The sequence below is a fragment of the Georgenia sp. Z2081 genome, assembly GCF_055326445.1.
The window spans coordinates 808,819-924,161 of record NZ_JBUZNK010000001.1; the positions used below are offsets into that span (position 1 = coordinate 808,819).

Sequence of the window (115,343 nt, forward strand, 5' to 3'; positions counted from 1 at the left end):
GCCGACCTCCTCTCCTGCCTTGCTGGGTGGTGATCCGCGGGGACGGGGATCAGGCTCTCGGCAGTATGTCCGCCGCCCGCCGCCCGCCGCCCGCCGCCCGCCGCCCGCCGCCCGCCGCCCGCCGTCGGCCGTCCGCCGTCACGGGCCCACAGGTGCCTCTGCCACGCCCCCGCCCACGGGGTCGGTACGCCGCCTGCTCAGGCCCCGGCCGGAGCGGTGATCCTCTTCCGGTGAGGGATCGCCAGAGTGTGCGCGGGAGATTGCCAGGGCCGCTCGACCGGGTGGGGTCGGACCGCGCGCGCGGGAGGTCGCCGGGGCTGCCTGCCGGCTCGGGGTCCGACCGTGTGCTCGAGACGTTGACCGGGCCACTCGCCCGGTCGGTGGCCGATCGTGTGCGAAGCAGCTCGCCGGCCCGGTCGGCGGGCCGGTCCGCGCTCCGCGACGTCCTCGAGCTCGTCGTGCCGGCGGAGTGTTCCGGTTGCGGCACGTGGGGCACCGCGCTGTGCCGGACATGCCGCTCGTTGCTGGCCGCCGGACCGCGCGAGTGCACCGACGGAGCGCCCCTGCTCGCCGGGTTCGACGAGCCGGTCCTGCGCACCTGGGCGATCGGCGACTACCGCGGTCCGCTGCGCCGCATCGTCGTCGACTGGAAGACCGGGCGCTGCGGCCACCTGAGGCGCAGCCTGCCCGCCGCCGGCCGGGGCGCCGGCGCCAGGCTGTGGCCGCACGTCGCGGACGCGATCAGCGGGACCACGCTGCTGGTGGTCCCGGCGCCCTCCGGCCCCGCACGCCGACGCCACGGCATGCTCGTCGCCGCCGAGCTGGCCGACGCCGTGGCCGCGGGCATGGCCGACGCGTCCTCCGGACGGGTCGCTGCCGCGTCGGAGAACGGGCTCGCCGGCTTGCTGCCGCGAGACGCCGACGCGTCCTCCGGACGGGTCGCTGCCGCGCCGGAGAACGGGCTCGCGGGCACGCCGTCGGGAGACGCAGGCGCGACCTCCGCACCGCCGGTGGCACGGCCGCTGCACGTGGCGTCCGTGGATCTCCTGCGGCGCGCGGGCGGACCGGCGCGCCAGCGCGGTTCCTCGGCGCGCGGGCGCGTGGCGAACCGCAGCCGGGCACCGGTCCTCCGGGCGTCGGTCCCGACCGGCACCGCGGTCCTGCTCGTCGACGACGTCGTTACCACCGGCGCCACGCTCGCCGCCTGTGCAGGGGCGCTGCGCGCGGCCGGCGCCGTCGTCGTGGGGGCGCTCGTCGTCGCCGGTGCGCCCGCCCCCGGACGGTGATCCAGCGCCCCCGCCGCCCGGTGTCCCCGGGTGTCCGGCCGGTGTCCGGGACGCGTCGGACCAGGTAACGTTGCTGCATGGAGCCACCCGGGACGCGGATGCGCGGCGGGTGGCTGCGTCGTCCCCGAGGCGGGAGGAGGTGCTCGGCATCCTGACCGGCGCCGTGCGCGCCGAGGCACCACCGGCGGGCCCGTCACGCTCGCCCTCGCACCGACCGATGGAGGTCACCATGGAGATCGTCGTCAAGGGCCGCGGCACGGATGTCGCCGACCGCTTCCGTTCGCACGTGGAGGACAAGCTCGCCAAGGTCACACAGCTCGCTCCGCGCACGCAGCGCGTCGACGTCGAGCTCACGCTCGAGAAGAACCCGAGACTGTCCGACCAGGCCGAACGGATCGAGATCACGCTGCGCGACAAGGGCCCCGTGATCCGTGCCGAGGCGAGCGCCGCCGACAGGTACGCGGCGCTCGACCTCGCCACCGGCAAGCTCCTCGAGCGGCTGCGACGGCACCACGACCGGCGCAAGGACAAGCAGCGTCACGCCAACCGGTCGCTCCCCGCGACGCCTCCTCCCGAGCCCACGGAGGAGAGCGTCCCGGACGGCCTCGCGACCGATGCGCCGATCGCAGAGCACCCCGCGCCGTCGACGAGCCCGGGCGAGGCGGTCGAGACCCAGCTGGGCGACTCGCCGGTCATCGTCCGGGACAAGCTGCACAAGGCCGAGCCGATGACGGTCGACCAGGCCCTGTACGAGATGGAGATGGTCGGCCACCCGTTCTACCTCTTCGTCGACTCCGAGACCCGCCAGCCCTGCGTCGTCTACCGCCGCAAGGGTTGGGCCTACGGAGTGATCAGGCTCGACGCCACCTGCTGAGACCCCGACGGCGGGCTCCGGACCGCCGGAACCGCCCGTGCCCGTGCCGCCCCGCGAGGTGGCACGGGCACGGGCGCCGTCGTGTCGGTGCCCGGTGCGACGATGGTGCGGTGCAGCCCCAGGAGATCTCGATCCGCCAGGTACGGCGAGCCGCCGTCGCTGCCCAGGGCCTGGCCCGGCGCCGCCCCGCCCGCCCCGGGCGCCGGCACGTCGCCCGCGCTGTCGCCGACACGGCGCTGCTGCAGATCGACTCCGTCAACGTCCTCGCTCGCGCCCACCAGCTGCCGGTGCTCGCGCGGGTCGGCGCGTACGACACGTCGATCCTCGACCGTGTCACCGGCCGGTCGCCCCGGCTGCTGGTCGAGACCTGGTGCCACGAGGCCTCCCTCGTCCCGCCGCGTACCTACGCCCTCCAGGCGGCCCGGCGCTCGGCCGCGGAGGACCGGTGGCAGGACCGGGGGTTCGGCGACCCGGCCCTCATGGCCGACGTCGAGGCCGCGATCACCGACCACGGCGCGGCGACGTCGACCGACCTGCACGACCTCCTCGCGCACGAACGTGCGGAAAAGACTGCCTGGGGGTGGAACTGGTCCCCGCTCAAGGTCGCCCTGAGCCGGATGTGGCGCACCGGCCGCCTCGCCGTCGCCCGGCGGAGCTCGTCGTTCGAGCAGGTCCTCGACCTTCCGGGGCGCGTCCTTCCGCCCGAGGCGCTCGCCGCCGCGCCCCCGTGGCCGGAGGCGGTCCGTGAGCTCACTCTCGTCGCGGCCCGCGCGCACGGGGTCGCGGGCGTCCGGGCGCTCGCCGACTACCACCGGCTCCCCGTCCGCGAGACGGCCACCGCGGTGCGCGCGCTGGTCGAGGACGGTGAGCTCGTCGAGGTCCGCGTGCGCGGGCTGCGGCGACCCGCCTACCGGCCCGCGGAGGTGACGGTGCCGGCCGACCCGGTGCGCGCCCGCGCCCTGCTCGCCCCGTTCGACCCGCTCGTGTTCGAACGGGAGCGGCTCGCCGACCTGTGGGGTATGCACTACCGGATCGGTATCTACACCCCCGCTCACCTGCGCTCCCACGGCTACTACGTGCTGCCGTTCCTCCTCGGCGAGCACCTCGTGGCCCGCGTCGACCTCAAGGCCGACCGGGCGGCGGGCGTGCTTCTGGTCAAGGAGGTCCACGCCGAGGACCCGGGGCAGGTGCCGGACCTGCCGAGCCGGGGGGCGGGAGCGTGGCCGTCCCGCGAGCGGATCGCCGAGGAGCTCGCGGCCGAGCTCGGCGAGGTCGCGCGCTGGCTCGGCGCCGACCGCGTGGACGCGAGCGGCGGCGTCGGGGACCTCGCCCGGGACCTGCACCCGGCCGTGCTGCGCTCCGCCTCCTGACCGGGGCGGTCACCGTCCGGCCCGGCCGGGTGCCTGGGCGGTCACCGTCCGGTCCGGCCGGGTGGCGCGGGCCGTCGTGGTCCGCAGTGGCCGGGCTTCGCCCCCGTGCCCCCGTGCCCCCGGGGTCGCCGCGGCGCGCCTACCATGGCGGGTGGCGCGGCACCTCGGCGCGCCCGCCCCAAGGGGCGACGAACGACCTCACGGAGTGCCGCTGTGGCAACCATCCTCGACAAGATCCTGCGCATGGGCGAGGGCCGAGTCGTCAAGCGGCTCGGCGCGATCGCCGACCAGGTCGACGCGCTCGAGGACTCCTTCGTCGACCTGACCGACGAGGAGCTGGGGGAGCAGACGACCGAGTTCCGCGAGCGGATCGAGGACGGCGAGACGCTCGACGATCTCCTCCCGGAGGCGTTCGCCGTCGTGCGGGAGGCGGCCCGTCGCGTGCTCGGCCAGCGGCACTACCGCGTGCAGATCATGGGTGGCGCCGCGCTGCACCAGGGCGACATCGCCGAGATGAAGACCGGTGAGGGTAAGACGCTCGTCGCCACGCTCCCGAGCTACCTGAACGCGCTGTCCGGCAAGGGTGTCCACGTCGTCACGGTCAACGACTACCTCGCCACCTACCAGTCCGAGCTCATGGGGCGCGTCCACCGCTTCCTCGGGCTGAGCACCGGCTGCATCGTCTCGGGCCAGACCCCGGCCCAGCGCCGCGAGCAGTACGCCGCCGACATCACGTACGGCACGAACAACGAGTTCGGTTTCGACTACCTGCGCGACAACATGGCGCTGAGCACCGACGACCTCGTCCAGCGCGGACACAACTTCGTCATCGTCGACGAGGTGGACTCGATCCTCATCGACGAGGCACGCACCCCGCTCATCATCTCGGGCCCGGCCGAGGGGGACGTCAACCCGTGGTACGCCGCCTTCGCCAAGATCTCGCCGAAGCTGGAGCGGGACGTCGACTACGACGTCGACGAGAAGAAGCGCACGGTCGGCATCCTCGAGCCCGGCATCGAGAAGGTCGAGGACCTGCTCGGCATCGACAACCTCTACGAGTCGCTCAACACGCCGCTCATCTCGTTCCTCAACAACTCCCTGCGCGCCAAGGAGCTGTACCAGAACGACAAGGACTACATCGTCGAGAACGGCGAGGTGACGATCGTCGACGAGCACACCGGGCGTCGCCTGCGCGGGCGCCGGTACAACGAGGGCATGCACCAGGCCATCGAGGCCAAGGAGGGCGTGCGCATCAAGGCGGAGAACCAGACGCTGGCGACGATCACGCTGCAGAACTACTTCCGTCTCTACGACACCCTCTCCGGCATGACCGGTACGGCCGAGACCGAGGCCGCGGAGTTCTCCTCGACCTACAAGATCGGCGTCGTCCCGATCCCGTCGAACAAGCCGATGATCCGCAAGGACGAGGGCGACCTCGTCTACAAGAACATCGAGCAGAAGTACCGGGCGATCGTCAAGGACGTGAAGGAGCGCCACGAGACCGGCCAGCCGGTCCTCCTCGGTACGACGTCGGTGGAGAAGTCCGAGCGGCTCTCCGAGCTGCTGTCCGAGGCCGGGGTCGAGCACGACGTCCTCAACGCCAAGCAGCACGAGCGCGAGGCCGCCATCGTCTCCGAGGCGGGCCGCAAGGGCGCCGTCACCGTCGCCACGAACATGGCCGGTCGCGGTACCGACATCATGCTCGGCGGCAACCCCGAGCACATCGCCCAGAACGTCCTGCGCGACCGCGGCCTCGACCCGGTGGAGAACGCCGAGGAGTACGAGGCGGCCTGGACCGAGACGCTGGCGGCCGCCCAGGAGCAGGTCAAGGACGAGCACCAGGAGGTCCTCGACGCGGGCGGGCTCTACGTGCTCGGCACCGAGCGGCACGAGTCGCGACGCATCGACAACCAGCTGCGCGGTCGTTCGGGACGTCAGGGCGACCCCGGCGAGTCCCGGTTCTACCTCTCGCTCGAGGACGACCTCATGCGGCTGTTCGGGTCCGGGCCGACGGCCCGCCTCATGGACAACGACGCCTACCCGGACGACATGGCGCTCGAGCACAAGTGGGTCTCGAGCGGCATCCGGCGTGCCCAGGAGGCCATCGAGGCCCGCAACTTCGAGCAGCGCAAGAACGTCCTGAAGTACGACGACGTGATGAACCGGCAGCGCACCGTGATCTACGAGCAGCGCCGCCGTGTGCTGCACGGCGAGGACATCGAGGAGCAGGTGCGCGGGTTCGCGACCGACCTCGTCGACGCCATCGTCGACCAGCACAGCGCGGACGGCTCCCTCGAGGACTCCGACGTCGAGAAGATCCTCGGCGAGCTGGGCGCCTACTACCCGGTGGGGATCACCGAGGACGATCTCGTCGAGCAGGCCGGGCACAGCGCCCGCGTGACCCCCGAGATGCTCCGCACCGAGCTGCGCTCGGACATCCTCGTGGCGTACGACGCGCGCGAGGAGGAGGTGGGGGAGGACCTCATGCGTCGGCTCGAGCGCCGCGTCGTCCTGTCGGTCCTCGATCGCCACTGGCGGGAGAACCTCTACGAGATGGACTACCTGCGGCAGGGCATCTCGCTGCGGGCGGCCGGACAGCGCGACCCGCTCGTGGAGTACCAGCGCGAGGGCTTCACCTTCTTCCAGGCGATGAACGAGGCGATCCGCGAGGACACCGTCCGCTACGTCTTCAACCTCGAGATCAACCCCACCGACCAGCCGGTCGACGCAGCCTCCGCGGCGGCCGCGGCCACCTCGACCGTCGGCCGCGCCGCCACCGGGTCCGGCGCGTCGACCATGCCCCGGGCGGGTGCGGGCGCCGCGGCGACGCGCAAGGCCGCGGCGGCAGGCTCGGCGTTCGCGGCCTCCGCGCTCGGTGGGAGCACGCCCTCGATCCCGACGCCTGGCGCGGCTGCTGGTGCGGCTGCTGGTGCGGCCGCGGGAGGTGCCGCGTCAGGTGGCGCCCGGCCCGGGGGCGGCGCGCCCGACGACGCCACGGGTGCAGCAGCGTCGAGGGAGGCCGGCACCGCCGGCGATCCCGGGCCCGCACCCTCCGCGGACGCCGCGGGCGTGGGTGCCGACCTGACGTCGACCGGCGAGGACCCGCAGGACGACCCCGCCGCGCCGGTCCCCACGGACGACGAGCTGCTCGGTCTCGAGGCACCCCGCCGCCCCACGGGTCTGACCTACTCGGGCACGAGTTCGTCGACGTCGGGCGCGGACGAGGACGACGACGCACCCACGCGCCGGCCGGCACGCGGCAGCGCGGCCGGTACTGCCGCCGCGGGCGGGAGCGACGGACTCAACCGCGCCCAGCGCCGCGCCCAGGCCAAGAAGGCGAAGCGACAGGGCTAGAGCGGCCGCCCGGCAGCGCCGGCCGAGCCCGCACCGCCGGGCCGAGATCGCACGACGACGACGGCGACCCGCACGAGCGGGTCGCCGTCGTCGTGCGCTGCCCGTGCTGCGGGAGGTGTGTCCTGCGCCGCTTCGCAGCGGGAATGAATGCGAGGGACCCACCGTTGGCGCTAGTGTCGATGCAAACGCATCAATATTTCGATCAGGAGGACGGCGACATGCAGTTCGGGATCTTCAGCGTCAGCGACGTCACCGCCGACCCGACCACGGGGCGCGCCCCGTCGGACACGGAGCGGGTGCGCGCGATGCTCACCATTGCGAAGCACGCCGACGACGCCGGGCTCGACGTCTTCGCGACGGGCGAGCACCACAACCCGCCCTTCGTCGCGTCCTCGCCGACCACGATGCTCGGCTACCTCGCCGCGGCGACGACGAACATCACGCTGTCGACCGCGACCACGCTCATCACGACGAACGACCCGGTGAAGATCGCGGAGGACTACGCGATGCTCCAGGTCATCTCGGACGGCCGGATGGACCTCATGATGGGGCGGGGCAACACCGGGCCCGTGTACCCCTGGTTCGGCAAGGACATCCGCGAGGGCATCAACCTCGCGATCGAGAACTACGCCCTGCTGCGCCGCCTGTGGACCGAGGACGTCGTCGACTGGAGCGGACGGTTCCGCACCCCCCTGCAGGGCTTCACCGCCACCCCGCGCCCGCTGGACGGCGTCGCCCCGTTCGTCTGGCACGGCTCGATCCGCAGCCCCGAGATCGCCGAGCAGGCCGCCTACTACGGTGACGGCTTCTTCCACAACAACATCTTCTGGCCGATGCGGCACACGAAGCGGATGGTGCAGTTCTACCGCGAGCGCTTCGAGCACCACGGCCACGGCGACGCGGACCAGGCGATCGTCGGCCTCGGCGGACAGGTGTTCATGCGCGCCAACAGCCAGGACGCGAAGACCGAGTTCCGTCCGTACTTCGACAACGCCCCCGTCTACGGGCACGGCCCCACGATGGAGGAGTTCACCGCGGAGACCCCGCTGACCGTCGGCTCGCCGCAGGAGGTCATCGACCGCTACGGGAAGATGTGGCAGGACGTCGGCCACTACCAGCGCCAGCTCTTCCTCATCGACCACGCGGGACTGCCGCTGAAGACGGTCCTCGAGCAGATCGACCTGCTGGCGACCGAGGTCGTGCCCGTCCTGCGCCGGGAGGCCGAGTCGATCCGTCCGGCCCACGTGCCGGCGGACCCGCCGAGCCACGCCGAGCGCGTGGCGGCCGCCCGGGAGCAGGGCACGGCGGGCGCGGCCCACGTGGGCGCCGTCGGCGACGACGCCACCGGACGCCGGGCCGAGGACGCGGCGGTGCGGGCATGAGCGAGGGGTTCGACCTCGACCTCACCGGCGACGCGTTCGACGACCGGCCAGGTGTCCCCGAGGGGGCCGGCGGGACCGAGCGCCGGATCGTCACGGTCTCGGCCGGGACGTCCGACCCCTCGACCACCCGGATGCTCGCCGACCGGCTCGGCCGGGCGGCCGTGACCGGGCTGAGCCAGAGGGGCGTGCGCGCGACCCTCACGACCCTCGACCTGCGGACGATCGCCCACGACCTGCTCGACACCATGCTCACCGGCGTGCGCAGCACGGCCGTGGAGGAGGCCATGGACGCGGTCCGCGGCGCCGACGGACTCGTGGTGACGACGCCCGTCTACTCGGGCTCGTACTCCGGGCTGCTCAAGATGTTCCTCGACGTCCTCGACCGGGGCTCGATCGACGGCACCCCGGTGCTGCTGTCCGCCACCGGCGGCACCCCACGGCACTCGCTCGCGATCGACTACGCGCTGCGTCCGCTCGTCGCGTACCTGCGCGGGAGCGCGATGCCGACCGCTGTGTACGCCGCGACGGACGACTGGGCCGCGGGTGCAGGCGAGCCGGGCGGCCCGGACCTTCCCGGGCGCATCGTGCGCGCCGGGGAGGAGCTCGCTCACGCCGTGGCCGGCAGTGCCCCCAGGCAGGCAAAGGACGAGTTCGACGACGTGCCCGACTTCTCGTCGATGCTCAGCGCACTGCGCTGAGCTCCGGGGGGCCGGTTCTTCGCTCAGCGGGTCCTCCGCTCAGCAGGTCCTTCGCTCGGCGGGTCCGTCGCTCACCCGATCTCGAGGGCGACGGCCCGCCACCTCCCGCGGAAGACCTCGATCCGGACCGCGGCGGCGCGGACCTTGGTGCCGTCATGGACGACCACGCTGACCTCGCGCGCGCGTTCGCTGGGCGCAGATCCGATCGTGCGGCGGACCACGACGTGGGTGAACCGGTCCGGGCGACCCTGGAGCCGGCCCGCGAGCCCGGCGCGCCGCGAGAGGGACTCGTAGAGCGGCGGCGCGAGCCAGCGGGCGAGCTGGGCCGGTGACCGGGTGCCGAGCAGCGCCTCGACGGCGTGCTGCACGATCCCGGCGGCGAGCCGCTCGAGGTCGGCCTCGTCGGCCCGCGGAGGCTCCTCGTCCCGCCCGGGCGCAGGACCGTCCTCGAACATCTCCGCGCCCGGCCGGTGCTCGGCGGCGAAGCGGACCCGGTCCCACGGCCGTTCGAGCGACGTCCGGGGCAACGGCGGGGGCACCGCCGGCACCGTGCGGCGCCGCACGCGCGACACGGAGCCCGGCGGGCCCTGCGCGGCGACGATCCTCGGCCGGGAGGGTAGCGGCACCGGCACGACGTCGTGGGTGGGCTGGGCGCTCATCGGGTCTCCTCGAGGGTCGGGGGCGTCAGCTCGACGCCGGAGCGGACGAGATCGGGGTCGGCGCCGATGACCTCGGCGTTCGTGCTGTACCAGTCCGGCCAGGCGGCCGCGACGTCCGCGGTGCTCGCGGACGGACCGAGGTGGTCCGCCGCGATCGACCAGAGCGAGTCGCCGGCCGCGACGACGTAGACCGCCTCGGCCGTCGCCGGCTCGGGAGCCGGCTCCGGCGACGCGGTCGGCGCGAGCTCGGGCTCTGGTGCAGGTGCGGGCTCCGGCCCCGGTGCGGGGGCCGGTGAGTCGACGAGGGGTGATGCCGACGATCCGGTCACGTCCGGCACCGCGGGGACCGCGGGCAGGTCGGGACCCGGTACCGGGGGTCCGGCGTCGTCCCGCGGACCTGCCTCGTCCCCCGGTCCTGCCTCGCCCGCTGTCCCGGCCTCGCCGTCGGACGCGGGCGCCGACGGCACATCGGTCGGCGACTCCGGAGCGTCGGGCACGGCCGCCGCGGGACCGACGGCGAGCCCCAGCGAGAGCCCGGCGACCGCGCTCCCGGCCGCGATGCGCCGCACGACCGGTGCGCCGGCCCTGCCCACCACGAGGGCGAGCCCGCTGCGCAGCCGGGCCCCGACCCCGGAGCGGGGGAGCAGCGCGACGACGAGCCCCAGGAACGCGGTGCATGCGTACCAGGCCGCGCAGGCCGCGCCGACGGCGAGAAGGCCGGCGGCGACGGCGTCCGGCAGGTCCTGCGGTCCGTGCGCGGGGAGCGCCGCCAGTGCCGCGACGGCGTCCCGTGCGGCGTTCGCGAGCACGAGCGTGAGCGGCACCGTGGACGCCGCGGTCGCGGCGAGCGCGAGGAGTTCGCCGCCGGCGCGGACGGCCGTCGTCGCGCGACGACCGGTAACCGGGGCACTCGTCGCACGCCCGTCGGGCCGCCGTACCGCCGGTGCGGCGCCGTGTCCCTGTCGTACCGCCGGTGCGGCGCCGTGCCCCTGTCGTCGCCCGCCGGACGCCGAAGTCGTCCCGTCCTTGATCGTCGTCATGCCCCCCACCGTCCCGATGAACGTGTCCGTTCGTGCTGGTTCGTGTCGAATGATGCCGGAACGATGGCACAGGTGTGACGAGATGCGCAAGAGTGACGGCGTGTCGCTGAAGGATCCGCCAGATCGGGGCGCCGAACCGGCTCGCGCGGCCGTGGCTCCGCCTAGGTTGTTTCCGTGGCATGGGAGGACCTGCTGCTCGCCGACCTCTCGGGCGAGCTCGAGGCAGAACGACGCGCGGAGCAGCTGCTCGAGGCGGGCGAGCTCGCCGAGGCCGAGGCCGCCACCGTGACGCTCGAGGACCGGTGGCGGGCACGCATCGGCGCCGAGCTCGCCCTCGTGCTACCCGGCCGCGACGACGTCGTCGGCACGGTCCTCGACGCGAACGCCCACTGGCTCCTGCTCGCCGAGGGCGAGCGTCGGGCGCTCGTGCCCTCCCGCGCGGTCGTCGGCGTCCGCGGGCTCGCCCGAAGCGCCGGTGCCGCCGGCATCGTCGCCGCGCGCTACTCGTTCGCGGCCGCGCTCCGGCGCATCGCGAGGTCAGGGGCGGTCGTGCGGCTCGACGACGCGGCGGGCGGCCGCACGGGGCGGATCCTGCGCGTAGGGGCCGACCACCTCGACCTGCGCGCCGACCCGGGCGACCACGTCGTGGCCGTGGCGCTCGCGCACGTGCACGTGGTCCGTACCGCATGACCGCGGCACGGGGGAGTCGTGGCGGGGGGTCGGATCAGCGACCGGTGCCGGACTCCTCGTCGACGTGCTCGTCGACCGGCCGGGCCGCGGCCTGCTCGTACAGCCGGGCGATGTACGCCTCGAGCTGGACGTCCTCGACCCGCCACAGGCCCTTGCCGCCGATCTGCACGCCGACGAGCTCCTTGCTCCGCAGCAGCGCGCGCACCTGGGACACCGAGAGATTGAGCTGCTCGGCGACGTCGGCGATGGTGAGGAAGCGGGCCACGGCTCCAGTATCGCCGCAGCGCCCGCCGGGCGCGTGGAGGGTGTGGACAGCCGTGTCGACCGCGCGGCCGGCCTCGTGCTGTGGACGAGGCGTGCATGGCCGGCGGCCGGTCGCGAGGATGCGGTGAGGACCGGATGAGCGAGGGGGAGCTCGGATGACGGACAACGCTGGGACCGCGCGACGGATGCGCCGACCGGGCTGGCGCGACCCACGGCTCGGCGTGGGCGTGCTGCTCGTCGCCGTCTCGGTCGGCATCGGGGCGTGGGCGGTGGACCGCGCGGGAGGGACCACCCAGGTGTGGGCGGCCTCGGACGTCGTCACGCCGGGCGAGCGCCTTGCCGACGCGGGCCTGGAGGTCGTCGAGGTCAACGTCGGTGACGCGGGCGACCACTACCTCGTCGCCGAGGGCGAGATCCCGGCCGACCTCGTCGCGACCCGCCTGGTGGGGGCGGGCGAGCTCGTGCCGATGGCGGCCACCGGTGAGTCGACGGACGAGGACATGCGTCCCGTGGTCGTCCCGGTCGACGCAGCGCTCCCGTCGGGGCTCGGCGCAGGCTCGACGGTCGACCTGTGGCGGGCGCCGCAGGCGGCGGTCGGCGACCGCGGCGAGGAGGTGGCGCCGCCCGTCGTGCTCGCGTCGGAGGTTCTCGTGGTCACCATCGGTACCGACGACGGCGTGTTCGCAGCCTCGGGAGGAGCGAGCGTCGAGCTGCTGGTCCCGGCCGACCTGGTCGAGGACGTGCTCGGCGCGGTCGCCGCGGGCGAGGAGCTCACCGTGGTCCCGCACCACTCGGTCCCCGTGGAGGGCTCGTGACCCACGGCATCCTCCTCGCCCTCACGGACGGCGAGGCCGACGTCGTCCGCGCGATCGACACGCCCGGGTCCGGAGCCAAGGTCGTCCGGCGGTGCGCGGACCTGGCCGAGCTGCTCGGCGGGGTCGGGGCGGGCATCGGCACCGTCGCCGTGCTCAGCAGCCACATGCCCGGCGTCGACCGTGCGTCCGTCGGCAGGATCACGGCGGCCGGCGCCCGCGTGCTGCTCGTCGGCCCGGGCCCCGACGCCGGCCGGCTCGCCCAGCTCGGTGCGGACGCGGTCGCCGCCGAGTCCGACCCGGCCGGGACCGTCGCCGCGATGGCGATCGCCCTCGCGCGCGGCGAGACCGTTCGCGGCCGGCCGGGTGCCGCGGCGCCCGGCGCCCACGACGGGCAGGGCGGGACGCGCGTTCCCGACGTCGTGCCGGAGGCGTGGACCCGCTCGGTGGCCACGCCCACGGGTCGCGGCGCCGGGGACGACCAGGCCCAGGAGCGTCCGCCCGGGTCCGCGGACGGCGCGCCGTCGACCGGCGACAAGGACGGGGCGGGACGTCCGACCAGCCGACGGGCGCTCCACCGGCCCGACGCCGCACCCCGCGCGGCACCGGAACCGCCCGGAAGCGTTCCGACGCCCGACGAGGCGCCCCGGTCGAACGAGGCGCCCCGGCCGGATGATCCCGCGGCGGAAGGCACCCCGCCCCACGACGGCGTGATCTCGGAGGTCCCCTGGTGGCTGTCGACGGGCGCTCACACGACCTCGGCGCCCGCCGAGGCGACGACGGGCACGCCGGAGGACGTCGTCGACGAGGCCGCGCCGCCGACGGTGCCTCCGCCGGAGGAGCCGGGCCGGATCGTCGTCGTGTGGGGCGCGCGCGGAGCGCCCGGGCGCACGACCGTGGCCGTCAACCTCGCTGCCGAGGCGGCGGCGCTCGGAACGCGCGCCGTCGTCGTGGACGCCGACACCGAGGCGCCCGCGCTGGCGCAGGTGCTCGGGCTGCCCGACGACATCTCCTCGATCGCCGCCGTCGCCCGCCATGCCGCGCACGGCAGGCTCGACGCCGACGTCGCTCGCTCCGCCCTCGCCGAGGTGGCGGACGGGCTCACGGCGCTCACGGGCCTGACCCGGCCGGACCGCTGGCGTGAGCTCGAGAGCGCCGCCCTGGAGTCCGTGTGGGAGGTGCTGCGGGAGGTCGCGCCGCTCGTCGTCGTCGACGTGGGCGCCGGGGCCGAGCAGGGGGACGGCACCGACTTCGGCCCGGTCCGTCACCAGGCCACGCTCTCTGCGCTCGCCGCGGCCGACGAGGTCGTCGTCGTCGGGGCCGGGGACCCCGTCGGCGTGCGGCGCCTCGTCCTCGCGCTGACGGAGCTGCGGGAACGGGACCTCGCTCCCGACGCCCGCAGGACGGTCGTCGTCAACCGCGTGCGTCGGGCCTCGGCCGGCCCCGACCACGAGCGCGCGGTCCGCGAGGCCCTGTGGCGCTACGGCGGCGACCAGGAGCCGCATCTGGTCCCGGACGACCCGGGAACCGCGGACGGCGCGCTCCTCGCGGGTGCCACGTGGCGCGAGCAGGCGCCGTCCGGCGGCGCCCGGCGCGCGGTGGAGTCCCTCGCCCGGCACCTCCTCGCGCTCCCGGAGGGCCGCGACGCGCGCTCCCGGTGGTGGCGGCGCGGCGCACGCGTGGCCCGGACGGGAAGAGGATGATCGACCCGTGCGCATCTACCTGCCCGCCACGCCCGCCGAGCTCGCCGCCACCCCCGGCGCGGTCCACGCGCACGCCGTGACGCGTGACCTCGCCGCCGCCGTGCCCGACGAGGACGAGGAGGGCCTGGAGCTCGTCGCCTTCCTCGCCGCCGCCGACGACTCGGTGCGCCGCCGCTCCGAGCTCGACGCGCCCGGTGCGGCTCGCAGGGTCGTCGTCTCGGCCGACGTGGCCGACGGCGCGGCGATCCCCGTGCCGGGCGGGCTCCCGAGCCTCGTCCGCCTCGAGGCACCGGTCGGCTGGGACGCCGTCGCGGCGATCCACGTCGACGAGGCGTCCGTACAGGTCGACGTCGAGGCCGCCGCGGCGGGGGACGACGAGGTCTTCGAACGTGTCGCCGAGCTCGACCTGATGTGGTTCGACCCGAGCGAGCGGGCGACGATCCTCGAGGGCTGAGCGAGGGGGCGTCCGCCCGGTCGCACCGCCGATCGGTCTCAGGCCGGTCAGGCCCCGGAGCGGGGCCCGACCGCCGTGGTCAGCCGCCCGGCCGCCGTGGTCAGCCGCCCGGCCGCCGTGGTCAGCCGCCCGGCCGCCGCGGTCAGCCGCCCGCCCGCACGGTCAGCGTGGAGCCCCGTCCGTCGGGTCGGTGGCGGACGTTGACCTGGTCGCCGATGCGCTGCTTCATCTCGCCCACGTGGCTGATGAGCCCTACCGTGCGCCCGTGGTCGCGCAGGGCGCCCAGCTCGTTCATCACCGAGTCGAGGGTCTCGGGGTCGAGCGTGCCGAAGCCCTCGTCGACGAACAGCGTGCCGAGCTCGATGCCGCCGGACTCGGCACCGACGACGTCCGCGAGCCCCAGCGCGAGGGACAACGAGACGTAGAAGGTCTCGCCGCCGGACAGGGTGCGGGTCGCCCGCGGCGCGGAGGTGTGCGTGTCGAGAACGCTGAGGCCGAGGCCGACGGCGCGCGCACGCACCCCCTCCTCCCGCTCGTCGGTGCGCTCGAGCAGGTAGCGCCCCGACGACATCGTCGTCAGGCGGTCGTTGGCCGCCGCCAGCACCTCCTCGAACCGGCGCAGCAGCACGTAGGTGGCCAGGGTGATGCCCGTGCGGGACTCGCGTCCGGCGGCGAGGTCCGCGACCCGGACCAGGGGGGTGTCCGACTCCGCGTCGGCGGCGTGCCGGGCGATCTCGTCGCGCAGGGTCCGGGCCGCCGCCGTCGTGTCCTCCAGGGTGCGGCGGGCCGCGTCGTGCGCCGCGGACGCCTGCTCGAGCTCCGCCGCGCGGGCCTCCCGTGCCGCCTGGGCCTGCCCGGGGTCGGCCGTCGACCGCTCGGTGAGCGCGGCGATCTCGTCCTCGGCGAGGCCCGCGGCGACCCGCGCGGTGCCGGCCTCGTGGGCGGAGACCCGTCGCTGCGCCGCGAGCCGGTCGTCCTCGGTGAGGACGGCCGCCCGAGCGCTCTCGGCGTCGGCGAGGTCCGAGCCGGTCAGGTGTGCGTCGGCCTCCGCGCGCGCGGCCTCGGCGGACCGCCTGCGGTCGAGCAGCTCGCGCACGGCGCCGGCGAGCGCTCGTGCGCGAGCTGCGCGGGCGCCGAGCGCGGCGGCCCGGTCGGCGACGGACGCGTGCCCCTCCCGGGCGTCGCGGACCGCGCGGTCGTCGTCCTCCAGCGATGTGCGCATGGCGTCCAGCCCGGCCGCGAGCGCGGCACGCTCGGACTCGTCCGCGGCACGGAGCTCCGACTCGCGGGCTGCTCGGGCGTCGTGCTCGGCCAGTGCGGTGTCCAGCCGGGCGACCTCCGCGACCTGCTGCTCGGCCGCGCCCACGGCGGCCCGGGCGGCGGCGAGGGTATCGGTGGCGTCGTCGACGCTCAGCTCGCCCGCCGCCGCGGTCGCCGCCGTGAGCTGCTCCTCGGCGGCGGCCAGGGTCGAGGACGCCGCGGACAACGCGCGGTCGGCGCCGGCCCGGGACTGCTCGGCGGCCGCGAGGTCCTCGTCGCTCACCGGCCGGTCGGAGCCCGGCCGGGGGGCGGGGTGGTCCGTGGAACCGCACACCGGGCACGGGGCATCGTCGACGAGGTCGCGTGCCAGGCGCCCGGCGACCTCGTCCCGCCAGCGGGCGCGCAGCTCGTTCTCGCGTGCCTGCGCGGACTCGGCGGCCGTGCGCGCGGCCGTCAGCGCCTCGCTCGCGGCGTCGCGCTCCGTCCGTCGCCGCTCGGCGAGCCGGGCGGCGGCGAGCCGACCCTCCGCGTCGGTGACCGCCGCCCGGGCACCCGAGAGCCCGGCGGCCGCGACCTGCGCCGCCCGGCGCTGCTCGAGCAGCTCCGCCCGCGCGCCGGGCAGGGACCGGATCGCCTCCGCGCGGCCCGAGATCCGGCGGTCGAGGTCGGCGATGCCCGCCTCGCTCCTCGCGATCCGCGCGCGCCGGTCCGCGAGGCCGGCCTCCGTGGCGACCAGGGCCGCCAGGCGCCCCTGCTCGGTCGCGGCACGCTCCCGCTCGGCGTCGAGCGCGTCGGCACGGGCGGCGAGGTCCCCGTCCCCGGACCGGGCGGCCGCGACGAGCCCGGCCGGGGCACCCCCGGGGGCCTGCCCGTCCGGCTCTCCCTCGGGAAACTGCTCAGCGGCAGCGACGAGCCCGTCCGGGGCACCATCGGCGGACCGCTCGGCCAGAGTGACGAGCTCGTCCAGCGCGTGGTCGCGCGCCCGCTCGGCCCGATCGGCGGCGTCGAGCGCGACCACGACCGGTCGTGCGGCGGCGTCCGAGGTCAGCGCCGTCCGGCTCAGCTCGACCTCGCCGGCCGCGGCCTCGAGCGTCGCCCGCTCGGCGAGCAGCGCGGTACGCCGCGTGATCGCGCGGTGCAGCGCGCGCTGGGCGTCGAGGTGCTCCTGGGCCGCCCGGTCCGCGGCGCGGGCCGCCTCGTGCGTGTCTGCCGCCGCCGCCCGCCGTGTCGAGAGCTCCGCCAGCAGCGGGCCGAGCACCTCCTCCGCAGCGTCCGGGTCGATCGACTCCGCGGCCGTGACCAGCCGATCGCGCCCGCCCTCGTCCAGGCGGCCGTGCTCCGCGACGGCCGTCGCCCGCCGGCCCGCCGCCTCGGCCGCCCTCTGCGCGGCCGCACGGGAGGCACGGGCCCGGTCCGCGAGGATCGACTGGACGTCCTCGTACAGGGACGTGGCGAAGATCTGCTGGAGGACCTGCTGCCGCTCGGCGACGCCGGCGCGGAGGAAACGCGCGAACTGCCCCTGCGGCAGCACGACCGTCTGCGTGAACTGCTCCTTGGTCAGCCCGAGGATCGAGCCGAGCTCGGTGCCGACCTCCTGGACGTGCGCCGAGACCTGCTCGCCCGGCGGTTCCTCGCCCTCGGGCACCGCGGAGAGGTCGTCGGAGGCGAGCCGCCACAGGCGCGCCGTCGGGTTGACCGTCGTCATGCCCGTGCCGCGTTGCTTGGGTCGCTGGTAGGCGGGCGTCCGGCGCACCCGGTACACGCCCCGTGAGGTGGACAGCACGAGGTCCACGACGGGCTCCACGCCCGGCTCGGCGTGCTGCGAGTGCATCCGGCTGCGGTGCGACCCGCCCGTGTCCGCGACGTCCCCGTACAGCGCGAAGACGATCGCGTCGACGATCGTCGTCTTGCCCGCCCCGGTCGGCCCCTCGAGCAGGAACAGGCCGGACGCCCCGAGCCGGTCGATGTCGATCGTGTGCCGACCGGCGAACGGGCCGACGGCCTCGAGCGTGAGCCGGTGCAGGCGCATCAGGCGGACCGCCGCATCGCCTCGGCGGCCTCGACCGCCGCGCGGAGCGCGTCCCGCTCCGGTGCGGTCGCCTCGGCGCCGCCGGCGTCGGCGACGAACTGCGCGGCGATCTCGACGGGGTCCTCCGCGGCGGTCACCCGCAGCGGCCCGACCACCGGTGTCGCGCCATCGGGCTCGTGGAAGAGGACCAGCAGGTGGGGGAGGTGCTCGAGGATCCGGGACCGCATGTGGGCGGGGCGCGTGGCGTCCGTGACCCGCACGCGCACGTGGTCCCCGGCGTGGTGGTCGAACGACCCGGAGGTGAGCTCGTCGATCGTGCCGGTCAGGGTCGCCAGGCGCCGCAGCACGGGGGCCTCGACGAGCTCGGTCGACACCTCCCCGCCCGCCAGGTCGACCAGCACGCTGGACTTCACGTGGTGCTCCTCGGAGAAGGAGAACGCCACCGGCGAGCCCGAGTACCGGGCCGGGACCCGCCCGCCGACGCGCTGGGGGCCGTGCAGGTGCCCGAGCGCCGCGTAGTCGACGTCCGCGGTGCCGGACGCCAGGACCCCCGAGGGCACGACCTCGATCCCGCCGACCCGCAGGTCCCGCTCGGACTCGCTCGCCTCGCCGCCCGCGACGAACGCGTGCGCCATGACCACCGCCGGCACGCGGGTGGCGTCGCCGGCCCTGCGGCGCGCGAGGTCGGCGTGCACCCGCGCCATCGCCGCCGTGACGACGCCCTCGTGGCTGCGCGGCGGCCGGACCGGCTCGCCGTCGTCGCCGGGCTCGGCGAGGTCGGCGCGCGCCATGTCCGGATCGAGGTAGGGCAGCGGGTACACGTACGCGCCCACGCCGCCCTCGGCGTCCGGGAGGAGGGTGGGCCGGCCGACGTCGGGCACCCGGGTGCGGATCGACAGGCGCTCGTCGAGCAGGGCGGCCGAGAACCCGAGGCGCACGGCGGAGTCGTGGTTGCCGGGGGTGAGGACCACCCGCGTGAGCTCGGTCAGCCGCGCGAGGGCCTCCCCGAGCAGCGTGACGGAGTCCGCCGGCGGGATCGCCCGGTCGTAGACGTCGCCCGCGACGACGACGGCGTCGACCCGCTCCGAGCGCACGACCTCGACGAGGTGGTCGAGGTAGGCGGCGTGCGCCTCCGTGAGGTCCACGCCGTGCAGGGTCCGGCCCAGGTGCCAGTCGGAGGTGTGCAGGATCCGCATGGTGCTCACGGTAGGCGGACCGGCCGACATCGCCCGCGGCGTCCACAGCCTGTCCGTCCGCCCCGGGGACGGGCCCGCCCGCCCCGGGTACGGGCCCGGCGGCGGCCTCAGTCCTCCTGGCCGGACAGGATCTCGAGCACGAGGTCGTGCAGGTGCCCGTTCGTGGCGACGGCGTCGGTCCCCCAGGGACCGTCCTCGCCGTCGAGGGAGGTGAACCGTCCTCCCGCCTCGGTGATGATCGGGACGAGCGCCACCATGTCGTGCAGCGCGAGCTCGGGCTCGGTCGCCACGTCGACAGCGCCCTCGGCCAGCAGCATGTAGCTCCAGAAGTCGCCGTACGCGCGGGTGCGCCAGCACTCCTGGGCGAGGGAGAGGAAGGCGCGCAGGCGGCCGCGCTCGGCCCAGCCGCCGAGGGACGAGTAGGACAGGGAGGCGTCGGACACGTCGCTCACCCGGGAGACCTGGAGCTGGCGCGCCGAGGAGAGCGAGCGTCCGGTCCACGCCCCCGTCCCGCTGCCGGCCCACCAGCGCCGCTGCAGCGCCGGCGCCGAGACGACCCCGAGCACGACCTCGCCGTCCTCGACGAGCCCGATGAGGGTGGCCCACACCGGCACGCCGCGCACGAAGTTCTTGGTCCCGTCGATCGGGTCGACCACCCACTGTCGCTGCGAGTGCCCGGTCGCCCCCATCTCCTCGCCGATGATCGCGTCGCGCGGCCGCGTGCGGGCCAGCTGGGCGCGCACGAGCTCCTCAGCACCGCGGTCGGCGTCCGTCACGGGGGTGAGGTCCGGCTTCGCGGTGACCTCGAGGTCGACGGCGCCGAAGCGGGCCGTCGTGTGGGCGTCCACCTGGTCGGCGATCACGTGGGCGAGGCGCAGGTCGTCGTCGATACGCCTGGTGGGGCCGGTGCTCATCGCTCGACCGTACCCGGAACCCCGTGCAACGCCGCGGCCAACCGCCGGAACGACTCCAGGCGCGCCGCCCGGGCCTCGGCCGTCGCGCCGTCGGCCTCGGCCACCCAGTCGTCGAGCGCGCAGTCCGGGGAGTCGTCGGCGTGCGTGCACCCGCGCGGGCACAGCTCCGCGGCCCCGGCGAGGTCGGTGAAGCCGGCGAGCAGGGAGTCGGCGGAGACGTGGGCGAGCCCGAACGAGCGCACGCCCGGGGTGTCGATGACCCATCCGCCGCCCGGCAGCTCGAGCGCGACGGCGGAGCTCGAGGTGTGCCGACCGCGACCCGTCACCTCGTTGACGTGGCTCGTGGCCCGCTCGGCGCCCTCGACGAGCGCGTTGACGAGCGTGGACTTGCCGACCCCGGAGTGCCCGACGAGCACGGTCGTACGCCCCGCCAGCAGACCACGCATCTCCTGAAGCCCGCGCACCGCCCCGTCCGCCCCGGGCGCCTCGCCCATCCCGCCGACGACGACGTGGCCCACCTCGAGCGCCGCGTACCCCGCGAGCAGCTCGTCGGGCCCCGTCAGGTCGGACTTCGTCAGCACGAGGAGGGGGTCCATGCCGGCGTCGTAGGCCGCCACGAGGAACCGGTCGATCATCCGCGGCCGCGGGGGCGGGTCGGCCAGCGCCGTGACGACCGCGAGCTGGTCGGCGTTGGCCACGACCGGCCGCTCGACGCCGACCGTGTCGCCGTCCTCCGCGCTGCGCCGCAGCACCGTGAGGCGCTCCGCCACGCCGACCATCCGGGCGAGCGTGTCGACCTCGCCGCTGACGTCGCCGACGAGCAGGACCTCGTCCCCGACGACGACGGCCGTGCGCGTGCGGTTGAGCTCGCGCGCCTTGACGGCGGTGACCCGTGTACCGTCCGCGGTCCCCACCCGGTAGCGGCCGCGGTCGACGGCCAGGACGGTGCCCGGCGTGGCGTCGTCGTGGGCGGGGCGGGTCTTCGTGCGCGGGCGCGTGCCCCTGCCGGGGCGCACGCGGACCCGTTCGTCGTCCGTCCCGACGTCGCGCCGGCTCACCGCCTCGCCCCGCTCATCCCAGGAGCGCGTTCCAGCGGGGGACGAAGTCCGGGATGGTCTTCGCGGTGGTCCCGACGTCGCGGATCCCGACCCCGTCGACCCGCAGGCCCAGGATCGCGGCGAACGTCGCCATCCGGTGGTCGCCGTAGGTCTGAACCGTCCCGCCGTGGAGGAACGCGGGCTCGATCACGAGGCCGTCCTCGGTCTCGTGGGCGCTGCCGCCGAGGCGGCGCAGCTCGGTGACGATCGCGGCCAGCCGGTCCGTCTCGTGGCCGCGCAGGTGCGCGATCCCGCGCAGCCGGGAGGGTGTCATCGCGAGGGCCGCGACCGCGGCGAGGGTGGGGGTGAGCTCTCCGACGTCGTGCAGGTCGATGTCGACGCCGCGCAGCTCGCGCTCGTCGGGGCCGGTGACCGACAGGACGTCCTCCGCCGGCCAGTCGACCTCGGCGCCCATCATCGCCAGCAGGCCGGGCATCGCGTCCCCGGCCTGGGTCGTGCTCGTGGGCCAACCCGGGACGCGCACGGTCCCGGCGGTGACCGCGGCGGCCGCGAGGAACGGGCCGGCGTTGGACAGGTCCGGCTCGATCGTGACCTCGCCGCCGCGGACCGGCCCGGGGGCGACCACCCAGCGCGCCGGGACGCCGTCGGACTCGTGCACCTCGACCTCGACGCCGCGCTCGCGCAGCGTCTCGACCGTCATCGTCACGTGGGGCAGCGACGGCATCGGCGGGCCGACGTGACGCAGGTCGACGCCCCGGTCGAACGCCGGGGCGACGAGCAGGATCGCGGAGACGAACTGCGAGGACGTCGAGGCGTCGACGGTGAGCGGGCCGCCCTCGAGACGTCCGCGGCCGTGGACCGTCAGCGGGAGGACCTCGGCGCCGGGTCCGCCCGCGGCGTCGACCTCGACGCCGAGCCCGCGCAACGCCGCGACGAGCGGGCCCATCGGCCGCACCCGGGCGTGCTCGTCGCCGTCGAGGCGCGTGGCACCGGGGGCGAGCGCGGCCAGCGGCGGGACGAACCGCATGACCGTGCCGGCGAGGCCGCAGTCGATCGACGTGCCGCCGACGACCGGGCCGGGCGTGACCCGCCAGTCGGTGCCCACGTCGTCGATGCGGGCCCCCAGTGCGCGCAGGGCCTCCGCCATGAGCAGCGTGTCGCGCGAGCGCAGCGGGCGACGCAGCAGCGTGGGTGAGTCGGCGATCGCGGCCAGCAGCAGGGCCCGGTTGGTCTGGGACTTCGAGCCCGGGACGTCGGCCGTGGCGTCCAGGGGTCCGCCGGAGCGGGGGGCGGGCCAGATGTCGGTGGTGGTCACGTGCCCAGGGTAGAGCCAGGCCGGGCGGCCGGACCCGGGTCCCGCCGCCCCGTGCGGGCGTCAGTCGGTGTACTTGTCCTTCACCTCGGCCTTGGCGGCCCTGATGTCGCGGCGCTGCTCGAGCGTGTTGCTCATCCGCCACCGCAGCGACGGCTCGCCGTCCCGGTCGGCGGCGGCCGTGAACAGGCCACCCACGAGGCCGGCGTACGCGAGCAGGTCGGAGGTCATCTCCTTGCGCTCCTCGCCCTGCGCGGTCCACACGGGGTTGCGGGCGAGCGCCACCGGCGCCGTGACCAGCGCGAGGGTGAAGGCCGCCGTGCGGGGCCTGCGGCCCGTGGCCAGCGCCAGCGCGGACACGGTCGTGACGACGCCGAGCGCACGCGTGAGGAGCTCCGGCGCCGCGGTGACCTGCTCGGGGACACCGAGCTTCTCCAGGGTCGGGCGGACGCGCTCCACCTTCTCGGCGTGGCGCTGCGGCTGCGTGATGGCCCCGATGCCGTCGGCGAGGAAGGGCGCGGCGAGCAGCGGGCGGGCGATGATCGAGTGGAGGCTCATGTCACCATTGTTGCCACATCGGGCGGCCCGAGGCACGCGGGCGGAATAGATCCGCACGTCGGACCCGTTGTCGACCGTATGACCACGGCAACTCTCGCCCGTCCCGCGGCCGCCCGCGGTCTAGTCTGGGCCGGGATGACCACCGACGACGCGCCGGGCCCCGGCGCCGTGACCACACCCGACGAGGTCGGGGACGATCCCGACCGCGCGCCCGCGGGCGAGACCGACGACGAGCGGGCGGCCCGTTTCGAGCTCGAGGCGCTCCCGTTCCTCGACCAGCTCTACGGCGCCGCCATGCGGATGACCCGTAACCCGGCCGACGCCGAGGACCTCGTGCAGGAGTCGTTCACCAAGGCGTTCGCCGCGTTCCACCAGTACCGCCCGGGCACGAACCTCAAGGCGTGGCTGTACCGGATCCTCACGAACACCTACATCAACACGTACCGCAAGAAGCAGCGCGAGCCCCTGCAGACGGACGCCGACGCGGTCGAGGACTGGCAGATGCACGCGGCTGCCTCCCACACCTCCACCGGGCTGCGCTCGGCGGAGACCGAGGCGCTGGAGTCGCTGCCCGACTCGGAGGTGAAGGACGCCCTCGCCGGCCTGCAGGAGGACTTCCGGCTGGCCGTGTACCTGGCCGACGTCGAGGGATTCGCGTACAAGGAGATCGCCGAGATCATGGGGACGCCGATCGGGACGGTGATGTCCCGCCTGCACCGGGGCCGCCGCCAGCTCCGCGAGCTCCTCGCCGACCACGCCCGGGACCTCGGGATCCGTACGGAGGTGACGAAGTGACCACGCCCTACGACGACGACGGGCTGGCCGACCGCATCACGCGGGCCGTCGAGGCCGACGTGCCCGCGGGGCCGTGCTCCTGCGAGGAGCTGAGCGAGCAGGTGTACGAGTTCCTCGACGCCGAGCTCGGCGACGCCCACCGCGAGCGGCTCCGGCGTCATGTCCTGACCTGCGAGACCTGCCGCGGGGAGGTCGACGCCGCCGCGCACGTCAAGGCGATCCTCCAGCGCTCGTGCACGGAGCAGGCGCCCGCCTCGCTGCGAGCGCGCATCGTCTCGCAGCTCTCGGTCGTCAGCATCGCCGTCGAGCGCCGCTGAACGGCGGGGTACCCGGTCCCCACGCGCCGGCGGGCGTTGCGTCCCCGGCTCCCACGCGCCGGTGAGCGGGGTCCGCCCCGCGCGGCCGGCCCGGCGTGTGGGAGGATGGCCCGTCCAGTCCTCCCGCGGCGCGGGAACGATACGAACCTCGAGGAGTCACGCATGTCCAAGCGCGGACGCAAGCGGAAGGCCCGCAAGAGCAGCTCGGCCAACCACGGCAAGCGGCCCAACGCCTGAGCAGGTCCGAAGGCCCCCGACGACGTCGGGGGCCTTCGCCGTACCCCGGACGATCCCCACCCGCCGCAGCAGAGGAGCTCTCGTGCCGCACCTCGAGTCCCTTCCCGCCCTGGCCGTCACCGGGGCCACCGGGCACATCGGCTCGCTCGTCGCCCGGCAGCTGGCGGACGCCGGCCTCGCCCAGCGCCTGCTCGTCCGCCGGCCCGGGAGCGCGCCCGACCTGCCGGGTGCCGCGGTGGTGGGGTGCACCTACGAGGACTCCAGCGTGTCGCGCGCGGCGCTCGACGGGGTCGACGTCCTGTTCATGGTCTCCGGCGCCGAGCACCCGGACCGGCTCGACCAGCACCGCGGGTTCGTCGACGCGGCCGTCGCTGCCGGCGTCGGGCACGTCGTCTACCTGTCCTTCTTCGGTGCGGCGCCCGACGCCACGTTCACCCTGGCCCGGGACCACTGGGCCACCGAGCAGCACATCATCGCCGCGGGCCCGAGGTACACGTTCCTGCGCAACGCCTTCTACACCGACTTCTTCGAGGCGATGACCGGCGCGGACGGCGTCCTGCGCGGGCCCGCCGGCACGGGGCGCGTCGCGTCCGTCACCCGCGCGGACGTCGCTCGGGTCGCAGCGGCCGTCCTGCAGCGACCGCAGGACCACCAGGGCGCGACCTACGACGTCACCGGGCCCGAGGAGCTCTCCCTGACCGAGGTCGCCGCGACCATCACCGAGGTGACCGGCCGGTCGGTGGTCTACCACGACGAGTCGATCGCCGAGGCCTACGAGTCGCGCCGGGCGTGGGACGCTCCCGAGTGGCAGTACGACGCCTGGGTGTCGACGTACACGGCGATCGCGGCCGGCGAGCTGGTGCCGGCGAGCGACCACGTCCTGCGGGTCACCGGACGCCCGCCCGAGAGCCTCCGCGACCACCTCGGGTCGGTCGAGGGCTGACGGTCCACGGCGGCGGGCGTCGTCGACCGGACCGGACCTACCCTGGTGGCATGCGCGCCGCCTACGCCGCCCGTCAGGACCAGGACGACCCGCTGGAGGGGCTCGTCGTCGGGGAGATCGAGCCTCCGACGGCCCCGCCCGGCTGGGTGCGCGTGACCGTGCGCGCCGCCGCGCTCAACCACCACGACCTGTGGTCGCTGCGCGGGGTCGGGCTGCCGTCCGACCGCCTGCCGATGGTGCTCGGCTGCGACGCCGCGGGCGTCACCGAGGACGGGCGCGAGGTGATCGTCCACGCCGTCGTCGGCGACCCGGCGTGGACCGGTGACGAGACCCTCGACCCGGCGCGGACCCTGCTGTCCGAGCTCCACCACGGCACGTTCGCCGAGCACGTGCTCGTGCCGGTGAGCAACGTCGTGGACAAGGCGCCCGAGCTGACGTTCGCCGAGGCCGCGTGCCTGCCCACGGCGTGGCTGACGGCCTACCGGATGCTGACGACCGTGGGCCGCGTGCGCGCGGGGGACACCGTGCTCGTCCAGGGGGCCACCGGTGGTGTGGCGGGCGCGGCGATCACGCTGGCGCGGCTCATGGGCGCCCGCGTGGCCGCGACCTCACGCAGCGAGGCAGGACGGGCGCTCGCCGCCGACCTCGGTGCCCACGAGGTGCTCGAGAGCGGCGAACGCCTCTCCGGGCGGGCCGACCTCGTCGTGGAGTCGGTGGGGCAGGCCACCTGGGCGCACTCGCTGCGCTCGCTGCGGCCCGGCGGCTCGGTGGTCGTCTGCGGGGCCACCTCCGGCGACGCGCCGCCGGCCGAGCTGAACCGGGTGTTCTTCCGGTCGCTCAACGTGCTCGGGTCGACCATGGGCACGCGCGACGAGCTCGAGGCGCTGCAGCGGGCACTCGTCACCACGGGCGTCCGGCCGCGCGTGGAGGTCATCGGTGGTCTGGACGCCGTGCCGACCGGACTTCGGCGCATGGCCCGCGGCGAGATCGCCGGCAAGCTCGTGGTCGAGCCGTCGGTCTGACCCGTATCGCGCCGAGGGCGCGGGTGCGCGCAGAGGGCGCGGGTCTGTGCCGAGGGCGCGGGTGCGCGCAGAGGGCGCGGGCAAGTCGCCGAGGACGCGGGTTTGTGCCGAGGACGCGGGGTCCGGACCGAGGGCACGAGCAAGTCGCCGAGTGGACATCCGCCGGCAGTACTCTCGGCGCCTACGTCGTGTCCTCGGCATATACATCGTGCTCTCGGCGCCTGGGGCACCGTCGTCGGACTGGACCACAGGGCCGCGAGCCTGACAGCACCCGGCCGACAGTGGTCAACGTGTTGCTGACGGCCTGCACTTGTCTACGTGTCCCTTACGGGCTGACAGCTACCGTGCGCGGTCCGGCTCGGACATGTCGGGCCCATCGCGACGTTCCGGAGAGCCGCGGCGCACAGCCCGTCAGACGGTGCACAGCCCGTCAGGAGGTGCTCAGCCCGTTCCGCGGCGCTCAGTCCCTCAGGCGGTGCACAGCCCGTCAGACGGTGCACAGCCCGTCAGGCGGCGCGGTCCTCGGCGCCGAGCCAGGCGTGCCAGCCCTCGTGGAGCACGAGCCACGCGAGCAGTCCGTATCCGGCCTGACCCGGCACGGTGCCGTCTCCGGCGTACATGTCGGCGAGCCACTGCTCGTGCGAGCGCAGCGGCTGGAAGGTCTCGACGTAGGGGACGTGCCGCCTGCGGCAGACGTCCGCGAACGCATCGGAGACGGTCGCGAGCGCGCGCTCGTCGACCCGCAGGCGCGGCGGCGGACCGACGACGAAGCAGCGCACGTCCGAGGCCGAGGCGGCGTCGAGCACGTTGGCGAGGTTGAGGCGCGACCGGGCGGTCGAGACGCCGGAGAGGACATCGGCCGCGGACAGGCCCACGACGAGCCGGTTGTCGGTCCGGGGTCCGAACCGCGTGGCAGTCTCGGTCTCCCAGCGCGCGGACAGGCCGGTGGACGTCTCGCCGGGCACCGGCAGTGCGGCGACGAAGGGGTCGGTCGCGTGCCGTGTGCGTGCCAGCACCCTGCCGACCCAGCCCAGGGCCCGGGCGTCGCCCCGCCCCGCCACCAGCTCGTCGCCGAGCACGCAGATCCGCACGCCGTCGCTCATACCCCTCCTTCTGCTCGCCCCGCCGTGCGCGGGGTCGTCCCATCCTGCCCCACGGCGGCCGGCACGCAGGTGGGCGGCCGCACGAGCGGACGCCCACCCGCGGCCCGGGTCAGCGCCGGAAGGCGTCCGCCATGAGCGTCGCGTTCTCCGCGGCGTGCGTCTTGGCGGACCCGGCCGACGGCGAGGCGGCCGCCGGGCGGGAGACGAGCTTCATCGGACGGTCGGAGATGTGCAGGTTCGCGGCGAGGAACGGCCACGCACCCTGGTTGGCCGGCTCGTCCTGGACCCACACGAGCTCGGCGTCGCCGAACGGCTCGAGGGCGGCGAGCACCTCCTCGGTGGGGACCGGGTAGAGCTGCTCGAGGCGGATGATCGCGGTGCGCTCGTCGCCGGCCTTCTTCCGCGCCGCCGCGAGGTCGTAGTACACGCGGCCCGAGCACAGCAGCACCCGGTCGACCTGGCCGCCGGCCGCCAGGACCTGCTCGTCGACCTCACCGATGACCCGCCGGAGATGGCCCTCGGTGAAGTCCTCCACCGACGCGGCCGCCGCCTTGAGGCGGAGCAGCTGCTTGGGGGAGAAGACCACCATCGGCCGGCGCGGCTGCGCGTAGGCCTGCTGGCGCAGGAAGTGGAAGTAGCTGCCCGGGGTCGAGGGCTGCACGAGCAGCAGGTTGTCCTGCGCGGCCAGCGTGAGGAACCGCTCGATGCGCGCCGAGGAATGGTCCGGCCCCTGGCCCTCGTAGCCGTGGGGGAGCAGCAGCACGAGCGAGGAGGACTGGCCCCACTTCTGCTCGGCGGAGGACACGAACTCGTCGATGATGATCTGGGCGCCGTTGACGAAGTCGCCGAACTGCGCCTCCCACAGCACGAGCGCGTCGGGTCGCTCGATCGAGTACCCGTACTCGAAGCCCATGGCGGCGAACTCGCTCAGCGAGGAGTCGTAGATCCACAGCTTGGCCTGGTCGGGGGTGAGGAAGCGCAGCGGCGTCCACTCCTTGCCGTCGACGTGGTCGTGGAAGACCGCGTGGCGCTGGACGAACGTGCCGCGGCGCGAGTCCTGCCCGGCGAGCCGCACGGGCGTGCCCTCCATCATCAGGGAGCCGAAGGCGATGAGCTCGCCCATGCCCCAGTCGATGCCGCCCTCCCTCGACATGGTCGCGCGCCGCTCGGTGAGCTGCTTGAGCTTGGGGTGCAGCGTGAAGCCGTCCGGCACGCGCTCGTGCGCCTCGCCGATCCGCTCGACCACCGCGCGGTTGACCGCGGTCGTCCAGCCGACCATGAGGCCGGCGTCCTCCTGCTGGGCGGAGGGCTTCTCGAGGCCGGCCACCGAGTCGCCGCCGCTGCGGGACTCCCGCTCCTTGGAGGCGGCGAAGCCCTCGTCGAGGGTGCGCTGGAACTCGTCGACCGCCTGCGCGCTCTGCTCCTCGGTGATGTCGCCGCGCCCGATGAGCGACTCCTGGTACAGGGTCCGCACCGTCTTCTTCTCGTCGATGAGGCGGTACATCACGGGCTGCGTCATCGAGGGGTCGTCGCCCTCGTTGTGACCGCGTCGGCGGTAGCACACGAGGTCGATGACGACGTCCTTGTGGAACTCCTCCCGGAACTCGAACGCGAGCTCGGCGACCCGGGCGACCGCCTCGGGGTCGTCCCCGTTGACGTGCAGCACCGGGATCTGCAGCCCCTTGACGATGTCCGAGGCGTAGTACGACGAGCGCGACGACGACGGCGAGGTCGTGAACCCGATCTGGTTGTTGACGATGACGTGGACGGTCCCGCCCACGCGGTAGCCCGGCAGCTGGGAGAGGTTGAGCGTCTCGGTGACCACGCCCTGCCCCGCGAACGAGGCGTCGCCGTGGATGAGGACCGGGAGCACGGAGAATCCGCTCTCGCCAAGGTCGATCCGGTCCTGCTTGGCGCGCACGACGCCTACGAGCACGGGGTCGACCGCCTCGAGGTGCGAGGGGTTGGCGGCCAGGTACACGCTCGTCACCGCGCCGTCGGGCGCCTCGTGCTTTCCCTCCGTGCCGAGGTGGTACTTGACGTCGCCCGAGCCCGCGAGGTCGAAGTTGCCCTCGAACTCCCCGAAGATCTGCGTGTAGGACTTGCCCGCGACGTTGGCGAGCACGTTGAGGCGCCCGCGGTGGGGCATGCCGATCGCGACGGAGTCCAGCCCCGCCTCGGCCGCGCCGTTGAGGATCGTGTCGAGCAGCGGGATGAGCGACTCGCCGCCCTCGAGCGAGAACCGCTTCTGGCCGACGAACTTCGTCTGCAGGTAGGTCTCGAACGCCTCGGCCTTGTTGAGCATCGACAGGATGCGCAGCTGCTGCTCGGAGTCCGGCTTGGCGTAGGGCCGCTCGAGGCGCTCCTGGAACCACGTGCGCTGGGCGCGGTCGGCGAGGTGCATGTACTCGATGCCGACGGTGCGGCAGTAGGCGTCGCGCAGGTTGTTGAGGATCTCCCGCAGCGTGGCCCGGTTGCTCCCGCCGAAGCCGCCGGTGGGGTACTTCCGTTCGAGGTCCCACAGGGACAGCCCGTAGTTCGTGATGTCGAGGTCCGGGTGGTGGCGCTGGCGGTAGGAGATCGGGTCCGTGTTGGCCATGAGGTGGCCGCGCGACCGGTACGCGTGGATGAGCTCCGCGATCCGGGCGGGCTTGCCCAGCTCGTTCTCGGCGTCGAACTCCGTGTCCTTCTTCCAGCGCACGGGCTCGTAGGGCACCTGCAGGGCGACGAAGACGCGGTCGTAGAACCCGTCCTCGCCGAGCAGCTTGGTCGCGATCGCCCGGAGGAACTCGCCCGACGCCGCGCCCTGGATGATCCGGTGGTCGTAGGTGGAGGTGAGCGTGAGGATCTTCGAGACGCCGAGGCGGGCGATCGTCTGCTCCGAGGCGCCCTGGTACTCGGCGGGGTAGTCCATCGCGCCGACGCCGACGATGACCCCCTGCCCGTTCATGAGGCGGGGAATCGAGTGGACGGTGCCGATCCCGCCCGGGTTCGTCAGGGTCGCGGTGGTGCCCTGGAAGTCCTCGACCGTGAGGTCGTTCGTGCGCGCCTTCTGCACGAGCTCCTCGTAGCCGGCGACGAACCCGGCGAAGTCGAGGGTGTCGGCCTTCTTCACGCTGGGGACGACGAGCGTGCGCGTGCCGTCGGGCCGGGGCAGGTCGACCGCGAGGCCGAAGTTGATGTGCGCGGGGCGGACCAGGGCCGGCTTGCCGTCCTCGGTGCTGCCGTAGGAGTAGTTCATGTCGGGCACCTCGGCGAGCGCCTCGACCATCGCGTAGCCGATGAGGTGCGTGAACGAGACCTTCCCGCCGCGGGAGCGCGCGAGGTGGGAGTTGATGACGAGCCGGTTGTCCACGAGAACCTTGGCCGGGACGGCCCGCACCGAGGTGGCGACCGGGATCTCGAGGGAGGTCTCCATGTTCTTCGCCGTGCGAAGGGCGACGCCGCGCAGCTTGATGACCTCGTCCTCGGCGCCCTCGGGGTTGTAGCGGGCGATGGGCGTGGCGGAGTCGCGGTACGTGGCGGTGGCCGCCTGGGACTCCACCGGCGGGGCGGGGGGCAGGTCACCGCGGATGACCTGCACGGCCGAGTCGGACACGCGTCCGCGCGGGTCGGAGGGGCGGGTCTCGGGGGTCGGGGCGGAGGTGACGCGGTCGGGGTCCGTGCGGCTCGGCGTGGCCGGGGTCGAGGTGGTCGCGTCGTCGCTGGTGGTCTCGTCGTCGGAGACCGACGACGACGGGGCGCCCGCTGCCGGCGCGGCGTCCGTCGAGGCCCGTGCCGCGTCCGGTCCGGCCGTGGTGCGCGTGCCCGAGCCGCTCTCGTCGGTGCCGGGCCCGGCGGCGCGGACGGGCGTGCCGGCGGCCAGGCCCTCAGGGTCACGCTCGGCGAAGAAGGTCTGCCACGACTCGTCGACCGACGTGGGGTCCTGGCGGTACTTCTCGTACAGCTCCTCGATGAGCCATGCGTTCGGGCCGAAGTTGTCGTGAGCCTGGGTGGACACCGTGGGAAACCGCCTTGTTCCGAGTCGTGGGGGAGCGCGTTCTGCCGCAGTTCAGCGTATGCCGAACGGGTGCCAGAACCCCACTCCCGGGCCGCTCCGGAGCCCAGTTCACCCGCCGACGGAGCCCGCGAGGAGCCGGTTGTCAAGCAGCGGTCAAGACCCACCCTCGCTCGTGCCGGGCGATGGTCCCGATTGCCCAGCCTCGGTGGACCTCGTCGCCCTGTGGACGACCAGTCCGACGTGGGCCCGACCGGCGGTAGCCTCGGCCTCGTCGGCGCGGGTGTGCTTGGTCACCGAGGCGCCCGAGCCCCTGGACCCTCCGGTCCGGGACAGTTACCGTATCGTGATCAACCGCTGCCTGACGTGGCCCGACCATGTCGCTGGCGCGGACCTGTGCCCGACAACCCCCGCGAGAGGTCCTTGCCGTCATGTCTGAACCCGCCCTCCCGAGCGCCCGGCTCAGGCGACGGGACCTGCGGGCGGCGCACGGCCACGAGGGTCGGATCGCTGCGGTGACCAGCCAGGACGCTCGGACCACGCACGCGGCCGGGCCCGCCGGGGAGGTCGCGGCCGGCGACGGTACGACGCCCGCCGTCGAGGGTGGACGGTCGGCCGCCCCCCGTGTCCGTCGCCGTGACCTTCGTGAGACATCCGTCAAGGCCACGCCGGCGCGGCCGGCCACGCCGGTCCGGCCGACCGACGCCCCGGCGGACGCCGCGCCCGTCGCCCGCCGGTCACCGTCCGGCGCCCACCCGACGCGACGCGAGCTCCGGGCCCGCACGCGCCCGGCACGTCGTCGTTCCCGGGCCGTCCGTACCTCCGTCGTGGCCGCGGCCGCCGCGGTCGGCACCCTCGGTGTCGCCCTCCCGGCGTTCCAGCACTCGGGTGCCACCGCCGAGGCGCAGCTCCTGGCCGGCCCGCAGGTGGAGGCGCTGACCGCCCCGACCTACTCGGTCCTCAACGACGGCGCGGACACGGGCACGACCGTCTCCTCGGAGCTGCTCGCCAGCGGGGGAGCCGACGCGCGCGCCACCTACGCGGCGGCGAGCCGCACCGAGGCCCGCTCCGAGCTGCGGTGCTCGCCCGACGTCGCCGCCTCGGGCACCCGTGCGGCGCTGGCCTCGGAGGAGACCGTGGTCCGGCCGCTGGAGTCGGGCACCTACCGGGACACCTCGGGCTACGGCTGGCGCACCCACCCGATCACCGGGTCCCCGAGCTTCCACACCGGCGACGACTGGGCCGCCCCCTTCGGCACCCCGATCCACGCCGTCGCCGACGGTGTCGTCACGCACGCCGGCGAGGGCATCGAGGGCCGCTCCGGGACGCTGGTGATCATCGAGCACGAGGTCGACGGCCGCACGTTCGAGACCTGGTCCACGCACATGTCGCCGTCGGGCGTGCACGTCCAGGTCGGGGACACCGTCTCCGCCGGCCAGCACATCGCCGACGTCGGCTCCTGGGGCAACTCCACCGGTCCGCACCTCCACCTCGAGGTCCATGTCGACGGCGAGACCGTCGCACCGAACGACTACCTCGCCTCGCTCGGCGCCGTCGAACCCTCCGAGGCCTGCTGACCGTGGTCGCCCACGTGTTCGACGGCCCCGGCCCGGTCGCGATCGCCCACCGCGGCGGCCGTCACGAGGTGCCCGAGAACACGGCTGCCGCGGCGGCGCACGCCGCCGCCCTCGGCGTCGTCATGGAGACGGACGCCCGGCTCACGGCCGACGGGGAGGTGGTCCTCTTCCACGACGACGACCTCGCGCGCACGACGACGGCCGACGGCCCCCTCGAGGCCCGCACGTGGGCGGAGGTCCGCGCGCTGTCCGTCGAGGGCGGGGGACCTCCTGCCCGGCTCGTCGACGTCCTCGCCGCGCATCCCGACCTCCGGCTCAACATCGACGCCAAGACGGACGAGGTGGCCGTGCCCCTCACGGACGTGCTCCACGACGCCGGTGCCACAGCTCGCGTCTGCCTCGCCGCCTTCTCCGACGACCGACTCGCGCGCATGCGCGAGCGGCTCGACGTGGCCGCCTCGCTGGGGCCCGCGTCCGTGGCGCGCCTCGTCGTCGGCTCCGTCCTGCCCGTCGTCGGCCACCGGCTCGTGCGGCGCCTGCCCGGGCCGGAGGACGGCGTCGTCGCGGTCCAGGTACCCGAGCGCCACCGCGGGATCCCGGTCGTGACCACCCGGTTCGTCGCCGCGGCCCACCGGCGCGGGCTGCAGGTCCACGTGTGGACGGTCGACGACCGCGCGGACATGGAGCGGCTCCTGGACCTGGGTGTCGACGGGATCATCACCGACCGTCCGAGCCTGCTCATCGACGTCCTGGACCGGCGCGGTCCCTGGCACTGAGCGGGTCCGGCGGGTCCGCACGGGCAGAGGTCCGCTCACTCGTCGGGCGGAAGTCCGCTCACTCGCTGGGTGGGGTGGGCGCGAAAGTACCCCCGACTGGATTCGAACCAGCGACCTTCTGCTCCGGAGGCAGACGCTCTATCCACTGAGCTACGGGGGCATACGCCCGCAGGCGCCCGAGCATCCTATCCCGCCGCGGGCCGCGCTCCGACGCAGCTGGGAGTGCTCCCGACCACGTACCCTGTCCACCGGTGTCCCGACGGGGCGCCGCGGCCGCGGCCGGTGGGGACGAGCTCGAGGGGCGCACGGATGGTGGTACGGGCGGGGGGACGGTCCGACACCCGGCTCATCGTCACCATGATCGTCTCGACCGTGGTGCTGCTCGCCGTCATCGTCGGCGGCACCTTCATCCTCGACGCGGCACGCGGGCCGGCCCTCGACGACCGTGACCTCGGTCCGCGCATCGAGACCAGCATCGTCTACACCGACGACGAGGGTGCGGCCACGACCTACTCCCTCACGGGCGACTGGGAGACGTGGGACGGCGCGACCACGGGCGGCGCCGTCGAGGGCTGGCAGGGCACGTACTCCTCGGGCACGAGTTCGGTGTCCTACGGCGCCGCCCGCTTCACGTCACAGGAGGCCGTCGACGAGTTCACGCAGTCGCTCGCGGACGAGCTCGTCGCCGCCGGCGCCACCGTGCGCCAGCAGGAGGACACGAACACCGACGGCACCGGCACGCTGCGGATCCTCGACACCACAGACCCCGCCGCCCCGGTGCAGTACCTGTGGGACAACGGCCGCGGCCTGGTCTTCACGCTCGCCGGCGAGGCGTGGCCCGTCTACGAGATGTACGTCGCCCACCCGCTGTAGTCGGCATCCCCGGCCGCGGGCCCGCACCATGTAGTCGGTCTCGCACCGCCGCGGGCGTCACCCGTCGCCGAGCGCCCCCCGCGCAGAACTACCCTGGGACCGTGACCCCCGAAGCTCTCGCCGACCTCATCGCCGCCCAGCTGGCGGCGCTCGCCGCCGACGGAACGATCGCGCTGCCCGCCGACGCCGTCCCGTCCACCGTCAAGGTCGAGCGACCCCGGCAGCGCGAGCACGGCGACTGGGCCACCAACGTCGCCATGCAGCTCGCGAAGCGGGCGGGGACCGCGCCGCGCGACCTGGCCACGCACCTCGCCGACCGCCTGGCCGCGCAGGACGGCGTGGCGGCGGCGGAGGTGGCGGGCCCGGGGTTCCTCAACATCCGGCTCGAGGCCGGCGCGGCGGGCGAGCTCGCCCGCACGATCGTCGAGGCGGGCGAGGGCTACGGCCGCTCGACGCGCCACGCCGGTCGGCGCATCAACCTCGAGTTCGTCTCCGCCAACCCCACCGGGCCGATCCACATCGGCGGCGTGCGGTGGGCCGCCGTGGGCGACTCGCTCGCCCGCATCCTCACGGCGACCGGCGCCGACGTCACGCGCGAGTACTACTTCAACGACCATGGCGCCCAGATCGACCGGTTCGCCCGCTCCCTGCTCGCGCGCGCCCGCGGCCAGGAGGCACCCGAGGACGGGTACGGCGGGCAGTACATCGCCGACATCGCCGACGCCGTCACCGCTGACGCCCTCGCCGCCGGCGGGCCCGAGCCCGCCACGCTCCCGGACGCCGAGGCGCAGGAGGCGTTCCGCTCCCGCGGCGTGGAGCGGATGTTCGCCGAGATCAAGGCGGCGCTGCACGACTTCGGCGTCGACTTCGACGTCTACTTCCACGAGGACAGCCTCCACGACTCCGGCGCCGTGGAGCGGGCGCTCACGCGCCTGCGCGAGGCCGGGCACGTGTTCGAGGCCGACGGCGCCACCTGGCTGCGCACCACGTCGTTCGGGGACGACAAGGACCGGGTCGTCGTCAAGTCCGACGGCGAGACGGCCTACATCGCCGGCGACATCGCCTACTACCTCGACAAGCGCGAGCGCGGCTTCGACGAGGTGGTCATCATGCTCGGCGCCGACCACCACGGGTACGTCGGCCGCATGATGGCGGTGTGCGCCGCGTTCGGGGACGAGCCGGGGGTCAACCTCCAGCTCCTCATCGGCCAGATGGTCAACCTGCTCAAGGACGGCCGGCCGCTGAGGATGTCGAAGCGGGCCGGCACGGTCGTCACCCTCGAGGACCTCGTCGACGCCGTGGGCGTCGACGCCGCGCGCTACTCGCTGGCCCGCTCGTCCACGGACACCTCGATCGACCTCGACCTCGACCTGCTCGTGGCCCGGTCGAACGACAACCCCGTCTACTACGTGCAGTACGCCCACGCCCGTACCTGCGCGGTCGCCCGCAACGCGGCCGAGCACGGCGTGCGCCGCGACCTCGCCTTCGTCCCCGAGCTCCTCGACGACCCGGCGGACGCCGCCCTGCTCGGCGTGCTCGGCTCGTTCCCGCAGATCGTCACCATGGCCGGCGAGCTGCGCGAGCCGCACCGGGTGGCCCGCTACCTCGAGGACCTCGCCACGGCCTACCACCACTGGTACGGCCGCGTGCGGGTCACCCCGCGCGGCGAGGCCGAGGTCGAGGACGCCCACCACACCCGGCTGTGGCTCAACGACGCCACCGCCCAGGTCGTCGCGACCGGCCTCGGTCTGCTCGGTGTCTCCGCCCCGGAGCGCATGTGAGCGACCACGGCACCGAGCTCGCCACGCTCGCCGCCCCGGAGCCCGACGGCAGTGCCGCCGGGCCGTGGTCGACGACCACCCGGCGGGACGAGGCCGGCGGGCTCGAGGTCGGCGGCGTCGCCCTGACCGACCTCGCCCGCGAGCACGGCACGCCCGCCTACGTCCTCGACCTCGCCGACCTGCGCGGCAGGGCCCAGGCGTGGGCGGACGCGTTCGCGCGGCACTTCGCCCCCGGGCGGGGCCTGGCGGGCGCCGACGTCTACTACGCGGGCAAGGCGCTGCTCACCGTCGGCGTCGCTCGGATCGTCCACGCTGCCGGCCTGCGGGTCGACACCTCCACGGGGGGCGAGCTCGCCACCGCGCTGCGCGCCGGCGTCCCGGGGCCGTCGATCGGGCTGCACGGGAACAACAAGTCCGACGCGGAGATCGCCGCAGCGATCGACGCCGGCGTGGGCCGGATCGTCGTGGACTCCCTCGCCGAGATCGACCGGGTGACGATGATCGCCGCCGAGCGCGGCACCTCGGCCCCCGTCATGGTGCGCGTGACGACCGGCGTCCATGCCGGCGGCCACGAGTTCATCGCCACCGCCCACGAGGACCAGAAGTTCGGGCTGTCGCTCGCGTCGGGCGCAGCCCGGGAGGCCGTCGGGAAGATCCTCGCCGAGCCCGCCCTGGAGCTCGTCGGCCTGCACAGCCACATCGGCAGCCAGATCCTCGACCTCGCGGGCTTCGAGGCCGCGGCGCGCGCGGTCCTCGCGCTGCGCGAGGACGTGCGGGCCGCGACCGGCCGAGTCCTGCCGGAGGTCGACCTCGGCGGCGGCTACGGCATCCGGTACACCGGCGCGGACGCCGCCGGCCCCACACCCGACGACGTCGCCGCCACCCTCGCCGCGGTCGTCGCCACCGAGTGCGCCCGCATCGGCTCGCCCGTGCCGCGCGTGTCGGTCGAGCCGGGACGCTCCGTCGTCGGGCCGGCCGGCCTCACGCTCTACCGGGTGGGCACGATCAAGGACGTCGCGCTCGACGACGGCGCCTCCCGGCGCTACGTCTCGGTCGACGGCGGTATGTCCGACCACATCCGCACGGCCCTGTACGGCGCCGACTACACGGCCGCCCTCGCGTCGCGCCCCGGTGACGGCGGGTCCGTGGCGACCCGCGTGGTGGGCAAGCACTGCGAGTCCGGGGACATCGTCGTCCGCGACGTCGCCCTCCCCGCCGGCACCGCCCGCGGGGACCTGCTCGCGGTGCCCGTGACCGGCGCGTACGGACGCTCGATGTCCAGCCAGTACAACCTCGTCCCGCGACCGCCGGTGATCGGCGTCGAGGACGGCCGGGCCCGGGTGATGGTCCGGCGCGAGACGATCGAGGACCTGCTCGCCCTCGACGAGGACTGACCGCCCGTCGCGCCGGGTCCGTGCCGGGCGGTGCCCTCCCGGACGGCCCGGTGCGGCGGCGCCCCGCACACATATGCTGACGTCGCACCCCCGGGCTCCCGGCGGCGCAGCCCCTACCGTCGAGGATGTGAGAGCACCCGTGACCACCCCGCCCTCCGAGGTCCGCGTCGCCCTGCTGGGCGCCGGGACGGTCGGTGCCCAGGTCGTCCGACTCATGAACGAGCGGGCGGACGACCTCGCCGCCCGGGCCGGTGCGCCCCTGCGGCTCGTCGGCATCGCGGTCACCGACGTCGAGCGTGAGCGCGAGCCGTGGATCCCGCGGGACCTGCTCACCACGGACGCCGAGGGCCTGATCGCGGACGCGGACGTCGTCGTCGAGCTCATCGGCGGGATCGACCCGCCCCGGGCGCTCGTGCACGCCGCGATGGCCGCGGGCGCCACGGTCGTCACCGGCAACAAGGCGCTCGTCGCCGCCCACGGCCCCGAGCTGCACGACGCCGCCGCGGCCGCCGACGTCGACCTCTACTACGAGGCCGCCGTCGCGGGAGCCATCCCCATCGTCTACGCCCTGCGCGAGTCGCTCGCGGGGGACACGGTCACCGAGGTGCTCGGCATCGTCAACGGGACGACGAACTACGTGCTCGACGAGATGGCCACGAACGGCAGCACGTTCGACGACGCCGTCGCCCAGGCCCAGGCGCTCGGCTTCGCCGAGGCGGACCCGAGCGCGGACGTCGACGGCCACGACTCGGCCGCCAAGGCTGCTCTGCTGGCGTCCCTCGCGTTCCACACCCGCGTCCCCCTGGAGAACGTCCCGGTCGAAGGCATCCGCGGCGTCACCGTCGAGGAGATGGCGGCCGCCCAGGAGACCGGGTACGCGCTCAAGCTGCTGGCCGTCGCCCGGCGCACGACCTCGCCCGACGGCATCTCCGTGCGGGTCGGGCCGACGCTCATCCCTGCGGACCACCCGCTCGCCACCGTGCGCGGGGCGTTCAACGCCGTCGTCGTCGAGTCCGAGGCCGCGGGCCGGCTCATGTTCTACGGGCAGGGCGCAGGCGGCGCACCGACCGCCTCCGCGGTCCTGTCCGACCTCGTGGCGGCGGCAGGCCACAGGGTCCGCGGCGGGCAGGCTCCCCGGGAGTCCGCCTACGCCCGGCTCGCACCCCTGCCTGCGAGCTCCCAGCGGATCACCGCGCGGTTCGACCTCGAGATCGACGACCGACCGGGCATGCTCGCGCTCGTCGCCGCCGTCCTCGCCCGCCACGGGATCTCGATCGAGGCGGTCCGCCAGGCCGCGCACACCGACCCGACCGCCTACGGCGACGAGCTCTACGACGTGTTCGACGACGCGTACGACGGCGGGTCGGACCGCGACCGGGACCCCGCCGCGAGCCGGGAGAGCGCGACGCTGACGATCACCACCCACCGCACCGACGAGGGCACCCTCGCCGCGTGCCTCGCCGAGCTCGCCGGTGCGGACGGGGTCCGCGCCGTCCTGCCCGTGCGCCGAGTCGAAGGAGTCTGACGTGGCCCAGCCGTGGCGCGGCATCATCACCGAGTACGCCGACCGTCTCCCGGTCGAGGACGACCGTCCCGTCAGCCTCGGCGAGGGCGGTACGCCGCTCGTCGAGGCCCCCGCGCTGTCCGAGCGCACCGGCGCCGAGGTGTGGGTCAAGGTCGAGGGTGCGAACCCGACCGGCTCCTTCAAGGACCGCGGCATGACGATGGCGATGACCAAGGTGCTCGCCACGGACGCCGAGGTCGTCGTCTGCGCCTCGACGGGCAACACCTCCGCCTCCGCGGCCGCCTACGCGGTGCGAGCCGGGCTGACGTGCGCCGTCGTGCTGCCCGCCGGGAAGATCGCCGCCGGCAAGCTCGCCCAGGCCGCCGTCCACGGCGCCACGCTCCTCGCGATCGACGGCTCGTTCGACGATTGCCTGCGCATCGTGCGGCAGATGGCAGACGCCTACCCGGTCGCGCTGGTCAACTCGGTCAACCCCTACCGCCTGCAGGGGCAGAAGACCGCGGCGTTCGAGGTCGTCGACGCCCTCGGGGACGCCCCGGACATCCACGTCCTGCCGGTCGGCAACGCGGGCAACATCTCGGCCTACTGGATGGGCTACAACGAGTACGCCGGCCGCACGACGGCGGCGTCGATGGACGGCACCACGGAGGGGCGCGCGCCGGTCGCGACCCGGGTCCCGCAGATGTGGGGCGTGCAGGCCGACGGCTCGGCGCCCTTCGTCAAGGGCGCGGTCGTCGAGCACCCCGAGACCGTCGCCACCGCGATCCGCATCGGCAACCCGGCGTCGTGGGACCTCGCCGTCGCCGCCCGCGACGACTCGTCGGGGCGGATCGACTCCGTCACCGACCCGGAGATCCTCGAGGCCCAGGCGCTGCTCGCCGCCGAGGTCGGCGTGTTCTGCGAGCCCGCCTCGGCCGCGTCCGTCGCCGGCCTCCTGGCCGCCGCGCGCCGCGGCGAGGTGCCTGCCGGCGCCCGCGTCGTCTGCACCGTCACCGGCAACGGACTCAAGGACACCGAGACGGCGCTCGGGCACACCGGGATGGCCCTCACCGAGGTCCCCGGCACGCTCGAGGCCGCGGCCGAGGCGCTCGGCCTCCGCTCGTGACCCGGGTCGGCGCCGGCGCGGTCGGCGTCCGGGTCCCCGCGACGTCCGCCAACCTCGGCCCGGGCTTCGACGCGCTCGGGCTGGCGCTCGGCATCCACGACGACCTCGAGGTGCGCACCACCACCGGAGCCACCCGGGTCGACGTGAGAGGGGAGGGCGCCGGCTCCCTGCCCAGCGGCGAGGACCACCTCGTCGTGCGCGCGGTCCGGCTCGGGCTCGAGGCCGCGGGCGCCGAGCAGGTCGGGCTCGAGCTGCGCTGCACCAACCGGGTCCCGCACGGCCGTGGCATGGGCTCGTCCGCGGCCGCCGTGATCGCCGGCCTCCTCGCGGCCCGCGGACTCCTCGCCGAGGAGGCCGCGGACGACGGCGGGCCGCTCGACGACGGCGCGATCCTCGCGCTCGCCACCGAGATCGAGGGGCACCCGGACAACGCGGCACCCGCGCTCCTCGGCGGCGCCACCGTGGCGTGGATCGACGACGACGAGGGACCCACCGCGGTCCGGCTCGCCCTCGACCCGACGATCGACCCCACCGTGCTCGTCCCCGACGAGCAGCTGTCCACCTCCACCGCGCGCGCCGCGCTGCCGGCGGCCGTGCCGCACCGGGACGCCGCGCGGGCCGCCGGCCGCGCCGCGCTGCTCGTCCACGCCCTGGCCGGCGCGCCCGAGCGGCTCCTGGCCGCCACCGCGGACACGCTCCACCAGGAGCACCGCCGTGCAGCGATGCCCGCGACCCTCGCGCTCGTCGACGACCTGCGGGCCCGAGGCCTGCCCGCGGTCGTCTCCGGGGCGGGACCGACCGTGCTCGTCCTTGCCCCGGTCGACCGGGCAGCCGTCCCGAGCGGCTGGCGCGTCCTCATGCCCTCGGTGGACCTCGTCGGCGCCCGCGTCCGTCCCCTCGCCGGCTGACGACCGGGGTGGGGGACCTCTCCCCGCCCCGCCGGCGGTCGGGTGCCCCGATCGCTCTCGAGGCCTGTTATCATCGAGCCACCGGCACGTGCCGGACAGGCCGTCCGCCTCGCGCGACTCCCTCGTCCCACGCAGCCGGGCAGCCTCCATGATTCCGACCGCATCCGAGCGTGTCGTGCAACGGGAGCGCAGACCTATCTCCCCGGCACCGAGCCGGGTGTGCAGCGAACCCGGTCAAAGCCGGGCGCCGACCGAGGAAAGGCACCTCGTGACAGACACCATCGACGCCGCCCGACAGGGCGCGCTCACCACACTCAAGCTCACCGAGCTGCAGGCGATCGCCTCCCAGATGGGACTCAAGGGCACCGCCCGCATGCGGAAGAGCGACCTCGTCGAGGCGATCCGCGCCGGCCGGTCCGCCGCGTCGGGCTCCGCGCCGGCCGGCGAGGCTCCGGCCGCGGCGACCACGGCGGCCGGCGAGGCTCCGGCCGCGGCGACCACGGCGGGCTCCGCCTCGGGCGACGAGCCGTCGACCGACCGGTCCTCGTCCCGCGGCGCGCGCGCCCAGGACCGGCAGGATCAGGGCTCGCAGGACGAGGGCTCTCAGGACCAGGGTTCGCAGGGTGCCGGCGCCGAGCAGGGCGGGACGTCCCCCGAGCCCCGCCAGCGCCGCTCGCGCCGGGCCGTCTCGGCCCCGACCGGGTCCGGCGCCGGGGCCGACGCCCTGCCCGACCTCGGTATCGAGCTCCCGGACCGCCCCGCCGCCGGCGAGGGCACCGGCCAGGGCGGGCCGGTGCTCCAGGCTCCCGGCGACTCCGCGGACTCCCGCGGCCGGCGGGGCGATGACGCCCGGTCCGGCGGCGGTCGTCAGGGCGCGCGCGACCAGGGGCGCGCCCAGCAGGACGGTTCCGACCCGCGGCGTGACCAGCAGGGCGGCTCCGACCAGAACGGCTCGCAGCAGGGTGGCTCCCGGCAGGCTGGTTCCCGGCAGAACGGCTCCCAGCAGAACGGCTCCGACCAGGGACGTTCCCAGCAGGGCGATCGCGGCCAGCAGCGACGCGGCAACGACTCCGGCGGGCCCGACTTCACGCTCGACGACCTCGGCGAGGCGGCGTCCCGTCGCCGCGAGGGCTCCGGGCAGAACAACCAGCGCGGCAACGACTGGGACGACGACGGCGGCCCCGGCGGGCGTCGCCGGCGCAACCGCGACCGGAACCGCGACCGGCGCCGTCGTGGTCGCGGCAACCAGGACCAGGACATCGTCGTGGAGGAGACCGAGGTCTCCGCGGACGACGTGCTGCTGCCCGTCGCCGGCATCGTCGACATCCTCGACCAGTACGCGTTCGTGCGGACCTCCGGGTACCTGCCGGGCTCGAGCGACGTCTACGTCACCCTCAACCAGGTGCGGAAGTTCGGCCTGCGCCGCGGCGACGCGGTCACCGGTGCCGTGCGCCAGACCGGCGACGACAACGGCGGCCAGGGCTCCGGCGGGCACGGGGGTGGCGGCCGCGGCGGCCGGAACCAGAAGCAGAAGTTCAACCCGCTCGTCCGCCTCGACACCGTCAACGGCATGACCGTCGAGCGGGCCCGGCAGCGCCCCGAGTTCGGCAAGCTCACCCCGCTCTACCCCCAGGACCAGCTCCGCCTGGAGACGACGCCGAAGGCGATCACGCCGCGCGTCATCGACCTCGTCTCGCCGATCGGCAAGGGCCAGCGCGGGCTCATCGTCTCGCCGCCCAAGGCCGGCAAGACGATCATCATGCAGCAGATCGCCAACGCGATCGCGGTGAACAACCCCGACGTGCACCTCATGGTCGTCCTCGTCGACGAGCGCCCGGAGGAGGTCACCGACATGCAGCGCCTGGTCAAGGGTGAGGTCATCGCCTCGACCTTCGACCGGCCCGCCTCCGACCACACCGTCGTCGCCGAGCTCGCCATCGAGCGCGCCAAGCGACTGGTCGAGCTCGGCCAGGACGTGGTCGTGCTGCTCGACTCGCTGACCCGGCTCTCGCGCGCCTACAACCTCGCCGCCCCCGCCTCGGGGCGCATCCTGTCCGGTGGCGTGGACGCCGCGGCCCTCTACCCGCCGAAGAAGTTCTTCGGCGCGGCCCGCAACATCGAGCACGGCGGCTCGCTGACCATCCTCGCCTCGGCGCTGGTCGAGACCGGCTCGAAGATGGACGAGGTGATCTTCGAGGAGTTCAAGGGCACCGGCAACATGGAGCTGCGCCTGTCGCGCCAGCTGGCCGACAAGCGGATCTTCCCCGCCGTCGACGTCAACGCCTCCGGCACGCGCCGCGAGGAGCTGCTCATGGCGCCCGAGGAGCTGAAGATCATGTGGAAGCTCCGCCGCGTCATGGGTGCGCTCGACCTGCAGCAGTCCTCGGACCTGCTGCTCGGCAAGCTGCGCGAGACCACGTCCAACGCGGAGTTCCTCATGACGGTGCAGAAGAACACGCCCACCACGCCGTCGAACTCCGACCCGGACTACGCCATCCAGTAGCGACGACCCGGCGTGCGTCGCCCCGGCGACGCACGTCACGTGGCCCGCCCCTGACACGGGCAGCCACGGCCTGGCAGAATGTCCCGTCGGCCTCCGGTTCACGCCACGCACCAGCGCGGCGACCCGGTCCGCCGTGAAACCCCTTGGAGATCCACATGAAGCAGGGCATCCACCCCGACTACGTCGCCACCACGGTGACGTGCACGTGCGGGAACACCTTCGAGACGCGGTCGACCGCCACGTCCGGCTCGATCAACGTCGAGGTGTGCAGCGCGTGCCACCCGTTCTACACGGGCAAGCAGAAGATCCTCGACACCGGTGGTCGCGTGGCCCGCTTCGAGGCCCGCTACGGCAAGAAGAAGTCCGCCAGCTAGCTTCCACGACGCGCCGGTGGCGGCGCCGCCCCACCGGCGGCGTCGCCACCGGCGCTCGTTCGTCCCCGCACCCGCGCGCCCGCCGCGCGGGCATCCGCCGCACCGCGTTCCTCGCCGGAAGGACCCCATGAGCAGCCCCGAGCTCACCGAGGCGCTGTCGCCGCTGCTCGCGGAGCACGCTGAGCTCGAGGTCGCCCTGGCGGACCCCGACGTCCACTCCGACGCCGGCCGCGCCCGTGCCCTGGCCCGTCGCTACGCCGAGCTGTCCCGCGTGAGTGCCGCGGCCGCCGCGGAGCAGGCCGCCCGCGAGGACCTCGCCGCCGCCGTGGAGCTCATCGAGCTCTCGACGGGCGAGGAGGCCGACCAGCTCCGCGCCGAGCTCGCCGACCTCGAGGCGGTGCACGCCGACGCCCTCGAGCACCTGCGTGACGTCCTGCTGCCGCGGGACCCCGACGACTCCCGCGACGTCATCCTCGAGATCAAGGCCGGCGAGGGCGGGGACGAGTCCGCCCTCTTCGCCGGCGACCTGCTGCGGATGTACACCCGCTACGCGGAGCGCCGCGGCTGGACCACCCAGGTCCTCAGCCTCACCGAGACCGGGCTCGGCGGCGTCAAGGACGCGGCCCTGTCCGTGCGCACGCGCGGCGACGTCGCGCCGGAGGACGGCGCGTGGGCGAGCCTGAAGTACGAGGGCGGCGTGCACCGCGTGCAGCGCGTCCCCGTCACCGAGTCCGCGGGACGCATCCACACCTCCGCCGCCGGCGTCCTCGCGCTGCCCGAGGTCGACGACCCGGGCGAGATCGAGATCGACCCGAACGACCTGCGGATCGACGTCTACCGGTCCTCCGGCCCCGGCGGCCAGTCCGTCAACACCACCGACTCGGCCGTGCGGATCACCCACGAGCCCACCGGCATCGTCGTGTCCATGCAGGACGAGAAGTCCCAGCTGCAGAACCGCGAGGCCGCGATGCGGGTGCTGCGCGCGCGCCTCCTCGCCGAGCGCAACGCGCGGCTCGAGGCCGAGGCGGCCGACGCCCGCCGCTCCCAGGTGCGCACCGTGGACCGCTCCGAGCGGATTCGCACCTACAACTTCCCCGAGAACCGCATCGCCGACCACCGCACCGGGTTCAAGGCGTACAACCTCGACCAGGTGCTCGACGGCGACCTCGGCCCCGTCGTCGCCTCCGCCGTCGAGGCCGACGAGGCGGCCCGCCTGGCCGACGCCTCCGGGTCGTGAACCCCGCGGCGCCCACCTGGCGCGCGGCCGTCTCGGGCGCCGCCCGGCTGCTCGCGGAGGCCGGGGTGCCGAGCCCGGAGGTCGACGCCCGCCTGCTCGCCGAGCACGTCGCCGGCCTCTCCCCGCTGCTCATGGCGCCCGCCCCCACGCCCGACCAGGTCGGCGACTACGCCCACGCGGTCGAGCGCCGCGCCGCCCGCGAGCCGCTGCAGCACATCACCGGCCGGATGCACTTCCGCCGGCTCGAGCTGCACGCCGGGCCCGGCGCGTTCGTCGTGCGGCCCGAGACCGAGCTCGTCGCCGGCGCCGCGGTCGACGCCGCGCGTGCAGCCGCCCGCGACGGTCGTCGGCCCGTCGTCGTCGACCTGTGCACCGGCTCCGGGGCGATCGCCCTGGCCGTGGCCACCGAGGTCGCCACCGCCGAGGTCCACGCCGTCGAGCTCTCGGCCGACGCACTGGCGATCGCCCGGCGCAACGTCGAGCGGCACGCCCCGCGGGTGCGGCTCGCGCGGGGGGACGCGCGCAGCGCCCTGCCGGAGCTGGAGGGGACGTGCGACGTCGTCGTGTCCAACCCGCCCTACGTGCCCGACGACGCGGTTCCGCGCGACCCGGAGGTGCGCGTCCACGACCCCTCGCGGGCCCTGTACGGCGGGGGTTCCGACGGACTCGACGTGCCGCGCGCCGTGCTCGCGCGCGCCCGGGACCTGCTCGCGCCCGGCGGCGTCGCGATCGTGGAGCACTCCGAGGAGCAGGGGGCCGCGCTGCGCGACCACGCCCGCGCGCTCGGCCTGGCCGAGGCGCGCACCCACCGGGACCTCACCGGTCGCGAGCGGTTCCTCACGGCGAGCGCGCCCGGGCACCCGGGGGCAGGCGTGGAACACTCGGCCCCGTGACCGTCTTCGACACGTCCTCCGCGCGCGAGCGCGCGGTCGGCCTCGACGCCGCCGTGTCGGCGCTCGGCCGCGGTGAGCTCGTCGTGCTGCCGACGGACACCGTCTACGGGGTCGCCGCCAACGCCTTCGACCCGGCCGCCGTCGAGGTGCTCCAGGCCGCCAAGGGACGCGGCCGCGACAAGCCGCCCCCCGTTCTCGTCGGCGACCTCGCCGTCCTGCCCGCCCTGACCACGCACCTGCCTCACTCCGCCCACGCGCTGGCCGAACGCTTCTGGCCCGGAGCCCTCACGCTCGTGTGCCGGTCCCAGCCCGCGCTGAGCTGGGACCTGGGCGACACCCGGGGCACCGTGGCCGTGCGGATGCCCGACGACGAGCTGGCGCGAGAGCTCCTGCGCCGCGCAGGGCCGACCGCGGTCTCCTCGGCGAACCGCACCGGCCACCCGCCGCCCGGCACATGCGCCGACGCACGCGAGCAGCTGGGCGGGTCGGTCGCCGTCTACCTGGACGCGGGCGCGGTCGGCGCCGGCGAGCCGTCGACCATCCTCGACCTCACCGGGGAGACCGTGCGGGTCCTGCGGCTCGGCGCGCTGTCCCTCGCCACGCTCGCCGAGGTCGTGCCCGAGCTCGCCGAGACCGGGGACGCCGGTCCGGGCGGTGAGGCGGGCTCGCCCGCCCCGGCATGAGGACCTACCTGCTCGTCACGGCGCTCGCCGCCGTCGTCACCTACCTGCTCACCCCGGTCCTGCGGCGCGTCGCCGTCCGCGTGGGTGCGCTGACCGCCGTGCGGGACCGCGACGTCCACGCGGTGCCCACCCCGCGGCTCGGCGGCCTCGCGATGCTTCTCGGGTTCGGCGGAGCGATGCTGCTCGCCTCGCGCATCCCGTACCTCGAGGACGTGTTCGCCCAGTCCTCGCAGGCGTGGGGCATCCTCCTCGGCGCGTGCGTCATCTGCCTGATCGGCGTGGCCGACGACGTGTGGGACCTCGACTGGCTGACGAAGCTCGCCGGCCAGTTCCTCGCGGCGGGCCTCATGGCCTGGCAGGGCGTCCAGCTCATCACGTTCCCGATCTTCGGCCTGACCATCGGCTCCTCGGGCTTCTCGCTGCTGGCGACGGTGCTCATCGTCGTCGTCGTGGTCAACGCCGTGAACTTCGTCGACGGTCTCGACGGGCTGGCCGCAGGCATGATCCTCATCGGCGCCTCGTCGTTCTTCCTGTTCACCTACCTGCTGGCGCGGGACGCCTCGCCGGGCAACTACGCGAACGTCGCCTCGGCGATCCTCGCCGCGCTCGCCGGGGCGTGCCTGGGCTTCCTCCCGCACAACCTGCACCCCGCCCGCATCTTCATGGGCGACTCCGGCGCGATGTTCCTCGGCCTCGTGCTCTCCGGTGCGGCCATCGTCGTCACGGGCCAGATCGACCCCTCGGCCGTATCCACGAGCCGCGCCCTGCCGGCGTTCGTGCCGATCCTCATCCCCGTCGCCGTGCTCGCGGTCCCGCTCATCGAGATCGTCACCTCGGTGGTGCGCCGCGTGGTCGACGGACGCTCCCCGTTCGACGCGGACGCCTCGCACCTCCACCACCGGCTGCTCCGGCTCGGGCACAGCCACCGCGCCGCGGTCGCAATCCTCCACCTGTGGACCGCGGTCGTGTCCGGCACCGCGGTCTCCCTCGCCTTCTTCCCCCTCGCGCAGGTCGCGATCGGCGCCGGCGGTGCCGCGCTCGTCGCGCTCGTGCTCACCGCGCGTCTCCTGCCCGCCCACCGCAAGTCCAGCCCCAGGAGCTCCACGTGACCGACCCGACCACCAACGACCCGACGGCCGACGACGGCGCGGACCAGACCCGACGGACCCCGGGCGCGGACGAGGCCCCACCGACGTCGGACGCAGGCACCGACGCGGATGCAGGCACCGGCTCGGAGGCGGCCGCCCCGCGGCCGAGGGACCCCAACGACCCCGCTCTGCCGCCGGAGCTCTTCACCGGCATCCTCAAACGGCTCGTGCTCTTCCTCCTCGTCGTCGCGGCCCTGTCCATCGGGATCGGGCTTCTCGTCGGCGGGACGCGTGGCATGTGGGGCGGCGTCATCGGCACCGGCCTCGCCGCGATCTTCGCCGTGACCACCGTCGTGGCCGTCCGGGCGGCCGCGAAGCGCCCGCTCGACCTCATGGTCATCGCCGTCATGGGCTCGTGGTTGCTCAAGACCGTGCTGGTCATCCTCGTCCTGCTCGCGGTGCGCGACGCCGACTTCTTCCACCGCGGGGTGCTCTTCGGCTCCGCCGCGATCGCGGTCCTCGGCTCGGTCCTCATCGACTCCCACGCCGTGATGACGGCGCGGATCCCCTACACCTCACCGCCGGCGAGGCCCGACGTCGAGGACTGACGTCGAGGTCCGCGGGGGCGTCCGTCGGCCCGACGCCGGACGGCCCAGAACGTGACGGGTGTCGCGTCGTGGGCCCCGAGATCGGGGGTGGAGGGCCAGTCGGAATGGGTTAGTCTGACTGCCGTCGGTGCGCTACGAGGGAGCTCTCGAGGTGTGCCGCACGCGCCGCCCACCATGACCCCGGGAGACGACCTGTGCTGAATGCGTTGACGAACGCCGCCACTGCCGCGCACGTCCGCATCGTCACCGCCGAGGGGGGCGAGGGCTGGCACGCGCCGGGTCTCGAGGAGTTCTTCCCCGAGCCGTTCCTCTTCGAGGGCACGCCGTTCGCCCTCAACCGGATCATGCTGGTCCGATTCGTCGCCGTGGCCGCCCTGGTCCTCGTCATCTGGCTGGGTACCCGGAGGCTGCGGCTCGTGCCCGGCCGGGCTCAGTCACTGATGGAGCTCGCCCAGGAGTTCGTGCGCCGCAACATCGCCTTCGACTCGCTCGGCGAACGGCTGGGCCGCAAGTACACGCCCCTGCTCACCGTGATCTTCGTCGGCGTCCTGTTCTTCAACATGACGGGCGTGATCCCGTTCCTCAACATCGCGGGAACGTCAGTCGTCGGTCTTCCGCTGACGTTCGCGATCATCGCGTGGATCGCCTTCATGTACGCCGGCATCAGGGAGCGCGGCGCGGGGAAGTTCTTCGGCGGCCAGCTCTTCCCGGCGGGCGTGCCGAAGCCGATCTACATCATCCTCACGCCCATCGAGTTCATCTCGACCTTCCTCCTGCGGCCGGTGACGCTCACCATCCGTCTGCTGGCCAACATGATGTCCGGGCACATCCTGCTCGTGCTGTGCTTCTCGGCCACGCACTTCTTCTTCTTCCAGGCGAGCGGCGTGATGGCCGGCCTCGGCGGTGTCACTCTCGTGGCCGGGCTGGGATTCACGCTGTTCGAGATCTTCATCAGCGCGCTGCAGGCCTACATCTTCACGCTGCTCTCCGCCGTGTACATCCAGCTCTCCGTGTCCGACCACTAGGCCGGACCCGCATCCGGCCACGGCCGGCACACTCCACACCAGACCGATCCACACCCACACAAGTAAGGAACCACCACATGGACGGCTCGCTCTCCGCAGTTGGTTACGGCCTCGGCACGATCGGCCCCGGCATCGGCATCGGCTACCTCGTCGGCAAGACCCAGGAGGCCACCGCCCGCCAGCCCGAGGTCGCGGGCCGCCTGATGACCAACATGTTCATCGGTGCCGCGTTCGCCGAGGCTCTCGGTCTGCTCGGCCTCATCGCGGGCCTCATCTTCTGATGCCTGCCAGCGGCAACGTCGTCGCGGGGGTGAGGGACGGTCTCGACCTCCTCATCCCGGCCTGGTACGACATCATCTGGTCGCTGGTGGTCGTCGCAGTCATCGCCTTCGCGGTCGTCCGCTGGGGCGTACCGCGCCTCACCGGCATCCTCGACGAGCGGTCCGACAAGATCGCCGAGGGCCTGCGCAAGGCGGAGGACGCCGAGGCGATGCTCGCCAACGCCGAGGAGTCCTCGGCCAGCGAGCTGGCCGAGGCGCGCCGCGAGGCGGCCGGCATCCGCGAGCGGGCCAACGCCCGCGGCAAGGAGATCGAGGCCGAGGCCCAGCGCAAGGCGCAGGACGAGGCCGAGCGCACCACGGCCGCGGCCGAGCGCCAGATCGAGGCGGAGCGCCGTCAGGCCGCGCAGAGCCTGCGCAGCGACGTCGGCACGCTCGCCGTGGAGCTGGCCTCGCGGATCGTGGGGGAGTCCCTCGCGGACTCCGCCGCCCAGTCCCGCGTGGTCGACCGGTTCCTCGACGACCTCGAGCAGCAGAACACCGCCGGCGCCACCACCCGCACCACCAGCACGACCCAGGAGGGCTGATCGTCATGCGCGCCTCCAGCTCCGTCGCCCTCGGGCAGGCTCAGGGTCGCTGGGACCCGGTCGTCCGGGAGGCCGATGACGCGTTCGACCTCGCGGGGACGGTCTTCGCGGTCGCGGACCTGCTCGCCGAGAGCACGGCCGTGCGGCGCGCGATGACCGACCCGTCCCGCTCCGGCGAGGACCGGGCCGCGCTCGCGGTGCGCGTCCTGGGCGACTCCGTGGACGGCCGCGTGACCGATCTCGTCGCCGGGCTGGCGCGCGAGCGCTGGTCGGCGGACCTGGACATCGTCGAGGCCCTCGAGACCCTCGGGCAGGACACGGTCCTCGCGGCGGCCGAGCGGGGCGACGGGCTCGACGCGCTCGGCGCGGAGCTGCTCGACGTGCGCGGCGTCATCGCCGGCTCGCCCGACCTCGAGGTGGCGCTGGCCGAGGAGGCGCGGGACCTGGCCGGTCGCCGCGAGCTCCTGACCCGGGTGCTCGGCGAGCGCATCTCGCCGGCGGCGCTGCTCATCGCCCGCCGCGGCGTCGGCTCGCTCCACGAGCGCTCGGTGCTCAGCGCGCTGACCCACGCCGCCGAACGCGCGGCCGAGCGGCGCGACCGCAAGGTCGCCCGCGTCACGGCGGCCGTCCCGCTCACGGGCGAGCAGCGCGAGCGGCTCGTCGCCGCGCTCGCCCGCGAGCACGGCAGCGACATCGCGCTGCACGTCGACATCGACCCCGCGATCATCGGGGGTCTGCGCGTCGAGGTCGGTCACACGATCCTGGACGGCACCGTCCGCACGCGCCTGGACGAGGCGCACCGGCGCATCGCCGGCTGATCGACCCCACACGCAGGAACACAATCGGGCCCCACGAGGGACCGGACGAGGACAAGGACACTTGAGATGGCAGAGCTGACGATCCGCCCCGACGAGATCCGGGCGGCCCTGGACAGCTTCGTGAGCTCCTACGAGCCGGGGGCCGCGAGCACGGACGAGATCGGCCACGTGATCTCCGCCGCGGACGGTATCGCGACCGTCGAGGGCCTCCCCGGCGCGATGGCCAACGAGCTGCTGCGCTTCGAGGACGGTACGCTCGGCCTGGCGATGAACCTCGAGGAGCGCCACATCGGTGTCGTCGTCCTCGGCGAGTACACCGCCATCGAGGAGGGCCAGGAGGTGCACCGCACCGGCGAGGTGCTCTCGGTCCCGGTCGGAGACGGCTACCTCGGTCGCGTGGTCGACCCGCTCGGCAAGCCGATCGACGGCCTCGGCGAGATCACCGAGCTCCAGGGGCGCCGCGCGCTCGAGCTCCAGGCCCCCGGCGTCATGGCCCGCAAGTCGGTCCACGAGCCGCTGCAGACGGGCCTCAAGGCCATCGACGCGATGATCCCGATCGGTCGCGGCCAGCGTCAGCTCATCATCGGCGACCGCAAGACCGGCAAGACGGCGATCGCCCTGGACGCGATCCTCAACCAGAAGGCCAACTGGGACTCGGGCGACCCGGCCAAGCAGGTCCGCTGCGTCTACGTCGCCATCGGCCAGAAGGGCTCGACGATCGCGGCGGTCCGCAAGACGCTCGAGGACGCCGGCGCGCTGGAGTACACGACGATCGTCGCCTCGCCCGCGTCGGACCCGGCCGGCTTCAAGTACATCGCCCCCTACACGGGCTCGGCCATCGGCCAGCACTGGATGTACGGCGGCAAGCACGTCCTCATCGTGTTCGACGACCTGTCGAAGCAGGCCGAGGCCTACCGCGCCGTGTCCCTGCTGCTGCGCCGCCCGCCGGGCCGTGAGGCCTACCCGGGCGACGTCTTCTACCTGCACTCCCGGCTGCTCGAGCGCTGCGCGAAGCTGAACGACGAGCTCGGCTCCGGGTCGATGACCGGTCTGCCGATCATCGAGACCAAGGGCAACGACGTCTCGGCGTACATCCCGACCAACGTCATCTCGATCACCGACGGCCAGATCTTTCTGCAGTCGGACCTGTTCAACTCGAACCAGCGTCCCGCCGTCGACGTCGGCATCTCGGTGTCCCGGGTCGGTGGTGACGCGCAGATCAAGGCGATGAAGAAGGTCGCGGGCACGCTGAAGATCACGCTCGCCCAGTACCGAGCCATGGCCTCGTTCGCCATGTTCGCCTCGGACCTGGACCCGACGACCCGCCAGCAGCTCACCCGCGGCGAGCGCCTCATGGAGCTGCTCAAGCAGCAGCAGTCCAGCCCGTACCCGGTGGAGGACCAGGTCGTCTCCATCTGGGCGGGAACGAACGGCTACCTCGACGACGTCGAGGTGAGCGACGTGTCCCGCTTCGAGACCGAGCTGATCGACCACCTGCGCTCGACCACCTCCGTGCTCGACGCGATCGTCTCCACCGGCAAGCTCGACGACGACACCCTCCAGGCGCTGCAGGCCGGCGTCGAGGACTTCCGCTCCGGGTTCACCACCGGGGAGGGCAAGCTGCTCGAGGAGGTCGAGGGCGAGGAGGAGTCCGAGGCCGAGGTCGCGCAGGAGCAGATCGTCAGGGCCAAGGCCTGATCCATGGCGGGACAGCAGCGCGTCTACAAGCAGAAGATCCGGGCGACCCAGACGCTCAAGAAGGTCTTCCGCGCGATGGAGCTCATCGCGGCCTCACGGATCGGCAAGGCCCGGGACGCCGCGCTCGGGTCCGACCCCTACACCGCCGCGCTCATCCGCGCGGTGTCGGCCGTCGCGTCGCACGCGGATCTCGACCACCCGCTGATCTCGGGTCGCGACGACACCACGGACGTCGCGGTGCTCGTCGTTACCTCCGACCGCGGCATGGCGGGCGCCTACTCGGCGACCGTGCTGCGGGAGGCCGAGCGCCTGCTCGAGGAGCTGGAGGCCGAGGGCAAGACCCCCCGGCTGTACGTCTTCGGCCGCCGGGGCGAGAGCTACTTCAAGTTCCGCGGTCGCGAGGTCGTGGCGACCTGGACCGGTGAGTCCGACAGCCCCTCGGTCGCGGTCTCCCAGGAGATCGCGCAGACCCTGCTCGGCGCCTACCGGGCCGAGCCGGGCGAGGGCGGGGTGAGCGAGCTGCACGTCGTGTTCACCCGGTTCCAGTCGATGGTCACGCAGGTCGTCCAGCGTCGCCGCGTCCTTCCGCTCGAGGTGGTCGAGGGTGTCGCCGAGCCGACGTCGAAGGCGCTGCCGCTCTACGAGTTCGAGCCGAGCCCCGAGGACGTGCTCGACCAGCTCCTCCCGATGTACGTCTCCAACCGCATCCGCGCCCAGCTGCTCATGGCGGCGGCCTCCGAGCTGGCCTCGCGCCAGCGCGCGATGCACACGGCGACCGAGAACGCGGAGGACATCATCCGCGACTACACGCGGCTGGCGAACCAGGCGCGGCAGGGTGAGATCACCCAGGAGATCTCCGAGATCGTCTCGGGCGTCGACGCGCTGAGCGCGAGCTGACCGACCCGACCCCCACACTTCCGAGCACCCGAGACCGAGGACGAAACTCATGACCGCCACCCAGTCCGAGACGCCGCAGGCCGAGACCGCCGGCGTCGGCCGCATCGCCCGAGTGATCGGTGCCGTCGTCGACGTCGAGTTCCCGGCCGGCCAGATCCCCGAGGTCTACAACGCGCTGAAGACCACGCTCCACCTGCCCGGGCAGGAGGAGGACGCCGAGATCACGCTCGAGACCGCCCAGCACCTCGGTGACAACCTCGTGCGCGCGATCGCCCTCAAGCCGACCGACGGTCTCGTCCGCGGCGGCGAGGTGCGGGACACCGGCGCCCCGATCTCCGTGCCCGTCGGCGACGTGACGAAGGGCCACGTCTTCGACGTCACCGGTGAGCCGCTCAACCTCGCCGAGGGGGAGACCCTCGAGGTCAACGAGCGCTGGCCGATCCACCGTCAGCCCCCGCGGTTCGACGAGCTCGAGGGCTCGACGACCATGTTCGAGACCGGCATCAAGGTCATCGACCTGCTCACCCCGTACGTCCAGGGCGGGAAGATCGGCCTGTTCGGCGGCGCCGGCGTCGGCAAGACGGTCCTCATCCAGGAGATGATCCAGCGCGTCGCGCAGGACCACGGCGGTGTGTCGGTGTTCGCCGGAGTCGGCGAGCGCACCCGTGAGGGCAACGACCTCATCGAGGAGATGGACGACGCCGGGGTGTTCGACAAGACCGCGCTGGTGTTCGGCCAGATGGACGAGCCCCCGGGCACGCGCCTGCGCGTCGCGCTCTCGGCGCTGACGATGGCGGAGTACTTCCGCGACGTCCAGCAGCAGGAGGTGCTGCTGTTCATCGACAACATCTTCCGCTTCACGCAGGCGGGCTCCGAGGTCTCCACGCTGCTCGGCCGCGTCCCCTCCGCCGTGGGCTACCAGCCCACCCTCGCGGACGAGATGGGCCAGCTCCAGGAGCGCATCACCTCCACCCGCGGCCACTCGATCACCTCGCTGCAGGCGATCTACGTGCCGGCGGACGACTACACGGACCCCGCCCCGGCGACCACGTTCGCGCACCTGGACTCCACCACGGAGCTCTCCCGCGACATCGCCTCGCGCGGCCTGTACCCGGCCGTGGACCCGCTGACCTCCACCTCGCGCATCCTCGCACCGGAGTTCGTGGGTCAGGAGCACTACGAGGTCGCGACCCGCGTGAAGTCGATCCTGCAGAAGAACAAGGAGCTGCAGGACATCATCGCGATCCTCGGCGTCGACGAGCTGTCCGAGGAGGACAAGGTGACGGTCGCCCGTGCGCGCCGCATCGAGCAGTTCCTCTCGCAGAACACCTACACGGCCGTGAAGTTCACGGGCGTGGAGGGTTCGACCGTGCCGGTCGCCGAGACCGTCGAGGCCTTCAAGCGCATCGCCGAGGGCACCTACGACCACGTGCCGGAGCAGGCGTTCTTCAACATCGGCGGTATCGAGGACCTCGAGCGCTCCTGGTCCAAGATCCAGGCCGACGAGCGCTGACGTGGCCGGCAACGGATCGCTGACGGTCGACGTCGTCTCCCCGACCGGTGTGTTGTGGTCGGGGGAGGCGTCCTCCGTCGTCGTGCCCGCCGCCGAGGGAGAGCTCGGCGTGCTGCCCGGGCGCGAGCCGGTGCTCGCGGTGCTCCTGCCCGGCACGGCGAGGGTGACGGCGGGCGGCTCGACCGTCTCCCTCGACGTGCACGGCGGGTTCGTCTCGGTGGATGACGACGTCGTCACCGTCGTCGTGGCCGACGAGGACGCCGAGGTCGGCGTGCTCGACGCCGAGCCGGCGTCGGACGACAGCACGCTCGCCTAGGCCGCCGATGCCGCGCACCGGATGGTTGGTGATCCTGGGGATCCTTGCCGTCCTCGCCGTGTGCGCGGCCCTGGCCTGCGCCCTGCTGTGGCGCGCCCTGCGCCTCTACCGGCGCGGCGGCACCGTGGAGTGCCGCCTCCGCACCGGTGAGGACCGGTGGCGCCGCGGGCTCGCCCAGCTCGGTGCGACCGACCTGGCGTGGTACCAGTTCGCGTCGTTGGCGGTGCGGCCCCGGTTGCGCATGGACCGCACCGCACTCGAGCTGCGCGGCTACGACCCCCGGCCCCCCGACCCGGGCGGGCGGTCGGTCGTCCAGCTCACCCTCAGCGACGGTCGGCGCACCGCGCAGCTGCGCCTGGCTCCGTCCGCCGTGCAGGCCCTCGTGGGCTGGAGCGAGGGCGCCCCGCCCCGGGTCCGCGGTACCTGAGGCGCCCCGCGCGTCCGCAGCGGCCGGGCCCCGCCGCCGCGCGACCTGGTCTGCGGCTCGGCGGGGTAACGTGGTCGACCGTGCGTACCGTCTTCGCCCGTTGCTCCGTCGACTACTCGGGCCGGCTGTCGGCGCACCTCCCGCTCGCCCCGCGCCTCATCATGGTCAAGGCCGATGGTTCGGTGCTCATCCACTCCGACGGCGGCAGCTACAAGCCGCTGAACTGGATGACGGCGCCGTGCACCCTCAAGGAGCGCGAGCCCGACGCGGTCGAGACCGAGGGCGGCACCACGCTCGTCTGGGAGGTCAGCGCCGCGAAGACCGACGACCGGCTCGTGGTGCGGCTGCACGAGGTCATCTCGGACACGAGCGTCGAGCTCGGCGTCGACCCGGGCCTGGTCAAGGACGGCGTCGAGGCCCACCTCCAGGTGCTGCTGGCGGAGCAGGTCGAGCTCCTCGGCGCCGGTCACCGTCTCGTCCGCCGCGAGCACCCCACGCCGATCGGTCCGGTCGACCTGCTCGTGCGGGACCCCGACGGCGGTGCCGTGGCCGTGGAGATCAAGCGGGTCGGCGGCATCGACGGCGTCGAGCAGCTCACCCGCTACCTCGACCTCCTGGGCCGGGACCCGCTGCTCAGCCCGATCCGAGGGGTGTTCGCGGCGCAGCAGATCAAGCCCCAGGCGCGCACGCTCGCCGAGGACCGCGGCATCCGGTGCCTCGTGCTGGACTACGACGCGATGCGCGGGGTCGACGACGTCGGCTCCCGCCTGTTCTAGGAGGCGCGGTGACCACGAGCGCGCCCGACGCACGGCCCTCAGACGACGACCGGTCCGCCCCCGACGACCGGCCCGGCGCCGACCTCCGCACCGACGGCGACTGGCTCGCTCCCGGGGCCGCCGTGCTCGTCACCGCCGAGCACTCCCTCGTGGACGGCGGCGCGTCCGCCGCGGAGGCGTTCGCCGCGCAGCTCGCCCGCGCGGCCGACTCCGGACGGGCGTGCGTCGTCGTCCTCGCGCCGGACCCCGCCCCGACGCGGGAGAGCGTCGGCCGCCGTGCCGAGCTCGCCCGGGCCGCCGTGGCCGCGGCCGGGACCACCGAGGTCGCCGCCTGGCTCACCGTGCGCGACCCGCTGCGGGTCGCCCGGAGAGCCGGCGCCGGCGACGTGGGCCGCACGCTCGCCGCCCTGCACCACGCGCTCCTCGGCCACGGCGCCGCGGCGACCGCCCTGCGCGAGGCCGGCGCCGGCGTCGTCGGGACCGCCGTGCACCTCGAGGTGACCCGCCCCGCCGACCCGTCCTTCCCCCCGGACCTCGCCGCCGCGCTCGAGGCCGACCTCATGACGAACCACGTCGTGCTGGGACCGCTGCTCGACGGCACGTACCCCGTCGAGGCCCGCGCGGCGACCGCACCGGCGGGCTGGGACCACGTCCGCCCCGGCGACCTCGTCGCGATCCGCCGCGGGCTCGACGTCCTCGTCGTCGAGCACTCCGGCACCCGCACCGCCCGGCGCGCGGGCCGGGACCGCGCGGGCCGGGACCGGGCGGGCGTCACCGCTCCGGGGACCACGGTGCGGCCGGCTGGGACCCCCGGCGCGGACGAGGTCGAGCTCGTCCACGTCGGCACGACACCGGGCGGCCGCGAGGCGGACCCGTCCGGCCTCTACGAGGTCCTCACCGCGCTGGACAACGCCTACCTCGGCACCCCCCTGCTGGGCCTGGTCCCCACCGGTGCGGGCGAGGTCGGCCACGGCCCCGGGCTCGCCGCGCACGAGGAGGCCGCGCGCCGGGCCGCGACGGACGGCGCGGACGTCCGCGGGCTGCTCGCCACGGAGTCCTGATGGCGCGCAGCAGGCGCTCGGGGAAGCGCCCCTACTCCGGCGGGCACGTCCCGCTGGACATGGACCGCCTCGGTTCCCTGCCGCGCCAGGAGGCGGGCCCGGACGGGGAGGACTTCAAGGTCCGCACGGTGCGCGGCTCGGACAAGACCTACCGCTGCCCCGGCTGCGACCAGGAGATCGGCCCCGGCACCTCGCACGTCGTCGCCTGGCCGGCCGAGCACATCTGGGGAGCGGAGGCCGGCGCGCAGGACCGCCGCCACTGGCACACCGCCTGCTGGCGGGCCCGGGGCACGAGACGGCCCACTCGGCGGCGGTAGCGGGGGCGACCCGGCTCGACGGCACTCGACCGCGGCGCTCCCGGACCCCCACCGGGCTGGCCGCTCTCGCGGCGGGGTGGAACGCTGGTGCCATGACCACGCTCGCCGTCCACCGCCACGGTCCCGCCGGGGACGTCCCGCTCGTCCTCCTCCACGCGTTCCCGCTCGACTCGCGCATGTACGCGGCCCTCCTGCCGCATCTCACCGGCGTCCCGACCCTCGGCGTCGACTCTCCCGGGTTCGGGGACTCGCCCTCCCCGGCCGATGTCGCCGACGCCGTGGCCTGGACCGACGGGCCCCGGCTGGAGATGGTCGCGCGGGCCGTCCTCGCCGCCCTCGACGAGCAGGGCGTCGACCGGTTCGTGGTCGCCGGTACGTCGATCGGTGGTTACGTCTCGATGCGGCTCGCAGCGCTGGCCCCCGAGCGGCTCGCGGGCATCGGGCTCATCGACACGAAGGCCGCGCCCGACCCCGGTGAGGCGCGCGACAGGCGCGAGCGGCTCGCCGTCGACGTCCTGGGTCCGCCCGGAGTGTCGGCTCTCGCCCCCACGCTCGGTCCGCTTCTCGGCACGACGACGGCGAACGACGCGCCCGGCCTGGCCGACGCGGTCGCCGGGTGGGCGGCGGAGTCCACTCCGGAGGGTGTCGCGTTCGCCGCGCGGGCGATGGCCGCCCGGCCGGACTCGACGGACGACCTGCGGGCGCTGGGCCGGCGGGGTGTCGCCGCGCTCGTGCTGCGGGGGGCCGAGGACACGCTGGCGTCCGGGGAGGACGCGCTGGACATGGCCGACGCCCTGGGCACCGAGGTCCTCGAGATCGCGGGCGTCGGCCACCTGGCGCCGCTCGAGGCGCCGGAGGCCGTCGGCGGCGCGCTGCGCGACCTCCACGAGCGCGCGGTCGCTCCCGTGCAGCAGCCGTAGGGTAGCGCGGTGACCACCGCGAAGATCCACCCCGCGACCGTGCTCGACGCGGACGCGATCGCCGAGCTGCACGCCAGGGCCTGGCGGGCGACCTACGGCGGTGCGGTCGACGCCGACCGGCTCGAGGAGCGTCTGGCCGGCTACCCGCGGACGTGGCGGGAGCTGCTGGCCGACGACGGCGGGGGAGCGGCCACGTGGCTCGCCCAGCGCGACGGCGCGGCGGTCGGGTTCGCGCGGGCGTGCGCGGTCGGCGGCGGCGAGGTCCGGTCGCTGAGGCTGGAGTCGATGTACCTCGACGTCGACGAGCAGGGGAGCGGCACGGCCGACAACCTCATGACGATGGCGCTCGGCGACGCCCCGGCGTTCCTGTGGGTGTGGCAGGGCCAGGAGCGCGCCCGGGCCTTCTACCGTCGCCACGGGTTCGTCGAGGACGGCGCGACCGGGTCCTTCGAGACGCTGCCGACCGTGCGGATGGTCCGCTGAGCCTCACGCTCGTCGGTCGTGCCGCCCGCCGGACCCCTCCGGCGCCCGACCGGTCCGTCGATCACCCCTGGCGCTCATCGCTCCCTCCGGTGGTCGCGTCCGGGGCGTCCGGGGCGTCCGTCTCGTCTGGACCGTCGCTCTCGTCGCGGTCCGGCTCGTGGGCCGTCGGGCCGTCGTCCGGACCGGCGCTCTCGTCGGCACCCGACCCGTCCGCCGTCCGGGGCCCGCCCGGCGGGTCGGCGAGGACGGCGTCGGCACGTGCGGCCGCTCCGATCCCGTCCTCGGCGCCGGTCTCGACGACCTCGTGCAGCGCCCGCCGGATCTGCTCGAGGTACTCGGTGAGGAGCGTGCCGCGCTCCTCGAGACGCGCGACCTCGGCCCCGGCACCGACGCGGACCCGGTCGGCCTCCTCGGCGCCCTCCGTGCGTGTCCGCTCGGCCTCCTTGCGGGCCTCGGCGAGCAGGCGCTCGGCCTCCTCGCTCGCCTCGGAGACCCGGAACCGCGCCTCCTCGTCCGCCTCCCGCGTGACCTCCTCGGCGAGCGTCAGCGCCTGGGCGGCACGGCGTTCGGCGTCGTTCGCCCGCTGCTCGGCCTGCTCGACGGCCTGGGCCCGGGCCGTGGTGGCGGCCTCGTGCGCCGCCGCGAGGTCGCGCTCGGCGTTCGCGCGGGCGACCGCCAGCTCCTCGGTGGCGGTCGCCCGCGCCAGACCGAGCTCCCGCTCGAGGTCGGCCCTGCGCGTGATCTCCTCCGCCTCCATCTCGCGACGGATCGCCGAGACGCGGCGCTCGGCCGCGGTGAGCAGCTCCTCCGCGCGCACCTCGGCGTCCTGCACGCGGGCCGCGGCCTCGGACTCCGAGCGCGAGGTCAGCAGGTCGGCCGCGCGCCGGGCGTCGCCGACGACGGCGGCGGCCTCGCGCTCGGAGCGCTCGCCGAGCCGGTCGGCCGAGGCCTGGGCGCGCTCCGTCGTCCGGCGCGCGTCCCGCTCCGCCTGCTCGACGACCTCGTTCGCCTGCTGCTCGGCCGCGGAGAGCAGGTGGGCCGTGCGCGACCCGAGGCCGGCGTAGGTCGGCGTCCCGGACTCGGCCAGCTGGCCTCGCACGTCCTCGAGCTCGGTGGTCAGCCGGAGCACCCGGGCGTCGAGGTTCTCCACGTGGTCGCGGGCCGCCGCGAGCCGGCTCGTGAGGTCGTTGATGCGGTGGTCGACCTGGGCGCGGTCGTAGCCCCGCATGACGACGGGGAAGCTGGCCTGCTCGTCCATGACGGTCCTCACGGTCGGGGAGGGCCCGGATCGTGCCGTACCGGCACGTCACGGGCGGATGGTCGGCGCCAGGGTACGTCGCCGTCGTGAGGGCGGCGGCGGGCGTGTGCCGTTCCACGCTCCGTGGGACGCCATCACGCCGTACCCTGATCAGTCGACCCGGGTCGCCGTCGGCGGCCGCCGACCGGAAGGACGCCCGCCCCGTGATCCGACGCATCCTTGCGGCCCTGCTCGCCGTCCTCGGAGTGACCGCGATCGTCCTGGCGATCCTGACCGCCACGTCCTGGCGGGACGAGGACGAGCTCACGGCCTCGCTGGCCCAGCGGCCCGGCACCCCCGTCCTGCTCACCGACCCGGGCGTCCTCGAGATGGGTGCCGACGAGGTGACCGTCACGCTCACCGCAGATCCCGGCGAGGAGATCTGGTACACGTTCGTGCCGACCAGCCGCGTGACGGAGTGGGTCGGCGACGCCGAGCGCACCTCGGTCACCGGCCTCGAGTCGCGCACAGAGCTGGCGAGCGCCGTGGCCGGCACGGAGACCACGGTGCCGCACCCGTCGGGCTCCGACCTGTTCCGCGACGCCGACGTCGGCACCGGGGAGGTCACCCTCGACCGGTCGGGCGAGCCGGGTGGACAGACGCTGTTCGCCGTCGTCGACGGCACCGCGGACGCGCCGTCGCTCACCCTGTCCTGGCCCCAGGACGTCGAGACCCCCTATCTCGTCCCCGGTCTCGTCGCCGGCGGCGTCCTGCTCCTCGTCGCGCTCGCGCTGCTCCTGTGGCCCTCGCGCCGGTCCGACCGCGACCCGGTCGTCAGCGCCGAGGGTGCCGCCGGGGCCCACGACGGCCGGCCGGCCGTGGACGACGAGCTGGCAGCCTCGCGCACCGGTAGCGGCGCGTACGACCCGGCGCCCGCCGCGGGGCGCCCGACGACGGACCCCTACGCACCCGAGGTCGCCGCCGCGCGCGGGAGCGCCGCGTCGGCCGACGACGCGAGCACCCACGACCGGTCCGGCGCGGAGGGCTCCGGCACCTCCGCCACCTCCGGCTCCGCGTTCGCGGGTGCCGGCGCAGCGGGCGCGACGGCGGTGGGCGCGGCCGCGCTCGGTGGCACGTCGGCGTTCGCGCCGCGCGAGGACGACACCGAGACCATCGACGTCGTCGAGCCCGCGGGCGCCCCGGCCGACGCCCCCACCGACGCGGCGGACGGCCGGGCGGCGGACGGCACCGCGGGGGCCGACGACGCGTCGTCGGGAGGCACCGGTACCACGCCCGCACCGTCCGGCACCGCCCCCGAGGCGGTCGACGTCTCGCCCGAGGCGGTCGACGCCGCGCTCGCGCCGGAGATGGCCGCGCTGGCCGAGCGGGAGCGCTCGGGGGAGCCCCTGCGCCGCCACGAGCGCCGCGTCCTCACCGAGGCACGCCGCGAGGCGCACGACGACCTGCGGGCCGGCGTCGACACCGAGGTCCGCGAGGACCTGCGCTCCGCCGGGTCGTCGCGCGGCGCGGGGATCCTGCCCTACTCGCCGCGCGCGGACGCGCACCGCGGATCCGCCGACGCGCTCGGTACGGACGCGCCGACGCAGGCCGCCGACGCCGACCAGGCACTCGCCGACGCGGAGGCCGCCGAGGCCGCCGGCCGGCCCCTCACCAGGCGCGAGCGCCGTGCGCTCGAACGCCGCGCGCGGCTCGGCGCCGGTCCCGGTGCCGCCCCTTCCACCGGCGAGCCGCACGGCGAACCGGACACCGGCGGTGACGCCGCCCCCGCGCACAGCGACGGGACCCCGCCCCCCACGTCGTCCGGCGCCGCCACGACGACGGACGACGAATGGCGCGATCTGTGGGGCTTCGGTCCTCGGAGCGCTCCCGAGAACCGGAGGTGACGCGATGAACCGCCGCACCACGACCACACTTGCCGTCCTGCTCTCCGCCGGCCTTCTCGCCGGCTGCGGGTCCGAGGGGGAGGAGGAGCTGCCGACGCCGAACGTGGAGACGCCCTCCGACGCGGGCGGCCCCTCGCTCGACCAGGAGACCCTCGAGGTCGTGCTCGAGGGCGTCGCGACGTCGGTCGCCGACGCGGACGAGGCCCAGGATCCCGAGCTGCTGCGCGAGCGCGTCATGGGCCCGGCCTTCCGGCTGCGCTCGGCCGAGTACCGGATCGCCGAGGCGACCGGTGGCACGGTCCAGCCGGACCCGCTCTCGCTCGACACCCAGGTCGACATCGTTGGCGGCAGCCAGGAGTACCCGCGCGTGGCGATGGCCGTGAGCCAGATCCCCGACGGCTCGAACCTCCCGCTGCTCCTCACGCTCGCGACCTCCGACGTGCGCGACAACTACCGGCTGTGGTCGTGGGTCGAGCTGTTCCCGGGCGTGACCGTGCCGGAGACCCTCGCCCCGGACATCGGCGCCGAGGCCGTGCCCACCGACGACGACTCGCTCGTGCTCTCGCCGGCCGAGGTCGTCGACGCCTACGCCCAGCTGATCTCGGACCCCGAGGGCAGTCAGGCCGACCGATTCGGCCCCGACGAGTTCCGCTCGGACGTGTTCGCCGAGACCGCCGGCCTCAACGAGGCCGTCTCCGCCGCCGGCACCGCGACCGTCTCCGCCGAGCCGGTGATCGACGGACCGCTGTCGCTGCAGACCGTCGAGGGCGGTGCGATCGTCGTCGGCGTGATCCGCACGACCACGACGGTGACGAAGACCGAGCCCGAGGGCACGCTCACGGTCGGCGGTGTCTTCGGCGACCTGCTCGGCGACGACGGGGTGGTCGAGGACGAGGTGAGCGCCATCGCCCAGGTGAGCGTGGCCTTCCACGTCCCCTCCGCCGAGGCGGAGGACCAGACGATCGAGGTGCTCGGCGCGACCTCGGTGCTCACCGAGGCGATCTCGTCGGGCCAGTCCGTGGTCGAGTCCCCGTCCGGCGGGTCGGAGTCGGCGTCGGAGTCCGCGTCGGAGTCCGCCACCGACGCGGGCTGACCGTCGGGCGAGCGCTGACCGTCGGGCGAGCGCCGACCGTCGGGCGAGGGCCGACCCCGCGCGCGTGATCCGCTCTGCGCAAAGAGTGCTGCGCGACCCGGCGTGGTCGGGGGACAATGGCGGCATGTCTCAGCCCTCCCTCTACGGTGCCGTCGACCTGTCCGCCCTCGCCGCCCCGGCCGCGCCGGCGGGCGGCGAGCCCGCGAGCGACCCGAACGGGCTCGTCGTCGACCTGACCGAGGAGCTCCTCGGCGAGGTCGTCGCCCGGTCCCAGGAGCTTCCGGTCCTCGTCGCCGTCCTCTCCGCCCGTGCCCAGGGCTCGGACGACCTGCGCGCAACGCTCGAGACCCTCGTGCGGGAGCAGGGCGGCCGGATCCAGCTGGCGGTGGTCGACGGCGACGCGCAGCCGCGCATCGCGCAGGCGCTCCAGGTCTCCCAGGTCCCCTCCGTCGTGGCCCTCCTCGGCGGCCGCCCGATGCCGCTGTTCACCGGCAGCCCGCCGGTCGACCAGCTGCGCCCGGTGATGTCGGAGCTGCTCACCGTCGCCGAGCAGAACGGCCTCACGGGTCGCCTCGACGTCGGTGAGGAGGGCGACGAGACGCCCGTCGAGCCGGAGCCCGAGCCGCTGCCGCCGCTGCACGCCGAGGGGGTGGCCGCGATCGAGCGCGGCGACCTCGACGCCGCCGCCGAGGCCTACCGCAAGGCCCTCGCGCAGAACCCGAAGGACGCCGAGGCGATCTCGGCGCTCGCGCAGGTCACCCTGGCTCGCCGGCTCGCGCAGGTCGAGGACCCGCAGGCCGCGCTCGCGGCCGGCGACGCCGAGGGCGCCGACCTCGAGGCCCAGCTGCTCGCGGCCGACGTCGAGATGGTGTCGGGGCGCGTGGCGGCGGCCTTCGACCGCCTCGTCGGCGTCGTGCGTCGCACGGCCGGCGACGAGCGCGAGACGGTGCGCAAGCGGCTGCTCGAGCTGTTCGACGTCCAGGGCCCGGCGGACCCGGACGTGGCCAGGGCCCGCCGGCTGCTCGCCAGCGCGCTGTACTGACCGGTGCGGACGCTCGCCCGACGACGTCGGGCGAGCGCCGGGTCACTCCTTCGGCGGCAGCTGCTCGCCGACCGGCTCGAGCCAGATCGCGGACAGGGCCGGCACCCGCAGCGTGATCGACCTCGATCGCCCGTTCCAGGGGACGTCGCGCGCGACCTGGTCGCCGGTGTTGATGATCCCCGAGCCGCCGAAGCGCTCGTCGTCGGTGTTGAGGATCTCGCGCCACCGCGAGCTGCCGGGCACCGCGTCGGGGACGCCCACCCGGTAGCCCTCGTGGGCGGTGCCGGCGAAGTTGACGACGACCATCACGTGGTCGTCGCCGTCGACCGAGCGACGCAGGTAGGTCAGCACGTTGTGGTCGCCGTCGCCGGCCTCGATCCACTCGAAGCCCTCCGGGCGGAAGTCCTGCGACCACATGGCCGGCCGCTCACGGTAGACGGTGTTGAGCTCGTGGACGAGCTGCACGATCGCGTCGTGCTCGGGCTGCTGGGCCTGGGCCCAGTCCAGGCCGGCGCCCTCGTTCCACTCGGTGCCCTGCGCGAACTCCTGACCCATGAACAGCAGCTGCTTGCCCGGGTGCGACCACTGGTAGCCGAGCAGGGCGCGGACGCCGGCCCGTTGCTGCCAGTAGTCGCCCGGCATCTTCGCCAGCAGCGACCCCTTGCCGTGCACGACCTCGTCGTGGCTGATCGGCAGGATGAACTGCTCCGAGTAGGCGTAGACCATCGAGAAGGTGAGCTCGCCGTGGTGGTACCGGCGGTTGATCGGCTCCTCCGCGAGGTAGCGGAGGGTGTCGTTCATCCAGCCCATGTTCCACTTGAGGCCGAACCCGATGCCGCCGGCGGAGGTCATCGCCGTGATGCCGGGCCACGCGGTGGACTCCTCGGCGATCATCATCACCCCCGGCGAGCGCCGGTAGGCGGTCGCGTTGGTCTCCTGGAGGAAGCTGATCGCCTCGAGGTTCTCGCGCCCGCCGCGGGCGTTGGGCCGCCACCGGCCGGGCTCGCGGGAGTAGTCGAGGTAGAGCATCGACGCGACGGCGTCCACCCGCAGGCCATCGACGTGGAACTCCTCGAGCCAGTAGGTGGCGTTGGCGACGAGGAAGTTGCGCACCTCGCGGCGGCCGTAGTTGAAGACGTAGGTGCCCCAGTCGGGCTGCTCACCGCGCAGCGGGTCCGGATCCTCGTACAGGGCGGTCCCGTCGAAGCGGGCGAGCGCGAAGGAGTCCTTGGGGAAGTGCGCCGGCACCCAGTCGACGATGACGCCGATGCCCTCCCGGTGGAGGGTGTCGATGAGGAACCGGAGCTCGTCCGGCGAGCCGAGGCGTGACGTCGCGGCGTAGTACCCGGTGACCTGGTAGCCCCAGGAGCCGCCGAACGGGTGCTCGGCCACGGGCATGAGCTCGACGTGCGTGAAGCCGAGGTACTTCACGTGCGTCACGAGCTCGTCGGCGAGCTCGACGTAGCTCAGCCCCGGCCGCCACGACGGCAGGTGCACCTCGTAGATCGAGATCGGCCCGGCGTGCGGGTCGGTGGCGGCGCGGTCGGCCATCCACGCCTCGTCGCCCCACACGTAGGAGGAGGTCTCGACGACGGACGCCGTGCTCGGCGGCACCTCGGCCCGGCGGGCCATCGGGTCGGCCTTGTCGACCCAGTGCCCCTCGGGGGTGCGGATCTGGAACTTGTACCGCTGCCCGGCGCCGACCCCGGGGACGAAGAGCTCCCACACGCCGGAGCCGCCCAGCGAGCGCATGGCGTGGCGGCGGCCCTCCCAGCCGTTGTGGTCGCCGACCACGCGCACGGCGCGGGCGTTGGGCGCCCACACCGTGAAGGAGACGCCGGAGACCTCACCGAGGACGGAGGGGAACGTGCGGACGTGCGCGCCGAGCGCGGTCCACAGGGTCTCGTGCCGGCCCTCGCCGATGAGGTGGAGATCGACCTCGCCGATCGTGGGCAGGAACCGGTAGGGGTCGTCGACGGTCGTCGTCCGGCCGTCGTAGGTGACCTCGAGCCGGTAGTCCGGGACCGAGACGGTCGGGAGCACGACGGTCCAGATGCCGCCGTGCTCGTGCTCGGCCGGGAAGCGGCCCTCGGTGGTGACCACCGTGACGGCCTCGGCCAGGTGCGCGAGCGCCCGGATCGTCACGCCCTCGGCGCCCGGGTGGGCGCCGAGCACCGAGTGCGGGTCGTGGTGCGTGCCGTCGGCGACCGCGGTGAGCACGTCGGCGTGGACGGCGGCTGGTTCGGCGCTCATGGACCCATTGTTCCCCACGGCGGCGCTTCCCGCGCCGCGGTCGGCGAGCAGGGCGCGCAGGCCGTCGAGCGGCACGCCCAGCCAGTCGGGCCGGTAGCGCGCCTCGTAGTCGATCTCGTACAGCGCCTTGGCGACCTCGGCGGTGTCGAGGAGCGGGCCGCGCACGGAGCGCCCGGCGACGGACTCCCACCCGGCGACGAAGGAACGGCGCGCGGCGGTGGCCCACGCGCGGGTGGCGGCCGGGTCGGCGCCGCCCGCCCGCGCGGTGCCGGCCGCGTAGTCGAAGGAGCGCAGCATCCCGGCGACGTCGCGCTCGGGGATGTCCGGCAGCCGGCGCTCCGTCAGCGACCGCAGCGGCTCGCCCTCGAAGTCGAGCACGACCCAGCCGCGTCCGGGCACGTCGAGGACCTGACCGAGGTGCAGGTCGCCGTGGATGCGCTGGAGCACGGGCCAGGCCGCCTCGACGCCGTGGCCGACGACCTCCCGCACGCGCTCGGCGCGCCCACCGACCTCCGCGGCGGCCGCTCCGGCCCGGCGCAGCCGCTCCTCGACCTGGGCGGTCAGCGCCCGGCGTGCCTCCGAGCCCGGGACGGCGGTGCCGAGGGTGAACAGCCGCGCGTGGATCTCGCCGACGGTCGCACCGAGCGCGCGGGCGCGCGCGGTGAAGTCGGTGCCCGACCGGGCGGCCTCGACGGCCACCTCCCAGGCGTCGCTCGCCCCGGCCAGGTACTCCGTGGCGACGGCAAGGTGCCCCGACGCGGGGGCCCCGTCGTCCTGCCACGTGCCCCTCAGGGCGCCGACGACCCCGGGGACGGTCGTCGAGCCGGCGCGCGAGAGGGCGCCGGTGAGCTCGGCGTCGGGGTTGTCCCCGGCGTCGAGCACGCGGAAGATCTTGACGATGACCGGGGACGCGTCCTGGCCCGGCGCCGGGTCGACGACGAGGGAGGAGTTGGACTGCTCGCCGGTCAGCGGCCGGCTGTCCCCGGCGGGCAGCGCGGAGGTCTCGCCGGGCTCGGCGCCCAGGCCCTCGACCTCGGCGGTGCCGGCCACCGCGCTCAGCGCGAGCCGGCCGAACAGGGGGTCCGCAGGGGCGTCGTAGATCCACCGGGTGCCGAGCTCGGAGTGCTCGACGACCTCGACGAGGCCGGAGTCGTCGGCCAGCGGGGCGCCGCGGTAGGTCAGCGGCACGAGGTAGACGACCGGCTCCTCGGCGTCGTCGCGCAGCATCCACCACTCCACCCCGACCTCGCCGGCCGGGTCCTCCAGGCGCGCCCCGCCGACCCGGGTGAGCCTCGGGTCGGCGGAGCCGCGGTACCACCGCTGGCGCGCGACCCATCGGGGGAGGAAGTCGTCGAACGCGGGGGAGACGGTCGGCATCAGGTGTCCTTCGGGTCCTCGGGTTCGGAGCCAGGGTCCGTGGCCTGGTCGCGGGCGGCGACCGCCTCCTCGACGGGGGAGAGCTCGGAGCGGTCCTCGGGCAGGGGTGGCGTGGGCCCCGCCGCGATCCCGGCGTCGAGGCCGGGGAACATCCCGGTCGTCGGCCGACGGGTGGGCATCGCCGGGGTCGTCGGGGCCGTACGGACGCCCGAGCCCGGGTACGACGGGCCGGTGGCCACGCTCGGCGGGCCCTGGAAGTCCGCGTGCGCCGTGTCCGTGCGCCCCTCCAGCGGCGCCGTCGGCACCGTCCCGGGACGCGTGAGCTCGAGCCAGAAGAAGTCGCGCGAGCCGAGCGTGAGCTCGAGCGTGCCGTCCGGGCCGACCGCCGGGAACCGGGCGCCGCCGAACACGTCGGTCGCCTCCCAGCCCGCGTGCTCGGGCACGTCGACCCGGGCCGTGCGCGGGGTGTTGGCGAGGTTGGACACGCACAGCACCGTGGTGGCGACGTTCGACCGCGTGAACGCGAGCACCGCCTCGTTGTCGACGTCGCGGGGCACGAAGTCGCCGTCGCCGAACACGGGGTAGCGGCGCCGCACCTCCAGCATGCCGCGCACCCAGTGCAGCAGCGAGGTGGGCTGGGCGAGCTGGGACTCGACGTTGACCGCCGTGTACGTGCTCACGAGCGACTGGACGACGGGCAGGTAGAGCCGGCCCGGGTCCTGGGCGGTGGAGAAGCCCGCGTTGCGGTCCGGCGTCCACTGCATGGGCGTGCGCACGCCGTCGCGGTCGTTCAACCAGATGTTGTCCCCCATCCCGATCTCGTCCCCGTAGTACAGGTACGGCGACCCGGGCAGGGACAGCAGGAGCGCGTTCGCGAGCTCGAGCTCGGCGCGGGAGTGGCCCAGCAGCGGCGCGAGGCGGCGACGGATGCCGACGTTCGCCCGCATGCGCGGGTCCTCCGCGTACCAGCCGTACATGGCGGCGCGCTCCTCGGTGCTCACCATCTCGAGCGTGAGCTCGTCGTGGTTGCGCAGGAACGTCGCCCACTGGGCGCCCTGGGGCAGGTCGGGGGTGGCGGCGAGGATGTCCCGGATCGCCGACGCCCGCTGGTCGCGCAGCGCGTAGAAGATGCGCGGCATGACGGGGAAGTGGAAGCACATGTGGCACTCGGGCGCCTCGGGCGTGCCGTAGTAGTCCACGACGTCCTCGGGCCACTGGTTCGCCTCGGCGAGGACGAGCGTGCCGGGGAACTCGTCGTCGATCATCGCCCGCAGCCGGGCGAGGAACGCGTGGGTGGCCGGGAGGTTCTCGCAGTTCGTCCCCTCCTCCTCGAACAGGTAGGGCACGGCGTCGAGCCGGAACCCGTCGACCCCGCGGCGCGCCCAGAACCGCACGACGTCGAAGATCGCCTCCTGCACCGCCGGGTTCTCGTAGTTGAGGTCCGGCTGGTGGGAGAAGAACCGGTGCCAGAAGTACTGGCGGCGCACGGTGTCGAACGTCCAGTTCGACTCCTCCGTGTCGACGAAGATGATCCGCGCGCCGGAGTACCGCTCGTTGGTGTCGCTCCACACGTAGAAGTCGCCGTACGGGCCGTCGGGGTTGTTCCGCGAGGCCTGGAACCAGGGGTGGGCGTCGGACGTGTGGTTGGCGACGACGTCGATGAGGACCCGGATCCCGCGGGCGTGCGCCTCGGAGACGAACTCGTCGAAGTCGTCCAGCGAGCCGTACTGCGGGTCGACGGCGGTGAAGTCGGCGACGTCGTAACCGCCGTCGCGCTGCGGCGAGGGGTAGAACGGCGGGACCCACAGGCAGTCGATGCCCAGCCACTGGAGGTAGTCCAGGCGCGAGGTCAGCCCGCGGAAGTCGCCCGTGCCGTCCGCCGTGCTGTCGGAGAACGTCTTGACGTAGACCTCGTAGAACACCGCGGTCCGGTACCACTCCGGGTCGTCGGACAGGCCCGGCCGCGTAGCGGCGGGCGCGTCCTCGGGCAGGTCGGGGATCGTCGGCGCGCTCATCGCAGCACCGTCAGCACGTGGGCGGTGCGCTCGGACGGCGTGAGTCGCACGTACGGGCTGGCGCCCCACTCGTAGACGGCGCCGTCGAGCTCGTCGCGGACCGTGAGGACGTGCTGCTCGGGTCCTGCTCCCGTCGGCACGTCGATGCCGATCGCGGCCAGGTCGAGATGGACGAGGCCGTCGCGCGTGGTGAACGGGTCGAGGTTGGCCACGACGATGACGGTGTCCTCGTGCCCGGTGGGTGACTGGTCCGCCGGCAGGTGGCGGGAGAACGCGAGGATCTGGTCGCTCGTCGTGGCGTGCAGGGCCACGTTGCGCAGCCGCTGCAGCGCCGGGTGCGCCCGGCGGGCGACGTTGAGCTTGCGCAGCAGCGGGGCGATCCCGCGGACCTCGTCCTGGGAGTGGTCCCGGGCCTTGAGCTCGTACTTCTCGTTGTCGACCTGCTCCTCCGCCCCGGGGCGCGGCACGTTCTCGATCAGCTCGTACCCCGAGTAGATGCCCCACGTGGGCGATCCGGTCGCGGCGAGCACCGCGCGGACGGCGAACGCGGCCGCACCGCCCTGCTGCATGTACGGCGTGAGGATGTCGTGGGTGGTCGGCCAGAACGCCGGCCGCATGTGGGTGTCGGTCTCGTGCGCGACCTCGAGGAGGTAGTCGCCGAGCTCCTCCTTCGTGTTGCGCCACGTGAAGTACGTGTAGCTCTGGTGGAAGCCGATGGCGCCGAGGGTGCGCATCATCGCCGGCCGGGTGAAGGCCTCGGCGAGGAAGACGACCTCGGGGTGCCGCGCCCGGAAGTCGGTGAGGATGCGGTGCCAGAAGTCCAGCGGCTTCGTGTGCGGGTTGTCGACCCGGAACATGGTGACCCCGTGGTCGACCCACGTCTGCAGCACGTCGCGCACCGCCGAGTAGATGCCCTCGGGGTCGTTGTCGAAGTTCAGCGGGTAGATGTCCTGGTACTTCTTCGGCGGGTTCTCCGCGAAGGCGATCGACCCGTCCGCCCGCGTCGTGAACCACTCGGGGTGCTCCGTGACCCACGGGTGGTCCGGGGACGCCTGGAGCGCCACGTCGAGGGCGACCTCCATGCCGAGACCGCGCGCCCGGTCGACGAAGTGGTCGAAGTCGTCGAAGGTCCCGAGCTCCGGGTGGATGGCGTCGTGCCCGCCCTCGGGCGAGCCGATGCCGTACGGGGAGCCGGGGTCCCCCGGCTCGGCGCCGAGGGTGTTGTTGCGGCCCTTGCGGTTCGTCGTGCCGATCGGGTGGACCGGGGTGAGGTAGACGACGTCGAAGCCCAGGTCGGCGATGCGCGGCAGGTCCTCGGCGGCCGTGCGCAGCGTGCCGGAGACCATCTGCCCGGTCACGGGGTCGCGGTAGGCGCCCGTCGAGCGCGGGAAGATCTCGTACCAGGACCCGTAGAGGGCCTTGAGGCGGTCGACCTGCAGCGGGTAGGTCGCCGACGGCGAGAGCGCGTCCCGCAGCGGGGCCCGCTCGAGCAGGGACCGCACGTCCTCGGATGTCGCGCGCACCATCCGCTCGCCGGGGGCGAGGGTCTCGTCGGCGAGCACGGCCGCGGCGGCGAGCAGGAGGTCGCGGTCGGCGGCGGGGCGCTCGAGCTCGGCGGCACGCGTGAGCACGATCGCGCCCTCGGCGAGCATGAGATCGACGTCGACGTCGGCCTCGATCTTCACCTCGGCGTCGTGGATCCAGGTCCCCACGGGGTCCGACCAGGCCTCGATGCGGAAGGACCAGTCGCCGGGCGTGTCGGGCGTCAGCCACGCCTCGAGACGGTCGAGCCCGGGCGCGACGTCGACCATGCGGGCGCTCGAGTGCACGGAGCCGTCGGGCCGCAGCAGCACGGCGGTCGCCCCGAGCAGGTCGTGCCCCTCGCGGAAGACGGTCGCGGAGATGGGCAGCGCCTCGCCGGCGGTCGCCTTCGCGGGCCAGCGGCCGTCCTCGATCACGGGGGCGACCTCGACGACGGGTATGCGCCCGACGGGGGCGAACGCCGCCGGTGCGGGTGGTCGGGCCGAGGCGGGCCAGGGGGTCAGCGGGGCGGCCCGTCCGGGGGTGCGCGTGGACTCGGGTGGCTGCGTGTGGCTCACGTCCGCCAACCTACCGAGTCGCCCGGACGTCCGCGGCCCGAACGACGTCCGGGCCGCTGACCCGGGCGTCGGCGGGGACCCGCCGGGCCGGGCCTGCAACATGACAGAAACCCGACAACGGACCGGCTAGGCTCGCCCGCGTGAGAGCCATCCGCCGTTTCACGGTCCGCACCGTCCTCCCCGAGGCGCTCGCGCCTCTCGACACCCTCGCGACGAACCTGCGCTGGTCCTGGCACGAACCGACCCGCGCCCTGTTCGAGTCGTTCGACCCCGAGGCGTGGACGGAGGTGCACGAGGACCCGATCCGGCTCCTCGGCGCGCTCCCGCGCACCCGGCTCGACGAGCTCGCCGCCGACCCGGACGTGGTCGCGCGCGTGCGCGAGCTCGATGCCGACCTGGCGACCTACATGACCGAGCCCCGCTGGTACCAGACCGAGGGCCCGGCGGACCGGCCGGCCGCGGTCGCCTACTTCTCCGCCGAGTACGGCATCACCTCCGTGCTGCCCCAGTACTCCGGCGGCCTCGGCATCCTCGCCGGGGACCACCTGAAGTCCGCCTCCGACCTGGGCGTGCCGATCGTCGGCGTCGGGCTGCTGTACGGCGCCGGCTACTTCAAGCAGTCGCTCACCCGCGAGGGCTGGCAGCACGAGACCTACCCGCTGGTCGACCCGGACAACCTGCCGCTCGCGCTCCTTCGCGAGCCGGACGGCACACCGTCGCGGGTCGAGCTGGCGCTGCCCGGCGGCCGCACGCTGCGCGCCCAGGTGTGGGTCGCCCAGGTCGGCCGCGTGCCGCTGCTCCTGCTGGACTCCGACGTGCCCGACAACGACGAGCGCGAGCGCAAGGTCACCGACCGGCTCTACGGGGGCTCCGCCGAGCACCGGCTCGAGCAGGAGCTGCTCCTGGGCATGGGCGGCGTGCGCGCCGTCCGCCTGTACTCACGCCTCACCGGTGCGCCGGCGCCGGAGGTCTACCACTGCAACGAGGGCCACGCCGGGTTCCTCTCGGTCGAGCGCATCCGCGAGCACGTCCAGGGCGAGGGGTTGGACCTCGGCGCCGCCCTGGAGTCGGTCCGGGCGGCGACCGTGTTCACCACGCACACGCCCGTCCCCGCCGGCATCGACCGGTTCTCCCGCGAGCTCGTCTCCCGGTACTTCGGCGGCGAGGTGGCCATCCCCGGCGTCGGGCTGGAGGAGATCCTCGCCCTGGGCGCCGAGGACTTCGAGGGCGGCAACCCCGAGGTCTTCAACATGGCGGTCATGGGCCTGCGCGTGGCGCGCATGGCCAACGGCGTGGCCGAGCTGCACGGCTCGGTCTCCCGCGGCATGTTCGCCCACCTGTGGCCGGGGTTCGACGTCACCGAGGTGCCGATCACCTCGGTGACCAACGGCGTCCACGGGCCCACGTGGGTGGACCCGCTGTTCGCGGAGCGGGCGACGGAGCGTCTCGGCGAGCGCTCGCTCACCTTCGGCGAGGGCTGGGAGCGGACCGAGGCCGAGGGCGGGTTCTCCGACCTCGAGCTGTGGCAGACCCGCAACGAGCTGCGCCGCAAGCTCGTCGACTCCGCCCGCGAGCGGCTGCGCAAGTCGTGGCTCGACCGCGGTGCGTCGCCGGCCGAGCTCGGCTGGACCGCCGACGCGCTCGACCCGGACGTCCTGACGATCGGGTTCGCGCGCCGCGTGCCGACCTACAAGCGCCTCACCCTCATGCTCAAGGATCCCGAGCGCCTCACGCGCCTGCTCACCGACCCGGAGCGCCCGATCCAGATCGTCGTGGCGGGCAAGTCCCACCCCGACGACGAGCCCGGCGTCGGCCTCATCCAGCAGTTCGTCACCTTCGCCGACCAGGCGGGCGTGCGCGACCGGCTCGTGTTCCTCCCGAACTACGACATCGCCATGGCGGGCACGCTCATGCCCGGCTGCGACGTGTGGCTCAACAACCCGCTGCGTCCGCTCGAGGCGTCGGGGACCTCGGGCATGAAGTGCGCGATCAACGGCGCGCTCAACCTGTCGATCCTCGACGGCTGGTGGGACGAGATGTTCGACGGCGTCAACGGCTGGGCGATCCCCACCGCGGACGGCGTCGAGGACACCGAGCACCGCGACACCCTCGAGGCCGCCGCGCTGTACGACCTGCTCGAGAACGTCGTCGTGCCCCGGTTCTACGACCGGGACGAGGACGGCGTGCCCGCGCACTGGATGGAGCAGGTGCGGCACACCCTGTCCACGCTCGGGCCGAAGGTGCAGGCCACGCGCATGCTGCGCGACTACGTCGAGCAGCTCTACACGCCGGTCGCCGTGGCCGGCCGTGCGCTGAACGGCACCGACCGGTTCGAGGGCGCCAAGGAGCTCGCCACGTGGAAGCGCCGCGTGCGCACCGCGTGGGCGTCCGTCCGGGTCGACACGGTCGACGCCCACGACTTCCCGGACGTCGTCAAGGTCGGCGACTCGATCAGCGTGACGACCGCGGTCGCGCTGGGCGACCTCGCGCCGGAGGACGTCCAGGTGCAGGTGGTCTCCGGCCGGGTCGACGACTCCGACGAGCTGGGCGACCTCACCGTGACGCCGCTGGCGCACGAGGGCAGCGTCGACGGGCGCCACACGTTCGCCGGCGACGTCACGCTGGACCACGCCGGCTCGTTCGGCTACTCGGTCCGGGTCGTCCCGCAGCACCGCCTGCTCGACGGCGTCACCGAGCTCGGTCTCGCGGCCTCCGCCCAGGGCTGACCACCTCCTTCGACGAGTGAGGGGATTTTTCCGCGGGTGAGCGGGGTCCTGCCTCACTCACGACCGAGCCCGTCGGTGCGTGCGTCTGCAGGCACTGACGGGCTCGGTCGTCCGGGCCGAGAAGGCCCGAGCAGGTGGTCGGTCAGTAGTCCATCTGCATCGCGGCGCGGACGTCGGCCAGGGTGGCCTCGGCGACGGCGCTCGCCCGCTCGTTTCCCTCACGCAGGATCTGGCTGAGCTGGGCAGGGTCGGCCGCATAGGTCGTGCGGCGCTCGCGGATCGGCCCGAAGTGGTCGTTGACCGCCTCCGTCACGAGCTTCTTCAGGCCGCCACCGCCCGCGTCGCCCAGCTCCTCGGCCACGTCGACCGGGTCCCGGCCCAGGCACAGCGCGGCCAGCTGGACGAGGTTGGAGACCTCCGGCCGTCCCGCGGGGTCGAACGTGATGTGCCGGTCGGCGTCGGTGACGGCCTTCTTGATGATCCGCGCCGTGGTGTCGGCGTCCATCCCGATCTCGATCGTGTTGCCCTTGGACTTGCTCATCTTCGCGCCGTCCATGCCGAGCAGGAGGGGGGCGGGGGAGAGCAGCGCGTCGGCCTGCGGGAAGATGGGCCGCTCGGGATCGACCCGGCCGTAGCGCTCGTCGAACCGGCGGGCGACGAGGCGCGTGAGCTCGATGTGGGGGAGCTGGTCCTTGCCCACCGGCACGAGGTTCGCCCGGCAGAACAGGATGTCGGCCGCCTGGTGCACGGGGAACGTGAGCATGAGCCCGGACATCGGCCGGGAGGACCCGGCGAGCTCGTCCTTGACCGTGGGGTTGCGGCGCAGCTCGGCGTCGGTGACGAGCGAGAGGAACGGGAGCAGGAGCTGGTTGAGCGCCGTCACGCTCGAGTGCGTGAAGATCGTCGAGCGGGCGGGGTCGATGCCGACGGCGAGGTAGTCCGCGAGCGCGGAGAGCACGTTGTCCTTGAGGTCGCCGACGCCGTCCCGGTCGTAGATCACCTGGTAGTCCGCCACCAGCACGTAGGACTCCACGCCGAGGTCCTGCAGGCGCACCCGGTTCGCCAGCGAACCGAAGTAGTGCCCGATGTGCAGCTGACCCGTGGGGCGGTCGCCCGTGAGCACGCGGTACCGCTCGGGGTGCTCCGCGAGGTCGGCCTCGATCGCGTCGCTGCGCGACTGGGAGCGGGCGAGGCTGGCGGAATCGGTGGTGGAGAGCTCGTCGATCGTGTCGGTCACGGGCTCAGACTAGGCGCTCCGGCGCGGCGGCCCGGCGGTGGGTCCGCGGGCCGCCGGCGCTCAGCCGGGTAGGACGCGGTCCACGAACGCGGTGACGTCGCGAAGGACCTCCTCCTTGTTCGTCTCGTTGAAGATCTCGTGCTGTGCGCCCGGGTAGGTGCCGCTCTCGGTGGCCGGCCCGGCGACGGCCGCCACGCCCGCCTGGCTCGGCCCGATGGGCACCAGCCGGTCGTCCTCGCCGTGCAGGTACAGCACCGGGAGGTCGCCGAGCGATCCGTGCTCGGTGATCCGGGCCATCGCGGTGTTCAGCGCCTCGAGGGTCTCCCGCCTGAAGTCGCCGTGCCACACGAGGGGGTCGTCGGCGTAGATGCGCCCGATCTCGGGGTCCCGGGAGAGCGTCCCGGGGTCGATCGGGGTCGGCGGGATCGGGTCCTGGGGGAGGAGGTCGTCGACGACGGCCCAGCTGCCGAGCACGGGGCCGGACAGGACGAGGGCGGTGAGCTCGGCGGCGTGGAGCTGCGCGTACCGGGTGGCGATGAGACCGCCCATGGAGTGCCCGATCATGATCACGGGGACGTCCGGGTGGTCGGCCCGCGCGGAGGAGACGAGCTGGTGGAGGTCGGCCACCACGTCGTCGTAGTCGCGCACGAGCACCCGCTCGCCCTCGCTCTGCCCGTGTCCCGCGTGGTCGAGCCCGTAGACGACGGCCCCGTGCGCTCCCAGGGTGGCGGCGACCCACTCGTACCGGCCGATGTGCTCCCCGTAGCCGTGGACCAGCACGGCCACGTAGCGGGGGTGGTCGACCCCCCGCCACACCCGTGCGGCGACCTGCCCGGCGTGCCCCTCGTACGTCCACGCGTCCATGCGTCCTCGTTCCGTCGTGCCCTGCCCGCGCCGGTGCGGACGCACCGGGCGACCGGCGTCGTCGCCGGAGGCTGTCTGTGGGCCCAGCGTAGCAACGGTGACCCGGGTCACGGGCGACGGGTCATCCGTCGCCGGCGGGCCCGGTCCGCTCCCCGCCCGCCAGGTAGAGGCGCATGGACAGCGGGGCGAGCAGCACGACCTCGCCGGGCGCTGCAGTCAGCGACCACGGGTCGCGGTCCTGCTCGGCCTCGGCGTACGAGGGGGACTCCCACTCCGAGCTCCAGGCGAGCTCGAGGTCGACGCCGCGCCCCTCGGGGAGCCGCACCGACTCGTAGTCGAGCGAGCTCGACAGCACCACGAGGACGTCCGCGTGCCCACCGCCGCCCGAGCGCAGCATCTGCAGGACCCGGACACGCGGGTCGTGCCAGCGGTGCGCGCCCATCTCCCGGGCGTCGGCGTCGAGCCAGGCCAGGTCGGGCACCCGGTCGCCGTCCGCGACGCGCCCGGTGTAGAAGCGCTCGGGGCGCAGGACCGGCTGCTCGCGTCGCAGTCGAAGCAGGTGCCGGGTGGTCGCGAGGAGGTCCTCCCGCCATCGACCAAGGTTCCAGTCGAGGTAGGACATCGCGTTGTCCTGCGAGTATGAGTTGTTGTTCCCGCGCTGCGTGCGTCCGATCTCGTCGCCGGCCGTGAGCATGGGCGTCCCGGGCGAGAGCAGCAGCGTGCCCAGGAGGTTGCGGATCGAGCGGCGCCTGAGCGGGAGGACGTCGGCGGCCGGGGAGTCGCTCGGCACGGGCCCCTCGGCCCCGTGGTTCCACGACCGGTTGTCGACCGTCCCGTCCCGGTTGTCCTCGAGGTTGGCGGAGTTGTCCTTGTGCTCGTAGGCGACGAGGTCGGCGAGGGTGAATCCGTCGTGCGCGGTGACGTAGCTGATCGATGCGTGCGGTCCGCGCCCGCCCGGCACCTGCCCGTACCCGAACATGTCGGCCGACCCGGACAGCCGGGTCGCGAGGTCCCGCAGGTCGCGGCCGCTCCCGCCCTTCGCGGCGGCGCCGGGGTCGGCCAGCCAGAACGTGCGTACGGCGTCGCGGAAGCGGTCGTTCCACTCCGCGACGGGGGCGGCGAACTGGCCCGTCCGCCACCCGTCCGGGCCGAGGTCCCAGGGCTCCGCGACGTGCTTGACCTCGCGCAGCACCGGGTCCGTCGCCAGGGCCACCAGGAGCGGGTGGTAGGCCGTGAACTGGTCGGCGTTGCGCCCGAGCGTGACCGCGAGGTCGTAGCGGAAGCCGTCGACGCCGACCTCGCTCACCCAGTACCGCAGCGAGTCCAGGACCATGCGGACGACCTCGGTACGCCTGGGGTCGAGGGTGTTGCCGCACCCGGTCATGTCGAGCATGCGCCCGCGGTCGTGGTCGTCGTGCAGGTAGTAGCCCGACGAGTCGAGCCCGCGCCAGGACACGCTCGGCCCGGCGACCCCGCCCTCGCAGGTGTGGTTGTAGACGACGTCGAGGAGGACCTCGATGCCCGCCGCATGCAGCAGCGCGACCATGCCCTTGACCTCGGCGAGCACGGCGGCCGGGCCGGCGGCACGCGCGGCGGCGGTCGCGTAGGAGGGCTCGGGCGCGAGGAACCCCAGCGTGTTGTAGCCCCAGTAGTTGGTCAGGCCCTTGGCGACCAGGTGCGGCTCGTCCATCTTCGCGTGGATCGGCAGCAGCTCGACCGCCGTGACGCCGAGCGAGCGCAGGTGATCGATCGCCGCCGGGTGCGCGAGACCGGCGTAGGTGCCCCGCAGCCGGTCCGGCACGCCGGGGAGCGTCATCGTCAGGCCGCGGACGTGCGCCTCGTAGATCACCGTGTCGCGCCACGGCGTCCTCGGGGACGGGACCGCCCCGTCGAACCGGTCGTCGACGACGACGGCGTGCGCGACGTCAGCGGCCGAGTCCCGCGGGTCCGGCGAGCCGGTGCCGTCGACCGGGGCGAGGTCCTCGCCGACCACGTGCGCGTAGACGGCCGGCGTGAGCCGCGTCGTCCCGGCGATCCCGCGCGCGTACGGGTCGAGGAGCAGCTTGGCCGGGTTGTGCCGCTGACCGCGCGGCGGGCTCCAGGGGCCGTGCACGCGCAGGCCGTAGCGCTGCCCGGCACGGACGCCGGGAACGTGCCCGTGCCAGACGCCGTGGACGGGGCCGCGCAGGGAGTGGCGGCGCTCGGTGAGGCTGCCGTCGGGCGCGACGTCGACGAGGCACAGGTCGACCCGGGTGGCCCGGGAGGAGTAGACGCCGACGTCGATGCCGTCGCCGACCAGGTGCACACCGCGGCGGTCCGGGCGCGACGCCGGGGCGGGCACCGGCTGCGCGCCGACCTCCTCGTAGAGCCGGGGGACCGTGGTGCGTGGGGCGGGGGTGCGGGGGGCGTCGGCGCGTGGGGTGGGCGCCGAGAAGTTCCTGGTACTCACGGTCCCATCCAACCTCAGCAGGGCGGGCGGTCCGGCCCGACGGGCTGCCTACGCTGGGAACCGTGCGCCACTACCTCGACCACGCCGCCGCGACCGACCTCCTCCCGGAGGCCGCCGCCGCGCACGCGGACGAGCTGGCGCGGCAGGTCGCGGCGCCGGGCAACCCGTCGAGCGGGCACGCCGCGGGGCGCGCGGCCCGGGCCCGCTGGGAGGAGGCACGCGAGCGGATCGCCGCGGCCCTGGACGCGGACGCCGCCGAGGTGATCCTCACCTCGGGCGCGACGGAGGCCGACACCCTCGCGTTGACCGGCGTGGTGCGCGCCGCGCACCTGGCCCGCAGGACCCCGCGCTGCGTGGCGCACTCCGCGGTCGAGCACCCCTCCGTGCTGAGCACCGCCCGGCACCTCGAGGACGACGGCCTCTCGGCCGCCCACCAGCTCCCCGTGCTCCCCGACGGACGGCTCGACCTCGACGCCGCCCGCGAGGTCCTGTCCTGCCCGCCGGCCCTGTACTCCGTGACCGCCGTGTGCCACGAGACCGGCGTGGTCCAGCCGCTCCGCGAGCTCGTGACGATCGCCCGCACCGCGGCCGACCGGGAGCGCCCGCGCGGCGTGCCCGTGCACACCGACGCCTCCCAGGCGCTCGGCGTCCTGCCCGTCCGGTTCCACGCCGACGACCTCGACGCGTGCACGATCGCCGGGCCGAAGATCGGCGCGCCGGTGGGGACGGGTGCCCTCATCGCCCGGCGTGACCTGGAGCTGGCCCCGGTCGGGGGCGGTGGCGGCCAGCAGCGCTCGGTCCGTTCCGGCACCCTCGACGTCGCGGGGGCCACGGCGCTCGCCGTCGCCGTCGAGCACGCGGTGGCCACGCGTGAGGCGCACGCCGCCCGGATGTCCGCACTGCGCGCCGAGCTCGTGTCCGGGATCGCGCCACGGATCCCCGGACTCGTCGTCACCGGCCCCGACCCGGACCGGCCGGAGAGCGCGGAGGTGAGCCCCGCCGTCGTGCACGTGCGGATCCCCGGCGCGGACCCGGACGCGCTCCTGCTCGCCCTCGACGCCGCGGGGATCGACGCCTCGCCGGGCGCGGCCTGCACCACCGGCGTCCTCGGTGCGAGCGACGTCCTGCTCGCCATGGGCCTGTCCGAGGCCGACGCGCGCACCGGCCTGCGCCTCTCGATGGGACGCACCACCACCGCGGACGACGTCGTGGCCGTCGTCCGCGCACTGCCCGGCGCGGCCGAGTCCGCCCGGGCGGTGGGCGCCCTCTCGTCCTGAGTCGCTGCTGCCCGGGCCGCGGTGCGCGACAATGGCTGGCGCCCACCGACCCGGAAGGATCCCCATGCGCGTGCTCGCCGCCCTCAGCGGAGGGGTCGACTCCGCCGTCGCCGCGGCCCGCGCCGTCGAGGCCGGCCACGACGTGGTCGGCATCCACATGGCGCTGTCCCGCAACCGCGCCGAGCACCGGTCCGGCTCCCGCGGCTGCTGCTCGATCGAGGACGCCTCCGACGCCCGCCGCGCGGCCGACATCCTCGGCATCCCGTACTACGTGTGGGACCTGTCCGAGCAGTTCGACGACCTCGTGGTCAAGGACTTCCTCGAGGAGTACCAGGCGGGCCGCACGCCCAACCCGTGCGTGCGCTGCAACGAGCACGTGAAGTTCTCCGTCCTCGCCGACCGCGGCCGGGCCCTCGGCTTCGACGCCGTCGCCACCGGCCACTACGCGCGCCTCGAGCACACGGGCGCCGGGCCCCGGCTGTTCCGCTCCGCCGAGCCGGACAAGGACCAGAGCTACGTGCTCGCCGTCGCCGGCCGCGAGGGGCTCGGCCGCGCGCTGTTCCCCCTCGGGGACGTGCGCGCGAAGGCCGACGTCCGCGCCGAGGCCGAGGCCCGGGGCCTGCCGGTCGCCACCAAGCCCGACTCCTACGACATCTGCTTCGTCGCCGACGGCGACACCGCCGGCTTCCTGCGCTCCCGCCTCGGTGAGCAGCCCGGCGAGATCGTGGGCACCGACGGCGAGGTCCTCGGCGAGCACGACGGCGCGTACGCCTACACGGTGGGGCAGCGCAAGGGTCTCGGCCTCACGCGGCCCGCCGCGGACGGCCGGCCGCGCTACGTGCTCGACGTCGACACCTCGACCGCGCGCGTCGTCGTCGGTCCCGCCGAGCTGCTCTCCACCCGGCGGATCGAGGCGGGCGACGTCGTGTGGCTCGCCGACGACCACCCCGCCGAGGTCCCCACCGAGGCCGCCGTGCAGATCCGCGCCCACGGGGCGGCGCACCCGGCCGTGGTCACGCGCGACCGTGACGAGCACGGGGCCGAGCGCCTGGGCATCGACCTGCGCGAGCCGATCCGGGGCGTCGCCGCCGGTCAGAGCGCGGTGGTCTACCTGGGCGACCGCGTCCTCGGCCAGGCGACGATCAGCTCGCGGGGCTGACCGGCCACGCTCTCCGGTCGGGCCCCTCCGGCCGGGTCGGTTCGGGCCTACCGTGGGGCCATGCCGATGCTCGACGACCTGCCCCTCGCCCGCTCCACCGTCGACCAGGCCGCGGAGCGGCGGAACGAGGACGGCCTCTACGACCGGCTCCGTCAGGAGCCCGGCACCAGGGTGCTGCTCGTGCGGCGCGGCGAGGTCGCCGTCGACGGCGACGCGCTGGTCCTTCTCACGCCCGGCCAGCTGCCGAGCATCGGCTGGGACGCGGAGCGCATCCACCTCCTCGGGGCGGACGCCGACGGCACCTATCTCTCGGCCGACCTTCCGGACGACCTGGGCGACGTGCGGGACCTCGACGGCGTGCCGGTCGTCGAGGACGCGGCGCTCGTCGAGGCGGTGCACGGCCTGGAGTTCGCCCACCTGCGCGACGTCGGCGACGCGCTGTCCGACCGGGACGCGGGCCTCGCCACGACGGCCGTCGCCCTGTCGACCTGGCACCACCGGCACCCCCGCTGCCCGCGGTGCGGGGAGCCGACGGAGGTGCAGGCGGCGGGCTGGGTCCGGCGCTGCACGACCGACGAGGAGCAGCACTTCCCGCGCACGGACCCGGCCGTCATCGTCGCCCTCGTCGACGACCGCGACCGCCTCCTGCTCGGTCACGCCGCGCACTGGCCCGCGGGCCGGTTCTCCACGCTCGCGGGCTACGTCGAGTCGGGCGAGGCCGCCGAGGAGGCCGTGCGCCGGGAGATCATGGAGGAGGCGGGCGTGCGCGTCGTCGACATGGAGTACCGGGGCTCGCAGCCGTGGCCGTTCCCGTGCTCCCTCATGCTCGGCTACACCGCCCGGATCGAGGGTGTGGAGGACGCGCGGCCGGACGGCGAGGAGGTCACCGAGCTGCGCCTGTTCACGCGCGACGAGCTCGCGGCGGCGGTCCGGGTGGGCGACGTCTACCTGCCGATGCGCAGCTCGATCGCCCGCTCGCTCATCGAGGACTGGTACGGCGGCGAGCTCCTCGGCTGAGCCGAGGCGCCGCGCTCCTCGCGCGGTGTGCCGCCGCGCGGGTGTCAGCCGGCCAGGTGCGCGCGGACCTCGCTGAGCGAGGGGTTCGTCGCCGTCGAGCCGTCCGCGAACAGGACGGTGGGCACCACCTGGTCGCCGCCGTTGACCTCGGCCACCAGCGCGGCGGCGTCGGGCGTCCGCTCGATGTCGACCTCGGTGAACTCGACGCCGGCGGAGGTCATCTGCTTCTTGAGGTTGCGGCAGTACCCGCACCAGGTCGTCGTGAACATCGTGACCGTGCCGGGCCGGGGGGTGGGGACCGTCATCGTCGTCCTTCGCGTGGGGGAGGGGGCGGGGCGTCGTTCGTCGCCGACGGGGGTCGACCATGACGACGACCCCACCGTACGCCGATGCCTCAGCAGCGCGTCAGCGTGTCGCGTGGACCGGGTTCGGGATCGGACTCGGGACGGTCGCGGACCAGGGACGCAGAGCGCCGCGGAGGTCCGGTGATCCACAGGCGGGGCGTCGGTGTCGTCGCCCCCTGAGACACTGGGGGCGATGTCCGACCCGCTGACCGAACCCGCCGACCCGACCCGTGACCCGTCCGCGCCCGAGCCCGCCGCCGGTGAGCCCGCGGAGCTCCTCGAGGCGCTCGACCCGGACCAGCGGGCGGTCGCCGAGCACCTGACCGGACCGATGTCCGTGCTCGCCGGCGCCGGCACGGGCAAGACACGGGCCATCACCTACCGCATCGCCTACGGCGTGCGCACCGGCGCGTACGACCCGCGGCGGATGCTCGCCGTCACGTTCACCGCGCGCGCCGCCGGCGAGCTCCGCTCCCGCCTGCGGGACCTCGGCGCCGGCGCCGTCCAGGCCCGCACGTTCCATGCCGCGGCCCTGCGCCAGCTGTCGTACTTCTGGCCGCGCGTCGTCGGCGGGGCGGTCCCGCAGATCGCTCCGCACAAGGCGAGCCTCGTCGCCGAGGCCGCGGGCCGGCTCGGGCTCGGTGCCGACCGGGTGACCGTGCGCGACCTCGCCGCCGAGGTCGAGTGGTCCAAGGTCAGCCTGGTGACCCCCGAGGACTACCCGCGCGTCGCCGCGAAGACCGACCGGGACGAGGTCGGCGGCCACGACCGCGCCACGATCGCCCGGCTCCTCGAGCTGTACGAGTCGGTCAAGACCGAGCGGGGCGTCATCGACTTCGAGGACGTCCTGCTCTCGATGGTCGCGATGCTCATCGAGCGCACCGACGTCCGTGACGAGGTGCGCGGGCAGTACAACCGGTTCGTCGTCGACGAGTACCAGGACGTCTCGCCGCTGCAGCAGCGTCTCCTCGACCTCTGGCTGGGCGACAGCAAGGAGCTGTGCGTCGTCGGGGACGTGAGCCAGACGATCTACTCGTTCACGGGGGCGACCCCGCGCTTCCTCACCGAGTTCCCCAGGCGGTACCCGGGCGCCGCCGTCGTGCGGCTCGTGCGGGACTACCGCTCCACGCCCCAGGTCGTGCGCGTGGCCAACGAGATCCTCGCCCGCGCCGGCCGTGACCGGGACCGGGCCGCCGTCGAGCTCGTCGCGCAGCGGCCCAGCTCCGTGCCGGTGCGGTACGAGACCTACGACGACGACGCCGCCGAGGCTGCCGGGGTCGCCCGCCGGATCGGGGAGCTCGCCAAGGAGGGGGTCTCCCTCAGCGAGATGGCGGTCCTGTTCCGGACCAACGCCCAGTCCGAGGCGCTCGAGCAGGCGCTCGCGGAGCAGGGCATCGGTTACCTCCTGCGGGGCGGCGAGCGCTTCTTCTCCCGGCGTGAGGTCCGCGAGGCGATCGTGCTGCTGCGCGGCGCCGTCCGCTCGATGGCCGACGCCGAGCTCGGACCTACCGTGCGGGACCTGCTCTCCGGCGCCGGGTGGTCGCCCGAGCCGCCCGCCCAGCGCGGCGCCGCCCGCGAGAGGTGGGACGCGCTGAACTCCCTCGTCCAGCTGGCCGACGACCTGGCCGCGACCAGGCGGGCCGATCTGGGCGACTTCGTCGCCGAGCTCGACGAGCGCGCCTCGGCCCAGCACGCGCCCACGGTGGAGGGCGTGACCCTGGCGTCGTTCCACGCGGCCAAAGGGCTGGAGTGGGACGCCGTGTTCCTCGTCGGCGTGTCCGAGGGGCTCCTGCCGATCTCCCACGCGGGCGACTACGCGGAGATCGCCGAGGAGCGCCGCCTGCTCTATGTCGGGGTCACGCGTGCCCGCGAGCACCTCGAGCTGAGCTTCGCCCGCGCGCGTCAGGTCGGCGGACGCGCGAGCCGCAAGCGGTCGCGGTTCCTCGACGGCATGTGGCCGGAGGAGGAGCGCGCCGGTCGTGGCGCAGGAGGTGACCGGGTCGGCAAGCGGGCCGCCGCACGGGCCCGGGCGGAGACCTTCGCGACCGAGCACCCGGAGGCGGTCGAGCTCTTCGAGGGGCTGCGCGCCTGGCGGGCCGACGCCGCCCGACTGCGCGGCTGGCCGGCCTACTCGGTGCTGCCGGACGCGACCCTCCAGCAGATCGCCGTGCACCGTCCGGCGGACCTGCGCCAGCTCGGTCTCATCCGGGGCGTGGGCGCCACCAAGCTCGACCGGTTCGGTGGCCAGGTGCTGGCGGTCGTCCGTGGCGAGGACGTCGACGTCGAGGAGTGGCTCGCCCGCACCGAGGGGTGAGGCGTGCGGCACGAGGCCGCCTGATAGGGGCCGCCTCGGACGGGTCCGACGATCTCTTCCGTTAATTCCCTTGTGCCGCGCCACCGTGCCGCCTAATGTCACATCTGTCCGTGTCGAACGGGATCGGGTCTAGCCAGCCACGACGGTCCCCCGCTGAGGAGAAGGAGGTGCTCGGGATGATGAACACCAGCTACGCGATCGATTGCGATCTGGCCGTGACTGCTGCCAACGCGCGTGACGCGCTCGCGGGCACCGTCGGCACCCTCTTCGCGGGAGGTGTCGCTCCCTTCATGGGGAGTCGTGGCGGCGAGGCACCGGGGGAGAACTCCGCCCTCGCTCGCCCGCGAACCTGCGCGCGCCCCACGGCGCACCTCCGTCCCGACCTGGGCTGACACGCTCCGCGTGCGCCGTCGGGACATCCCGACGGCCTAGTCGCCGTCCCCCACCAGGAGACCGACGCACGACCGGAGCACCCGATGAGCACGCAGACCACTGCGTACCTGGCCCCGTCCACCAGAAGCGACGCGACGAACCGTCCCGTCCCCGTCACGATCGGCCTCGCGCCGCCCCTGCCCGCCGACGACGCGGGCACCGACGAGCTGCCCTGCCTGACCTCGGACGACCCCGACCTGTGGTTCGCCGAGCGCACGGCCGACGTCGAGCTCGCCAAGTCCCGGTGCGCGCCCTGTCCTCTGCGGGAGGCCTGCCTGGCCGGCGCCGTCGAGCGCGGAGAGCCGTGGGGCGTGTGGGGCGGAGAGGTCTTCGTCGACGGCGTCGTCGTGGCCGTCAAGCGCGGCCGCGGACGCCCGCGGAAGGACGCCGCCGCGTGAGGCGGGCGGCGGGAACACGTCTCCCGCCGCCCGCCTCACCTCGACCACGGCCGGGCGCCTGTCGCCGCGCCCGTGCCGGAACCGAGCGCGCTGCCCCCGTTCCCACCCCGGGTGCACCGCACCGCGCTCGACCCGGGCACGCCGCCCTCGAGCCCTACCCGGGTACGGGGGCGGTGCACCCGCACTCCGGGTGCACCGCCCACTCCCGCCTGATCTCCTCGCCGTCGAGGTCCAGCTCGAGCGACGCCCCGGTGAGCGCGTGCGGCGTGCCCGGCGCATCGAGGTATGCCGTGGCGGCGCCCACCGCCGTGGCGGCCGCCCAGCTCGCCTGCGCGTAGGACTCCGCGGGCTCGGGCAGCACCCGCAGCTGGGTGGCGACCGCCGGCCACGCCCGCTCGGCCGCGGCGCGGGCGACGTCGAGGCACCGCATGCACGGACCCCGCCCGGGCACGACCAGCGGTCCGACGGTGGTCGCCAGCTCGCCCACGACGACGACGAGATGCGCGACGTCCTCCTGCGCGAGCCGACGCAGCAGCGGGGGATCGCTCACCCTGGGCGTCGTCACCACCACGAGATCGGGACGGGTCCCGGGGGCGGCGCCGATCCGGAGCGCGGGCACGGCCGCTCGGAGGTCGTCGACCACGCACGACTCCCTCGTCCGACCGACGTCCGGCGCCCGGTAGGGCAGCACGTCGGTGGACAGCACCGGTGCCGGGTCCGAGACGAGGAGCGTGCCGACGCCCGCCGCGGCGAGGCCGGTCGCCGTCAGGGCGCCGGTGCGACCGAGCCCGGTGACGCCGACGACCGTGCGCTCCCGCACCGTGTCGGCCGCGGGCAGACCTGCCAGACCCGCCCGGTCGCGCCACTGGGCGTCACCCGTGGCACCGTCGCCCGCCGGGCGGCGGCCCGAGCCGTGCCCGATGATCTCGGACGCCTGGTGGGTGAGGACACCGGCGCGCGTGAGCAGCTCGACGAGGTGGTCCACCTGGCTCTTCGTCAGTCCGGCCGTCGCCCCGTACCGGTGCAGGTCTGCCCGCGTGGGCGCCCGGTCGAGCGCCTCGAGCAGCCGCTGCTCGGCGCCGGTGAGCCCGTCGAGGACCACCGCGCACCGCGGGTCGGTCCCCACCTGCGAGGACCCGGCGCCCCGCCACAGCACGTCCATCCCGGACACCAGTCGCATCTCGACCACCCCCGGGACGCAGGTTGCCAGCCCGGCGGGTGGTCGGGTCGGCGTCGTCCCCAGGTGGTGGGTGGCTGTGGACCTGGCGCCGTGACGACCCGGTGCGGTGCGGACCGGGAGTGGTCACGAACGGGAGTGGTCAGGACCGGGCGCGGGCAGCTCCGTCCGGTGTCACGACCGGGCAGGCTCGTCGCCGTCGCCGTCGCCGTCGCCGTCGCCGTCGCCGTCGCCGTCGCCGTCGCCGTCGCCGTCGGAACCGGCCCCGTCGTCGCCGTTGCCGTCGGAACCGGCCCCGTCGTCCGGTCCGCCGCCGGCCGGGCCACCGTCCGGTCCGGCGTCCGGCGCGTCCATCCGGGTCTCCGCGTCCGCCTCGTGCGGCGCGTCGTCCCGACCGGGTCCGGCCTCGTCGTCGGAGAAGATCCCGGCGAGGAAGGAGTCGAGGTCGGAGGACTCCTCGGCCGCCCGGTCCCGTCCCGCGGCGAAGCCCTCCGGGTCGGCGAGCTCCTCGGCGGTGGGCAGCACGTCGGGGTGGGACCACAGCTCGTCGCGGGCGGCCTGACCGCGCTCCGCGCCGTACAGCTCCCACAGGCGCGCGGCCTCCCGCAGGCTGCGGGGGCGCAGCTCGAGCCCGACGAGCGTGGAGAACGTCTGCTCGGCGGGCCCGCCGGCCGCGCGCCGGCGCCGGACCATCTCGCGCAGCTGGACGCCGTGGGGGAGGTGCGGCGCGACGGCGCGCGCCGTCACCTCCTCGACCCAGCCCTCCACCAGAGCGAGCAGGGTGGCCAGGCGGCTCAGGGCCGCCTCCTGCTCGGGGGTGTCGTCCTGGTCGAACACGCCCCCGGCCATCGCGCCCTGCAGCGCCTCCGGGTCGGTCGGGTCGACGGATCGCACGGCCTCCTCGATCTTCGAGGTGTCGATGACGATGGCGCGGGCGTAGGCGCTCACCGCGTCGACCACTCCGGAGCGTAGCCACGGGGAGTGGGTGAACACGCGGGCGTGCGCGAGCTCGCGCACGGCGAGGAAGTGCCGGACCTCGTCGAGGGGGACGTCCAGCCCCTCGGCGAAGTCGGCGACGTTGGACGGAACGAGCGCCGCGCCCGGCTCCTCGAGCAGCGGGATCGAGATGTCCGTGGTGCCCACGACCTCCCGGGCGAGCGTGCCGACGGCCTGGCCGAGCTGCATGCCGTACACGGCCTGCCCGATCTGACCGAGCAGCCCGCTCTCGTCGCCGAGCTGCGCGCCGAACGCCTTGAGCTCCTCGGGCGCGTCCTCGAGCTGGTTGCGGATCGCCGCCGCCATGGCCCGGGACATCGACGCGGCGACCGGCTCGGCCAGCGAGCGGAACATCGGCAGGGTGCGCTCCACCCATGCCGCGCGCGTCAGCGCCTCGCGCGGGCCGCCCGACGGCGGGAGCTCGGTCGCGACGTCGAGCCACAGGTCCGCAGCGCGCAGGGCCGCGCGGACCGAGTCGGCCTCGGCCGAGGTGACGGCCGGGTCGCCACCGGTGACGGCCGTGCGCCGGGCGAGGTCGGTCGCGAGGCGCCAGTTGACGGGGCCGCTGCCGTCGGGGCGCATCATGGCCTGGACCTGCGCGATCAGCGGGGCGAGCGCGGAGGCGTCACCCGGCAGGCCGGCCGCCTGACCCATCGTCGCCGGGTCCATGCCGGCGCTGCGCATCGCCTGGACGGCCTGTGCAGCGGCCTCCGGGCCCAGCATCGAGGAGAGCATCTCCTCCCAGCTGCTCCTCTCGCCGTCGTCGGGCTCGCGCGGGGCGGGGTCCTGGCTCATGGCACTCCTCGGCATCGGTCGTGGTGCCACGGTAGTGCGCGCGGACCTGCGGCCCGGGATCGGTTCGCCCACGGCTAAGGCCGCAGGTCCCCGCCGCCGTGTGACCGGTCGTGGCCGGTGAGAGGCATGATGGCCGGGTGCCGATCCCGAACGACCCCTACACCGCGCACGTGCCCGAGGACGAGTCCCGCGTCGCTCTCGCCGCACGCACGCTCACGCTCGCGGTCTCCGGCACGCTCACGGTCCTGCTGCTGCTCGTCATCATGCTCGTGCCGGTGCCGTACGTCGTCGAGCGCCCCGGGCCGACCGCGGACACCCTCGGCGAGCTCCAGGGACACCCGCTCATCACCGTCGACGGCGCGGAGACCTACCCCACCTCCGGCGAGCTGCGCCTGACCACGGTCTCCACGCTCGGCGGCCCGGGCTACCCGGTCACCGCGGGCGACGTGGTCCGCGGCTGGGTGCTGGGTTCGGAGACCGTCGTGCCGCGCGAGGCGGTGTACTCCGAGACGGAGACGTCCGAGTCGATCGCCGAGCGCGGGCAGGCGCAGATGCTGTCCTCACAGACGAGCTCCACGGTCGCCGCCCTCACCGAGCTCGGGCACGAGATCCCCATGACGCTGACGGTCTCGGTCGTGTCTCAGGACTCGGGCGCCGCGGGGGTCGTCGAGGTCGACGACGTCATCACTGGCATCGCCGCCCCCGGCGGCCGGATGGAGGAGGTGCCGGACTACCAGGAGCTGGTCGGGACCCTCGCCGAGGTCGAGCCGGGACAGACCGTGCGGCTGCGCGTCGAGCGTGACGGCGAGCCGCGGGAGGTCGAGGTCGTCACGTCGGCCCCGCCGGTCGACGCCACCGGCGCGCCCCTGCAGGACGGCTCCCTCCTCGGCATCGGTATCCTGCCCGACGTGGATCTCCCCGTCGACGTCGCCTTCGACATCGACCGGATCGGCGGGCCCTCCGCGGGCATGATGTTCGCCCTGGCGATCATCGACATGCTCACCGAGGGCGAGCTGACCGGCGGCGAGGTCGTCGCCGGCACCGGGACGATGGACCTCGCCGGCCGCGTGGGGCCCATCGGCGGCGTCCGCAAGAAGATGGTGGGTGCCGAGAACGACGGCGCCGACTGGTTCCTCGCCCCCGCATCGAACTGCGCGGAGACCGTGGGCTACGTGCCGGACGGGCTCACTGTCGTCCGGGTGGCCACCCTCGAGGAGGCGCGCACCGCGGTCGAGGAGATCGCCGCCGGGCGCGGTGACCAGCTGCCGGGCTGCGACGTCGTCGCGGCCGACTGACGCTGCCGCGCACCGACTCCGCCGGCCCCTCCTGAGGCGTCCCGCCCCGGGGCCGCCGGCCCCGCGCGCGGGCTCAGCTCAGGGTCGCGGCGAGCGCGTGGACGAGGCCGGGCACGGCGTCGGGCGAGCCGGCGACCATCGTGTCGTCGTCGTGGGCGCGGGTGCGCAGCGCGCACCACGACTCGCCGGAGCGCAGCACGCCGACGGCCATGCGCACGTCCTCGCGCGACGGGTGCTCCCGGAGAGCCCGGAGCGACTCCTCGGGGTCCGACGGCAGCCCGGCCTCCGCCTCCGGCGGGACCACGATCCGCTCGACGACGATCGCGGCGCCGGCGACCTCGTCCGGCCACGCCAGCTGACCGAGGAGCTCGTCGAGGGTGTCCGACTCGGGCAGGCCCTCCTGCTCGACGGCGAACAGGTGGTCGGGATCCGTCCGGCCCGCCAGCACGGCCTCGACCCCGAGGGTCGTCTCGAGCGACGGGTCCGCGGCAAGGGCCTCGCCGGTGCGCACGAGCGCCGCGACGATCACCGGACCGTCCCAGCCGGCCCGGGCGGCGTGCCGCTCGAGGTCGAGCACCGCGGCTCGCACGGCAGAGGTCCGTGGGGACGGCGCGGCACCGTCGGTCGACGGGGTGTCGGTGCCGGCTGCGGGCACGGCACCGCCGGGCGTGGTGGGACCGGGTTCGGGCGGGTTCGGGGCGTCCGTCATGGGCCCATCCTCACCCACGCGTGCACCGGCGGGGTGCCGAGGCTGCGCCCTGCGCGAACAACGTGGCCGAGGCCTCCCGAGGGGCGAACCGGGCCGGGCGTGCAGCGCTTACCCTGGAGTGGACCATCGACAGTCGTGGGGCCCGATGCCGGACCGCGCGACCGCACATCCGTGAGGTGCCTTCCGCGTGACCATTCCACCCATGTCCCGACCCGGCCGCGCGCAGGGCCCTCGACCGGGCTCGGGCTCCAACGAGCGCACCGTCGGCACCCTCGCGATGACGATCATCGTCATCGGCGTGCTCGCGGCGCTCGTGTTCGCCTTCGCCCAGGTCTGGACGGAGCTGTCCTGGTACCACCAGATCGGCTACGAGGGGGTGGTCTACCGGGAATGGGGCTCGCGCGCCGTCCTGTTCGTCATCGGCCTCGTCGTCTCCGCGGGCGTGGTGCTCACGTGCCTGGAGATCGCCTACCGCTCGCGGAAGGTCTACGCCCCGACGACTCCGGAGGAGCGGAACCTCGACCGCTACCGCGGCATGATCGAGCCGCGACGGAGGCTGCTGTTCGTCGCCGCCGCGCTGGTCCCCGGCATCTTCATGGGCCTGCGCCTGCAGTCGTCCTGGCGCGAGCTGCTGCTGTGGCTCAACGGACAGACGTTCGGGACCACCGACCCGCAGTTCGGCCTGGACCTGGGCTTCTTCGTCTTCACCCTGCCGGCGCTGCGCGCCCTGCTGTCGGTGGTCATGACCATCGTCGTGCTGGGCCTCATCGCCACCGTGGTCGCGCACTACCTCTACGGCGGGCTCTCGCTGGCGCGCAAGGACAGCCGGGTCTCCCGTGGCGCGCGCGTCCAGCTCGGCGTGCTCGCGGCGCTGTTCGCCCTGCTGCTGGGCCTCTCCTACTGGCTGGACCGCTACTCCCTGCTCGTCGGTGACAACCAGCGCTTCTCGGGTGCCTCGTACGCCGACGTCAACGCCGCGCTACCCGGGCGCGCGGTGCTCGCCGCCATCGCGGTGCTCGTCGCCGTGATGTTCGTCGTCGCCGCGGTGCGCAGCACCTGGCGCCTGCCCGCCGCGGGGGTGGCGATGATGGTGGTCGCGGCCATCGTCGTCGGGACCGCCTACCCGGCCGTCGTCCAGCGGTTCGAGGTCGAGCCGAACGCCATCGAGGCCGAGTCGCCGTACATCCAGCGCAACATCGAGGCCACCCGGGCGGCGTACGGGCTCGACGGCGTCGACAGCGAGCCGTACGAGCCGACGACCGACGTCGAGCGCGGCCAGCTCGGCGAGGACAGCGCGGCGACCACGCAGATCCGCCTCCTCGACCCCAACCTCGTGTCGCCGACGTTCGACCAGCTCCAGCAGATCCGCCAGTACTACGGCTTCCCGGAGCAGCTGAGCGTCGACCGCTACGAGCTCGACGGCGAGATGCAGGACACCGTCATCTCCGTGCGCGAGGTCAACCACGACGGCCTCAGCGACGAGCAGCGCACCTGGGTCAACCAGCACACCGTGTACACGCACGGCTTCGGCGTCGTCGCCGCCCAGGGCAACTCGCTCGACCGGGACGGCCGTCCGCTGTTCTTCCAGGAGGGCATCCCGTCCCAGGGAGAGCTCGGCGACTACGAGCCGCGCGTCTACTTCGGACAGGACACCGACTTCTACTCGGTCGTGGGCGCCCCCGAGGGGACCGACCCGTGGGAGCTGGACTACCCGTCGGACTCCGCGCCCAACGGGCAGGTCAACTCGACGTTCACCGGCGACGGCGGACCGTCGATCGGCAACTTCCTCGAGCGCGCGATGTTCGCCATGCGCTTCGGCGACATCCAACTGATGTTCTCCGACCGCGTGACGTCGGAGTCGCAGATCCTCTTCCACCGCGACCCGCACGAGCGCGTCGCCCGGGCAGCCCCGTACCTCACGCTCGACTCGCGGGCCTACCCCGCGGTCGTGGACGACGACGACGACCCCGAGACGCCGTCGCGGCTCGTGTGGATCATCGACGGCTACACGACGTCGAACGACTACCCCTACTCGGCCCGCGAGTCCCTCGAGGAGGCCACCGAGGACTCCCTGTCCGAGGGGCAGGCCGGTGTGGCCGGCACGGCCTACGTGCCGGAGCAGGTCAACTACATCCGCAACTCGGTCAAGGCCGTGGTCGACGCCTACGACGGCTCGGTCACCCTCTACGAGTGGGAGCAGGGCGAGGACGAGAACCCGGACCCGATCCTTCAGGCCTGGCAGTCCGTGTTCCCGGAGAGCAACATCCAGCCGGTCAGCGAGATGAGCGGCGACCTCATGGCGCACATGCGCTACCCGGAGGACCTGTTCAAGGTGCAGCGCACGCTCCTGTCGCAGTACCACGTGACCGACCCGGCCACCTTCTACTCCGGTGCGGACTTCTGGAACATCCCGACCGACCCGACGGCGTCCGGCAACGGCGTGCAGCAGCCGCCGTTCTACCTGACCCTGCAGATGCCCGGCCAGGACGAGGCGACGTTCTCGTTGTCGACCGCGTACATCCCCGGCGGTGAGAACCCGAGGAACGTGCTCACCGGGTTCGTCGCCGTCGACTCGGAGACGGGCAACACCCCGGGGGAGGTGAGGGACGGCTACGGGGACATCCGGCTCATCGAGCTTCCGCGCAACTCGACCGTCCCGGGACCCGGGCAGGTCCAGAACAACTTCAACTCGAGCCCGGAGGTCTCCACCGAGCTCAACCTCCTGAGGCAGGGTGGCTCCGACGTCCTCCTCGGCAACCTGCTCACGCTCCCCGTGGGTGGCGGTCTGCTCTACGTCCAGCCCGTGTACCTCCAGGCATCCGGCGGTACCGCGTACCCGACGCTCCAGCGCGTGGCCGTGGCGTTCGGCGACGAGATCGGGTTCGCCCCGACCCTGGACGAGGCCCTCGACCAGATCTTCGAGGGCGAGTCCGGCGCGGCCACGAGCGAGGGCGCCGGCGTGGAGTCCCCGTCCGAGGGCGCCGAGCCTGAGGAGCCGACCGGCTCGGTCGACGTCCCGGCCGGTGCGCAGCAGCGGCTCGCCGACGCCCTGGCCGAGATGCAGGCGGCGCTCGCCGAGTCCAACGAGGCGATGGCGGCCGGCGACTGGACGGCCTACGGCGAGGCGCAGGAGCGGCTCAGTGCGGCCGTGGAGGACGCGCTCGCGGCCGAGGCCGAGATCGCCGCGGCGACGGGTGAGGACCCGATCGGCGAGTCCGCGTCCGAGGCGCCGTCCCCCGGGGTCGAGACCCCGAGCGAGTAGCCCGCACGACGACGGAGCCCCGGCCGCGAGGTCGGGGCTCCGTCGCGTCCCGGCCGGTCGGCACTTGGTCGCCTGACGATCACCGGCCCCCGCCGACGGCGTTCGCGCCCGAGGCGGGGGCCGTGAACGTGCCCGGGTGCGGCCGTGAGGCGGGTCGCAAGGTGAGCGGACCCACGTCGTCATCGGTTGAGTCCCTGTTCCCCGTGTCGTAATGTTGAGGAGTCGCCGCGGGGTGGAGCAGTTCGGTAGCTCGCCGGGCTCATAACCCGGAGGTCGCAGGTTCGAATCCTGTCCCCGCTACCACGCGCACGGCGCCACGAAGGCCCGGACCACACGGTCCGGGCCTTCGTCGTGCATCAGGTGCCTGCCGGTCGGGGGCACCCCACCTGCGGCAGGGGCGGGACGCTATGCCCGGGCACGCAGCTTCGGCGTCGGCGTCCCCAGCGAGTGGTGAGTGGCGAGCGGCGGCCGCGGCTGACGAGCCGCCGGCCGGCTCACACGTAGAAGCCCTCGCGCAGGTTGATGCCGTGCTCCACCCACGCCTTGAGCGCGTTGAGCATGCTCGTCCAGCCCTCGCAGTTGTCGAAGGCGGCGCGGGCGCCACCCTCCGTGGGCAGCCAGGACTCCTCGGTGATGGTGACGAGCGTGCGGGAGCCGCCGTCGATCGGCTCGAGCGCGAAGGTCGTCCGCGTGGCTCCGGAGGTGGTGGTGCCCTCGTCGGCGCCCCAGCGGATGACGATGCGGTGAGGTGCCTCGCTCTCGAGGACGGTCACGGGGAACCGCCCGGGAAAGTCGGCGAAGTCCCACGTGACGTCGGCTCCGGCGTCGAGCCGGCCGCGTGCGCCGCCGGTGGTGAAGTATCGAGAGAGCTGGTCGGGGTCGGCGATGGCCTCGTAGACCTCGGCGCACGGTCGTGCGACACGTCCGGAGACGGTGAACGCCAGGAGCTCGGGCGGGTTCTCGATTGACATGTGATAGTTTTACAACATGTTGGCTCGGCGTGACAAGGGGTTGCCCGACATCCGCGACGACGTCGGTGGCGACGTCGGTGAGGGCACCGGTCACGACGCGGGGGACGCGGCCGACGACCTGGTGTTCAAGGCGCTCGCCTCGCCCGCCCGACGTCGCATGCTGGACGCCCTCAAGGAGGCCCCCCGCACCACCGGCGAGCTGTGCGCGGCCGTGTCCTTCCTCGACCGCACCACGGTGCTGCAGCATCTACGGGTGCTCGAGAGGGCGGGGCTCGTCACGGGACGCAGGGTCGGCCGGGAACGTCACCTCGCCCTCGCGCCGATGCCCATCCGGCGCATCCACGACCGATGGATCAGCTCCTACATGCGTGCCGCGGTCGACCTGCTCGACGAGCTCGGTGCCGAGTGATCGGGGCAGTGCGTGTGGAGGCGTGACCCGGCGAGCGGATACCGCCAGAGGGCTCCGCTCGCGCGGTCAGGGTTCCACTCGCGGCGAGAGCCGCACGCCGTGGCTCTTGACTACAGGCGCCGCCGGCGGAGCAGGCGGGACACGATCCCGCCGATGCCGCGACCTCCGGTGCGTGGTCCTCCTGCCCTCGGCGCCGCCGGGCCGACACCGGGCCCGCGGCGCGTCGTACGGCGAAGGAGTCGAGACAGTCGGCCGAGAATCATCGTTCGCTCCGATCACTGGTCGGTGTGACCCGTGCACCGTAAGCCTGACGACGCTGATTCGGCGCGGTGGGGCGTCGTCGAGCTCCCGCTGCGGGAGGCGTCTCGAGGATGTCCCCGGTCCGACACGACCCTGGTCCGGCACGACCCTGGTCCGTGACGACCCCGGTCCGGTCGTCGCCGTGGCGGAGCAGCGCCGAGCGGTGAGCGGGCCCGCGTGAGTCAGCGCGGGTCGCCACTACCGTCGTGGGAACCCCCGCGGACCAAGGTGCGGGACCGGTATCGCGCGCCCGACGACGACACGTGCCAGCCCTCGGCCGGCTCACGGCGCACCTCGGTCCACTCACCGGGGTCCAGGGTCGGCGCTCGCACGAGCGTCGGGTCGTCGCCGAGCCGCACGTCGATCTCCGTGACGACCAGGCGGCTCACGTGCGGCAGCGCGGCGGCGTACACCTGGCCCCCGCCCATGACCCAGCCGTCCTCCCCGGCGAGGCGGAGCGCCTCGGCGAGGTCCGACGTCGTCGTCGCGCCGGGGAAGCGCGCCGGGTCGCCCGAGGTGAGGACGACGTTGAGCCGGCCCGGCAGCGGGCGGAACCGCTCCGGGAGTGAGTCCCACGTGCGCCGGCCCATGACGACCGCGTGCCCGCGCGTGGTGGCGCGGAAGTGGGCGAGATCCTCGGGCACGTGCCAGGGCATCGAGGTGCCGTCGCCGATGACGCCGTCGAGGGACTGGGCCCAGATCGCGCCGAGCCCCGGGGCGGACCGCCCGTCGCCTGTCGCGGCGTGCTCGCCGAGAGACATGCTCAGACGGCGACCGGCGCCTTGATGGCCGGGTGGTGCTCGTAGCCCTCGACCGTGACGTCGCCGATCTCGTGCTCGAAGATCGACCCGCGCGGGGCGAGCCGCAGGGTGGGGAAGGGGTGGGGCTCCCGCGTCAGCTGCTCGGTGACCTGCTCGACGTGGTTGTCGTAGACGTGGCAGTCGCCGCCGGTCCAGATGAAGTCGCCGACCTCGAGGCCGACCTGCGCGGCGACCATGTGGGTGAGCAGCGCGTAGGAGGCGATGTTGAACGGGACGCCGAGGAAGAGGTCGGCGCTGCGCTGGTAGAGCTGGCAGGACAGCTTCCCGTCGGCCACGTAGAACTGGAACATCACGTGGCACGGCATCAGCGCCATCTTGTCGAGCTCGGCCACGTTCCAGGCCGAGACCACCATCCGGCGCGAGTCGGGGTTCGTGCGTAGCTGCTCGAGCACGGCGGAGATCTGGTCGACGTGGCTGCCGTCGGGTGTGGGCCAGGAGCGCCACTGCACGCCGTAGACGGGACCGAGGTCGCCGTCCTCGCCGGCCCACTCGTTCCAGATGCGGATGCCGTTGTCCTGCAGCCACCGCACGTTGGAGTCGCCCGCGAGGAACCAGAGCAGCTCGCCGACGATCGACCTCAGGTGCACCTTCTTGGTCGTGATGAGCGGGAACCCTCGGGACAGGTCGAAGCGCAGCTGGTGTCCGAAGATCGAGCGCGTCCCCGTGCCCGTGCGGTCCGACTTGCGCGTGCCGGTCTCCATGACCAGGCGGAGCAGGTCCTCGTAGGCGGTGCTGACGGTCGAGGGGGCTGTGGTGGTCACCAGTGCATCGTAGGCGCCCGACGACGCCGGCCCACGGTGGCGTGCGCGACCGCGTCGTGCCTGCCGGGGCGCGTGCCCTGGCCGGGCCTCGCGGGGAGGTCCACGCACGACGACGGCCGGAGGCGTGTGCATCCGGCCGTCGTCGTGGAGCCGGGCCGTCCCCGGGGTCCGGGTCGGGCCCAGGTGTGGGCGTCAGGCCCGGGCGTGGGTCAGGCCCGTGAGTGGGCGTCAGGCCCGGGCGGCGGCCGCCTCGGACGACGTGGCGTCGATCGGGGTGGCACCGGCGCCGTGCGTGACGGTGATCTTGCGGGCCCGGTTCTCCTCGGCGACGGGGATCGTCAGCGAGAGCACGCCGTCGGTGTAGGTGGCCTCGATGCGGTCGAGGGCCACGCCGTAGCCGAGCGTGAGCTGGCGGGCGAACGTGCCCGACGGGCGCTCGTGGGTCAGCCACTCGGCGTCCTCGGGGGCACCCGCGGTGCGCTCGGCGCGGACGGTGAGGGTGCGGTCCTCGACGTCGACGTCGATCGATGCCGGGTCCACGCCGGGCAGGTCGATCGTGGCGACGTAGGAGTCGCCCGTGCGGTACAGGTCCAGCGGCATCCCGGGCGAGCTGGGCGACTGGCGCATCGGGTTGAGCATGCGCTCGAGCTCGCGGAACGGGTCTGCGGTGCGGTAGGTGGCCATGAGTGGTGTCCCTCCTTGGTCGGGGCCGGGTGGGTCGCCCGGCGTCATGACTCCATTGTTGCCGCCCTGAGCGGTCCAGGTCAGTAAAGTTGAGCCATGTTCGCTCAAGGCTGACGGCCTGGCTGTGGCACCGTTCGTCGAGGGCGCGGATCGTCGTCGAGGACGCGGTGTGTTTCCCAGGGCGCGGATCGTCGTCGAGGACGCGGTGTGTTTCCCAGGGCGCGGTTGGTCGCCGAGCGCGCGGTCGACCTGCTGAGGGCGCGGCGTGCGGCCGAGCGCGCGGTTGACCTACCGAGTGGAGGTCCGGCGGCCGTCCACTCGGTGCGTCGATCGGGCCCTCAGTGGCAGACCGCGCTCTCGGCGAGGAGTAGGCGGAGCAGGCGGCGCGGCTCGGCGCGGCTCGGCCGGGCCCGGTGGGGGTGCTGTCGGCCGGCGTTACTCCTGATCGGCGAACAGCTCCGGCGGCGGTCCGAACGCGGTGCGGGTGCCTTCGACGACGTCGCGCCCGAGCGCGCGGGCGCCCCGGTAGCCCAGCACCATGCCGACGCCGAACGGGGCGAGGCGGCCGAGGGCGAGCCGGAGGCCACGATTCGCGCCGGCCCGGGCGAGCTGCGCCGTGAGCGCGCGGTTGAGGGACCGCACGCTGCCGGACGAGAGCTGGCCGAGTGCCGTGCGCGCCCAGCCGAGCCCGCTGAGCCCGAGCTCACCGGACACGACCCGGGCCCCCTCCTCGCCGAGCAGGGCGGAGAGCAGCAGGGAGCGGCGCTTCTCCAGGTCGTCGACGTGGACACCGTGCACCTCGGCGACGGCGAGCACGTAGCGCGCCGAGGCGTCGACGAACGCGGCCATCTGGGCGCTCGTCATTCCCACGGCGACGGCCGTGCCGAGGACGGGGAACGCGGCCGTCGCGCCGACCGCACCGCCCAGGCGCGAGACCGACCGGACGTAGTCGCGCTCGAGATGACGCAGCAGCCGCTCGGGACTCGGCCGCCACATGCGCTCGCGCGTCTTGCGCACCTTGGTCCGGGCGCGGCGCCCCTCGACCCGGATCGCGGCGTCGACCATGCGCCGGAAGCGTCCCGGCGTGACGACGTCGTCGTCCGGGGTCTCGACGTCCGCGCTCACGTCGTCGGCGTTCTCGACGTCCGCGCTCACGTCGTCGGGGATCTCGTCGTCGGCGTTCTCGACGTCCGCGCTCACGTCGTCGGGGATCTCGTCGTCGGCGTTCTCGACGTCCGCGCTCACGGCGCCGGGGCCCCTGCTGCGCTGTCGGTCACCGTCAGGGTCGTGCGGGCGCCGGCGCGCAGCGTGCGACCGACGGTGCACTGCCGCTCGATCGCCTTGTCGATCCGCTCGAGGAGCCGGTCGCGCGCACCTTCCTCGAGCCCGCCCACCCCGAGCGCGAGGTCGACGTGCAGGTCGGTGTACCGGTTCTCCGCCGAGTCCTTCTCGCGGCGGACGCGCGTGACGACCTCCGCGTCGTCGCCGAGAGCGTGGGCGATCCGGTGGTCGGCGGACAGCGCCTCGCACGCCGCGAGGGCGATCTGCAGCAGCTCGCCGGGCGTGAAGGCCCCGGGCGCGCCGTCGCCGCCGATCCGCACGCTCGCGCCCCGGGCGTTCGTGCCGGTCGCCGTGCGCACCCCGGTGCGCGTGACCGTGAGGTCCGGGTCGTCGTCGGGCTGTGCCGTGGCGGGGAGGGGATCGGTCATGACGACGATCGTGGCACGCGTGGGCCCGCCGTGCGCGGCCGGGGCTCGGCGCGCTGTGCTTCGTGGGCCCGCCGTGCGCGGCCGGGGCTCGGCGCGCGGCACGTACGCGTGCTCTAGGTTGGTGACGTGAACGTAAGCCGCGCCAGTGCCGCAGACATCTCCACCCCCAAGGCCGTCATCATCGTGCTGTACGGCGCGTCCGGGGACCTGGCCCACCGCATGGTGATTCCCGCGATCGCCGAGATCCGCACGCGTGGACTCATGCCGGAGAGCTGGGCGATGGTCGCCTCGGCGCGCGAACCGCTGACCGACGACGAGTTCCGGGGCCGGGTGCGGGAGAGCCTCGCGGAGAGCAGCGGCGGACTGCCGGAGGACGCCGAAGAGATCCTCACGCACATGTACTACGCCTCGGGCCGCTTCGGCCCGCGGGACGAGTCCGAGCTGCCGGAGATGCTCGACCGCCTCTACCGCGACATGTGGTCCACGGCGGGCCAGGAGCCTCTCGTCATCCACTTCCTCGCGGTCCCGCCCAGCGGGTTCCGTTCGGTCACGGAGGGCCTGAAGGTCCACGACCTCGTCACCGAGTCCACCAGGGTGGTCTTCGAGAAGCCCTACGGGACCGACCTGAAGAGCTTCGAGCAGCTCGACCGGGACGTCAAGGAGGTCCTGGCGGAGGAGCAGATCTTCCGGATCGACCACTTCCTCGGCAAGGAGGGCGTCCAGACGATCTACGTCCTGCGATTCGCCAACCACCTGTTCGGGTCGGAGTGGTCCCGGCACTCGGTCTCGCAGGTGCAGATCGACGTCCCGGAGGACCTCGACGTCGCGGACCGCACGGACTTCTACGAGCAGACCGGCGCCGCGCTCGACATGCTCGTCACCCACCTGTTCCAGGTCCTCGGCCAGGTCGCGATGGACCCGCCGTTCGACATCCGCAACCCGGAGCAGATCCTCGCCGAGCGGGAGCGGGCCCTGCGCGCGCTGCGGCTCGACCCGGCGGAGGTCGTCCTCGGGCAGTTCGAGGGCTACCGCGACCTCGAGGGGGTGCCCGACGACTCCACGCAGGACACGTTCGTCGCGGCCCGCGTCTGGGTGGACACCGACCGGTGGCGAGGGGTCCCGTTCCTCCTGCGCACCGGCAAGCGGATGGCCCTCAAGGCCCAACGCATGACCCTCGTGCTGCGCCGCCCGGACGGCCCGCTGTTCGACGAGGACCTCGAGCCCAACACGATCGAGGTCAACTTCGCCGGCGCCGGCGCGGTCTCGCTCAACATCGCGGTGAAGAAGCCCGGACCGGAGTTCACCTTCTCCTCCGGCCGCGCCCGTCTCGACCTCAACGACGTCCCGCTGAGCGAGGCGCTGAGCCCCTACGCGTCGCTGATCCACGACGTGCTCACCGGCGACCGCTCCCTGTTCACCACCGCGGACGGCCTGCGCGCCGCGTTCGAGGCCTTCGCCCCGCTGCAGGGCGACGAGCGCCCCGATCCGCAGCCCTACGCGCCCGGCTCGTGGGGTCCCGCCGCCGCAGCAGAGCTCGCCTTCCCCCACCGGTGGATGCTCGGACAATGACAGAGGCAGCCCCGGTCGACGACGCGGTCGAGCTCGCCCGCACCTGGGCCGAGGCGAGCGCCGAGGGGGAGCGTCCCGAGGAGCGGGCCGCCACACGTCGCCTGGCCGACCTGCTCGCCGACCCGGGAGGGCTCGACCTCGCGGTGCGCTTCGTCGACCGGGTCGCCCGGCCCGAGGACGTCACCGTGGCCGCGCGCGAGCTCGCCCGCATCGGCTCCGGGGCGGACGCCGCCTTCCTGTCGGGGTTGGACCGGACGCTCCTGCGTGCCGGGGCCCTCGTCGGCCGGCTCGCGCCCGGCGTCGTCGTCCCGCTCGCCCGGCGGCGCCTGCGCCAGATGGTCGGCCATCTCGTCGTCGACGACACCGACCAGGCGCTGACCGAGCGCCTGGCTCGCGCGGCGGGCGACGGGGAGCGCCTCAACCTCAACCTGCTCGGTGAGGCGGTCCTCGGCGAGGAGGAGGCGTCGGACCGCGCGCGGCGCACCCTCGAGCTCGTCTCGCGCCCGGACGTCGAGCACGTCTCGGTCAAGGTCTCCACGCTCGTCCCGCAGATCTCCACCTGGGACACCGAGGGCACGGTCCAGCGCGTCGGCGAGCGGCTGCGCCCCGTCTACCGCGCCGCGCTGGCCCGGGACCCGCACGTGTTCGTCAACCTCGACATGGAGGAGTACCGGGACCTCGACGTCACCGTGGAGGCGTTCACCGCGATCCTCGCCGAGGAGGAGTTCACCGGCCTGTCCGCCGGGATCGTCCTGCAGTCCTACCTGCCCGACTCCTCGCCCGCGCTCGACCGGCTCCTCGCCTTTGCCCGCGGCCGCCGCGACGCCGGGGGCGCGCCGGTCGGCATCCGCCTGGTCAAGGGCGCGAACCTGTCGATGGAGCGCGTCCAGGCCGAGGTGCGCGGCTGGCCCCAGGCGCCGTTCACCACCAAGGCCGAGACCGACGCCGCCTACCTGCGCCTGCTCGAGCGCGCCCTGCGCCCGGAGAACGTCGGTGCCGTGCGGATCGGCGTGGCCTCGCACAACCTCTTCCACGTCGCCCACGCCCACCTGCTCGCCGGGGAGCGGGGCGTCACCGGGATGATCGACGTCGAGATGCTCCAGGGCATGGCGCCGGCGCAGGCCCGCGCCGTCGCCGCGGACGCCGGACGGATCGTCCTGTACACGCCGGTCGTCGCGCCGAAGGACATGGACTCCGCCATCGCCTACCTCGTGCGCCGCCTCGAGGAGTCCGCCGCCCCGGAGAACTTCGTCCACGCGTTCGCCACCGGCGACCCCGGCGCGCTCGACGGCCAGGAGGACGACTACCGGGCCGCCGCCCTGGCGGCGGCCGCGCCCGCACCGCCACCGCGCCGCACCGGTACCCCCGTCCGCTCCGCGCAGCGGTTCGTCCAGGCCGTCGACACCGACCCGGCGCTCGCCGCCTCGCGGGTGTGGGCGGCCGAGCACGTCGCCGCCCCCCGGCGCGAGCCCACCTCCCCGGTCCCGTCGACCACCGGGGCGATCGACGACGCCGTCGCCCGCGGCCTCGACGCGCGCGCCTCGTGGGCGGCGCTCGAGCCGGGGGAGCGGGCCGCCGTGCTGCGCGGCGCGGCCGACGCGCTGGAGGCCAGGCGTGGGGAGCTCGTCGGGCAGGCGGCCGCCGAGGCGGGCAAGGTGATCGACGAGTCCGACCCGGAGATCTCCGAGGCGGTCGACTTCGTCCGCTACTACGCCGACCGTGCCGAGGACCTCGGGCTGTTCGCCGACCACCTCGACACCGACGGCGCCCGGTTCGTGCCCGACCGGCTCGTCGTCGTCACGCCGCCGTGGAACTTCCCCGTGGCCATCCCCACCGGAGGAATGACCGCCGCGCTCGCCGCGGGGTCGGCCGTCATCGTCAAGCCCGCGCCCCAGACCCCGGTCCTCGCCGAGATCGTCGTCGAGACGCTGCGCACCGCGCTCGCCGACGCCGGCCTGGACCCCGACGTCCTGCAGGTGCTGCGGGCGCGGGAGAACGAGGTGGGCCGGCGGCTCGTCACCCACGAGGACGTCGACCGGGTGATCCTCACCGGCGGCACCGACACCGCGCGGCTGTTCGCCGGCTGGCGGACCGACCGCGCGGGCGGGCACGGCGTGCTCGCGGAGACCTCTGGGAAGAACGCCATGGTGGTCACGGCCTCCGCCGACTACGACCTCGCCGTCGCCGACCTCGTGCGCTCGGCGTTCGGCCACACCGGCCAGAAGTGCTCGGCAGCCTCCGTCGCGGTGCTCGTCGGACAGGCCGGGACCAGCGAACGGTTCCGGCGCCAGCTCGTCGATGCCGTGGGGTCGCTGCGGGTCGGCACTCCGGACGACCTGGGCGTGACGACCGGGCCCCTCACAGAGCCCGCCGCCGGACGCCTCCTGCACGCGCTCACCGAGCTCGACGAGGGCCAGACCTGGCTCGTGCGACCACGGCGCCTCGACGGCGAGGGGCGGCTCTGGTCACCCGGCGTCCTCGACGGCGTCCAGCCGGGCTCCCGCGCGCACCTCACCGAGTTCTTCGGCCCCGTCCTCGCGCTCGTGCGCACCGAGACGCTCGACGAGGCGATCGAGGTCGTCAACGCCACCGACTTCGGCCTCACCTCCGGACTGCACTCCCTCGACGGCGAGGAGATCGAGCGGTGGGCGGAGGGGATCGATGCCGGGAACCTCTACGTCAACCGGCACAGCACGGGCGCGATCGTGCGCCGGCAGCCCTTCGGCGGCTGGAAGGACTCCAACGTGGGCCCGGGCGCGAAGGCCGGCGGACCCAACTACGTCACCCAGCTCGGCAGCTGGGTCGAGGACGGCCTGCCCTCGCGCCTGGCTGAGCCCGAGCCCCGCGTGCGCGCGGCGCTCGCCGACCTCACCGGCATCGTCCCCGTCCAGCCCGAGCGCCGGTGGCTGCGCGCCGCCGTCGGCTCGGACGCGCACGCCTGGGCGAACGACCTCGGCCTCGCTCACGACCCGACCGGGCTGGCGGCCGAGTCCAACGTCCTGCGCTACCGTCCGCTGCCCGTGCTCCAGGTGCGGGCCGGGCCGGACGCGCGGACGGTCGACCTCGTGCGCCTCCTGCTGGCCGGCGAGCTGACGGGGACGCTCGTGCGGGTCTCGCTGCACCCGGACCTGTCCGCCCGGCTCAAGGGCTGGGCCACCGAGGGCGAGCCCGCCCGACGGGCGCTGCGCCGGCTCACCGAGCACGTCTCCGCCGTCGAGACGGCGCAGGACCTCGCCGCGCGACTGGCCGGCGGGCGCGGGCGCGTGCGCGTGCTGGGCTCGGAGCGGGCCGAGCTCGGGGACCTGCTCGCCGACGTCCGGTACCACGTGTCCGTGGCACCCGTGCTGGCGACCGGGCGTCGCGAGCTGCTCGGGATGCTGCGCGAGCAGGCGGTCTCGACCACCCGCCACCGCCTCGGCCACCTGCCCGCCGAGGCGTAGGGCCGCGTCGGCGGCGCCCGGTCCGCGGGCGGCCCCGACGAGCGCGGGAGCGTCCGGCCGGGTCGTGCCCGGCGGGGCCGCGAGCCGCCTCAGGCCTGGTCGTCGGCGCCCAGGCCGCCCTGGCCGCCCTCCTGCTCGGCGAGGTAGGCGAGCCCGACCCGCCGCTCGGCCTCGAGGACCGTGTCGACCGCCCCGACCACGGCCGACTCGATCTTGCGGCCGAGCAGCGGGATCGAGCAGGTGACGTCCCCCCGGTAGTCGAGCGCGGTCGCACCGCCGGCGATCGGACGCAGCGCCTGTGTGCCGTTGACGCGCGCGGGCACGCCGGAGACGTTGAGTCCGAACTCCGCCGTCCGGCCGCCGTCCGCGCCGGGCGCCGACCACTGCTCCTCGATGCGGACGACGAAGCTGTCGCCGACGAGACCGCGGTAGGTCGCCGGGATGATCGTCGTCGGGATCGTGGCCTCGACGTCGAGCAGGAACGAGCCGTCGTCGGACTCCGTGATCGACGCCGTGTGGCGGGTGGCTCCTGCCGCCCGCACGCGGCGGTCGGTGAAGTCGCGGTCGGCGAGCATCCGGGCGACCTCCGTGGGGGAGGCCGGGAACTCGACGGTGTGGTCGAAGCGCATGCGTGCTCCATCTCTTGCAGGGTCTGGTGCCAGCGTAGGCGCAGCGGGTTCGCGGCGCGGTTCGCGGTCGGGCGCGTGGCTTCCGGGCGGCGGATACCCGGTCCGGTGCGCCTGCCGCGCCCCGTACGCTGTGCGTGTGCCGACGCTGTCCAACATCCTCACCGACTCATACCCGGGCTCCTCGGGGGACGTGGAGTGGTTGCACCAGCTCGTGGGGGACTGGCAGGTCATCGCCGACCTCATGTTCGCGGACCTCCTGCTGTGGGTGCCCGACGGCGAGGGGGGCTTCGCGGTGGCGGCCCACTGCCGTCCGCAGACCGGGGCGACGGTGCACTACGACGACGCCGTCCGGTCCAGGCCCGACCGGCAGCTGGCGGACCTCATCGGTCACGCGATGGCCGACGGCGGCACGCACACCCGCGAGGTCGTCCGCGACGACGGCCACCAGGTGCGCACCGTGCTCCAGCCCGTGCTGCACGAGGGGAAGAACGTCGCCGTGCTCGGCCGGGAGCAGGTGGTCTCGCCCGCGATGATGCGTTCGCGCATCGAGGTCGCCTACATGGAGCTCGGCGACGCGCTCGCGGCGATGGTCTCGCGGGGCGAGTTTCCGCAGACCGGCGCACCCACCGGCGACCGGCACGGGACGCCGCGCGTGGGTGACGGCGTCATCCGACTCGACGTCGAGGGGCGGGTGACGTTCGCCAGCCCCAACGGGCTGAGCAACCTCCACCGGCTCGGGCTTATCGGTGACCTCAACGGGGAGGTCCTCGCCGAGGTGCTCACCGACCATCTCGAGGAGGCCGGCGCGATCGAGGAGACGCTCGCCGTCGTCGTCATGGGGCGGGCCGCCTGGCGCACCGAGGTGGAGGCGGGTCGCGTCATCCTCTCGCTGCGTGCGATCCCCCTGACCGACCGCGGCGAGAGGCGCGGCGCGCTCCTGCTGTGCCGCGACGTCTCGGAGATGCGCCGCCGGGAGCAGCAGCTGCTGACGAAGGACGCGACCATCCGGGAGATCCACCACCGGGTGAAGAACAACCTGCAGACCGTCTCCGCGCTGCTTCGCCTCCAGGCCCGGCGCAGTGGCAACGAGGAGACCCGCCAGGCGCTCGGGCAGGCCGAGCGGCGCGTGACGACGATCGCGCTCGTGCACGACACGCTCGCCCAGGGGCTCGACGAGGTGGTCGACTTCGACGAGGTCTTCGGCCGCGTGTTCGCCCTGGCCGCCGACGTCGCGGTGCCTGACGCGCACGTCACCACGCGGATGGACGGGCAGTTCGGCCTCGTACCGGCGGACGTGGCCACGGCACTGGCCGTGGTGCTCACCGAGCTCATCACCAACGCGGTCGAGCACGGGCTGTCCGGCCGGCCCGGGAGCGTCGTGGTGCGGGTGGAGCACCACGAGGAGTCTCTCGAGATCTACGTGACGGACGACGGCGTCGGGCTGGCCGAGGGCAAGGTCCTCACCGGTCTGGGCACACAGATCGTCAAGACCCTCGTGGCCGGGGAGCTCGGCGGCGCCATCGAGTGGCGGGGCGGCACCGACGGCGGGACCGAGGTCCATCTCCGGGTCCGGGTGGGACGCCCGCGGTCACTGGGCTCCGCCCGGACGGACCGGCTGGGCCGGCCGCTGCGCTGAGCGGGTCCGTGGCCCGTGCCGGACGGCGTGGGACGCGCGGGCCGAGACGGCTCCCGCCTGACGGTGTCGAGGCGGGCGGGCGGGCGGTGCGGCGCGGGTCGTGACTACCGGATGCGGACGGGACTGCCGACGCGGGGGGTGGGTCAGCCGGCGCGGCGGGCGCGGGCGGTGCGGCGCTTGAGTGCGCGGCGCTCGTCCTCGGAGAGGCCGCCCCAGACGCCGGAGTCCTGGTTGTTCTCCATCGCCCACTTCAGGCAGGTGTCCATCACCGAGCACGATGTGCAGACGGCCTTCGCCGCGTCGATCTGGACGACGGCCGGGCCCGTGTTCCCTATCGGGAAGAAGAGCTCCGGGTCCTCGGTCAGACACGCTGCTCGGTGACGCCAGTCCACTTGTTCCTCCAAGCACGCACGGCTGCCCGTACCGGTTGTCGGGGTTTTCGTCGTGCGATGTAGTCGCTGCGAGCACCAACAATCCCACGGGCACCATCCGGTCACAAGGCTCGTCCTCGACCGTTGCTCAGGTGAGCGGCGTGGGTTTGCTCACAGCATGATCGTCGTCTCGTCCCTGTCGGGTGACCCCTCGGGCGTGCCGTGGTACGCGCCGTGCAGGACCTAGGGTGGCGCCGTGCCGACCCCGCAGACCCCACCGAGCGTCCCGCTGTCCGTCCGCATCCTGCAGGCGGTGTGCGTGGTCCAGGCGGTGGCGCTGCTCGTGGTGGCGGGTGGCCTCGCCGCCGATCTCCTCTCGGGCGAGGCGGTGGTGCGGGCCACGGTCGTGATGCTCGTGGTCGTCTACGCCGTGCTGGCGGCCCTCCTCCTGCTCGGTGCCCGGGCCGCCGGCCGCGGGCGGGCCGCGGTGCGAGGGGCGCTCATCACCTGGTGGCTGCTCGCGGGCGTCTCGGCGGTGACGATCGACCTCGCGCTCGGTCTCGCCCTCGCTGCCGCGGCCACCTGCGTCGTGGGCCTGGTGGCGATGTTCTGGCCGGACACGCGACGTTTCATGCGGTACAGGCGCGGTCGGTAGCCCGCCGGACGTCCGCGCCCGTCTCGTCGTCCCGGGCACCCGCACTGCCCTCCACGTGCCGGCCTCTGGCGTCGCCCTCGCGCACGATCTGGACGGGCAGGGACCGGCCGGACCGGACGAGCGCCGCCCGCCCGGGGACCGTCGCGGCCAGCGGGTCCGCGCCGGCCCCGAGGCCGCCGGGGACGAGCCGGCCCGAGATCGGCAGGTCGGGACGCAGCACGACCATCGGGCCCGTGATCCAGGTCGTCAGCGGCGCCCGATGGGCGGAGAGCACGGACATGGTGGCCGCCGCTGCGAGGACCCGGGCGCCGCGGGTGGGGAGCTCGACCACGTGGTCGAGCGCCTGAGGTCCGAGCCGGTCGACGTCGTCGGCCACGACGACCCGGCCCGGATCGCCGGACGGGTCAGCCGCTCCGGCGCGCACGACCTCCGCCCCGGCGGCCGCGAGCCTGGCCGCGAGGGCCGCGAGCGTGGCCGTCCGCCCTGACCCCGGCGGGCCCACGACCAGCAGCACGCCGCCCGCAGCGAGCGGCACCGTGACCGGGTCGGCAGTGTCGCCCCCGACGCCGAGGGCCACCTCGGTGCCGGCGCGCTCGCCCGCGGTCGCGGGCAGCTCGGGCGCCTCACGCGGCAGGGGACGCAATGTGGGCGACCGCTCGGTGGGGACGGTGGGCGCCACGGCGGGTGGGACGGGTTCGGCGTCGACGACCTGGACGACCCGCTGTCCCGACGGGCGCACGAGCACGGCCCGCCCGGGGACGGCGGTGCCGACGGACATCGACCGGTCGACGCCCGCGAGCGTGGCCTCCGTCGCGTCGCGCGGACTGAGCACGAGCCGGCTGCGCCCGACCTCGGCCCAGCGCGCCGACGCGCTCGCGGGCGACCCGGCGAGCGCCACGTGGTGGCCCCGGGAGAGCACCCCGCGCAGCGCGGTGGGCAGCGCCGCGAGCGACTGGCCCGGCCCCAGCGCGGCGTCGAGGCGGTCGAGGAGCAGCTCGACGTCGTCGATCAGCAGCATCTGCCCCGGCGCTGCCGCTGCGCCGCCGAGGACCTCGAGCAGGCGCAGGACCAGACGCGGGTCGTCGGGCGGGGCGAGCGTCCCGGTCGCGGCGCCGGATCCCACCGCGTCGTGGCCGCCGACGACGTGCACGGTCCGGCCGTCCCGCGCGGCCGCGGCCCCCAGCGCGCGCAGGGCCGTGGTCCGACCGGTGCCGGGCCCGCCGAGCACGAGCAGCGCCGACCCGTCCCAGCACCACGGCTCCAGCGCGAGCCTGCCCGGCTCGTCGACGAGCGCCACGGCGGTCGACGGGAGCGGCACACCGGTCGCCGGATTGATCCCGCCGGCAGCGACGGCCACGGGGAGCTCGGGGGCCCACGGCACGGCGGGCGCCGCCGTGCCCTCCGCGGCCGCCCGCACCGCGGCCACGGCGTCGGCCGGCAGCCCCGAGCCCGTCGGCCCGAGCCAGGCGACCTGCACCTCGCGCGCCGCATCGGTCCGCAGCACCGCCCGGCCCGGCACCGCGGGCAGCTCGGCGGCCCGCGCCGTGCCGACGACGTCGCGCGAGTCGGCGGCCTCGAGCACCCGCAGGCAGAGCCGCACCGTGATGTTCGCCCGCACGTCCGGCCCCACGATCCCCGACGGCCGTTGCGTGGCGAGCACGAGGTGCAGCCCGAGCGAGCGCCCCTGGGCGGCCAGGCGGACGAGGTCGGCGAGCAGCTGCGGGTGGTCGTCCGCCAGGGCCCGGAACTCGTCGACGACGACGAGCAGGCGCGGCAGCGACCCACCGCGCGCGTACAGCTCGCCGAGGTCCTTGGCCCCGGCGTCCGCGAGCACCCGTTCGCGCCTGCGCAGCTCGGCGCCGAGGGAGGTGAGCGCCCGCACCGTGGCGGCGGGGTCGAGGTCCGTGAGCACGGCGGACACGTGGGGCAGCGGGGCGAGCGGCGCGAACGCGGAGCCGCCCTTGTAGTCGACGAGCACCATCGCGAGGTCCGTCGGCGAGCAGGTGGCCGCGAGCGCGACGAGCCAGGAGGTCAGCGCCTCGGACTTGCCGGCGCCCGTGGCTCCGGCGAGAAGGGCGTGGGGCCCCTCGGCGACGAGGTCCACCTCGACCGGGCCTTCCGTACCCCGCCCGACCGGGACCCGCAGGCCGTGCCCGGCCGACCAGCGCCGACGCACCGCAACCGGGGTCAGGGGGCCGAGGAGGTCGGTGAGGTGCACCGAGGAGGGCAGGGACTCGCCCTCGCCCCCGGCGACCTCGAGGGCACGGGCATGCCGGCCCGCCCACGTGGGCGACACCCCGTCGTGCGGGCCCGTCACCACGATCCTCGTGCACCACGCCGGCGGCCGGTCACCTGCGACGGCGAGGACGAGGTGCCGGCGCCCGGCAGCGGCCTCGGGCGCCCGCGCGTCGGGCCCGGCCGCCACGACCGAGACGTGCCAGGGCTGCCCGCGCGGACCGGGCTGCGCCGCAGCGTCGGACCCCGAGGTCCCCGTGCCCGAGGGGGCCCGGCGCGCGGATGGGAGCGCCCACCCCGCCGGGACGGACGCCGTCGCCGTCGGCTCGTGCGTGAGCACCTGGGCGAGCAGCCAACGGGCAGCTCGGGCGCCGCCCGGTCCGGTGAGCCCGACGACGTCGCCGGGGGACAGCCTGAGGTCCCCGGTGCTCCGGGAGCCGCCCCCGCTCCTGCGCCGGGAGGCACCGCCGCGCCGCGCCTCCCCGCGGCGTCGGGGCTCTCCTCCGGGCAGGTGGCGCCGACCGCCCCGGAGGGCGCGGCCGCGGCGGTGCGGCCCGGACCTGAACCGCAGGACGAGGACGTCGGCGGGTCCGCCGACCGGGCGCAAGCCGGCAGCGGCGAGCAGGAGCACCTCGGAGGCAGCCGGTCGGGGCGGGACGCGGGAGGCCGGGTCCCGCTCGGCGAGCAGCCAGATGCCGACGGCCAGGACCGGGACGCCCAGGATGGCGAACCGCCACGGCCCGGCCGACGAGCCGAGCAGCAGCGGCACCATGACCAGCGGGGCGAGCAGCATGGGGGCGAGCCGGGCGACGGCACGCAGCCCGCGCCGTCCACCGGGCGGCAGCACGACGGGCCGGGGCGCGGCCAGGCTGCCGGCTCCGCCGGTCACCCGCACGGATCCGGCCCCGGCGAGGAGGGTCGTCCCGAGCGCCACCGGCTCCCAGCGCGGTCCGAGGAGGCGCCCACGCCGGCCGGGCACGGTGCCGGCCCTACGTGTGCCGTGCCTGGACCCCGGGTCGCGCGCCTCGACCCGGCCGGAGCGGGCACGCAGCTCGAGGTGGTCCCGCGAGAGCAACGGGTCCTCGAGGTCGACCCGGCCGGGACCTCGCCCGACGCTCACGACCCGTCGGCCCACCGCGAGCACCCGCCCCGCCCCGGGACCGTCGTCGACCAGCGCGAGCTGGTCCGCGGCGAGCACGTCGGACAGGTCCTCGGCGTCGGGCGAGGAGTCGAGCTCGTGGGCGGCCATGCACCCACCGTGCCGGGCGCGGCGGACGGCCGAGGAGACGCCTGTGGACAGGAGTGTGCGGGCGCGCAGGTCACAGGCTCGCGTGACCGGGGATGTCGTCCGGCGTGCCCGCCTGCCGCCGCCTCGGCTACTCGGCGCCGAGAGCCGCCACCGGCGAGACCTGCAGCGCGCTGCGGGCCGGCACCACGGACGCCAGGACGCCCGCGACGAGGGCGACGACGAGCGTGAGGCCGAGCCCGCCCCACGGGACCGCGAGCGCCGTCATCTCGGTGGCCGCGAGCAGACACGTGATACCGATCCACCCCACAGCGAGCCCGAAGGCTGCGCCCACGACCGTCCCGACCACGGTGAGGAGCACGCCCTCGACGGCCAGGGCACCTCGGACCTGGCGCCCGGACATTCCGACCGCCCGCAGCGTGGCGAGCTCCCGGCGCCGTTCGACGACGGACAGCGAGAGGGTGTTCGCCACGCCCACGAGCGCGATGACGATCGATACCGCGAGGAGGCCCACGACGACGACGAGGATCCGGTCGATTGCCTGGTCGTACACGAGCCGCTCGGCCCCGGCTCCCTCGACGGCGACCGACGTCCCTGCGGTCGCCGCCGCGTTCGCGGCCTCACGCACGTCGGAGACGACCTCCTCGGCGTCGGCCGAGTCGTCGATCCGCGCCCACACGTCGGTGGGCCCCGAGGAGGGGTAGAAGGACCGGACGGCGTCCTCGGTGAGCAGCGGCGAGTCGCCGTGGTCCGCGACGATCACGGACATCTCCCGCTGCGTGGACTCGTCGACCTGCCACGTCTCCGGGTCCGGCACGCCGACCGCCACCGTGTCGCCGTCCGCGACGCCGAGCGCGCGAGCCGTGTCCCGCGGTAGCACGATCGTCTCGTCCGTCAGGCCCTCCGGGTAGCCGTCCCGCAGGACGTCCCCGGCGTCGGCCGGCAGCCCGTAGGCGATCGAGCCGATACCGGACCCGTCGCTGTCCGCCGAGATCGACCGCGCCTCGACCATGAGGTCCGCGGAGGTCACCCGCACGGATGCGGACAGACCGGGGACCGACCCGACGGCCGAGGCCACCGGCTCCTCGAGCGCGACCGACCCGTCCGGTCCGTAGGTGGGGTCGTGGACGGCGAGGTCGACGGGGAACCGCGAGGCGAGCTCGACGGCGAGCGAGGCGCGGACCGACTCGGTCCCCGTCGTCACTCCGGTCACGAGGCCGATGCCGATGACCAGGGCCATCGTCGTCGCCGACGTCCGTCGCGGGTTGCGCGTGGCGTTCGCGGTGGCGAGCCGCACGGTGGCGCGGGCCGGGCGCGGGGAGAGTGCGGCGAGCCCCGCACCGAGACCGCGCGCGACGAGCGGGACCACGAACACCAGCCCCACGAGCAGGCCGAGGCCGAGCAGGGCGGCGCCGAGGACGAGCAAGGCGACCATGAGGAGCACGGTGGACTCGGCGGGTGTCCCGGTGCCGAGGTCGGCGGCGACGAGCAGAGCGCCGGCCATCGCGGCCACCCCCGCTGCGGCAAGGGCGATCGCACAGGCCCGACGCGCGGGCGAACCGCGCAGGAGGGTCGGCGCACGCGCGGGCCGCATGGCCTCGACCGGCGCGACGGCGCTCGCCCGCCGCGCCGGGGGCAGCGCCGCGAGCACGGTGACGAGCGTGCCGGCGGCGACGGGGAGCGCGATCGTCGTCGGGCTGGGCCCGACCGTGCCGGCGAGCGGGATGCCCAGGTCCCGGCCCGAGCTCTCCCACAGCCCGAGCGCGAGCACCATGACCCCGAAGCCCAGGGCCGTGCCGACGGCGCTCGCCACCACGCCGAGAGCGGCCGCCTCGGCGAGCACGGAGGACCACACCTGGCGGCGCGTCGCGCCGACCGCACGCAGCATTGCCAGGGTCCGGGCGCGCTGGGCCACGAGCACCTGGAAGGTGTTGGCGATGACGAGTCCCGCGACGACCAGCGCCAGGCCCGCGAAGAGGATCGTCGTCACGGTGATGACGTCCCGGAACCCGAAGGTGTCCTGCAGGCGGGCGTCGACGTACTCGTCGGCCGTGAGGGTGGCGGCGGAGCCCGGTGCCGCAGCGAAGTCCTCGGCGGCGGCGAGCACGCGCGACGCGACGTCGTCCGCGTCGGCCCCGGGCTGAGCCGTCAGCCCGACGCCGTACACCCCGTCTCCCATGTCCTGGTCGAGGAGGTCGAACGCGACTGCCTGCGGCACGTAGACGGTGGTGGTGGGGATGCCGAGCACGGGGCTCGGGTCCTCGGCGATCCCGACCACCGTCATCTCTCTCGCGTCGGTCTCCACCGGCTCGCCGTCCTCGTCGAACGCCTGCCCGACCACCCCGACCGTGTCCCCGATGCGGGCACCGGCCCACAGGCTCGCCTCCTCGCTGAGCACCACCTCGTCGTCGCCGGCCGGCCACGTCCCGTCGACGAGCTCGGCGGGCGGCTCGGCCCCGGGCTCCGGGGCGGCGGCGAGCTGGAGCGCGGTGGTGGAGTCCCCGGTGCCGACGCCGACCCACGTCGAGAACGTCGGGGTGGCCTGCGCGACCCCGTCGACCCCTTCCAGCGTCGAGATGTCCTCGGCGGTCGCGTCGGTGCCGGTGAGGACGATGTCGGACCCGGCCAGGGCCGCTCGCAGGACGCCGCGTGCGCCGTCGTCGATCGC

At 74.5% G+C, this 115,343-nt stretch carries 93 protein-coding genes and 2 tRNA genes (1 of these 95 running past the window's edge); 62 read left to right on the forward strand and 33 right to left on the reverse strand.

Features of this window, described 5'->3' with window-relative positions; all coding sequences use genetic code 11:
- The first annotated feature begins 521 nt into the window (after positions 1–521).
- From ACZLKG_RS03865 to ACZLKG_RS03890, 6 genes are all read left to right on the forward strand, one after another.
- Positions 522–1,286: a phosphoribosyltransferase family protein gene (locus ACZLKG_RS03865; RefSeq protein WP_425707839.1), complete on the forward strand. Its 765-nt coding sequence runs from the start codon at positions 522–524 to the stop codon at positions 1,284–1,286.
- Between the two features lie 229 nt (positions 1,287–1,515).
- The gene (hpf, locus tag ACZLKG_RS03870; protein WP_425707840.1) at positions 1,516–2,160 is read left to right on the forward strand and encodes a ribosome hibernation-promoting factor, HPF/YfiA family; all 645 of its coding nucleotides are present in this window, start codon (positions 1,516–1,518) and stop codon (positions 2,158–2,160) included.
- Between the two features lie 110 nt (positions 2,161–2,270).
- Positions 2,271–3,530 carry a winged helix-turn-helix domain-containing protein gene (locus ACZLKG_RS03875; RefSeq protein WP_425707841.1) on the forward strand — a complete coding sequence of 420 codons (1,260 nt, stop codon included), beginning with the start codon at positions 2,271–2,273 and terminating at the stop codon, positions 3,528–3,530.
- A gap of 213 nt (positions 3,531–3,743) precedes the next feature.
- Positions 3,744–6,884, forward strand: coding sequence for a preprotein translocase subunit SecA (secA, locus tag ACZLKG_RS03880; protein WP_463648013.1), 3,141 nt, complete (start codon positions 3,744–3,746; stop codon positions 6,882–6,884).
- Positions 6,885–7,102: 218 nt separating this feature from the next.
- Positions 7,103–8,266, forward strand: coding sequence for an LLM class flavin-dependent oxidoreductase (locus ACZLKG_RS03885; RefSeq protein WP_425707842.1), 1,164 nt, complete (start codon positions 7,103–7,105; stop codon positions 8,264–8,266).
- Complete coding sequence (locus ACZLKG_RS03890; protein ID WP_463648014.1) at positions 8,263–8,964, forward strand: CE1759 family FMN reductase; 702 nt, start codon at positions 8,263–8,265, stop codon at positions 8,962–8,964. The genes ACZLKG_RS03885 and ACZLKG_RS03890 overlap by 4 nt, the downstream gene beginning before the upstream one ends.
- Positions 8,965–9,035: 71 nt before the next feature.
- Here the strand turns inward: ACZLKG_RS03890 and ACZLKG_RS03895 are convergent, their stop codons facing one another.
- Together ACZLKG_RS03895 and ACZLKG_RS03900 are read right to left on the reverse strand one after the other, a co-directional pair.
- Positions 9,036–9,623: an Rv3235 family protein gene (locus ACZLKG_RS03895; protein WP_463648015.1), complete on the reverse strand. Its 588-nt coding sequence runs from the start codon at positions 9,621–9,623 to the stop codon at positions 9,036–9,038.
- The gene (locus ACZLKG_RS03900; RefSeq protein WP_463648016.1) at positions 9,620–10,663 is read right to left on the reverse strand and encodes a LysM peptidoglycan-binding domain-containing protein; all 1,044 of its coding nucleotides are present in this window, start codon (positions 10,661–10,663) and stop codon (positions 9,620–9,622) included. The genes ACZLKG_RS03895 and ACZLKG_RS03900 overlap by 4 nt, the downstream gene beginning before the upstream one ends.
- 174 nt (positions 10,664–10,837) lie before the next feature.
- On the opposite strand from ACZLKG_RS03900, the gene ACZLKG_RS03905 reads away from it, so the two are divergent.
- Entirely contained in the window at positions 10,838–11,353 is a 516-nt protein-coding gene (locus ACZLKG_RS03905; RefSeq protein WP_463648017.1) for a Fis family transcriptional regulator, read from the forward strand.
- A gap of 34 nt (positions 11,354–11,387) precedes the next feature.
- On the opposite strand, the gene ACZLKG_RS03910 is transcribed toward ACZLKG_RS03905, so the two are convergent.
- Positions 11,388–11,618, reverse strand: a complete 231-nt coding sequence (locus ACZLKG_RS03910) for a helix-turn-helix domain-containing protein (protein WP_425707847.1) — start codon at positions 11,616–11,618, stop codon at positions 11,388–11,390.
- A 154-nt stretch (positions 11,619–11,772) separates the two neighbouring features.
- Here ACZLKG_RS03910 and ACZLKG_RS03915 point away from each other — a divergent pair, with 154 nt between their 5' ends.
- Genes ACZLKG_RS03915 through ACZLKG_RS03925 form a run of 3 tightly spaced genes read left to right on the forward strand, consistent with a single transcriptional unit; the run spans position 11,773 to position 14,586 of the window.
- Complete coding sequence (locus tag ACZLKG_RS03915; protein WP_463648018.1) at positions 11,773–12,432, forward strand: hypothetical protein; 660 nt, start codon at positions 11,773–11,775, stop codon at positions 12,430–12,432.
- On the forward strand, positions 12,429–14,132 hold the full coding sequence (locus tag ACZLKG_RS03920; RefSeq protein ID WP_463648019.1) for an AAA family ATPase: 1,704 nt from the start codon (positions 12,429–12,431) through the stop codon (positions 14,130–14,132). The genes ACZLKG_RS03915 and ACZLKG_RS03920 overlap by 4 nt, the downstream gene beginning before the upstream one ends.
- Before the next feature lie 7 nt (positions 14,133–14,139).
- A complete protein-coding gene (locus tag ACZLKG_RS03925; protein WP_425707850.1) occupies positions 14,140–14,586 on the forward strand; it encodes a DUF6912 family protein in 447 nt (148 codons plus the stop codon).
- A 142-nt stretch (positions 14,587–14,728) separates the two neighbouring features.
- On the opposite strand, the gene ACZLKG_RS03930 is transcribed toward ACZLKG_RS03925, so the two are convergent.
- The 6 genes from ACZLKG_RS03930 to ACZLKG_RS03955 all read right to left on the reverse strand — a co-directional run bounded on the left by ACZLKG_RS03930 (position 14,729) and on the right by ACZLKG_RS03955 (position 22,913).
- Complete coding sequence (locus tag ACZLKG_RS03930) at positions 14,729–17,875, reverse strand: AAA family ATPase (RefSeq protein WP_425707851.1); 3,147 nt, start codon at positions 17,873–17,875, stop codon at positions 14,729–14,731.
- On the reverse strand, positions 17,875–19,071 hold the full coding sequence (locus ACZLKG_RS03935; protein ID WP_425707852.1) for an exonuclease SbcCD subunit D: 1,197 nt from the start codon (positions 19,069–19,071) through the stop codon (positions 17,875–17,877). The genes ACZLKG_RS03930 and ACZLKG_RS03935 overlap by 1 nt, the downstream gene beginning before the upstream one ends.
- Before the next feature lie 107 nt (positions 19,072–19,178).
- Positions 19,179–19,985, reverse strand: a complete 807-nt coding sequence (gene hisN, locus ACZLKG_RS03940; protein WP_425707853.1) for a histidinol-phosphatase — start codon at positions 19,983–19,985, stop codon at positions 19,179–19,181.
- Entirely contained in the window at positions 19,982–21,043 is a 1,062-nt protein-coding gene (gene rsgA, locus ACZLKG_RS03945; protein ID WP_463648020.1) for a ribosome small subunit-dependent GTPase A, read from the reverse strand. The genes hisN and rsgA overlap by 4 nt, the downstream gene beginning before the upstream one ends.
- A gap of 13 nt (positions 21,044–21,056) precedes the next feature.
- Positions 21,057–22,358 carry a 3-phosphoshikimate 1-carboxyvinyltransferase gene (gene aroA, locus ACZLKG_RS03950; RefSeq protein ID WP_463648021.1) on the reverse strand — a complete coding sequence of 434 codons (1,302 nt, stop codon included), beginning with the start codon at positions 22,356–22,358 and terminating at the stop codon, positions 21,057–21,059.
- 60 nt (positions 22,359–22,418) lie between these two features.
- Positions 22,419–22,913: a DoxX family protein gene (locus ACZLKG_RS03955; protein ID WP_425707856.1), complete on the reverse strand. Its 495-nt coding sequence runs from the start codon at positions 22,911–22,913 to the stop codon at positions 22,419–22,421.
- A gap of 135 nt (positions 22,914–23,048) precedes the next feature.
- On the opposite strand from ACZLKG_RS03955, the gene ACZLKG_RS03960 reads away from it, so the two are divergent.
- The 5 genes from ACZLKG_RS03960 (at position 23,049) to ACZLKG_RS03980 (ending at position 26,227) form a co-directional block, all read left to right on the forward strand.
- Positions 23,049–23,708: a sigma-70 family RNA polymerase sigma factor gene (locus ACZLKG_RS03960; protein WP_463648022.1), complete on the forward strand. Its 660-nt coding sequence runs from the start codon at positions 23,049–23,051 to the stop codon at positions 23,706–23,708.
- A complete protein-coding gene (gene rsrA, locus ACZLKG_RS03965) occupies positions 23,705–24,025 on the forward strand; it encodes a mycothiol system anti-sigma-R factor (protein ID WP_425707858.1) in 321 nt (106 codons plus the stop codon). Before ACZLKG_RS03960 ends, rsrA begins: the two co-directional genes overlap by 4 nt.
- Before the next feature lie 162 nt (positions 24,026–24,187).
- Positions 24,188–24,262 (forward strand): 50S ribosomal protein bL37, encoded by a 75-nt coding sequence (locus ACZLKG_RS03970; RefSeq protein ID WP_425707921.1) that lies wholly within the window; start codon positions 24,188–24,190, stop codon positions 24,260–24,262.
- An 82-nt stretch (positions 24,263–24,344) separates the two neighbouring features.
- Positions 24,345–25,205 carry an SDR family oxidoreductase gene (locus ACZLKG_RS03975; protein ID WP_463648023.1) on the forward strand — a complete coding sequence of 287 codons (861 nt, stop codon included), beginning with the start codon at positions 24,345–24,347 and terminating at the stop codon, positions 25,203–25,205.
- 50 nt (positions 25,206–25,255) lie between these two features.
- Entirely contained in the window at positions 25,256–26,227 is a 972-nt protein-coding gene (locus tag ACZLKG_RS03980; RefSeq protein ID WP_463648024.1) for a zinc-binding dehydrogenase, read from the forward strand.
- A gap of 506 nt (positions 26,228–26,733) precedes the next feature.
- Here ACZLKG_RS03980 and ACZLKG_RS03985 read toward each other — a convergent pair.
- Both ACZLKG_RS03985 and ACZLKG_RS03990 read right to left on the reverse strand, forming a co-directional pair.
- Positions 26,734–27,330, reverse strand: coding sequence for a GDSL-type esterase/lipase family protein (locus ACZLKG_RS03985; protein ID WP_463648025.1), 597 nt, complete (start codon positions 27,328–27,330; stop codon positions 26,734–26,736).
- A 109-nt stretch (positions 27,331–27,439) separates the two neighbouring features.
- Positions 27,440–31,330, reverse strand: a complete 3,891-nt coding sequence (locus ACZLKG_RS03990) for a multifunctional oxoglutarate decarboxylase/oxoglutarate dehydrogenase thiamine pyrophosphate-binding subunit/dihydrolipoyllysine-residue succinyltransferase subunit (RefSeq protein WP_463648026.1) — start codon at positions 31,328–31,330, stop codon at positions 27,440–27,442.
- 428 nt (positions 31,331–31,758) lie between these two features.
- Here ACZLKG_RS03990 and ACZLKG_RS03995 point away from each other — a divergent pair, with 428 nt between their 5' ends.
- Both ACZLKG_RS03995 and ACZLKG_RS04000 read left to right on the forward strand, forming a co-directional pair.
- On the forward strand, positions 31,759–32,904 hold the full coding sequence (locus ACZLKG_RS03995; protein WP_425707863.1) for a M23 family metallopeptidase: 1,146 nt from the start codon (positions 31,759–31,761) through the stop codon (positions 32,902–32,904).
- A 14-nt stretch (positions 32,905–32,918) separates the two neighbouring features.
- Positions 32,919–33,680, forward strand: a complete 762-nt coding sequence (locus tag ACZLKG_RS04000; RefSeq protein WP_425707864.1) for a glycerophosphodiester phosphodiesterase family protein — start codon at positions 32,919–32,921, stop codon at positions 33,678–33,680.
- Between the two features lie 87 nt (positions 33,681–33,767).
- On the opposite strand, the gene ACZLKG_RS04005 is transcribed toward ACZLKG_RS04000, so the two are convergent.
- Positions 33,768–33,840, reverse strand: a tRNA-Arg gene (locus tag ACZLKG_RS04005).
- A gap of 197 nt (positions 33,841–34,037) precedes the next feature.
- Here ACZLKG_RS04005 and ACZLKG_RS04010 point away from each other — a divergent pair.
- From ACZLKG_RS04010 to ACZLKG_RS04140, 27 genes are all read left to right on the forward strand, one after another.
- Positions 34,038–34,553: a hypothetical protein gene (locus tag ACZLKG_RS04010; protein WP_425707865.1), complete on the forward strand. Its 516-nt coding sequence runs from the start codon at positions 34,038–34,040 to the stop codon at positions 34,551–34,553.
- A gap of 101 nt (positions 34,554–34,654) precedes the next feature.
- On the forward strand, positions 34,655–36,334 hold the full coding sequence (gene argS / locus ACZLKG_RS04015) for an arginine--tRNA ligase (RefSeq protein WP_425707866.1): 1,680 nt from the start codon (positions 34,655–34,657) through the stop codon (positions 36,332–36,334).
- Complete coding sequence (lysA, locus tag ACZLKG_RS04020; RefSeq protein ID WP_425707867.1) at positions 36,331–37,728, forward strand: diaminopimelate decarboxylase; 1,398 nt, start codon at positions 36,331–36,333, stop codon at positions 37,726–37,728. Before argS ends, lysA begins: the two co-directional genes overlap by 4 nt.
- Positions 37,729–37,867: 139 nt before the next feature.
- Positions 37,868–39,253, forward strand: a complete 1,386-nt coding sequence (locus ACZLKG_RS04025) for a homoserine dehydrogenase (RefSeq protein ID WP_463648027.1) — start codon at positions 37,868–37,870, stop codon at positions 39,251–39,253.
- Position 39,254: 1 nt separating this feature from the next.
- A complete protein-coding gene (gene thrC, locus ACZLKG_RS04030) occupies positions 39,255–40,358 on the forward strand; it encodes a threonine synthase (RefSeq protein ID WP_425707869.1) in 1,104 nt (367 codons plus the stop codon).
- Positions 40,355–41,266: a homoserine kinase gene (thrB, locus tag ACZLKG_RS04035; protein WP_425707870.1), complete on the forward strand. Its 912-nt coding sequence runs from the start codon at positions 40,355–40,357 to the stop codon at positions 41,264–41,266. Before thrC ends, thrB begins: the two co-directional genes overlap by 4 nt.
- A gap of 268 nt (positions 41,267–41,534) precedes the next feature.
- Positions 41,535–43,769, forward strand: a complete 2,235-nt coding sequence (rho, locus tag ACZLKG_RS04040) for a transcription termination factor Rho (RefSeq protein WP_425707871.1) — start codon at positions 41,535–41,537, stop codon at positions 43,767–43,769.
- 155 nt (positions 43,770–43,924) lie between these two features.
- The gene (gene rpmE / locus ACZLKG_RS04045; protein WP_425707872.1) at positions 43,925–44,143 is read left to right on the forward strand and encodes a 50S ribosomal protein L31; all 219 of its coding nucleotides are present in this window, start codon (positions 43,925–43,927) and stop codon (positions 44,141–44,143) included.
- Between the two features lie 127 nt (positions 44,144–44,270).
- Positions 44,271–45,380: a peptide chain release factor 1 gene (prfA, locus tag ACZLKG_RS04050; protein WP_425707873.1), complete on the forward strand. Its 1,110-nt coding sequence runs from the start codon at positions 44,271–44,273 to the stop codon at positions 45,378–45,380.
- Positions 45,377–46,273 carry a peptide chain release factor N(5)-glutamine methyltransferase gene (prmC, locus tag ACZLKG_RS04055; protein ID WP_425707874.1) on the forward strand — a complete coding sequence of 299 codons (897 nt, stop codon included), beginning with the start codon at positions 45,377–45,379 and terminating at the stop codon, positions 46,271–46,273. The genes prfA and prmC overlap by 4 nt, the downstream gene beginning before the upstream one ends.
- A complete protein-coding gene (locus ACZLKG_RS04060; protein ID WP_425707875.1) occupies positions 46,270–46,956 on the forward strand; it encodes an L-threonylcarbamoyladenylate synthase in 687 nt (228 codons plus the stop codon). Before prmC ends, ACZLKG_RS04060 begins: the two co-directional genes overlap by 4 nt.
- Positions 46,953–48,065 carry an MraY family glycosyltransferase gene (locus ACZLKG_RS04065; protein ID WP_425707876.1) on the forward strand — a complete coding sequence of 371 codons (1,113 nt, stop codon included), beginning with the start codon at positions 46,953–46,955 and terminating at the stop codon, positions 48,063–48,065. The genes ACZLKG_RS04060 and ACZLKG_RS04065 overlap by 4 nt, the downstream gene beginning before the upstream one ends.
- On the forward strand, positions 48,062–48,652 hold the full coding sequence (locus tag ACZLKG_RS04070) for a hypothetical protein (protein ID WP_425707877.1): 591 nt from the start codon (positions 48,062–48,064) through the stop codon (positions 48,650–48,652). The genes ACZLKG_RS04065 and ACZLKG_RS04070 overlap by 4 nt, the downstream gene beginning before the upstream one ends.
- A 206-nt stretch (positions 48,653–48,858) precedes the next feature.
- Complete coding sequence (atpB, locus tag ACZLKG_RS04075) at positions 48,859–49,677, forward strand: F0F1 ATP synthase subunit A (RefSeq protein WP_425707878.1); 819 nt, start codon at positions 48,859–48,861, stop codon at positions 49,675–49,677.
- A 77-nt stretch (positions 49,678–49,754) separates the two neighbouring features.
- Positions 49,755–49,958 carry an ATP synthase F0 subunit C gene (gene atpE / locus ACZLKG_RS04080; RefSeq protein ID WP_425707879.1) on the forward strand — a complete coding sequence of 68 codons (204 nt, stop codon included), beginning with the start codon at positions 49,755–49,757 and terminating at the stop codon, positions 49,956–49,958.
- Complete coding sequence (locus ACZLKG_RS04085) at positions 49,958–50,542, forward strand: F0F1 ATP synthase subunit B (RefSeq protein WP_425707880.1); 585 nt, start codon at positions 49,958–49,960, stop codon at positions 50,540–50,542. The genes atpE and ACZLKG_RS04085 overlap by 1 nt, the downstream gene beginning before the upstream one ends.
- Positions 50,543–50,547: 5 nt before the next feature.
- On the forward strand, positions 50,548–51,360 hold the full coding sequence (locus ACZLKG_RS04090; protein WP_425707881.1) for a F0F1 ATP synthase subunit delta: 813 nt from the start codon (positions 50,548–50,550) through the stop codon (positions 51,358–51,360).
- Between the two features lie 66 nt (positions 51,361–51,426).
- Positions 51,427–53,058, forward strand: coding sequence for a F0F1 ATP synthase subunit alpha (atpA, locus tag ACZLKG_RS04095; RefSeq protein WP_425707882.1), 1,632 nt, complete (start codon positions 51,427–51,429; stop codon positions 53,056–53,058).
- 3 nt (positions 53,059–53,061) lie between these two features.
- Positions 53,062–53,955 carry a F0F1 ATP synthase subunit gamma gene (locus ACZLKG_RS04100; protein ID WP_425707883.1) on the forward strand — a complete coding sequence of 298 codons (894 nt, stop codon included), beginning with the start codon at positions 53,062–53,064 and terminating at the stop codon, positions 53,953–53,955.
- A gap of 49 nt (positions 53,956–54,004) precedes the next feature.
- Positions 54,005–55,468 (forward strand): F0F1 ATP synthase subunit beta, encoded by a 1,464-nt coding sequence (gene atpD / locus ACZLKG_RS04105; RefSeq protein WP_463648028.1) that lies wholly within the window; start codon positions 54,005–54,007, stop codon positions 55,466–55,468.
- A gap of 1 nt (position 55,469) precedes the next feature.
- Positions 55,470–55,784 (forward strand): F0F1 ATP synthase subunit epsilon, encoded by a 315-nt coding sequence (locus tag ACZLKG_RS04110; RefSeq protein WP_463648029.1) that lies wholly within the window; start codon positions 55,470–55,472, stop codon positions 55,782–55,784.
- A gap of 7 nt (positions 55,785–55,791) precedes the next feature.
- On the forward strand, positions 55,792–56,211 hold the full coding sequence (locus ACZLKG_RS04115) for a DUF2550 family protein (RefSeq protein ID WP_463648030.1): 420 nt from the start codon (positions 55,792–55,794) through the stop codon (positions 56,209–56,211).
- A gap of 80 nt (positions 56,212–56,291) precedes the next feature.
- Complete coding sequence (gene nucS / locus ACZLKG_RS04120; protein WP_463648031.1) at positions 56,292–56,987, forward strand: endonuclease NucS; 696 nt, start codon at positions 56,292–56,294, stop codon at positions 56,985–56,987.
- An 8-nt stretch (positions 56,988–56,995) separates the two neighbouring features.
- On the forward strand, positions 56,996–58,048 hold the full coding sequence (locus tag ACZLKG_RS04125) for a family 1 glycosylhydrolase (RefSeq protein ID WP_463648032.1): 1,053 nt from the start codon (positions 56,996–56,998) through the stop codon (positions 58,046–58,048).
- A complete protein-coding gene (locus tag ACZLKG_RS04130; RefSeq protein WP_463648033.1) occupies positions 58,048–58,365 on the forward strand; it encodes a hypothetical protein in 318 nt (105 codons plus the stop codon). Before ACZLKG_RS04125 ends, ACZLKG_RS04130 begins: the two co-directional genes overlap by 1 nt.
- Before the next feature lie 92 nt (positions 58,366–58,457).
- A complete protein-coding gene (locus ACZLKG_RS04135; protein WP_463648034.1) occupies positions 58,458–59,285 on the forward strand; it encodes an alpha/beta fold hydrolase in 828 nt (275 codons plus the stop codon).
- A 9-nt stretch (positions 59,286–59,294) separates the two neighbouring features.
- Complete coding sequence (locus ACZLKG_RS04140; RefSeq protein WP_463648035.1) at positions 59,295–59,768, forward strand: GNAT family N-acetyltransferase; 474 nt, start codon at positions 59,295–59,297, stop codon at positions 59,766–59,768.
- Between the two features lie 61 nt (positions 59,769–59,829).
- Here ACZLKG_RS04140 and ACZLKG_RS04145 read toward each other — a convergent pair whose 3' ends face one another.
- The gene (locus ACZLKG_RS04145; RefSeq protein ID WP_463648036.1) at positions 59,830–61,026 is read right to left on the reverse strand and encodes a hypothetical protein; all 1,197 of its coding nucleotides are present in this window, start codon (positions 61,024–61,026) and stop codon (positions 59,830–59,832) included.
- Between the two features lie 203 nt (positions 61,027–61,229).
- On the opposite strand from ACZLKG_RS04145, the gene ACZLKG_RS04150 reads away from it, so the two are divergent.
- The 3 genes from ACZLKG_RS04150 to ACZLKG_RS04160 all read left to right on the forward strand — a co-directional run bounded on the left by ACZLKG_RS04150 (position 61,230) and on the right by ACZLKG_RS04160 (position 65,044).
- The gene (locus ACZLKG_RS04150) at positions 61,230–62,909 is read left to right on the forward strand and encodes a hypothetical protein (RefSeq protein WP_463648037.1); all 1,680 of its coding nucleotides are present in this window, start codon (positions 61,230–61,232) and stop codon (positions 62,907–62,909) included.
- A 4-nt stretch (positions 62,910–62,913) separates the two neighbouring features.
- Positions 62,914–64,002, forward strand: coding sequence for a hypothetical protein (locus ACZLKG_RS04155; protein ID WP_463648038.1), 1,089 nt, complete (start codon positions 62,914–62,916; stop codon positions 64,000–64,002).
- Between the two features lie 124 nt (positions 64,003–64,126).
- Positions 64,127–65,044, forward strand: a complete 918-nt coding sequence (locus tag ACZLKG_RS04160; RefSeq protein WP_463648039.1) for a co-chaperone YbbN — start codon at positions 64,127–64,129, stop codon at positions 65,042–65,044.
- A gap of 42 nt (positions 65,045–65,086) precedes the next feature.
- Here ACZLKG_RS04160 and glgB read toward each other — a convergent pair whose 3' ends face one another.
- Genes glgB through ACZLKG_RS04175 form a run of 3 tightly spaced genes read right to left on the reverse strand, consistent with a single transcriptional unit; the run spans position 65,087 to position 72,890 of the window.
- Positions 65,087–68,674: a 1,4-alpha-glucan branching protein GlgB gene (gene glgB / locus ACZLKG_RS04165; RefSeq protein WP_463648040.1), complete on the reverse strand. Its 3,588-nt coding sequence runs from the start codon at positions 68,672–68,674 to the stop codon at positions 65,087–65,089.
- Positions 68,674–70,689 carry a maltose alpha-D-glucosyltransferase gene (gene treS, locus ACZLKG_RS04170; RefSeq protein ID WP_425707897.1) on the reverse strand — a complete coding sequence of 672 codons (2,016 nt, stop codon included), beginning with the start codon at positions 70,687–70,689 and terminating at the stop codon, positions 68,674–68,676. The genes glgB and treS overlap by 1 nt, the downstream gene beginning before the upstream one ends.
- Positions 70,686–72,890 (reverse strand): alpha-1,4-glucan--maltose-1-phosphate maltosyltransferase, encoded by a 2,205-nt coding sequence (locus ACZLKG_RS04175; protein WP_463648041.1) that lies wholly within the window; start codon positions 72,888–72,890, stop codon positions 70,686–70,688. The genes treS and ACZLKG_RS04175 overlap by 4 nt, the downstream gene beginning before the upstream one ends.
- Before the next feature lie 38 nt (positions 72,891–72,928).
- On the opposite strand from ACZLKG_RS04175, the gene glgP reads away from it, so the two are divergent.
- A complete protein-coding gene (gene glgP / locus ACZLKG_RS04180) occupies positions 72,929–75,514 on the forward strand; it encodes an alpha-glucan family phosphorylase (protein ID WP_463648042.1) in 2,586 nt (861 codons plus the stop codon).
- 142 nt (positions 75,515–75,656) lie between these two features.
- On the opposite strand, the gene trpS is transcribed toward glgP, so the two are convergent.
- The 3 genes from trpS to glgX all read right to left on the reverse strand — a co-directional run bounded on the left by trpS (position 75,657) and on the right by glgX (position 79,956).
- On the reverse strand, positions 75,657–76,751 hold the full coding sequence (gene trpS / locus ACZLKG_RS04185) for a tryptophan--tRNA ligase (protein WP_425707900.1): 1,095 nt from the start codon (positions 76,749–76,751) through the stop codon (positions 75,657–75,659).
- A gap of 60 nt (positions 76,752–76,811) precedes the next feature.
- The gene (locus ACZLKG_RS04190; protein WP_425707901.1) at positions 76,812–77,615 is read right to left on the reverse strand and encodes an alpha/beta hydrolase; all 804 of its coding nucleotides are present in this window, start codon (positions 77,613–77,615) and stop codon (positions 76,812–76,814) included.
- 121 nt (positions 77,616–77,736) lie between these two features.
- Positions 77,737–79,956 (reverse strand): glycogen debranching protein GlgX, encoded by a 2,220-nt coding sequence (gene glgX, locus ACZLKG_RS04195; protein ID WP_463648079.1) that lies wholly within the window; start codon positions 79,954–79,956, stop codon positions 77,737–77,739.
- Between the two features lie 170 nt (positions 79,957–80,126).
- On the opposite strand from glgX, the gene ACZLKG_RS04200 reads away from it, so the two are divergent.
- The 3 genes from ACZLKG_RS04200 to nudC all read left to right on the forward strand — a co-directional run bounded on the left by ACZLKG_RS04200 (position 80,127) and on the right by nudC (position 83,517).
- Entirely contained in the window at positions 80,127–81,341 is a 1,215-nt protein-coding gene (locus ACZLKG_RS04200; RefSeq protein WP_463648043.1) for a cysteine desulfurase family protein, read from the forward strand.
- A gap of 64 nt (positions 81,342–81,405) precedes the next feature.
- On the forward strand, positions 81,406–82,500 hold the full coding sequence (gene mnmA / locus ACZLKG_RS04205; protein WP_425707904.1) for a tRNA 2-thiouridine(34) synthase MnmA: 1,095 nt from the start codon (positions 81,406–81,408) through the stop codon (positions 82,498–82,500).
- Positions 82,501–82,560: 60 nt separating this feature from the next.
- Complete coding sequence (gene nudC, locus ACZLKG_RS04210; RefSeq protein WP_425707905.1) at positions 82,561–83,517, forward strand: NAD(+) diphosphatase; 957 nt, start codon at positions 82,561–82,563, stop codon at positions 83,515–83,517.
- Positions 83,518–83,561: 44 nt separating this feature from the next.
- Here nudC and ACZLKG_RS04215 read toward each other — a convergent pair whose 3' ends face one another.
- Positions 83,562–83,822, reverse strand: a complete 261-nt coding sequence (locus ACZLKG_RS04215) for a mycoredoxin (protein WP_425707906.1) — start codon at positions 83,820–83,822, stop codon at positions 83,562–83,564.
- A 232-nt stretch (positions 83,823–84,054) separates the two neighbouring features.
- Here ACZLKG_RS04215 and ACZLKG_RS04220 point away from each other — a divergent pair, with 232 nt between their 5' ends.
- The 3 genes from ACZLKG_RS04220 to ACZLKG_RS04230 all read left to right on the forward strand — a co-directional run bounded on the left by ACZLKG_RS04220 (position 84,055) and on the right by ACZLKG_RS04230 (position 87,005).
- Positions 84,055–86,175: an ATP-dependent DNA helicase UvrD2 gene (locus ACZLKG_RS04220; protein WP_463648044.1), complete on the forward strand. Its 2,121-nt coding sequence runs from the start codon at positions 84,055–84,057 to the stop codon at positions 86,173–86,175.
- 176 nt (positions 86,176–86,351) lie between these two features.
- Positions 86,352–86,567 (forward strand): hypothetical protein, encoded by a 216-nt coding sequence (locus ACZLKG_RS04225; protein WP_463648045.1) that lies wholly within the window; start codon positions 86,352–86,354, stop codon positions 86,565–86,567.
- An 84-nt stretch (positions 86,568–86,651) separates the two neighbouring features.
- The gene (locus ACZLKG_RS04230) at positions 86,652–87,005 is read left to right on the forward strand and encodes a WhiB family transcriptional regulator (RefSeq protein ID WP_425707909.1); all 354 of its coding nucleotides are present in this window, start codon (positions 86,652–86,654) and stop codon (positions 87,003–87,005) included.
- A 154-nt stretch (positions 87,006–87,159) separates the two neighbouring features.
- Here ACZLKG_RS04230 and ACZLKG_RS04235 read toward each other — a convergent pair whose 3' ends face one another.
- Together ACZLKG_RS04235 and ACZLKG_RS04240 are read right to left on the reverse strand one after the other, a co-directional pair.
- Complete coding sequence (locus ACZLKG_RS04235; RefSeq protein WP_425707910.1) at positions 87,160–88,185, reverse strand: hypothetical protein; 1,026 nt, start codon at positions 88,183–88,185, stop codon at positions 87,160–87,162.
- 171 nt (positions 88,186–88,356) lie between these two features.
- Positions 88,357–89,973 carry a zinc-dependent metalloprotease gene (locus ACZLKG_RS04240; RefSeq protein ID WP_463648046.1) on the reverse strand — a complete coding sequence of 539 codons (1,617 nt, stop codon included), beginning with the start codon at positions 89,971–89,973 and terminating at the stop codon, positions 88,357–88,359.
- A 137-nt stretch (positions 89,974–90,110) separates the two neighbouring features.
- Here ACZLKG_RS04240 and ACZLKG_RS04245 point away from each other — a divergent pair, with 137 nt between their 5' ends.
- Positions 90,111–91,268, forward strand: coding sequence for a YlbL family protein (locus tag ACZLKG_RS04245; protein ID WP_463648047.1), 1,158 nt, complete (start codon positions 90,111–90,113; stop codon positions 91,266–91,268).
- 73 nt (positions 91,269–91,341) lie between these two features.
- Here ACZLKG_RS04245 and ACZLKG_RS04250 read toward each other — a convergent pair whose 3' ends face one another.
- Complete coding sequence (locus tag ACZLKG_RS04250; RefSeq protein WP_425707913.1) at positions 91,342–91,977, reverse strand: PPA1309 family protein; 636 nt, start codon at positions 91,975–91,977, stop codon at positions 91,342–91,344.
- A 202-nt stretch (positions 91,978–92,179) separates the two neighbouring features.
- On the opposite strand from ACZLKG_RS04250, the gene ACZLKG_RS04255 reads away from it, so the two are divergent.
- Both ACZLKG_RS04255 and ACZLKG_RS04260 read left to right on the forward strand, forming a co-directional pair.
- Positions 92,180–95,239, forward strand: a complete 3,060-nt coding sequence (locus tag ACZLKG_RS04255; protein ID WP_425707914.1) for a UPF0182 family membrane protein — start codon at positions 92,180–92,182, stop codon at positions 95,237–95,239.
- 226 nt (positions 95,240–95,465) lie between these two features.
- Positions 95,466–95,542, forward strand: a tRNA-Met gene (locus ACZLKG_RS04260).
- Between the two features lie 191 nt (positions 95,543–95,733).
- Here the strand turns inward: ACZLKG_RS04260 and ACZLKG_RS04265 are convergent.
- Positions 95,734–96,210, reverse strand: coding sequence for an SRPBCC domain-containing protein (locus ACZLKG_RS04265; protein WP_463648048.1), 477 nt, complete (start codon positions 96,208–96,210; stop codon positions 95,734–95,736).
- Positions 96,211–96,226: 16 nt separating this feature from the next.
- Here ACZLKG_RS04265 and ACZLKG_RS04270 point away from each other — a divergent pair, with 16 nt between their 5' ends.
- The gene (locus tag ACZLKG_RS04270) at positions 96,227–96,619 is read left to right on the forward strand and encodes an ArsR/SmtB family transcription factor (RefSeq protein WP_463648049.1); all 393 of its coding nucleotides are present in this window, start codon (positions 96,227–96,229) and stop codon (positions 96,617–96,619) included.
- Positions 96,620–97,101: 482 nt separating this feature from the next.
- On the opposite strand, the gene ACZLKG_RS04275 is transcribed toward ACZLKG_RS04270, so the two are convergent.
- The 5 genes from ACZLKG_RS04275 to ACZLKG_RS04295 form a co-directional block, all read right to left on the reverse strand.
- Positions 97,102–97,680: a dihydrofolate reductase gene (locus ACZLKG_RS04275; protein WP_463648050.1), complete on the reverse strand. Its 579-nt coding sequence runs from the start codon at positions 97,678–97,680 to the stop codon at positions 97,102–97,104.
- A 2-nt stretch (positions 97,681–97,682) separates the two neighbouring features.
- On the reverse strand, positions 97,683–98,441 hold the full coding sequence (locus ACZLKG_RS04280; protein ID WP_425710078.1) for a thymidylate synthase: 759 nt from the start codon (positions 98,439–98,441) through the stop codon (positions 97,683–97,685).
- 288 nt (positions 98,442–98,729) lie between these two features.
- Positions 98,730–99,185 (reverse strand): Hsp20/alpha crystallin family protein, encoded by a 456-nt coding sequence (locus ACZLKG_RS04285; protein ID WP_425710055.1) that lies wholly within the window; start codon positions 99,183–99,185, stop codon positions 98,730–98,732.
- 435 nt (positions 99,186–99,620) lie between these two features.
- Entirely contained in the window at positions 99,621–100,430 is an 810-nt protein-coding gene (locus ACZLKG_RS04290) for a hypothetical protein (RefSeq protein ID WP_425710056.1), read from the reverse strand.
- Complete coding sequence (locus ACZLKG_RS04295; RefSeq protein WP_425710057.1) at positions 100,427–100,894, reverse strand: OsmC family protein; 468 nt, start codon at positions 100,892–100,894, stop codon at positions 100,427–100,429. The genes ACZLKG_RS04290 and ACZLKG_RS04295 overlap by 4 nt, the downstream gene beginning before the upstream one ends.
- 126 nt (positions 100,895–101,020) lie before the next feature.
- Here ACZLKG_RS04295 and ACZLKG_RS04300 point away from each other — a divergent pair, with 126 nt between their 5' ends.
- Both ACZLKG_RS04300 and ACZLKG_RS04305 read left to right on the forward strand, forming a co-directional pair.
- Entirely contained in the window at positions 101,021–102,463 is a 1,443-nt protein-coding gene (locus tag ACZLKG_RS04300) for a glucose-6-phosphate dehydrogenase (protein WP_425710058.1), read from the forward strand.
- Positions 102,460–105,903, forward strand: coding sequence for a proline dehydrogenase family protein (locus ACZLKG_RS04305; protein WP_425710059.1), 3,444 nt, complete (start codon positions 102,460–102,462; stop codon positions 105,901–105,903). Before ACZLKG_RS04300 ends, ACZLKG_RS04305 begins: the two co-directional genes overlap by 4 nt.
- 89 nt (positions 105,904–105,992) lie before the next feature.
- Here ACZLKG_RS04305 and ACZLKG_RS04310 read toward each other — a convergent pair whose 3' ends face one another.
- Complete coding sequence (locus ACZLKG_RS04310; protein WP_425710060.1) at positions 105,993–106,532, reverse strand: DUF2505 domain-containing protein; 540 nt, start codon at positions 106,530–106,532, stop codon at positions 105,993–105,995.
- A 136-nt stretch (positions 106,533–106,668) separates the two neighbouring features.
- Here ACZLKG_RS04310 and ACZLKG_RS04315 point away from each other — a divergent pair, with 136 nt between their 5' ends.
- Positions 106,669–108,168 carry a sensor histidine kinase gene (locus ACZLKG_RS04315; protein WP_425710061.1) on the forward strand — a complete coding sequence of 500 codons (1,500 nt, stop codon included), beginning with the start codon at positions 106,669–106,671 and terminating at the stop codon, positions 108,166–108,168.
- A gap of 143 nt (positions 108,169–108,311) precedes the next feature.
- On the opposite strand, the gene ACZLKG_RS04320 is transcribed toward ACZLKG_RS04315, so the two are convergent.
- Entirely contained in the window at positions 108,312–108,560 is a 249-nt protein-coding gene (locus ACZLKG_RS04320) for a WhiB family transcriptional regulator (protein WP_425710062.1), read from the reverse strand.
- 235 nt (positions 108,561–108,795) lie between these two features.
- Between ACZLKG_RS04320 and ACZLKG_RS04325 the strand changes: the two genes are divergently transcribed.
- Positions 108,796–109,194 (forward strand): hypothetical protein, encoded by a 399-nt coding sequence (locus ACZLKG_RS04325; RefSeq protein ID WP_425710063.1) that lies wholly within the window; start codon positions 108,796–108,798, stop codon positions 109,192–109,194.
- Here the strand turns inward: ACZLKG_RS04325 and ACZLKG_RS04330 are convergent.
- Positions 109,169–112,678, reverse strand: a complete 3,510-nt coding sequence (locus ACZLKG_RS04330; protein ID WP_425710064.1) for an FtsK/SpoIIIE domain-containing protein — start codon at positions 112,676–112,678, stop codon at positions 109,169–109,171. The two genes, ACZLKG_RS04325 and ACZLKG_RS04330, sit on opposite strands and share 26 nt — an antisense overlap.
- Positions 112,679–112,805: 127 nt before the next feature.
- A protein-coding gene (locus ACZLKG_RS04335; RefSeq protein WP_463648051.1) for an FtsX-like permease family protein crosses the window boundary here: on the reverse strand, positions 112,806–115,343 show its 3' portion. The gene runs 114 nt beyond the window's last position; 2,538 of the gene's 2,652 nt are visible here — the last part of the coding sequence; its start codon lies off the right edge, out of view; the stop codon is at positions 112,806–112,808.

Bases quoted from the DNA above. Each gene is read 5' to 3' on its own strand.
- glgB (WP_463648040.1), bottom strand. From the start codon at position 68,674: ATGCCGACCGTCTCCCCCGCGTTCGACGACTTCCTCCCCCGATGGGTC.
- ACZLKG_RS03915 (WP_463648018.1), top strand. From the start codon at position 11,773: ATGACGGACAACGCTGGGACCGCGCGACGGATGCGCCGACCGGGCTGG.
- ACZLKG_RS04230 (WP_425707909.1), top strand. From the start codon at position 86,652: ATGAGCACGCAGACCACTGCGTACCTGGCCCCGTCCACCAGAAGCGAC.
- ACZLKG_RS04295 (WP_425710057.1), bottom strand. From the start codon at position 100,894: ATGACCGATCCCCTCCCCGCCACGGCACAGCCCGACGACGACCCGGAC.
- ACZLKG_RS03985 (WP_463648025.1), bottom strand. From the start codon at position 27,330: ATGAGCGACGGCGTGCGGATCTGCGTGCTCGGCGACGAGCTGGTGGCG.
- ACZLKG_RS04285 (WP_425710055.1), bottom strand. From the start codon at position 99,185: ATGGCCACCTACCGCACCGCAGACCCGTTCCGCGAGCTCGAGCGCATG.
- atpE (WP_425707879.1), top strand. From the start codon at position 49,755: ATGGACGGCTCGCTCTCCGCAGTTGGTTACGGCCTCGGCACGATCGGC.
- ACZLKG_RS03980 (WP_463648024.1), top strand. From the start codon at position 25,256: ATGCGCGCCGCCTACGCCGCCCGTCAGGACCAGGACGACCCGCTGGAG.
- ACZLKG_RS03930 (WP_425707851.1), bottom strand. From the start codon at position 17,875: ATGCGCCTGCACCGGCTCACGCTCGAGGCCGTCGGCCCGTTCGCCGGT.
- mnmA (WP_425707904.1), top strand. From the start codon at position 81,406: ATGCGCGTGCTCGCCGCCCTCAGCGGAGGGGTCGACTCCGCCGTCGCC.
- ACZLKG_RS04265 (WP_463648048.1), bottom strand. From the start codon at position 96,210: ATGTCAATCGAGAACCCGCCCGAGCTCCTGGCGTTCACCGTCTCCGGA.
- ACZLKG_RS04280 (WP_425710078.1), bottom strand. From the start codon at position 98,441: ATGGAGACCGGCACGCGCAAGTCGGACCGCACGGGCACGGGGACGCGC.
- ACZLKG_RS04275 (WP_463648050.1), bottom strand. From the start codon at position 97,680: ATGTCTCTCGGCGAGCACGCCGCGACAGGCGACGGGCGGTCCGCCCCG.
- hpf (WP_425707840.1), top strand. From the start codon at position 1,516: ATGGAGATCGTCGTCAAGGGCCGCGGCACGGATGTCGCCGACCGCTTC.
- ACZLKG_RS04215 (WP_425707906.1), bottom strand. From the start codon at position 83,822: ATGACGGTCCCCACCCCCCGGCCCGGCACGGTCACGATGTTCACGACG.
- ACZLKG_RS03885 (WP_425707842.1), top strand. From the start codon at position 7,103: ATGCAGTTCGGGATCTTCAGCGTCAGCGACGTCACCGCCGACCCGACC.
- ACZLKG_RS04160 (WP_463648039.1), top strand. From the start codon at position 64,127: ATGTCTCAGCCCTCCCTCTACGGTGCCGTCGACCTGTCCGCCCTCGCC.
- ACZLKG_RS04305 (WP_425710059.1), top strand. From the start codon at position 102,460: ATGACAGAGGCAGCCCCGGTCGACGACGCGGTCGAGCTCGCCCGCACC.
- ACZLKG_RS03955 (WP_425707856.1), bottom strand. From the start codon at position 22,913: ATGAGCCTCCACTCGATCATCGCCCGCCCGCTGCTCGCCGCGCCCTTC.
- ACZLKG_RS04255 (WP_425707914.1), top strand. From the start codon at position 92,180: ATGTCCCGACCCGGCCGCGCGCAGGGCCCTCGACCGGGCTCGGGCTCC.
- ACZLKG_RS04100 (WP_425707883.1), top strand. From the start codon at position 53,062: ATGGCGGGACAGCAGCGCGTCTACAAGCAGAAGATCCGGGCGACCCAG.
- ACZLKG_RS04240 (WP_463648046.1), bottom strand. From the start codon at position 89,973: ATGAGCCAGGACCCCGCCCCGCGCGAGCCCGACGACGGCGAGAGGAGC.
- rpmE (WP_425707872.1), top strand. From the start codon at position 43,925: ATGAAGCAGGGCATCCACCCCGACTACGTCGCCACCACGGTGACGTGC.
- prfA (WP_425707873.1), top strand. From the start codon at position 44,271: ATGAGCAGCCCCGAGCTCACCGAGGCGCTGTCGCCGCTGCTCGCGGAG.
- ACZLKG_RS04220 (WP_463648044.1), top strand. From the start codon at position 84,055: ATGTCCGACCCGCTGACCGAACCCGCCGACCCGACCCGTGACCCGTCC.
- ACZLKG_RS04155 (WP_463648038.1), top strand. From the start codon at position 62,914: ATGAACCGCCGCACCACGACCACACTTGCCGTCCTGCTCTCCGCCGGC.
- atpA (WP_425707882.1), top strand. From the start codon at position 51,427: ATGGCAGAGCTGACGATCCGCCCCGACGAGATCCGGGCGGCCCTGGAC.
- ACZLKG_RS04190 (WP_425707901.1), bottom strand. From the start codon at position 77,615: ATGGACGCGTGGACGTACGAGGGGCACGCCGGGCAGGTCGCCGCACGG.
- ACZLKG_RS04085 (WP_425707880.1), top strand. From the start codon at position 49,958: ATGCCTGCCAGCGGCAACGTCGTCGCGGGGGTGAGGGACGGTCTCGAC.
- ACZLKG_RS03960 (WP_463648022.1), top strand. From the start codon at position 23,049: ATGACCACCGACGACGCGCCGGGCCCCGGCGCCGTGACCACACCCGAC.
- ACZLKG_RS04130 (WP_463648033.1), top strand. From the start codon at position 58,048: ATGGCGCGCAGCAGGCGCTCGGGGAAGCGCCCCTACTCCGGCGGGCAC.
- ACZLKG_RS04065 (WP_425707876.1), top strand. From the start codon at position 46,953: ATGAGGACCTACCTGCTCGTCACGGCGCTCGCCGCCGTCGTCACCTAC.
- ACZLKG_RS03900 (WP_463648016.1), bottom strand. From the start codon at position 10,663: ATGACGACGATCAAGGACGGGACGACTTCGGCGTCCGGCGGGCGACGA.
- ACZLKG_RS04235 (WP_425707910.1), bottom strand. From the start codon at position 88,185: ATGCGACTGGTGTCCGGGATGGACGTGCTGTGGCGGGGCGCCGGGTCC.
- nudC (WP_425707905.1), top strand. From the start codon at position 82,561: ATGCCGATGCTCGACGACCTGCCCCTCGCCCGCTCCACCGTCGACCAG.
- ACZLKG_RS04135 (WP_463648034.1), top strand. From the start codon at position 58,458: ATGACCACGCTCGCCGTCCACCGCCACGGTCCCGCCGGGGACGTCCCG.
- ACZLKG_RS03895 (WP_463648015.1), bottom strand. From the start codon at position 9,623: ATGAGCGCCCAGCCCACCCACGACGTCGTGCCGGTGCCGCTACCCTCC.
- ACZLKG_RS04175 (WP_463648041.1), bottom strand. From the start codon at position 72,890: ATGTTGCAGGCCCGGCCCGGCGGGTCCCCGCCGACGCCCGGGTCAGCG.
- ACZLKG_RS03995 (WP_425707863.1), top strand. From the start codon at position 31,759: ATGTCTGAACCCGCCCTCCCGAGCGCCCGGCTCAGGCGACGGGACCTG.
- ACZLKG_RS04250 (WP_425707913.1), bottom strand. From the start codon at position 91,977: ATGACGGACGCCCCGAACCCGCCCGAACCCGGTCCCACCACGCCCGGC.
- ACZLKG_RS04310 (WP_425710060.1), bottom strand. From the start codon at position 106,532: ATGCGCTTCGACCACACCGTCGAGTTCCCGGCCTCCCCCACGGAGGTC.
- ACZLKG_RS04330 (WP_425710064.1), bottom strand. From the start codon at position 112,678: ATGGCCGCCCACGAGCTCGACTCCTCGCCCGACGCCGAGGACCTGTCC.
- hisN (WP_425707853.1), bottom strand. From the start codon at position 19,985: ATGAGCACCGGCCCCACCAGGCGTATCGACGACGACCTGCGCCTCGCC.
- ACZLKG_RS04145 (WP_463648036.1), bottom strand. From the start codon at position 61,026: ATGGACGAGCAGGCCAGCTTCCCCGTCGTCATGCGGGGCTACGACCGC.
- ACZLKG_RS03890 (WP_463648014.1), top strand. From the start codon at position 8,263: ATGAGCGAGGGGTTCGACCTCGACCTCACCGGCGACGCGTTCGACGAC.
- ACZLKG_RS04225 (WP_463648045.1), top strand. From the start codon at position 86,352: ATGATGAACACCAGCTACGCGATCGATTGCGATCTGGCCGTGACTGCT.
- ACZLKG_RS03935 (WP_425707852.1), bottom strand. From the start codon at position 19,071: ATGCGGATCCTGCACACCTCCGACTGGCACCTGGGCCGGACCCTGCAC.
- ACZLKG_RS04090 (WP_425707881.1), top strand. From the start codon at position 50,548: ATGCGCGCCTCCAGCTCCGTCGCCCTCGGGCAGGCTCAGGGTCGCTGG.
- treS (WP_425707897.1), bottom strand. From the start codon at position 70,689: ATGAGCGCGCCGACGATCCCCGACCTGCCCGAGGACGCGCCCGCCGCT.
- ACZLKG_RS04115 (WP_463648030.1), top strand. From the start codon at position 55,792: ATGCCGCGCACCGGATGGTTGGTGATCCTGGGGATCCTTGCCGTCCTC.
- ACZLKG_RS04270 (WP_463648049.1), top strand. From the start codon at position 96,227: ATGTTGGCTCGGCGTGACAAGGGGTTGCCCGACATCCGCGACGACGTC.
- atpD (WP_463648028.1), top strand. From the start codon at position 54,005: ATGACCGCCACCCAGTCCGAGACGCCGCAGGCCGAGACCGCCGGCGTC.
- ACZLKG_RS04010 (WP_425707865.1), top strand. From the start codon at position 34,038: ATGATCGTCTCGACCGTGGTGCTGCTCGCCGTCATCGTCGGCGGCACC.